Annotated in this window: 129 protein-coding genes, 1 other RNA gene, 4 pseudogenes, 1 riboswitch and 1 other annotated feature (2 of these 136 only partly in view); of the genes and pseudogenes, 26 read left to right on the top strand and 108 right to left on the bottom strand. The window is 47.3% G+C overall.

What is annotated here, in order from left to right:
* On the bottom strand, positions 1-194 hold the 5' portion of the coding sequence (locus NSQ39_RS08420; protein WP_046129575.1) for a S41 family peptidase. It extends 1,204 nt beyond the left edge of the window; the window shows 194 of its 1,398 coding nt (coding positions 1-194); the start codon lies at positions 192-194; its stop codon lies off the left edge, out of view.
* 149 nt (positions 195-343) lie between these two features.
* On the opposite strand from NSQ39_RS08420, the gene NSQ39_RS08415 reads away from it, so the two are divergent.
* The gene (locus tag NSQ39_RS08415) at positions 344-1,051 is read left to right on the top strand and encodes a class I SAM-dependent methyltransferase (protein WP_175075054.1); all 708 of its coding nucleotides are present in this window, start codon (positions 344-346) and stop codon (positions 1,049-1,051) included.
* Between the two features lie 93 nt (positions 1,052-1,144).
* Positions 1,145-1,402: a hypothetical protein gene (locus tag NSQ39_RS08410; RefSeq protein WP_046129577.1), complete on the top strand. Its 258-nt coding sequence runs from the start codon at positions 1,145-1,147 to the stop codon at positions 1,400-1,402.
* Between the two features lie 90 nt (positions 1,403-1,492).
* Here the strand turns inward: NSQ39_RS08410 and NSQ39_RS08405 are convergent, their stop codons facing one another.
* Positions 1,493-2,314: a M15 family metallopeptidase gene (locus NSQ39_RS08405; RefSeq protein WP_046129578.1), complete on the bottom strand. Its 822-nt coding sequence runs from the start codon at positions 2,312-2,314 to the stop codon at positions 1,493-1,495.
* Positions 2,315-2,343: 29 nt separating this feature from the next.
* Positions 2,344-3,042, bottom strand: coding sequence for a purine-nucleoside phosphorylase (gene deoD, locus NSQ39_RS08400; protein WP_046129579.1), 699 nt, complete (start codon positions 3,040-3,042; stop codon positions 2,344-2,346).
* A gap of 198 nt (positions 3,043-3,240) precedes the next feature.
* Here deoD and NSQ39_RS08395 point away from each other — a divergent pair, with 198 nt between their 5' ends.
* Genes NSQ39_RS08395 through NSQ39_RS08385 form a run of 3 tightly spaced genes read left to right on the top strand, consistent with a single transcriptional unit; the run spans position 3,241 to position 5,311 of the window.
* Positions 3,241-4,242, top strand: coding sequence for a permease (locus tag NSQ39_RS08395; protein WP_046129580.1), 1,002 nt, complete (start codon positions 3,241-3,243; stop codon positions 4,240-4,242).
* A 19-nt stretch (positions 4,243-4,261) separates the two neighbouring features.
* Positions 4,262-5,119 (top strand): TIGR03943 family putative permease subunit, encoded by an 858-nt coding sequence (locus NSQ39_RS08390; RefSeq protein ID WP_046129581.1) that lies wholly within the window; start codon positions 4,262-4,264, stop codon positions 5,117-5,119.
* 60 nt (positions 5,120-5,179) lie between these two features.
* Complete coding sequence (locus NSQ39_RS08385; RefSeq protein WP_096891842.1) at positions 5,180-5,311, top strand: hypothetical protein; 132 nt, start codon at positions 5,180-5,182, stop codon at positions 5,309-5,311.
* A 37-nt stretch (positions 5,312-5,348) separates the two neighbouring features.
* Here NSQ39_RS08385 and NSQ39_RS08380 read toward each other — a convergent pair whose 3' ends face one another.
* From NSQ39_RS08380 to NSQ39_RS08370, 3 genes are all read right to left on the bottom strand, one after another.
* Entirely contained in the window at positions 5,349-5,669 is a 321-nt protein-coding gene (locus NSQ39_RS08380) for a YodL domain-containing protein (RefSeq protein WP_046129582.1), read from the bottom strand.
* A 54-nt stretch (positions 5,670-5,723) separates the two neighbouring features.
* Entirely contained in the window at positions 5,724-6,335 is a 612-nt protein-coding gene (locus NSQ39_RS08375; protein ID WP_175075053.1) for a phosphatase PAP2 family protein, read from the bottom strand.
* A 106-nt stretch (positions 6,336-6,441) separates the two neighbouring features.
* Positions 6,442-6,612 (bottom strand): YozD family protein, encoded by a 171-nt coding sequence (locus NSQ39_RS08370; RefSeq protein ID WP_175075052.1) that lies wholly within the window; start codon positions 6,610-6,612, stop codon positions 6,442-6,444.
* A gap of 123 nt (positions 6,613-6,735) precedes the next feature.
* Between NSQ39_RS08370 and NSQ39_RS08365 the strand changes: the two genes are divergently transcribed.
* Positions 6,736-6,870 carry a hypothetical protein gene (locus NSQ39_RS08365; protein WP_046129584.1) on the top strand — a complete coding sequence of 45 codons (135 nt, stop codon included), beginning with the start codon at positions 6,736-6,738 and terminating at the stop codon, positions 6,868-6,870.
* On the opposite strand, the gene NSQ39_RS08360 is transcribed toward NSQ39_RS08365, so the two are convergent.
* The 13 genes from NSQ39_RS08360 to msrA all read right to left on the bottom strand — a co-directional run bounded on the left by NSQ39_RS08360 (position 6,863) and on the right by msrA (position 17,192).
* Complete coding sequence (locus tag NSQ39_RS08360) at positions 6,863-7,543, bottom strand: hypothetical protein (protein WP_046129585.1); 681 nt, start codon at positions 7,541-7,543, stop codon at positions 6,863-6,865. The two genes, NSQ39_RS08365 and NSQ39_RS08360, sit on opposite strands and share 8 nt — an antisense overlap.
* Positions 7,544-7,705: 162 nt before the next feature.
* Positions 7,706-7,927 (bottom strand): YozE family protein, encoded by a 222-nt coding sequence (locus tag NSQ39_RS08355; RefSeq protein WP_341014515.1) that lies wholly within the window; start codon positions 7,925-7,927, stop codon positions 7,706-7,708.
* Positions 7,928-8,036: 109 nt separating this feature from the next.
* Positions 8,037-8,318: a YokU family protein gene (locus NSQ39_RS08350; RefSeq protein WP_046129586.1), complete on the bottom strand. Its 282-nt coding sequence runs from the start codon at positions 8,316-8,318 to the stop codon at positions 8,037-8,039.
* Positions 8,315-9,724, bottom strand: a complete 1,410-nt coding sequence (gene ablA, locus NSQ39_RS08345) for a lysine 2,3-aminomutase (protein WP_046129587.1) — start codon at positions 9,722-9,724, stop codon at positions 8,315-8,317. The genes NSQ39_RS08350 and ablA overlap by 4 nt, the downstream gene beginning before the upstream one ends.
* 69 nt (positions 9,725-9,793) lie before the next feature.
* A complete protein-coding gene (gene ablB, locus NSQ39_RS08340) occupies positions 9,794-10,684 on the bottom strand; it encodes a putative beta-lysine N-acetyltransferase (protein ID WP_175075051.1) in 891 nt (296 codons plus the stop codon).
* A gap of 22 nt (positions 10,685-10,706) precedes the next feature.
* Positions 10,707-11,978 carry a peptidase gene (locus tag NSQ39_RS08335; RefSeq protein ID WP_046129588.1) on the bottom strand — a complete coding sequence of 424 codons (1,272 nt, stop codon included), beginning with the start codon at positions 11,976-11,978 and terminating at the stop codon, positions 10,707-10,709.
* Positions 11,966-12,646, bottom strand: a complete 681-nt coding sequence (locus tag NSQ39_RS08330; RefSeq protein WP_175075050.1) for a 3-oxoacid CoA-transferase subunit B — start codon at positions 12,644-12,646, stop codon at positions 11,966-11,968. The genes NSQ39_RS08335 and NSQ39_RS08330 overlap by 13 nt, the downstream gene beginning before the upstream one ends.
* A complete protein-coding gene (locus tag NSQ39_RS08325) occupies positions 12,628-13,320 on the bottom strand; it encodes a CoA transferase subunit A (protein WP_046129590.1) in 693 nt (230 codons plus the stop codon). Before NSQ39_RS08325 ends, NSQ39_RS08330 begins: the two co-directional genes overlap by 19 nt.
* A complete protein-coding gene (locus NSQ39_RS08320; protein ID WP_046129591.1) occupies positions 13,304-14,662 on the bottom strand; it encodes an aspartate aminotransferase family protein in 1,359 nt (452 codons plus the stop codon). The genes NSQ39_RS08325 and NSQ39_RS08320 overlap by 17 nt, the downstream gene beginning before the upstream one ends.
* 461 nt (positions 14,663-15,123) lie before the next feature.
* Positions 15,124-15,258 carry a YjcZ family sporulation protein gene (locus NSQ39_RS08315; RefSeq protein WP_046129593.1) on the bottom strand — a complete coding sequence of 45 codons (135 nt, stop codon included), beginning with the start codon at positions 15,256-15,258 and terminating at the stop codon, positions 15,124-15,126.
* A gap of 77 nt (positions 15,259-15,335) precedes the next feature.
* Complete coding sequence (locus tag NSQ39_RS08310; protein WP_046129639.1) at positions 15,336-16,112, bottom strand: GNAT family N-acetyltransferase; 777 nt, start codon at positions 16,110-16,112, stop codon at positions 15,336-15,338.
* Between the two features lie 83 nt (positions 16,113-16,195).
* Positions 16,196-16,657 carry a peptide-methionine (R)-S-oxide reductase MsrB gene (msrB, locus tag NSQ39_RS08305; protein WP_046129594.1) on the bottom strand — a complete coding sequence of 154 codons (462 nt, stop codon included), beginning with the start codon at positions 16,655-16,657 and terminating at the stop codon, positions 16,196-16,198.
* Entirely contained in the window at positions 16,644-17,192 is a 549-nt protein-coding gene (gene msrA / locus NSQ39_RS08300; protein ID WP_046129595.1) for a peptide-methionine (S)-S-oxide reductase MsrA, read from the bottom strand. Before msrA ends, msrB begins: the two co-directional genes overlap by 14 nt.
* A 385-nt stretch (positions 17,193-17,577) precedes the next feature.
* Here msrA and NSQ39_RS08295 point away from each other — a divergent pair, with 385 nt between their 5' ends.
* Positions 17,578-18,009 carry a MarR family transcriptional regulator gene (locus NSQ39_RS08295; protein ID WP_046129596.1) on the top strand — a complete coding sequence of 144 codons (432 nt, stop codon included), beginning with the start codon at positions 17,578-17,580 and terminating at the stop codon, positions 18,007-18,009.
* 65 nt (positions 18,010-18,074) lie between these two features.
* A complete protein-coding gene (locus NSQ39_RS08290; RefSeq protein WP_046129597.1) occupies positions 18,075-18,323 on the top strand; it encodes a hypothetical protein in 249 nt (82 codons plus the stop codon).
* A gap of 28 nt (positions 18,324-18,351) precedes the next feature.
* On the opposite strand, the pseudogene NSQ39_RS08285 reads toward NSQ39_RS08290, so the two are convergent.
* A pseudogene (locus tag NSQ39_RS08285) lies at positions 18,352-19,703 on the bottom strand (MATE family efflux transporter).
* 91 nt (positions 19,704-19,794) lie between these two features.
* On the opposite strand from NSQ39_RS08285, the gene NSQ39_RS08280 reads away from it, so the two are divergent.
* Positions 19,795-20,478: a DUF4397 domain-containing protein gene (locus tag NSQ39_RS08280; protein WP_341014506.1), complete on the top strand. Its 684-nt coding sequence runs from the start codon at positions 19,795-19,797 to the stop codon at positions 20,476-20,478.
* A 26-nt stretch (positions 20,479-20,504) separates the two neighbouring features.
* On the opposite strand, the gene ypmT is transcribed toward NSQ39_RS08280, so the two are convergent.
* The 7 genes from ypmT to ilvA form a co-directional block, all read right to left on the bottom strand.
* Entirely contained in the window at positions 20,505-20,696 is a 192-nt protein-coding gene (gene ypmT / locus NSQ39_RS08275; RefSeq protein ID WP_046129599.1) for a protein YpmT, read from the bottom strand.
* Between the two features lie 91 nt (positions 20,697-20,787).
* Positions 20,788-21,351: a YpmS family protein gene (locus tag NSQ39_RS08270; RefSeq protein ID WP_175075047.1), complete on the bottom strand. Its 564-nt coding sequence runs from the start codon at positions 21,349-21,351 to the stop codon at positions 20,788-20,790.
* Between the two features lie 10 nt (positions 21,352-21,361).
* Positions 21,362-22,114, bottom strand: coding sequence for an SGNH/GDSL hydrolase family protein (locus NSQ39_RS08265; protein ID WP_065894557.1), 753 nt, complete (start codon positions 22,112-22,114; stop codon positions 21,362-21,364).
* A gap of 123 nt (positions 22,115-22,237) precedes the next feature.
* Positions 22,238-22,819, bottom strand: a complete 582-nt coding sequence (locus NSQ39_RS08260; RefSeq protein ID WP_236809474.1) for an SCO family protein — start codon at positions 22,817-22,819, stop codon at positions 22,238-22,240.
* Between the two features lie 19 nt (positions 22,820-22,838).
* On the bottom strand, positions 22,839-23,681 hold the full coding sequence (locus NSQ39_RS08255) for a DegV family protein (RefSeq protein ID WP_046129603.1): 843 nt from the start codon (positions 23,679-23,681) through the stop codon (positions 22,839-22,841).
* Between the two features lie 95 nt (positions 23,682-23,776).
* On the bottom strand, positions 23,777-24,028 hold the full coding sequence (locus tag NSQ39_RS08250; RefSeq protein ID WP_046129604.1) for a YpmP family protein: 252 nt from the start codon (positions 24,026-24,028) through the stop codon (positions 23,777-23,779).
* Positions 24,029-24,126: 98 nt separating this feature from the next.
* Positions 24,127-25,395 (bottom strand): threonine ammonia-lyase IlvA, encoded by a 1,269-nt coding sequence (ilvA, locus tag NSQ39_RS08245; RefSeq protein WP_175075046.1) that lies wholly within the window; start codon positions 25,393-25,395, stop codon positions 24,127-24,129.
* A 234-nt stretch (positions 25,396-25,629) separates the two neighbouring features.
* Here ilvA and NSQ39_RS08240 point away from each other — a divergent pair, with 234 nt between their 5' ends.
* Positions 25,630-26,631: a sigma 54-interacting transcriptional regulator gene (locus NSQ39_RS08240; protein ID WP_046129606.1), complete on the top strand. Its 1,002-nt coding sequence runs from the start codon at positions 25,630-25,632 to the stop codon at positions 26,629-26,631.
* A 15-nt stretch (positions 26,632-26,646) separates the two neighbouring features.
* The gene (trhA, locus tag NSQ39_RS08235) at positions 26,647-27,285 is read left to right on the top strand and encodes a PAQR family membrane homeostasis protein TrhA (protein ID WP_046129607.1); all 639 of its coding nucleotides are present in this window, start codon (positions 26,647-26,649) and stop codon (positions 27,283-27,285) included.
* Positions 27,286-27,339: 54 nt separating this feature from the next.
* On the opposite strand, the gene NSQ39_RS08230 is transcribed toward trhA, so the two are convergent.
* The 12 genes from NSQ39_RS08230 to NSQ39_RS08175 form a co-directional block, all read right to left on the bottom strand.
* Positions 27,340-27,963, bottom strand: a complete 624-nt coding sequence (locus NSQ39_RS08230; RefSeq protein WP_046129608.1) for a hypothetical protein — start codon at positions 27,961-27,963, stop codon at positions 27,340-27,342.
* A 15-nt stretch (positions 27,964-27,978) separates the two neighbouring features.
* Entirely contained in the window at positions 27,979-28,467 is a 489-nt protein-coding gene (locus tag NSQ39_RS08225) for a dihydrofolate reductase (protein WP_046129609.1), read from the bottom strand.
* A 288-nt stretch (positions 28,468-28,755) separates the two neighbouring features.
* A complete protein-coding gene (locus NSQ39_RS08220) occupies positions 28,756-29,304 on the bottom strand; it encodes a phosphatidylglycerophosphatase A family protein (protein ID WP_046129610.1) in 549 nt (182 codons plus the stop codon).
* Between the two features lie 16 nt (positions 29,305-29,320).
* On the bottom strand, positions 29,321-29,926 hold the full coding sequence (locus NSQ39_RS08215) for a YpjP family protein (RefSeq protein ID WP_046129611.1): 606 nt from the start codon (positions 29,924-29,926) through the stop codon (positions 29,321-29,323).
* Positions 29,927-30,373: 447 nt separating this feature from the next.
* Positions 30,374-31,942 (bottom strand): 2-isopropylmalate synthase, encoded by a 1,569-nt coding sequence (locus NSQ39_RS08210; RefSeq protein WP_046129613.1) that lies wholly within the window; start codon positions 31,940-31,942, stop codon positions 30,374-30,376.
* A gap of 53 nt (positions 31,943-31,995) precedes the next feature.
* Positions 31,996-32,243, bottom strand: a binding site (T-box leader).
* Between the two features lie 256 nt (positions 32,244-32,499).
* Positions 32,500-33,282 (bottom strand): class I SAM-dependent methyltransferase, encoded by a 783-nt coding sequence (locus NSQ39_RS08205; protein WP_309245898.1) that lies wholly within the window; start codon positions 33,280-33,282, stop codon positions 32,500-32,502.
* 42 nt (positions 33,283-33,324) lie between these two features.
* On the bottom strand, positions 33,325-33,759 hold the full coding sequence (locus tag NSQ39_RS08200) for a BrxA/BrxB family bacilliredoxin (protein ID WP_046129615.1): 435 nt from the start codon (positions 33,757-33,759) through the stop codon (positions 33,325-33,327).
* A gap of 87 nt (positions 33,760-33,846) precedes the next feature.
* Positions 33,847-35,523 carry a dihydroxy-acid dehydratase gene (ilvD, locus tag NSQ39_RS08195; RefSeq protein ID WP_046129616.1) on the bottom strand — a complete coding sequence of 559 codons (1,677 nt, stop codon included), beginning with the start codon at positions 35,521-35,523 and terminating at the stop codon, positions 33,847-33,849.
* Between the two features lie 325 nt (positions 35,524-35,848).
* Positions 35,849-36,988, bottom strand: coding sequence for a conserved virulence factor C family protein (locus tag NSQ39_RS08190; protein WP_046129617.1), 1,140 nt, complete (start codon positions 36,986-36,988; stop codon positions 35,849-35,851).
* Between the two features lie 36 nt (positions 36,989-37,024).
* On the bottom strand, positions 37,025-37,699 hold the full coding sequence (locus NSQ39_RS08185) for an HD domain-containing protein (RefSeq protein ID WP_099047047.1): 675 nt from the start codon (positions 37,697-37,699) through the stop codon (positions 37,025-37,027).
* Complete coding sequence (locus tag NSQ39_RS08180) at positions 37,687-38,166, bottom strand: glutathione peroxidase (protein WP_175075044.1); 480 nt, start codon at positions 38,164-38,166, stop codon at positions 37,687-37,689. Before NSQ39_RS08180 ends, NSQ39_RS08185 begins: the two co-directional genes overlap by 13 nt.
* A 14-nt stretch (positions 38,167-38,180) precedes the next feature.
* On the bottom strand, positions 38,181-39,860 hold the full coding sequence (locus tag NSQ39_RS08175; RefSeq protein ID WP_046129619.1) for a formate--tetrahydrofolate ligase: 1,680 nt from the start codon (positions 39,858-39,860) through the stop codon (positions 38,181-38,183).
* A gap of 150 nt (positions 39,861-40,010) precedes the next feature.
* On the opposite strand from NSQ39_RS08175, the gene metA reads away from it, so the two are divergent.
* The 3 genes from metA to NSQ39_RS08160 all read left to right on the top strand — a co-directional run bounded on the left by metA (position 40,011) and on the right by NSQ39_RS08160 (position 42,349).
* On the top strand, positions 40,011-40,919 hold the full coding sequence (metA, locus tag NSQ39_RS08170; RefSeq protein WP_175075043.1) for a homoserine O-acetyltransferase MetA: 909 nt from the start codon (positions 40,011-40,013) through the stop codon (positions 40,917-40,919).
* On the top strand, positions 40,906-41,100 hold the full coding sequence (locus NSQ39_RS08165; RefSeq protein WP_046129621.1) for a hypothetical protein: 195 nt from the start codon (positions 40,906-40,908) through the stop codon (positions 41,098-41,100). The genes metA and NSQ39_RS08165 overlap by 14 nt, the downstream gene beginning before the upstream one ends.
* A gap of 97 nt (positions 41,101-41,197) precedes the next feature.
* Complete coding sequence (locus NSQ39_RS08160; RefSeq protein WP_046129622.1) at positions 41,198-42,349, top strand: diglucosyl diacylglycerol synthase; 1,152 nt, start codon at positions 41,198-41,200, stop codon at positions 42,347-42,349.
* A 51-nt stretch (positions 42,350-42,400) separates the two neighbouring features.
* On the opposite strand, the gene NSQ39_RS08155 is transcribed toward NSQ39_RS08160, so the two are convergent.
* Positions 42,401-43,090, bottom strand: a complete 690-nt coding sequence (locus NSQ39_RS08155; protein WP_046129623.1) for an AIM24 family protein — start codon at positions 43,088-43,090, stop codon at positions 42,401-42,403.
* Positions 43,091-43,368: 278 nt separating this feature from the next.
* Here NSQ39_RS08155 and cspD point away from each other — a divergent pair, with 278 nt between their 5' ends.
* Positions 43,369-43,569, top strand: a complete 201-nt coding sequence (gene cspD / locus NSQ39_RS08150) for a cold-shock protein CspD (RefSeq protein WP_003153604.1) — start codon at positions 43,369-43,371, stop codon at positions 43,567-43,569.
* 59 nt (positions 43,570-43,628) lie between these two features.
* Here the strand turns inward: cspD and NSQ39_RS08145 are convergent, their stop codons facing one another.
* Complete coding sequence (locus NSQ39_RS08145; RefSeq protein ID WP_003182837.1) at positions 43,629-43,811, bottom strand: hypothetical protein; 183 nt, start codon at positions 43,809-43,811, stop codon at positions 43,629-43,631.
* A gap of 159 nt (positions 43,812-43,970) precedes the next feature.
* On the opposite strand from NSQ39_RS08145, the gene NSQ39_RS08140 reads away from it, so the two are divergent.
* Positions 43,971-44,237 (top strand): DUF2564 family protein, encoded by a 267-nt coding sequence (locus tag NSQ39_RS08140; RefSeq protein ID WP_046129624.1) that lies wholly within the window; start codon positions 43,971-43,973, stop codon positions 44,235-44,237.
* A 60-nt stretch (positions 44,238-44,297) separates the two neighbouring features.
* Here NSQ39_RS08140 and NSQ39_RS08135 read toward each other — a convergent pair whose 3' ends face one another.
* On the bottom strand, positions 44,298-44,483 hold the full coding sequence (locus NSQ39_RS08135; RefSeq protein ID WP_046129625.1) for a zinc-finger domain-containing protein: 186 nt from the start codon (positions 44,481-44,483) through the stop codon (positions 44,298-44,300).
* Positions 44,476-45,157: pseudogene (locus NSQ39_RS08130) on the bottom strand (reverse transcriptase-like protein). Before NSQ39_RS08130 ends, NSQ39_RS08135 begins: the two are co-directional and overlap by 8 nt.
* 86 nt (positions 45,158-45,243) lie before the next feature.
* Between NSQ39_RS08130 and NSQ39_RS08125 the strand changes: the two are divergent.
* From NSQ39_RS08125 to sspL, 3 genes and pseudogenes are all read left to right on the top strand, one after another.
* A pseudogene (locus NSQ39_RS08125) lies at positions 45,244-45,946 on the top strand (queuosine precursor transporter).
* A complete protein-coding gene (locus NSQ39_RS08120) occupies positions 45,936-46,334 on the top strand; it encodes a reverse transcriptase-like protein (protein WP_175075041.1) in 399 nt (132 codons plus the stop codon). The pseudogene NSQ39_RS08125 and the gene NSQ39_RS08120 overlap by 11 nt, the downstream one beginning before the upstream one ends.
* A gap of 57 nt (positions 46,335-46,391) precedes the next feature.
* Positions 46,392-46,493: pseudogene (gene sspL, locus NSQ39_RS08115) on the top strand (small, acid-soluble spore protein L); the annotation flags it as partial.
* Between the two features lie 12 nt (positions 46,494-46,505).
* Here sspL and NSQ39_RS08110 read toward each other — a convergent pair.
* The 13 genes from NSQ39_RS08110 to NSQ39_RS08050 form a co-directional block, all read right to left on the bottom strand.
* Positions 46,506-47,393 (bottom strand): 5'-3' exonuclease, encoded by an 888-nt coding sequence (locus NSQ39_RS08110; protein WP_046129630.1) that lies wholly within the window; start codon positions 47,391-47,393, stop codon positions 46,506-46,508.
* An 85-nt stretch (positions 47,394-47,478) separates the two neighbouring features.
* Entirely contained in the window at positions 47,479-47,628 is a 150-nt protein-coding gene (locus tag NSQ39_RS08105; protein WP_175075040.1) for a hypothetical protein, read from the bottom strand.
* 78 nt (positions 47,629-47,706) lie between these two features.
* Positions 47,707-47,976, bottom strand: a complete 270-nt coding sequence (locus NSQ39_RS08100; RefSeq protein WP_046129631.1) for a YpbS family protein — start codon at positions 47,974-47,976, stop codon at positions 47,707-47,709.
* A gap of 52 nt (positions 47,977-48,028) precedes the next feature.
* On the bottom strand, positions 48,029-51,598 hold the full coding sequence (locus NSQ39_RS08095) for a dynamin family protein (protein ID WP_175075039.1): 3,570 nt from the start codon (positions 51,596-51,598) through the stop codon (positions 48,029-48,031).
* A 140-nt stretch (positions 51,599-51,738) separates the two neighbouring features.
* A complete protein-coding gene (gene fbpC, locus NSQ39_RS08090) occupies positions 51,739-51,828 on the bottom strand; it encodes a Fur-regulated basic protein FbpC (RefSeq protein ID WP_046130776.1) in 90 nt (29 codons plus the stop codon).
* 66 nt (positions 51,829-51,894) lie between these two features.
* Positions 51,895-52,404, bottom strand: coding sequence for an isoprenylcysteine carboxyl methyltransferase family protein (locus NSQ39_RS08085; protein ID WP_175075038.1), 510 nt, complete (start codon positions 52,402-52,404; stop codon positions 51,895-51,897).
* 1 nt (position 52,405) lies between these two features.
* Positions 52,406-53,509, bottom strand: coding sequence for a type III polyketide synthase (locus NSQ39_RS08080; RefSeq protein WP_175075037.1), 1,104 nt, complete (start codon positions 53,507-53,509; stop codon positions 52,406-52,408).
* 31 nt (positions 53,510-53,540) lie between these two features.
* Entirely contained in the window at positions 53,541-54,092 is a 552-nt protein-coding gene (locus NSQ39_RS08075; protein ID WP_175075036.1) for a GNAT family N-acetyltransferase, read from the bottom strand.
* A gap of 92 nt (positions 54,093-54,184) precedes the next feature.
* Positions 54,185-55,501: a xanthine permease PbuX gene (pbuX, locus tag NSQ39_RS08070; protein ID WP_175075035.1), complete on the bottom strand. Its 1,317-nt coding sequence runs from the start codon at positions 55,499-55,501 to the stop codon at positions 54,185-54,187.
* The gene (gene xpt, locus NSQ39_RS08065; RefSeq protein ID WP_046130781.1) at positions 55,498-56,082 is read right to left on the bottom strand and encodes a xanthine phosphoribosyltransferase; all 585 of its coding nucleotides are present in this window, start codon (positions 56,080-56,082) and stop codon (positions 55,498-55,500) included. Before xpt ends, pbuX begins: the two co-directional genes overlap by 4 nt.
* Before the next feature lie 94 nt (positions 56,083-56,176).
* Positions 56,177-56,276, bottom strand: a riboswitch (purine riboswitch).
* A gap of 137 nt (positions 56,277-56,413) precedes the next feature.
* A complete protein-coding gene (locus tag NSQ39_RS08060) occupies positions 56,414-57,880 on the bottom strand; it encodes a carboxypeptidase M32 (RefSeq protein ID WP_373687982.1) in 1,467 nt (488 codons plus the stop codon).
* 157 nt (positions 57,881-58,037) lie between these two features.
* Positions 58,038-59,957, bottom strand: a complete 1,920-nt coding sequence (locus tag NSQ39_RS08055; protein ID WP_175075033.1) for an ATP-dependent DNA helicase — start codon at positions 59,955-59,957, stop codon at positions 58,038-58,040.
* 116 nt (positions 59,958-60,073) lie between these two features.
* Positions 60,074-60,250, bottom strand: coding sequence for a hypothetical protein (locus NSQ39_RS08050; protein WP_175075032.1), 177 nt, complete (start codon positions 60,248-60,250; stop codon positions 60,074-60,076).
* 211 nt (positions 60,251-60,461) lie between these two features.
* Here NSQ39_RS08050 and NSQ39_RS08045 point away from each other — a divergent pair, with 211 nt between their 5' ends.
* The gene (locus NSQ39_RS08045; protein WP_341014477.1) at positions 60,462-61,163 is read left to right on the top strand and encodes a hypothetical protein; all 702 of its coding nucleotides are present in this window, start codon (positions 60,462-60,464) and stop codon (positions 61,161-61,163) included.
* A gap of 123 nt (positions 61,164-61,286) precedes the next feature.
* Here the strand turns inward: NSQ39_RS08045 and NSQ39_RS08040 are convergent, their stop codons facing one another.
* The 8 genes from NSQ39_RS08040 to NSQ39_RS08005 form a co-directional block, all read right to left on the bottom strand.
* Positions 61,287-62,435, bottom strand: coding sequence for a THUMP domain-containing class I SAM-dependent RNA methyltransferase (locus NSQ39_RS08040; RefSeq protein ID WP_175075031.1), 1,149 nt, complete (start codon positions 62,433-62,435; stop codon positions 61,287-61,289).
* 94 nt (positions 62,436-62,529) lie between these two features.
* Positions 62,530-62,916, bottom strand: an RNA gene (gene rnpB / locus NSQ39_RS08035) — RNase P RNA component class B.
* A gap of 52 nt (positions 62,917-62,968) precedes the next feature.
* Positions 62,969-63,265 carry a cell division regulator GpsB gene (gpsB, locus tag NSQ39_RS08030; RefSeq protein WP_046130785.1) on the bottom strand — a complete coding sequence of 99 codons (297 nt, stop codon included), beginning with the start codon at positions 63,263-63,265 and terminating at the stop codon, positions 62,969-62,971.
* 79 nt (positions 63,266-63,344) lie between these two features.
* Positions 63,345-63,896 carry a DUF1273 domain-containing protein gene (locus tag NSQ39_RS08025; RefSeq protein WP_046130786.1) on the bottom strand — a complete coding sequence of 184 codons (552 nt, stop codon included), beginning with the start codon at positions 63,894-63,896 and terminating at the stop codon, positions 63,345-63,347.
* A 109-nt stretch (positions 63,897-64,005) separates the two neighbouring features.
* Complete coding sequence (locus NSQ39_RS08020) at positions 64,006-64,251, bottom strand: CotD family spore coat protein (RefSeq protein WP_046130787.1); 246 nt, start codon at positions 64,249-64,251, stop codon at positions 64,006-64,008.
* 244 nt (positions 64,252-64,495) lie between these two features.
* Positions 64,496-65,812 (bottom strand): ribonuclease H-like domain-containing protein, encoded by a 1,317-nt coding sequence (locus tag NSQ39_RS08015; protein WP_216898568.1) that lies wholly within the window; start codon positions 65,810-65,812, stop codon positions 64,496-64,498.
* Positions 65,813-65,819: 7 nt separating this feature from the next.
* A complete protein-coding gene (locus NSQ39_RS08010; protein WP_202049447.1) occupies positions 65,820-68,063 on the bottom strand; it encodes a DEAD/DEAH box helicase in 2,244 nt (747 codons plus the stop codon).
* A 127-nt stretch (positions 68,064-68,190) separates the two neighbouring features.
* Positions 68,191-68,697, bottom strand: coding sequence for a PTS sugar transporter subunit IIA (locus NSQ39_RS08005; protein WP_046130802.1), 507 nt, complete (start codon positions 68,695-68,697; stop codon positions 68,191-68,193).
* 160 nt (positions 68,698-68,857) lie between these two features.
* Between NSQ39_RS08005 and NSQ39_RS08000 the strand changes: the two genes are divergently transcribed.
* Positions 68,858-69,274 (top strand): Hsp20/alpha crystallin family protein, encoded by a 417-nt coding sequence (locus tag NSQ39_RS08000; protein ID WP_046130803.1) that lies wholly within the window; start codon positions 68,858-68,860, stop codon positions 69,272-69,274.
* 22 nt (positions 69,275-69,296) lie between these two features.
* On the opposite strand, the gene NSQ39_RS07995 is transcribed toward NSQ39_RS08000, so the two are convergent.
* Complete coding sequence (locus tag NSQ39_RS07995; protein WP_175077220.1) at positions 69,297-69,749, bottom strand: YppG family protein; 453 nt, start codon at positions 69,747-69,749, stop codon at positions 69,297-69,299.
* A gap of 182 nt (positions 69,750-69,931) precedes the next feature.
* On the opposite strand from NSQ39_RS07995, the gene NSQ39_RS07990 reads away from it, so the two are divergent.
* Entirely contained in the window at positions 69,932-70,132 is a 201-nt protein-coding gene (locus NSQ39_RS07990; RefSeq protein WP_046130805.1) for a YppF family protein, read from the top strand.
* Positions 70,133-70,150: 18 nt separating this feature from the next.
* Here the strand turns inward: NSQ39_RS07990 and NSQ39_RS07985 are convergent, their stop codons facing one another.
* Together NSQ39_RS07985 and NSQ39_RS07980 are read right to left on the bottom strand one after the other, a co-directional pair.
* On the bottom strand, positions 70,151-70,525 hold the full coding sequence (locus NSQ39_RS07985; RefSeq protein ID WP_236809856.1) for a YppE family protein: 375 nt from the start codon (positions 70,523-70,525) through the stop codon (positions 70,151-70,153).
* Positions 70,526-70,588: 63 nt separating this feature from the next.
* On the bottom strand, positions 70,589-70,819 hold the full coding sequence (locus NSQ39_RS07980; RefSeq protein WP_046130807.1) for a DUF5446 family protein: 231 nt from the start codon (positions 70,817-70,819) through the stop codon (positions 70,589-70,591).
* A 200-nt stretch (positions 70,820-71,019) separates the two neighbouring features.
* On the opposite strand from NSQ39_RS07980, the gene sspM reads away from it, so the two are divergent.
* A complete protein-coding gene (gene sspM, locus NSQ39_RS07975; protein WP_046130808.1) occupies positions 71,020-71,124 on the top strand; it encodes an acid-soluble spore protein SspM in 105 nt (34 codons plus the stop codon).
* Positions 71,125-71,152: 28 nt separating this feature from the next.
* Here sspM and NSQ39_RS07970 read toward each other — a convergent pair whose 3' ends face one another.
* On the bottom strand, positions 71,153-72,115 hold the full coding sequence (locus tag NSQ39_RS07970; RefSeq protein ID WP_216898566.1) for a DUF2515 domain-containing protein: 963 nt from the start codon (positions 72,113-72,115) through the stop codon (positions 71,153-71,155).
* Between the two features lie 52 nt (positions 72,116-72,167).
* On the opposite strand from NSQ39_RS07970, the gene recU reads away from it, so the two are divergent.
* The gene (gene recU, locus NSQ39_RS07965) at positions 72,168-72,764 is read left to right on the top strand and encodes a Holliday junction resolvase RecU (protein ID WP_046130809.1); all 597 of its coding nucleotides are present in this window, start codon (positions 72,168-72,170) and stop codon (positions 72,762-72,764) included.
* Between the two features lie 57 nt (positions 72,765-72,821).
* Positions 72,822-75,479, top strand: a complete 2,658-nt coding sequence (locus tag NSQ39_RS07960) for a PBP1A family penicillin-binding protein (protein ID WP_046130810.1) — start codon at positions 72,822-72,824, stop codon at positions 75,477-75,479.
* Positions 75,480-75,511: 32 nt separating this feature from the next.
* Here the strand turns inward: NSQ39_RS07960 and NSQ39_RS07955 are convergent, their stop codons facing one another.
* The 18 genes from NSQ39_RS07955 to NSQ39_RS07870 all read right to left on the bottom strand — a co-directional run bounded on the left by NSQ39_RS07955 (position 75,512) and on the right by NSQ39_RS07870 (position 91,729).
* Complete coding sequence (locus NSQ39_RS07955) at positions 75,512-75,952, bottom strand: YpoC family protein (RefSeq protein ID WP_202049446.1); 441 nt, start codon at positions 75,950-75,952, stop codon at positions 75,512-75,514.
* Between the two features lie 44 nt (positions 75,953-75,996).
* Positions 75,997-76,659 (bottom strand): endonuclease III, encoded by a 663-nt coding sequence (nth, locus tag NSQ39_RS07950; protein WP_046129911.1) that lies wholly within the window; start codon positions 76,657-76,659, stop codon positions 75,997-75,999.
* 17 nt (positions 76,660-76,676) lie between these two features.
* Complete coding sequence (locus tag NSQ39_RS07945; RefSeq protein ID WP_175077216.1) at positions 76,677-77,372, bottom strand: DnaD domain-containing protein; 696 nt, start codon at positions 77,370-77,372, stop codon at positions 76,677-76,679.
* A 74-nt stretch (positions 77,373-77,446) separates the two neighbouring features.
* Positions 77,447-78,739, bottom strand: a complete 1,293-nt coding sequence (gene asnS, locus NSQ39_RS07940; RefSeq protein WP_046129909.1) for an asparagine--tRNA ligase — start codon at positions 78,737-78,739, stop codon at positions 77,447-77,449.
* A gap of 136 nt (positions 78,740-78,875) precedes the next feature.
* Positions 78,876-80,060, bottom strand: coding sequence for a pyridoxal phosphate-dependent aminotransferase (locus tag NSQ39_RS07935; protein ID WP_175077215.1), 1,185 nt, complete (start codon positions 80,058-80,060; stop codon positions 78,876-78,878).
* Between the two features lie 22 nt (positions 80,061-80,082).
* Complete coding sequence (gene tseB, locus NSQ39_RS07930; protein WP_175077214.1) at positions 80,083-80,568, bottom strand: cell wall elongation/penicillin-binding protein regulator TseB; 486 nt, start codon at positions 80,566-80,568, stop codon at positions 80,083-80,085.
* A gap of 9 nt (positions 80,569-80,577) precedes the next feature.
* Complete coding sequence (locus NSQ39_RS07925; RefSeq protein ID WP_175077213.1) at positions 80,578-80,748, bottom strand: YpmA family protein; 171 nt, start codon at positions 80,746-80,748, stop codon at positions 80,578-80,580.
* 158 nt (positions 80,749-80,906) lie between these two features.
* On the bottom strand, positions 80,907-83,690 hold the full coding sequence (gene dinG / locus NSQ39_RS07920) for an ATP-dependent DNA helicase DinG (RefSeq protein ID WP_216898562.1): 2,784 nt from the start codon (positions 83,688-83,690) through the stop codon (positions 80,907-80,909).
* 141 nt (positions 83,691-83,831) lie between these two features.
* On the bottom strand, positions 83,832-84,215 hold the full coding sequence (panD, locus tag NSQ39_RS07915; RefSeq protein WP_046129905.1) for an aspartate 1-decarboxylase: 384 nt from the start codon (positions 84,213-84,215) through the stop codon (positions 83,832-83,834).
* Positions 84,215-85,081, bottom strand: a complete 867-nt coding sequence (panC, locus tag NSQ39_RS07910) for a pantoate--beta-alanine ligase (RefSeq protein WP_175077211.1) — start codon at positions 85,079-85,081, stop codon at positions 84,215-84,217. The genes panD and panC overlap by 1 nt, the downstream gene beginning before the upstream one ends.
* A gap of 2 nt (positions 85,082-85,083) precedes the next feature.
* Positions 85,084-85,917 carry a 3-methyl-2-oxobutanoate hydroxymethyltransferase gene (panB, locus tag NSQ39_RS07905; protein ID WP_175077210.1) on the bottom strand — a complete coding sequence of 278 codons (834 nt, stop codon included), beginning with the start codon at positions 85,915-85,917 and terminating at the stop codon, positions 85,084-85,086.
* Positions 85,918-86,145: 228 nt separating this feature from the next.
* Positions 86,146-87,129, bottom strand: a complete 984-nt coding sequence (locus NSQ39_RS07900) for a biotin--[acetyl-CoA-carboxylase] ligase (protein WP_216898560.1) — start codon at positions 87,127-87,129, stop codon at positions 86,146-86,148.
* Positions 87,114-88,307 (bottom strand): CCA tRNA nucleotidyltransferase, encoded by a 1,194-nt coding sequence (locus NSQ39_RS07895; RefSeq protein WP_175077208.1) that lies wholly within the window; start codon positions 88,305-88,307, stop codon positions 87,114-87,116. The genes NSQ39_RS07900 and NSQ39_RS07895 overlap by 16 nt, the downstream gene beginning before the upstream one ends.
* Positions 88,308-88,310: 3 nt before the next feature.
* The gene (gene bshA, locus NSQ39_RS07890) at positions 88,311-89,447 is read right to left on the bottom strand and encodes an N-acetyl-alpha-D-glucosaminyl L-malate synthase BshA (protein ID WP_175077207.1); all 1,137 of its coding nucleotides are present in this window, start codon (positions 89,445-89,447) and stop codon (positions 88,311-88,313) included.
* The gene (gene bshB1, locus NSQ39_RS07885; RefSeq protein ID WP_335497646.1) at positions 89,447-90,154 is read right to left on the bottom strand and encodes a bacillithiol biosynthesis deacetylase BshB1; all 708 of its coding nucleotides are present in this window, start codon (positions 90,152-90,154) and stop codon (positions 89,447-89,449) included. The genes bshA and bshB1 overlap by 1 nt, the downstream gene beginning before the upstream one ends.
* A complete protein-coding gene (gene mgsA, locus NSQ39_RS07880; protein WP_175077205.1) occupies positions 90,141-90,554 on the bottom strand; it encodes a methylglyoxal synthase in 414 nt (137 codons plus the stop codon). The genes bshB1 and mgsA overlap by 14 nt, the downstream gene beginning before the upstream one ends.
* A 21-nt stretch (positions 90,555-90,575) precedes the next feature.
* A complete protein-coding gene (dapB, locus tag NSQ39_RS07875; protein ID WP_175077204.1) occupies positions 90,576-91,379 on the bottom strand; it encodes a 4-hydroxy-tetrahydrodipicolinate reductase in 804 nt (267 codons plus the stop codon).
* 11 nt (positions 91,380-91,390) lie between these two features.
* Positions 91,391-91,729 carry a nucleotide pyrophosphohydrolase gene (locus tag NSQ39_RS07870; protein ID WP_048352940.1) on the bottom strand — a complete coding sequence of 113 codons (339 nt, stop codon included), beginning with the start codon at positions 91,727-91,729 and terminating at the stop codon, positions 91,391-91,393.
* A gap of 135 nt (positions 91,730-91,864) precedes the next feature.
* Here NSQ39_RS07870 and NSQ39_RS07865 point away from each other — a divergent pair, with 135 nt between their 5' ends.
* Positions 91,865-92,737, top strand: coding sequence for a YitT family protein (locus tag NSQ39_RS07865; RefSeq protein WP_046129896.1), 873 nt, complete (start codon positions 91,865-91,867; stop codon positions 92,735-92,737).
* 38 nt (positions 92,738-92,775) lie between these two features.
* Here NSQ39_RS07865 and ypjB read toward each other — a convergent pair whose 3' ends face one another.
* The 22 genes from ypjB to ndk form a co-directional block, all read right to left on the bottom strand.
* A complete protein-coding gene (gene ypjB / locus NSQ39_RS07860) occupies positions 92,776-93,579 on the bottom strand; it encodes a sporulation protein YpjB (protein WP_175077203.1) in 804 nt (267 codons plus the stop codon).
* Between the two features lie 76 nt (positions 93,580-93,655).
* The gene (locus tag NSQ39_RS07855; protein ID WP_175077202.1) at positions 93,656-94,240 is read right to left on the bottom strand and encodes a DUF1405 domain-containing protein; all 585 of its coding nucleotides are present in this window, start codon (positions 94,238-94,240) and stop codon (positions 93,656-93,658) included.
* Between the two features lie 206 nt (positions 94,241-94,446).
* Positions 94,447-95,214: a menaquinol-cytochrome c reductase cytochrome b/c subunit gene (locus NSQ39_RS07850; RefSeq protein WP_046129894.1), complete on the bottom strand. Its 768-nt coding sequence runs from the start codon at positions 95,212-95,214 to the stop codon at positions 94,447-94,449.
* A 33-nt stretch (positions 95,215-95,247) separates the two neighbouring features.
* On the bottom strand, positions 95,248-95,922 hold the full coding sequence (qcrB, locus tag NSQ39_RS07845) for a menaquinol-cytochrome c reductase cytochrome b subunit (protein ID WP_046129893.1): 675 nt from the start codon (positions 95,920-95,922) through the stop codon (positions 95,248-95,250).
* A 2-nt stretch (positions 95,923-95,924) separates the two neighbouring features.
* Positions 95,925-96,431: a QcrA and Rieske domain-containing protein gene (locus NSQ39_RS07840; protein ID WP_046129892.1), complete on the bottom strand. Its 507-nt coding sequence runs from the start codon at positions 96,429-96,431 to the stop codon at positions 95,925-95,927.
* Positions 96,432-96,578: 147 nt separating this feature from the next.
* The gene (locus NSQ39_RS07835; RefSeq protein ID WP_175077201.1) at positions 96,579-97,025 is read right to left on the bottom strand and encodes a YpiF family protein; all 447 of its coding nucleotides are present in this window, start codon (positions 97,023-97,025) and stop codon (positions 96,579-96,581) included.
* A 77-nt stretch (positions 97,026-97,102) separates the two neighbouring features.
* A complete protein-coding gene (locus NSQ39_RS07830; protein WP_046129890.1) occupies positions 97,103-97,642 on the bottom strand; it encodes a ReoY family proteolytic degradation factor in 540 nt (179 codons plus the stop codon).
* A gap of 68 nt (positions 97,643-97,710) precedes the next feature.
* Positions 97,711-98,985 (bottom strand): tetratricopeptide repeat protein, encoded by a 1,275-nt coding sequence (locus tag NSQ39_RS07825; protein WP_046129889.1) that lies wholly within the window; start codon positions 98,983-98,985, stop codon positions 97,711-97,713.
* 223 nt (positions 98,986-99,208) lie between these two features.
* Positions 99,209-100,495: a 3-phosphoshikimate 1-carboxyvinyltransferase gene (gene aroA / locus NSQ39_RS07820; RefSeq protein WP_175077200.1), complete on the bottom strand. Its 1,287-nt coding sequence runs from the start codon at positions 100,493-100,495 to the stop codon at positions 99,209-99,211.
* A gap of 9 nt (positions 100,496-100,504) precedes the next feature.
* Entirely contained in the window at positions 100,505-101,620 is a 1,116-nt protein-coding gene (locus NSQ39_RS07815) for a prephenate dehydrogenase (protein ID WP_046129887.1), read from the bottom strand.
* 48 nt (positions 101,621-101,668) lie between these two features.
* Positions 101,669-102,751, bottom strand: a complete 1,083-nt coding sequence (hisC, locus tag NSQ39_RS07810; RefSeq protein ID WP_175077199.1) for a histidinol-phosphate transaminase — start codon at positions 102,749-102,751, stop codon at positions 101,669-101,671.
* A gap of 12 nt (positions 102,752-102,763) precedes the next feature.
* Entirely contained in the window at positions 102,764-103,561 is a 798-nt protein-coding gene (gene trpA / locus NSQ39_RS07805; protein WP_216898556.1) for a tryptophan synthase subunit alpha, read from the bottom strand.
* Complete coding sequence (trpB, locus tag NSQ39_RS07800; RefSeq protein WP_216898554.1) at positions 103,536-104,756, bottom strand: tryptophan synthase subunit beta; 1,221 nt, start codon at positions 104,754-104,756, stop codon at positions 103,536-103,538. The genes trpA and trpB overlap by 26 nt, the downstream gene beginning before the upstream one ends.
* Entirely contained in the window at positions 104,737-105,393 is a 657-nt protein-coding gene (locus NSQ39_RS07795) for a phosphoribosylanthranilate isomerase (protein ID WP_175077196.1), read from the bottom strand. Before NSQ39_RS07795 ends, trpB begins: the two co-directional genes overlap by 20 nt.
* Positions 105,386-106,150, bottom strand: a complete 765-nt coding sequence (gene trpC, locus NSQ39_RS07790) for an indole-3-glycerol phosphate synthase TrpC (RefSeq protein ID WP_175077195.1) — start codon at positions 106,148-106,150, stop codon at positions 105,386-105,388. The genes NSQ39_RS07795 and trpC overlap by 8 nt, the downstream gene beginning before the upstream one ends.
* Positions 106,131-107,159 carry an anthranilate phosphoribosyltransferase gene (gene trpD, locus NSQ39_RS07785; RefSeq protein WP_175077194.1) on the bottom strand — a complete coding sequence of 343 codons (1,029 nt, stop codon included), beginning with the start codon at positions 107,157-107,159 and terminating at the stop codon, positions 106,131-106,133. Before trpD ends, trpC begins: the two co-directional genes overlap by 20 nt.
* Positions 107,131-108,678 carry an anthranilate synthase component I gene (gene trpE, locus NSQ39_RS07780; RefSeq protein ID WP_175077193.1) on the bottom strand — a complete coding sequence of 516 codons (1,548 nt, stop codon included), beginning with the start codon at positions 108,676-108,678 and terminating at the stop codon, positions 107,131-107,133. Before trpE ends, trpD begins: the two co-directional genes overlap by 29 nt.
* A gap of 226 nt (positions 108,679-108,904) precedes the next feature.
* The gene (gene aroH, locus NSQ39_RS07775; RefSeq protein WP_046129879.1) at positions 108,905-109,288 is read right to left on the bottom strand and encodes a chorismate mutase; all 384 of its coding nucleotides are present in this window, start codon (positions 109,286-109,288) and stop codon (positions 108,905-108,907) included.
* Positions 109,285-110,373, bottom strand: coding sequence for a 3-dehydroquinate synthase (gene aroB, locus NSQ39_RS07770; protein ID WP_046129878.1), 1,089 nt, complete (start codon positions 110,371-110,373; stop codon positions 109,285-109,287). Before aroB ends, aroH begins: the two co-directional genes overlap by 4 nt.
* Positions 110,373-111,545: a chorismate synthase gene (gene aroC / locus NSQ39_RS07765; RefSeq protein WP_175077192.1), complete on the bottom strand. Its 1,173-nt coding sequence runs from the start codon at positions 111,543-111,545 to the stop codon at positions 110,373-110,375. Before aroC ends, aroB begins: the two co-directional genes overlap by 1 nt.
* A gap of 71 nt (positions 111,546-111,616) precedes the next feature.
* On the bottom strand, positions 111,617-112,384 hold the full coding sequence (locus NSQ39_RS07760; RefSeq protein ID WP_175077191.1) for a CheR family methyltransferase: 768 nt from the start codon (positions 112,382-112,384) through the stop codon (positions 111,617-111,619).
* A 149-nt stretch (positions 112,385-112,533) separates the two neighbouring features.
* Positions 112,534-112,848: the 3' portion of a nucleoside-diphosphate kinase gene (gene ndk, locus NSQ39_RS07755; RefSeq protein WP_175077222.1), read on the bottom strand. 135 nt of this gene lie beyond the right edge of the window; only the last 315 of its 450 coding nucleotides appear in the window; the start codon falls outside the window, past its right edge — the gene reads right to left on this strand; it ends in the stop codon at positions 112,534-112,536.

Genomic DNA, 112,848 nt, shown 5'->3' with positions numbered 1-112,848 from the left:
TTTTCATCGTCGGCTTTTTTGTAATAATCGCTCTTGATCTTGTCGTAAGCGGCCATCAGCTTCTCAAATTTTTCGCTGTCCGCCGAGGAATAAGCGGATCCGCCGTTCCCTTTGCCCACTATAAAAAGCGTGAGCGCCGATGCGGCGACAGCCGTAACGAGTACGATCAAAAATAGTTTTAACTGCTGTTTCAAACGAACACCACCTTTTCTTCTTACCATATTATCACGGACGATTCTTTATTCGTCAACTCGGATTACTTGAAATTGGGCGATTTCCGGCCCTCCGGCGTTAAACCGATATGTTTATGTCGCATATGCATACAAAAAGGAGGGATTTAATTTTGAGCGATTATTTAGACATGCTGGCTTATTTCGGCGTTTCCGGCGCTCATCCGGGCGGCATGGCGCTGACGAAGGCCGTCCTCGCCAAAGCCGATATCGATCCTGAACTCCCGATTCTTGACGCCGGCTGCGGTACGGGCCAGACCGCAGCATACTTGGGACATCTTCTGTTTCCTGTGACCGCTCTTGATTCAGACGCGGTCATGATCTGTAAAGCGAAAAAAAGATTTGCGGATGAAGACTTGTCCATCCCTGTCGTACATTCTCAAATTGAAAAAACGCCGTTTGAATCTGACAGCTTTGCCTGTGTATTGTCGGAATCCGTATTAAGCTTTACAGACATTGCTTCATCACTCGCGGAAATCCGCCGGATTTTGAAGCCTGACGGAAAGCTCGTCTGTATTGAAGTGTCTCTCGCCGATGACAGTCTTTCAAAGGAAGAGAAAAAAGAAATCAGCGATTTTTACGGATTTACCGCATTGTACACGGAAGACGATTGGCTGCGCGTACTCCGCGGTTCCGGTTTTTCGCAGATCGAGACGATCGGCGCTGCCTTGGAGGCAGCCAATCCTGAAGATAGCGTGACAGAGATGAACCTGTCGCCTGACATTCCGGAAAAAACCTATAAAACAATGGAAAAACATCAGCAACTGCTGGCAACATATCAGGGGGCTCTCAATCCTATTATTTTTGTGTGCCGTCCATAAACCAGCGTTTGTCTTGCTTCTTTCGTCCAACCTTTTCTATCAATTGCGCCATATGCTGAAATAGAGAGCATACTAGATGAAAGGAGCATGTAAATGGAGCGTTACTATAGAATTTGCAATCAGAATGTCGGCAAAGTGGCCAGAATCACTGATAGAAGGGGCCGCTTCCATGTCGGCAGAATCGTCCGCGTCACGCCGCAAAAAGTATTTATCTCCCCGATGATCAGAAGAGGTGCTCCCGGTTACGGCTACGGCTGGTGGGGAGGCTGGGGATGGGGCTGGGGTGCTGCCTACGGCATCGGTCTCGGCTTGATCACCGGCATTGCGCTTGGAGGCTTATTTTTCTGGTAAGTCAAAAAGGCCGGTATTACTCGGCCTTTTTGGTTTTCGCCGCGCTGTCTCACAAAAAAGAGCTTTCGCGCCAAGCGCGAAAGCCTTTTTTTATATTTTCTTCACTTTTTTAAAGTACTCTTCAAGCGTCAGATTATGCTCTTTTATGACTTTGGCAGCCTTTTTGCCGACATAGCGGAGATGCCATGGTTCATATTCATATTTCGTGATGCTTTCCTTCCCTTTAGGATAACGGATGATATAACCGTATTTATAGGCGTTTTCATCCACCCATTTGCCGTCTTTTGTGTTGATGAAATCTTGAGAGAGGGCATAGCCCATGCTCTTTGAGGAAATATCCATCGCAAGCCCGGTTTGGTGTTCGCTCTCTCCCGGATACGCCACGGCTTCTTTCGCCTTCTTCTCGCCCTTTAAGCTCACTTCGTTGTCATAGATCGTTTTTTGTCTGTCGTATGACCTGTATCCGGAAACGGCTGCAAGCTCATAGCCTTGTTTTTTTGCAGCGTTAAACAAGTCTTCCAGCGCATCTGCCGCTTCCTTCCTAATATAGCGTTTTTCGATATCCTCCTTAAAGGAGAACTGAACGTTCGGCACCGTTAAATCCGCAGGTTTGTAATCTCCCGGGAGCGCGTATTCTTTATTGACAAGCGCCAGTATGTTTTCCGGATTTTGAATGGTCGGCAGACCGTTGACTTCTTTGAGTTGATTGAAATATTTGCTTTCAAGCACAAATTCCTGATCGCTGAGATCGCTTTTCGGGCTGTCCGTCTTTTGCTCTTTGTTCACGTTAGATACGTTTTTCGTATTCGTTGTATCCGGCTGCTTCTGTTCTGTCATCGAGCATCCTGTGCCCAGCAAAACCGCTGCGCTTAATAGAGATGCAATCGATGCGTATTTGTACTTTCTGTTCATTTCATATCCTTCCTTTTTCTCGCTGAAAATTATAAGGCGGTGTCCAATGCAAGCAGAATCATGTCATTAAATGTCGTCTGCCTTTCTTCAGCCGTCGTTTCTTCTCCTGTAATGACATGGTCGCTGACCGTTAAAATCGACAGGGCTTTCCGGCCGAATTTTGCCGCCAATGTGTAAAGCGCCGTCGTTTCCATTTCGACCGCCAGCACCCCGTGTCTGGCAAGCTTTTCGATTTGGCTGTCCTCATTATAAAATTGATCAGCCGTAAAAACGCTTCCCGCCGTCACCGGAATGTTCCGTTTTGTCGCAGCATCATAGGCCGCTTTTAAAAGTCCGAAATCAGCGCACGGAGCAAAGTCGATTTGTCCGAACGCCACCCTGTTGATTTGCGAATCAGTGGAAGAAGTCATCGCAAGGATCACGTCTCTTACATTGACATCTTTTCTGATTGCGCCGCATGATCCGACGCGAATTAAGTTTTTCACATCATAGCTGTTGATCAATTCATTTACATAAATCGAGATGGACGGAACACCCATGCCCGTTCCCTGCACGGAAACGCGCTTTCCTTTATAAGTTCCCGTAAATCCGTACATGCCGCGCACTTCATTGTAGCACTCGACATTCTCTAAGTATGTATCTGCAATGTATTTTGCACGAAGCGGATCTCCGGGCAGCAGCACCGTTTCCGCGATTTGCCCTTTTTCCGCGCCAATATGTACGCTCATGATTATTCCTCCTGCCTTTTAAAGCTGACTGATAACTTATGGTGGAGCATCTGCTCGCATTATGTATTATAAACCAATACAACGGAAAAAGAAAATAAAGGCATGTGTCATGCTCTCTCCAATAACTGTCATGTTTAAAAAAGACAAGCATATCTTAAACAAGAATCATTCCGATTAAATTAAAGGGTGGGGAAAACCATGTTTCGGACAATCAACGGTTATATCATCGATTTTACCGGGATACTGGCAATCGGGGTATTCGTATGTCTTGCGGCAATCGGAGAATCGCTGGCGGAGAACCTTCCTTTTGAAGTGTCTTCGTCCATCGTGCAGCTGAACACGATCTTTATCAGCGTTTTAATTGAGGCGCTTCCTTTTGTTTTAATCGGGGTATTCATTGCCGGCTTTATTCAGATTTTTGTAACGGAAGACCACCTACGCGCCCTTATGCCGAAAAACAGGTTTTCAGCCGTCTTTGTCAGCTGTTTGTTAGGGGCGTGCTTTCCGGCTTGTGAATGCGGCATCGTACCGATCGTCCGGAGGCTTGTCGCCAAAGGCGTACCGATTTATGCCGGGGTCGGCTTTCTGTTGACAGGGCCGCTGATCAATCCGATCGTTATTTTATCGACCTATATGGCGTTTGGCAATGATGTGCGAATGGCGGTCTTAAGAGTTGCCGCCGGTTTCGCCGCTGCGTTCTTGATCGCTCTTGTCATCAGTCTGATATTTCGATCCAGCCAGTTAAAGGAGAAAAGCAGCAAAGATGATCATGAACATGCCCTTCATCCCTCTCCTTTTTTGGAACGGCTTTATCATGTGCTGACACATGCGATTGACGAATTTTTTGATATGGGCAGATATTTGGTTGCCGGTGCTCTAGTCGCCGCTCTCGTTCAAACGTATCTGCCTTTAAAATCGCTGTTCATACACGGAGGCGGGGTGCTTGATGCGAGCCTCATCATGATGGCGCTGGCATACTTTTTGTCTCTCTGTTCGGAAGCTGACGCCTTTATCGGCGCATCTTTCAGGAGCCTGTTCCCCGAAACGGCCATCCTCGGGTTTTTGGTATACGGACCGATGCTTGATTTAAAAAACACGATCATGATGCTCAGCGTATTTAAACCAAAATTTGTATTGTGCTTAGCGGCGCTGATCACCCTGATTGTCTATATTTGTGTGAAGATCGCTGTCTTTTTATAGAAAAAAGGGGGGATTTGACATGGTTTTTCAGGCGCAGCAATTTTTGCGCGCCGTCATTTTGGCGGCCTTTTCAGGATATATTTTTAAAATCCATCATACAGGAGAGATCAGAAGGTTCATCAATCCGAAATACGAATATATGAGCCTGATTGCAGCCGGTGTATTTACTTTGCTGTTTCTCTTTCAACTGACACGGGTTTGGACGGTTCACAAGGAAAAGTGCGGGCTGTCCTCATGCGGGCATGACCACGGCAGATCGAAGCCTTTTTTGGTCAAAATGGTTCACTTCGGAGTGATTTCCCTGCCGCTCATCACCGGTTTTGCGTTTGCTCCTGCAGTTTTGAACTCATCTGTCGCAGCAAATAAAGGAACGATGCTCGCCAAAACAGATGCCTCAAACAGCGGGCATGTGACAACGCCCGGAATCGAAAAAGGCCTGGAGGAATCCGCCATTTCACAAACGGCATATGACCGGAAAATGGCCAGGTTCAAGCACTCGAATCCGCTTGTGATGAAAGGCGATATGTTCGCCGAATATTACGGCGACATCAGTGAAAACCTTGATGATTACGAGGGAAAAGAGATCATCGTCCAAGGCTTTGTCCATAAAGAAGGCTCCTTGAAAAAACAGCAGATCGTCTTATCCCGCTTTCTGATTACCCACTGTATCGCTGATGCAAGCCTGATCGGCTTTCTTGCCGAATGGGACGGAGCGCATCTTGCAGCACCGGATACATGGCTTGAAATAAAAGGAACGATCGGCAAGGCTTCGTTTCAAGGAAGCACCGTCCCGGTCATCAAGGTTCGAAAACAGACCGCCATAAAAGAACCGGCACATCCGTACGTATATCCCGCGACAATTCAGATGACAGAATAACCCGGGATAAAACCGGCGCTGTTTAGTCATCCTATTGGTTAGGAAGGAGGTAATCGAGCAATGGGCAAAAAACAGCGCAACAGAGTAACCGGCCAGAAAAAAAACAACCACATCCCGACCAAGGATGTGATTGCAGCGGAGGAAGCGCACGAAAAAGACTTCAGCGCCAGAAAGCGAAAAAATACTACGTAAAAAAACTGCGGTTAACGCTTCCGCAGTTTTTGCTTTTTCAGGATGATTGCAGCAGAATGCGGTTGATTTTGCTCCAACCCGTTGGCAGCAGTTTATAATAGGTTTTTCCCTTTCTTCCCTCATCAATTAAAACGATATCGCCCGTTGCGAGAAACCTTGCCTTATAATCGTTCGGCACCGTGTCATATACATTAAAGGTCGAAAACGTACGCTCCAATACATCCTCATGGGTTCTGCCGTTTATTTCAGTCCTGTACACCATCTCATATCCCTTCTCTTCACCAAAGCGTGGCGTCTGAAAAATCGTCACATCGTAAGCTGTCAGCTTCTTTTTAAACAGTTGGAAATTTAACGGCAACACGATCCCTCCCTTTTTTTATTATATTGGCGTTTCGCTTTTCGATCCCTTTGACTACTTTTGTCGAACGAGCGGGAAGTTTTCGGCAATTTTCCCGAAGATGACAAACAGCGCAAAACCGAGGGAAACTCCGCCTATTACATCGGTTGTATAGTGGACGCCGAGATACATGCGGCTGAATCCGACCAGTGTGATCAGCACCCCTGTCCACACCATGACAGACGTTCGTCGCTTTTTGAAAAACGGCACATGCGTCAACAGGAGATAGGCGATGAATGGATACATGGCCGCTGCATTCATTGAATGACCGCTCGGAAAGCTGAAGGATGTCTCGGAAATCAGCGGGCTGAGTGACGGGCGCTCTCTTGAAATCCAATCTTTCAAGCCTTCATTGGCCATTCTTTCCGCAAAAAATAAAAGATACACATACAATGAAGCCCCCGCTTTCTTATAAACGGCAAGAATGGCCGTCAAAAGCAAAAGCAGAGGCAGGATGATCTTGCCTGATCCCAAATGGGTCACCATGTTGAACAGCTGTGTAAGAAACGGCTGCCTGATGATTTCGACAGCCTGAAGAATGTTGACATCGACTGATTGAACGGCAGGAAAGCGGATGATGACGGCTGCTATGATAAATAGAACAGCCGAGATGATTGCTTTGTACATAAAACAGCTGCTGCCTCCTTGACCATTTTGTTAACATTGTATATCGGGCCTTGGTCAGCGGGCAACAAAGAAAGACCGCAGCCTGCGAGGCTGCGGTCTTTTCGTCTTAATCCTCTATATGCTCATCTATCATGCATTTTTCAAGCAAATAATCAAAAGTGATATCGGCAATTTCGAACAGTTCGTCCTCGCTCGGTATGTAGCCTCTTCTCGTCAGCTCAAGATAAAAAAAATCAGCGATTTCTTCTGTATCTATCATAAGCTCAATTTCTTTCACTTTGATCGCCTCCTTATTCTGATGTATGAGCTGTCTTCCGGTTTTATAACCGGTTTGTCATAATGTTTGTCCCCTGTCATATACATGTTGTAACAAAAACAAAGCCAAGAGGGGGAAAGAAAAATGATACGGAAAGCCGTTGAAGCGCTTGACGGAGAGCATTTTGATCAAATCCTGGGGAAAGTCTTGCGAGTAATGTCCGGATTGATTTTGTTCGGCTGTTTTCCTTATTTTTTATTTTTGGTGTTTTTCAGCTGAAATATTCCTTCAGGCTTCCCAACACAAAATCCATCATATCTTTATATTCCTCATCCTGAAACATTTCATACAATACTTTATAGTCGTTGTAGATATCGAGCAGCTCATCCACTACAACAGAGGCTATTTTCCGCTCTTTTTCCTGCTCCTCGCTATCGCCCGCAAAAGGCAGGAACACCTTTTCTGTCAGCGGTTCATCGAGTTCCTGTCCCACTTCCCCCACATAATGGACAAAAAGAAGCTGATGAACAAACTGGTCCATTTCGTATGTTCTGAGAACAAGGGTCAAATCCTCTTCCTCCGTCTCAAGCCATTCGCCGTCTTTCAGACGGATCAGTTCATATATAATGTCTTCCCAGCCGTCCTCTACATATCTCCATATTTCGGTTCTGTGGCCGGTGATCTTAAACAATTCTTTGCCGTAGTTTTTCACATACACGACATCCCCGATTAAAAATTCATATTCGATATCAAGCTTTTCCGTCTCGACGATGACTCCGTCGTAGTCTTTATAAAGCTGTAAAGAAGTCTCAAAATAAAGAACTTCATTATGATTAACTTCATACAGAAAGTGTTTGTCGATTTTATGAACCTTTGTAATCGTGCCGACGGTACCGTACATAACCACCACTACAACATCCCCGATTTTATATTTAGGCGCGTTTGACTTCATGCTGATTCCCCCCTGCCTGAAAGCTTCCGTCTTACGCTTATCGTATGCGCCAGGCTGTCAATTCGCATGGGCAGGGATACAGAGCGGCGACGAGTTTTCCAAAAAGCCCTCGCGGCGGCCTGAAACGACAAAAATGCCGCATGACTCTTGTCTGCGGCATTTTTATTGCTTTGTTTCCGTTATATATTTTTCCCAAGCTTCATCAAAGATCGTCATTGATGATAAATAATCCACATTGAGCTCAAGATACGAACTGATTTCATCGTACCGATTTGATGCCTTGGGAAACCCGTGATCAAGGTAGGCGTGATTGGCGAAATCGCTGATATCGTCTTTCGGCTTTGGATGGCGGTATTTCATTAAATAAGGGTAAAAAGATTTCACGGTTTCCCCTCCTGTCTCTTCTGTTGTTGTTCTATTATACAGCTCAAATGAAAAAATACAAACGATAAACCGTTCTCCGATATGTAAAAACCGGCTCAGAAAGCCGGCTTTACGAAGAAAAATCAAAGTAGTTCCGCTTTAAAATGCGCTCGGTTTTCATAAGCCCTTCAAACGACACCGTTGAAGGCAAAGTTTTTGTATCGATGAGAAACAGCTGGTTTTCGATATCTTTTATAATATCATCTTCCTGATACACCATCCCGCAGCTTTGGCATTTGACCGCGGGCGTCTCCGTAATTTCAACCGCTTTAGTTCCGTCAGGAAGTTCCCAGTAAACGGTCGTTTGACCATGTTCGGCCTTCGGTTCGCCGCACCAGTCGCAGCGCTTCATTGGGCATGCCCCTCAGCTTCCGCTTCTTTCTTTTGCTGGGCGAGAAATTTCTTTTCTTTTAATTCGTCCCGTTTCGCTCTGCGGCTTTTCAATGTTTCGTGGTCAGGCCTTTCCGCATAGCTTTCCCTTCTTTTTAAACGGTTCAATCCTTCAGGTGTATAGGAAAGGGTGCGATCCTCAAATATGGCGGAAATTCCGATGCGTTCTTTTTCCTTCAGCACTTCAGGATAAATTTCGCCGAAATATTCGTCCGCTCTTCCCGGCACATAGTTTTCAGGCTCCGGATATGAAGTGATGACCCCTTCAAAATTGCGGAGCACCACTTTATCAGGGCTTTGCGAAATGAGGTAGTTCGGCTGGATGGAGATCTTTCCGCCCCCGCCAGGTGCATCAATCACAAAGGTTGGAACGGCGTAGCCGCTCGTGTGTCCCCGCAACCCTTCGATGATCTCAAGCCCTTTTGAGACCGGCGCCCTGAAGTGGCCGATTCCTTCAGACAAATCGCACTGATAAATATAATACGGACGGACCCTGATTTTCACCAGATCATGCATCAGTTTTTTCATAATGGAAACGCTGTCATTTATGCCCGCCAAAATAACGGCCTGGTTGCCGACCGGCACGCCGGAATTGACAAGCTTTTCGCATGCTTCCTTTGCTTCCTCCGTAATTTCGATGCTGGTATTAAAATGCGTATTCAACCACACGGGATGATACTTTTTTAAAATGTCGCATAGCTTGTCGGTTATCCGCTGGGGAAACACGACAGGCGCCCGCGTCCCGATCCGGATAATTTCAACGTGCGGTATGGCGCGAAGGTTTTTCAAAATGTATTCCAGAATCTGATCGTTGATCAGCAGTCCGTCGCCGCCTGAAATGAGAACGTCCCTGACTTCAGGCGTGTCGCGGATATATCCGATCGCCTGGTCAAGCTGCTTTTTTGGCACGCCCATTCCGATTTGGCCCGAAAACCGCCGCCTTGTACAGTATCTGCAATACATCGAGCATTGATTTGTGACGAGAAACAGGACACGGTCAGGGTAGCGGTGGGTTAAACCGGGGACTGGCGAATCTTCGTCCTCCTCAAGGGGATCTTCAAGGTCGTATTTTGTTTTATGCATTTCTTCGGAAAGCGGAACGGACTGCATCCTGATCGGACAGCGGGGGTCATCCGGATTCATGAGCGAGGCGTAATAAGGCGTAATGTTTAAGGGAATCGTTTTCGTGGACAGCCGCACCCCCTCCTCTTCTTCTTTTATCAGGTTGACGACTTTTTTTAAATCGTCGAGGGTTCTGACCGTATTTGTCAGCTGCCATATCCAATCATTCCACTTTTCCTCCGGCACATCCTTCCAAAGTTCAATCTCCTTCCAGTGCCTTTTCGGCTTGAACAGACCGTTTGTCATCTTTCATCCCCCTATCAGCATTTTTCCTTTTACTTTCCAAGTTATGTGAACGGCAGGGAAAGTGACTCTTCATTTTGAAAAATAATCCCGGCCGAATCTGAGCTTTCCGCCCGGATTTGTCATTTCAGGCGGACGGCTTAAATTTTTGCACCAGATGTTCATGTTCTCCAAGCTTTTATAAATGAAGCAATTGTTCGCCAGCCGGCCTCTGTATCGGTACGATAAATGGCAAAGCGTGGCGTTCATCCCCAAAGAAGCGGCTCTTGCAATCGAAAAAACATAAAAGACGCCCGCCTGCTTCAATTCGGCTTCAAGCGCTGTAATCAGGCGCTTTGTCAAAGAAAAACCGCGGTGTGAAGGAAGAACTGCACAGTCAGTCATTTCCGCATTCCTGAGCGTTTGGTTGACGTCAGCACAGGCCGCTGCGACAAGCTTCGTCTGATCAAAGGCGAGGTAGTATACGGCTCCTTGCGCCATCGTCTTTTTGATATATGCAGGGTCTGTAACCGGCGCCGGATAGACGGGGAATACGTCTTGATAAAGCTTTGCCAAAAGGGGGGCATCGCCGCTTTCGGCAGGCCGGATGAAAAACGGCGTCTGCTTTTTTTCCAGCGGAGCCGGGGAAAGAAACAGCTTCCTGAGCATATCATCCTGAGCGAGCCAATCGGCTGTGTTTCGCCTGTTTTGATTCAAATATTGGACAAGCACGGCTGCATCATGGCCGTTATAATATCCGTCAATCTGTCCTTCCGGCTCAAACAAATGCTCCAGCAAACCGGCCGTGTCGTTTTTTTTCGCAAAAATGATGATTTTCTCAATATCATGTTCTGTTGCCGTCTCCATCATATCGAGGAAAAAAGAACAGACATCCCCCTCATAATTGATGATTCTGATTCTTTTATTGAAAAGATCGAGATCAAGCTCAAGCCGGCAGGTTTCATTTTCCCATTTTTTGATCATGTTTCCCCTCCGAAACAGCCGGTCATATTCTTTCAATGCCGCACCACTTCATAATAAAAAGACTGATAATCTTCGCCGCTTTGATAAGGGCGTCTTTTTCGATATATTCATTGGCTTGGTGAGCCAGTTTCGTTTCACCGGGGCCGAATACGATGACGGGGGTGTTCCCCGCATGCGACAATACGCCGCCGTCTGTCGCCCATGGGGACGCTTCGACGACGGGCTGTTCGCCGGTGATTGTTTCATAGGCTGATTTGAGCGTCTTGGCCAGTTCGTCATCCTCGGTCAAATCGTTTGGAAGCCACATTGCGCCAAACCATTCAAGTTCGGCCGGATAATGTTTAAACCATTCGTCTTGATATTCCAGATCCTTCAGCCAGCTCTCCAGTTCAGATTGAACATCTTCGGGGGATTCGTTCGGGGCGATGCCGCACCTTCCCTCTATCATTACGGTGTCGGCTACCGATGAAGGCCATGTGCCTCCTTTGATCGTTCCGATGTTGATCGGAACCGGAATCGGAATATTTTCATATAATGGATCTGTTATTCTTTTATTCCTCACCTTTTCAAGCTGGCGGATGGATTCGATGACAATCATGCTCTTTTCGATTGCGCTGACCCCTTCATACCTTGTACCTCCGTGTGCTGAAAGCCCCTTTACCGTGATTCTGAACCACATCGATCCCTGCTGTTTGATAAACAATTTCATGTTCGTCGGCTCCGGAATCAGCGCACCGTCCGCGCGGTAGCCCCTCGTAACGGCGGCCAGCGTTCCCGCTCCTCCGCATTCCTCGTCAACGACGCTTTGGAAGATGAGGTCTCCCTTCAGCCTGATGCCGCACTTTTCGAGTGCTTCCATCGCCATTAACAGAGCGGTGGTCCCCCCTTTCATATCTGTTGTTCCCCTGCCGTAGATCCTTCCTTGTTTGACAACAGGCTGAAACGGCTCGGTATCCCAATCCTTCTTGCTTCCTTCAGGCACAACATCGATGTGGCCGTTTAAAATGAGTGATTTTCCGCCTCCTGTGCCCCGTTTTCTGGCCGCGATGTTCGGGCTTTCTTTAAAGCTCGTTCTGTCGGACTTAAAAAGCGGATGCTGGCGCAACTGCTTAATGCTCGGTTCCCAGACGTCGATTTCGGCGTCAAACTGCCTCAGTTTTTCCAAAACGACAGCTTGCGCGTGAAATTCCTGCCCCATCGTGCTTTTTTCCCCGACGAGCTTTTTTAACAGACGAACCGCTTTGATTTCATGCGTATCAATCCAGTCGCACACTTTTTTCTCTATGTTCTCCATCCAATTCCTCCTCCCTGCGAAAACGGCAGATCGGTCTGGACGCGTCCATCCGTCAGCCGCAGCACGTCATCAAGAGACGCTTCATTCATCAGTTCCTTCAATACAAAGTGATTGTTTTCAATCGCAAATACCGCTTTATCAGTGATCACCATGTCAACGCAAGCCTTCGCCGTGAGCGGAAGGGTGCAGGCTTCGAGAAGCTTGGGCTCCCCGTTTTTATCCGTATGGCTCATGACGACGATCACTTTTTTTGCTTTTTGCGCAAGCTCCATCGCCCCTCCCATCCCCGGAACTTTTTTTCCCGGCACAATCCAGTTGGCAAGATCTCCGGATTGGCTGACCTGAAGGGAGCCAAGGATCGTCAAATCAATACAGCCCTTTCTGATCATTCCGAACGACACGGCGGAGTCAAAATAAGAGGCGCCTTTTACGACAGTGACCGGGTAGCCCGCCGCATTGCAAAGATTCTCATCCTCCATCCCTTTTTCAGGTGTCTCCCCGATGCCGAGCACACCGTTTTCGGATTGAATCATGACGGAAATCCCCGGACGCAGGAAGTTCGGGACGAGCGACGGGATGCCGATTCCCAAGTTGACGATCATTCCGTTTTTCACTTCTTGAGCCGCTCTTCTAGCGATCTCTTCCCTCTCTAATGCTCCCAAACCCATTTCCACATCACCCCCTTTGATTCGGCCACCCCATCGACGAAAATGCCGGGTGTCACGATTTCCTCTTCATGCAGTCCGCCTGCCGGGACGATTTGTTCAACCTCTGCATACGTTTTGTCTGCAGCCATCGCCATGAGCGGATTCATGTTGCGGGCTGTTTTGTCATAAGTGAGGTTGCCGAATTCATCAGCCGTTTTTCCGTAAATAAAGGCAATTTCCGCAGTCAGCGCTGTTTCTGCGATGAGCGTGCGGCCGTTTAGAGAGACGGTTTTCTTTTCTTCCAGCACCATCTCATTGTCGATTCCGACGTCTGTTAAAATGCCGCCAAGTCCGACGCCGCCCGCACGGATCCGTTCGGCCAGCGTTCCCTGAGGCGAAAATTTGACTTCGAGAAGGCCGTCGGTCATTTGTTTGCCGGCGACGGGGTTGGAGCCGATATGGGAGGCGATCAGCGTTTTGACGCGGTTGTTGACGATCAGAGGTCCGATGCCGATCCCGGGAAATCCTGCATCATTACAAATTACGGTTAAGTTTTTCACGCCTTTTTCCAAAATCGCCCTGATGAGCGACGGCGGTGAGCCGACGCCGCCAAACCCTCCAAACATCAGGGTCGATCCATCCTTTACATCTGCTACCGCATCCTCGATTGACATCCGTTTATTCAAAAGGGCCATCTGCCTGTATCCCCTTTTCTACTTGTTTTTCAACTTCATGGACAGACTCTCTGAATATGTGAACGAGCTCCTCCATCTCCGCTTCTGATACCGTAAGCGGCGGCGCGACGATGACGGCGTCGCCGCCCCCTCCGTCGATGCCGGCTTGCGCCGGGTACAGGAGGAGTCCCCTCTTTTTCGCTTCCGCAATGATCCGCCCTGATACCGATAAGGAGTCGGGAAACGTCTTTTTGCTTTTTTGATCGGAGACGAACTCGACGCCCAAGAGCAGCCCTTTGCCGCGGATTTCGCCGATGATACCGGTTTGTTCCATGACGCTCATTAATTTCTCCTTCAGCATATCACCCTTTACCGCGGCTTTTCGGGGGAGATCGTTCTTGATGATATAGCGGAGAACCGCAAGTGCCGCAGCGGCTGAAAAAGGATTGGCGCTGTAGGTATGTCCGCTCATGATGACTCCTGATCCATTTTTGATCGTCTCCATCATGTCATCGGTTATAACGGCAGCAGCAATTGGAGAATAGCCTGCGCTCATTCCCTTGCCGAGAACGGCAATGTCCGGTGTGACGCCCCAATGTTCGATGGCAAGCATCCTTCCCGTCCTTCCCAAGCCGCTCATCACTTCATCCGCAATAAACAGAATATCGTTCGCTTCACAAATGTCCTTTATTTTTTTGTAATAGTCGCCGGGAGCCGTAATCGCGGCACCGGCCGCTCCGATCACAGGCTCCGCTACAAAGCCGGCGATAAACCGTTTGCCGATTCGTTTGATCGAAAGCTCCACTTCATTCGCGCATGCCGCACCGCAAGCTGAAGAATCAAGCTCATACGGACATCTGTAGCAGTTCGGTGCGGATGCGGCTGGGTACCTGTGAAGAAGATGGGTAAAACGGTAACGTCGCTCATAGAATCCCGACAGCGAAAGGGCTCCGTTCGTAATGCCGTGATAGCTGTTCCACCTGGAAAGAAACACCGTTTTATCGTGTTGTCCTTTCTCCTGCCAATATTGAACGGCAATCTTCATCGCGGTTTCCACCGCCTCAGACCCGCTGTTTACAAAAAAAGACCAATTCAAATCGCCCGGAAGCGCGTCTGCCAATAGCTCGGCAAGCTGTTCGGCCGGCTCGCTGGTAAACTGCGAACGATAGACAAAAGAAACTGCATCAAGCTGTTCTTTGAGCCGGGCGATAACCTCTGCTGCGCCATGGCCGAGATTGCAGGTAACGGCACCTGAGCAGCCATCGAGATATCGTTTTCCCGACTGGTCATAAATATAGCTTCCTTTTGCATGGTGAACGACCGGATAACTTCCGTGAAGATCCGGTTTAATCAAAAATGACATGCGGCATATCCCCCCTCCCAAGGAACAGGACTTTCTTTACATTGTATGAAACGGGAAATGGCCGCATTCTTTTTTCGAAAGCGTAAATGAAGACAGACATGCGGGCTGCATTTCGGATGCGAGAAACAGGCGACACACTGGCGCCTGCGGAAACCGAAACTTTCCGCGAGAAGCGGATGCCGGGAATCTACATGGGGATAAAAAAGAAACGGCAGACAAAAACGTTCCAGACCATCATTCCGGAAAGACCTCCTTTTACGTCCAAATCATGCTTCAATATGATTCTTCCTGTTGTGAAACTCACAACAGGTGCCCAAAACGCAGGATAAAAGCAATATCTTGTGCAGGTTGATGTTACATATTAAGGGGATATTTGACGATTCATTTTTGCAAAACAAAAACCTCCCGACGGATGGAAGGTTTTGTGAAGATGTTATAAACCGGTTTGATTCTATATTTTTTTAGTGGATAAAAGCAGCTCCGACGATAATCAGCAAAATAAAGAGTACGACGATTAATACGAACGTGCTTCTTCCGTAAAATCCATGGCCGTATCCATAGCCGCCGTAATCACAGCAATGATGGGGGTAATACACGGGACATTCATCCTTTCCTAAAAATTCGTTACACCCCAGCCTATGCGGGCCAAGTCACCATTGGTTTGTGCTTCTGCCTACATCGAGGAAAACAAATATTTAAAAATGGTTGTCAGACGATGCTCTCTCCGAAATCCGAGCTTTTCATAAAACCGTTTCGCCTGATCGCTTCCAGACGTGACCAGATAGCTCAGCTCCAGCCCTGACCGTTTCGATTCGGCAAGCATTTCATGGAGCAGTTCTGTTCCATAGCCTTTGCGCTGATACGGCTCTAAAATGGCGACTTCCTCGATTTTGGACACGTTTTCCCGGTAATCTGCGTAAAGCTCCGCACAGCCGATCGGCGTCCCATCGTCAGAGTAGCAGACAAACAGCTGAATAATGCCTTTTTCATAAAATGGATACTTGCGGCGCAGCTTCTCTTTGGCAAATGTCTCATTCACGCTCAGCGCATCATAGGTCTGCATCACATCACAGCCGTCCTGAAGCGATGTTGCCGTTCCCCATCTGATCCGACCTGACGCGGAATTCCCCTGCCATTCCGCCAGGTCGATGCTGTAAAAAAGCTCCTCATCAAGAACATACCCGAGATCAAACAATGCTTTTTTCATAGAAAGCGGAACACTCTTGCCAAATGAACTTTTCACATGAATGTAATTTCGTTTTAAAATCCCCGGAACGCGAACGAGCAGCGAATATAAATCTTCCATCGGAAAATCGTCCCGCAGCTGTATAAAATGGTTGGCAAACATTTGCGGAATCTGATCATCTATAAAAACGTCATAAGACGCTTCGCTTTTTTTGCTGCATGTCAGCAGTAAATAGTTTTCTTCAGCTTGTGCAATTGATTTCATGACGGAAGCCTCTTTTCGGTTCGTATAAATGATATAAAAAAATGACCCTTTCATAAAAAGGATCATCTTTTGACGGGAGAATGTCAATTCTTTTCAGAGTCTTTTTTTCCTTTCTCAAATAAGCCGGCATACTTTCCGTAGCCATCCTTCTCAAGATCGCCCTTCGGAATAAAACGGAGCGCGGCTGAATTGATACAGTAGCGTAGACCGTTTGGACCCGGGCCGTCGGGAAACACGTGACCGAGATGCGAGTCAGCGGTCTTGCTTCTGACTTCCGTCCTGATCATGCCGTGGGACGTATCAAGGTTTTCCTCTATCTCACCTTCATCAATCGGCTTCGTAAAGCTCGGCCAGCCGCAGTGGGCATCAAATTTGTCGAGCGAGGAAAACAGCGGCTTCCCGGAAACGATATCAACATAGATTCCCTCTTCCCGGTGGTCCCAATATTCGTTTTGGAAAGGGGGTTCTGTCCCGTTGTTCTGCGTCACCTCGTACTGCATCCGATTGAGCTGTTTCAGCCGTTCTTCTTTATTATTGACGCCCATGTCCCAAGCCTCCCCAATGCTCTTTTAAAAATCCCTCTCGCCCGCTTCCAACACGGTACCTTTTATAGCGCTCAGGATGTTTTTTATAGTAATCCTGATGGTATTCCTCAGCAGGATAAAACGGGCCGGCTTCAAGAATCTCGGTTGCGATCGGATCTTTGAAGACGCCGCTTTCTTCCAGTTTTTTCTTTGATTCCAGAGCGAGCTTCCGCTGTCGGTCATGATGATAAAAAATCGCCGTCCGGTAGGATTCGCCGCGATCCGCAAACTGTCCCCCGCTGTCTGTGGGATCGATCTGCTGCCAATAAAGTTCAAGCAATTTTTCATATGGAAAGATATCGGGATCAAACGTGATCTGCACCGCTTCTCGATGTCCGGTCGTATCGCTGCAGACCTCTTCATATGTCGGGTTTTCTTTATGACCGCCCGTATAGCCTGAGACGACTTTCATAATGCCGGGCTGTTCGTCAAAAGGTTTGACCATGCACCAAAAACAGCCTCCCGCAAACGTAGCGAGTTCCCGTTTTTCAGCCATATGCGCTGCCTCCTTATCATAAAACGTGATGTGAACTATTATATCATAGCCTTTTGCTTTTCCATCTTCTTCTGCTCACGCTCATACATTATTCTAAAAAAACCCCAGGCATCCGACTTTCTCCTCTTGCAGAGAGATTTGTGACAATTATTTGTCTTTTCCATCACTCGCTTACTGCATAAACGGTCAATCCTCCCGCTGTTGCCGCTTTTGCCTTTGTCAATTGGCGGTCACATGAACTAAAAATCTGCTTAAACATTTACTTATCAGTCAAAAATTATGGTATCATAGTGATATCATGTTCATGAAAAGGAAAATTCATGCTGATTCGGTTATTCCTTTCTAAAGAAAGCGGAAATTTGCTAATTGTATGGAGGGGCGAAATTTGAAAGCTAGAGAACAAATGATGTACGATATGGAAGCCTTGCTTCGCACAGTATTTAAACAAATGCGCGATGAAATAAATGAGCTGCTCGAAAAAGAGATGTCTCGGAATGAATTTATGATCCTGCGCCTGCTGAGCGAGCAGGGGCCGAAAAAGGTGACGGAGTTCGCAACGATTTTGGGCGTTTCCGCCAGCCATATTACCGCGGTAACCGATGCATTGGTCGAAAAAGGATGGATCACGAGAGTCCGTTCAAAAGAAGACAGAAGGATCATCAAAATCCACCTGACAGATGCCGGCAAAGAAATTATCAGATATTTCGAAGAAAAGAAAACGGAATATTATTTTAAACGATTCAGCTGCTACACCGATGATGAGCTGAAAACGCTGATCGAACTGTTCAGCAAGCTTGACAAAAAAGGACAGCACTAAACCGGTGAACTTACATATATCTGCACGCTCATGAGCACATTAAGATCAAAAAGAGGTGCACACATATGGCAGCTCCCTACCTATGTCCAAACTGCAAAACGAACCGGACACGCTTCAATTTGATTGAACAGTCGCCGATCTCCGTCAAGCTTGACCCTTCAACAGGGGAAATTTTAGAAACGTATTCAACGGACGAACGCTCCCTTTTTCATCTTCCATACAACGGCCCCGTAATGAAAGTACAGTGCGGCGTCTGCGGGTTAATCGAAGATGAAAAAACGTTTATCAAGCTCGCCGAATATGATAAACGCTGAAAACGAACGACTTATAAAGCACACCCCTCTAAGAAGAAGGTGTGCTTTTTTCTTTCCCGAAAAGTACGAGATGCTTCCATTTTCCATAGCGGTAATACAGAAACGCGGTCAGGCTGCTTAACATAAAGCTCGTGCCGATGCCGAGCGCGATGCCGTTTTCGCCGGTCCATTCAGAAAACATATATGAAAACGGGAAACGCAATACCCAAAAGGAGACCGCGTTCAGCACCAAAATCTGAAACATCGCGCCAGAAGCCCTTACCACACCGTTTAACACAAAATTAATACCGATAAACGGATAAAAGAAGGCAATCGTTTTCAAATATTGTTCTCCAAAGCCGGCCGCCTCAGGCTCTGAAATGAACAGCTTCACCGCATGGTATCCGGCGAAGAAAACGGCGGCGCTGATCGACAGCATGAACATGACCACGTAAAAAACGCCATAGTTTGCGATTTTCTTCGTTCGCTCCATGTCCCCGCCTCCGATCGTCTGACCGGCCATACTGTTGACGGCCGTTCCGATGGCCATCGCCGGCAGGATGAGAAGGCTGTCAATTCTCTGGACGGCTCCAAATCCGGAAACAACGCTTTCTCCAAATGAGTTGACAACGCTCATAATCGCCATCGAACCGCCTGAAATCACGACCATTTGCAAGCCGGCGGGAATCCCGAGCTTTAAAATAACAGAAGTCTCTTCAAGCGAAGGCAGCTTTGGAAGCGTAAAAGGCACGAGCCCTTTTTTCACCGTATGGACGATGCCGTAAATAAACGCGATCCCCTGGGAAAGAACGGTGGCGTAAGCCGCTCCTGAAATCCCCAAATCAAACCCCGATATAAACAGCGGATCCAAAAAGAGATTTAACATAACAGCAATCAGCACAAACTTGAGCGGTGTTTGACTGTCGCCGACAGCCCTCAATACGGTGCTGATAAAATTGTAGCCGACAAAAATATAATTCCGATAAAATGAATTCTTAAATAGCCGGATGCTAAATCCATCATTTGATTCGGCGTTTGCAGAAGGGAAAGCAAAGGATTTGTAAACATATAGCCGATTATGCCGAGCAAAAGGCTCATCACCGTCATGATCACAATAAATGCATTGACGTACGATGCAAGTCCCTCTTTGTCGCCCTTCCCTTTTTGCTGGGATAAAATCGTAAGCGCAGCATTATTGATCCCCAATACAAACGACAGGACCGTAAAGAAAACCGTTCCGGAGACAGCCGTCGCTCCAAGCGCTTTGGCGCCGAGCAAATTTCCGACCCACAAGCTGTCGATGAACTGGAAGGAAATCTGCAAAAGGTTGGCGAGAATAATGGGCCCGGAGAAAAAAATCAGCTGTGTCAAAACATTTCCGTATGTAAAATCCGTATTCATTTCCTTCTCCTTTTTTGCTTTGTCCCCGGCTGTGGCAGATGCCGGGAAAACCTCATATCATGAAAGAAAAACTAGAAAGGGGCGTGTGCAGATGGACAGCACAATATATGACGGCCGGCGGACTGAGTCGGTCTTTTATGCTCCGTATACAGAGAAGCAGGCGCTCGCTGCTTTTCGGGCCGGCAACGCCCAGGCGATGCTCAGGCTGCTTCACGCCGCTCCCGGCACGGACGATATCAACGTGCTCGTCAACGGATTTCCGCTGTTTCAAAACGCACCTTATAGAGAACTGTCCTCTTATGTGCCGATTATCGCCGGCATCTGCCGAATCGACGTTTTAAAGGCAGGGGCACTGCGCCCTCTGCTTCTTACCGTATATTATGACATCATGCCGGCTACCCATTATACAATCGCCATTACCGGCACCCTGTCAAAGCCGTTTCCTTTCGCGATGTCAGACCGGGTATCTATTCAAGATAGCAAACGCAGTATGAGGTTCGTTCATCTCTCCCCCGACGCCCCGGCTCTTGATCTTGCCGTCAGAAAGGGGCCCGTTCTTTTTGCAAACGTGTCCTTTGCAAACGCAAGCCACTATATCGCATGTCCCTTTGAAAAAACCGACTTGGAAATACGTGCAGCAGGAGCAGAAACCGTCTTGCTGAATGTTCCGAAGGCCGAGCTTTCAAACGGCCAGCCGGTCACCTTCTATTGCCTCGGGTTTGTCAATGGATATCCGTCTCTTGAAATGAAAAAACATACTGACGGTGCCGATTGAAAAAAAGAGACGTGATGTCTCTTTTTTTACCGGTCCGTTTTTTTTCGTTTTTTCACATCAAGCGTAAATACCATAATGCTCAAAAATAAGGCGCAATAGCCGATGTTTAAATACATTTTGTCCATATCATCGTCGAAAAAGCTGAGGGCTGCGAGCGCCGCAAAATACAGTCCAAATAATGACGCCAATAAGCTGAAATATTTATTGATACGCTCCATACGGTCACCTCTACTATTCAAAAAGAAAATTCTTCCTTACCTATTAATATTTTATATTGTCCTGTATTTTAAACGTTTCGTCAACTTTCGGTTATGATGCCGGCTGATAATAGACAAATTCGATTTGGTCTTTTTTCAAATCGATGGTTTTCGCTTTTACGTACATTCCGTTTTTAAGCGGCATTTCCGATAAGCGGATTTGAATTTCTTTCGCATGTGCGCGGACATGGACAAAATCCGGGAGATCATAAAACTGATCCATGTAGTTTAAAACAAACGATATCGGGATGTTCAGCCTTCCTAAAGAAAATTTTGTTACATGAAGAACGACATCCCCGCTTTTTTCGACTGACGGCCGGAAGGACACCGCGCAATCGACCGTCGATGAAAAGGCGCGGATGGCGCCGATGACGTGAACTTCATCATCGATCTCAACCTTGTAGTCAAGGTCTGACGATGTTTCTTTTTGCAAATACGAATTGATGAATGCCGACAATGATTCCTTCGTGGCGGTCACATTCAGTTCATACTCGCTCGCTGGAGGCCCGGCCTGTTCCCTTTCGCCGCCGGGAAGGATCAGGAGATTCAAAACGCCGGCCAAAATGATGATATTCACTGCTAATAACGTTAAAAATAAACTTTTCCATTTCTTCATGTTTTTCACCTTATTCTTGCGGAAAGTCTTCTTTTGTCATTTGATCGTAAACACGCTCTGCTATTAGTGAATACCCGTAATGATTGGGATGAAACTCATCATCTGCAATCTTTTTTTCATCGCTGTATTCTTCAAAGATGTCAGCGATATCGGCCATTTTTGCATTGGGGATGTTTTTGAGCTCCCCCTTCGCTCCTTCATTCCATTCGCCGACAACCTGACCGACTTCCCTCAGTTCTGAAAGCGTAAATGTAAACGGGTTGTACATGCCGACATAAACGATCTCCGCACTGCCGTTTTGCTCTCTGATGTCCGTTAAAATGTCCCCAAGCCTTTCTTCAAATGCCTTTTGCCCGACTCTAAACGGCTGAAGCGTCAAATGTGCAAAGTTTTGGCGGACCACCTTCATCAGATCGTTCCCGCCGATTGTCAGCAAGATATAGTCGGCGTCCCTCAGCCCCTCCTGCACCTGTCGTTCTTCCAGCTTTTTCTTCAGCTGATCAGTCCGGTAGCCTTTCACCGCATAATTTTTGACCGTAACCGATTTTACATCGCTGCGGCTCTTCAGTTTTTCGGCCACCATTCCGACATAACCTTTTCCTTCCTGGTCGCCAACTCCCTTTGTCAGAGAGTCTCCTACTGCGGCGATGACGATGTTCCGCTTAGGAGTAACCGCCGTTTTTTCGGCTCCCGCATTGCCAATTGTACATGCTGAGAGCAGACAGACAAGAACGATCATGACTGGAAAAAACCGTTTGCTCAAATAGCGATGCCCCTTCCTTCTTTATCACCTAAAAGAAAGTGTAACACGTTTTGTTTCTTTTGAAAATCGCACGGCAAAAAGCCCGTTTTCCGGCGGGGAAAAACAGGCTTTAGCATACTATGTTCAGCGTTTTTCAAGAGTTTTAATATCTGCGATGATATCTTCATACGGCGTATCTTTAACACCGTCATAATCTTTGACGACTTTCCCTTCCTGGTCGATTAAATAAAATGAGGTTTGATGAATGACCTGATCATCGTCTTCCGGCTTTTTGACGATTGCCTTAAAGCTTTTCAGCGCAAACTTTTCGATGTCAGCCTGCGAGTATCCAGTCAAAAAATCCCAATTGTCCAAAGACAGCGGATAGTTCGCCGCGAATTTTTTCAGCTTTTCCGGCGTATCGTTTTCGGGATCGACGCTGAACGAGACGATCCGGGCTTGTACGTTTTCTTCTTTCATTTGCTTTTGCAGTTCTGTCATGTGCGCGGTCATCGGCGGACAAACGGTCTCACAGTTCGTAAAAATAAAGTCCGCGACCCACACTTTTCCTTTTAAGCTGTCGAGCGATACCGTTTTATGATCTTGATTTTGAAAAGAAAAAGACTGTACATCATAATTCAGCGGGTCTTCAATTTTACTGGTGCCACAGGCGGATAACAAAGCGATGACAATACCGGCAAACAGTGCGCCGAAAACGTTTTTCAATCCTTCCCCATCCCCTTTGTCAGTCGGTATAAAAGGTGAAACCGATCGCTCCTTTTCCTGTATGAACCGATATGATCGGTGTGGTGCATAAAATGTCGATGTCCATCCCCGGAACATGCTCAAGCAATGAAGCTTTCAGTCTATGCGCCAGCTCCAGCGCATCTGCATGGGCGATGCCGATCGCCTGAACGGTTTTTCCTTTTACGGCCGAAAGGAATTGGCCTGTTAAATATTTAATGAGCTGAGCGCTGCTGCGGACGTTTTTTTCAGGCGTGTAAATCCCGTCTTCAAGCCTCGCGATCGGCTTTACTTTCAGCAAGGAACCGATCAGCGCTTTCCCTCTGCCTATGCGCCCCCCTTTGATCAAATTTTCAAGAGTGTCGATCGTCACATACAGAGAAGTGCGGTGTCTGAGCCGTTCAAGGTCCTCCGCTATGGCTGCAGCCGTCAATCCCTGCCCGGCAAGGACCGCTGCCCTCACTACCTGAAAACCTAAGCCTTTTGAAATATACATCGAGTCGATTACCGTAATCGATGCGTCAACCATTTTTGAAGCGCATACAGCCGTCTGATACGTTCCGCTTAGTTCACTTGAAAGGTGAATGCTGATCACTTCGCTCCCGTCTTCGGTCAGTTTTTCGTATAAGTCGATAAAAGCCCCCAAAGGCGGCTGGGAGCTTTTCGGAAGCTCAGCTGCTTTTCCCATCTTCTCAATAAATTCATCAGATTGTATATCAAGCTGATCCCTGTAAATCTTTCCGTCAATTGCTATGGAAAGCGGCAGTACGGAAATACCGTATTTGCGAAGCGTTTCCCTGCTCAGATCCGCAGTCGAATCCGTTACGATCTTAATGTTTGCCAATCCTTTTCACATCCTGTCGATTCCATGTGGCGCAAAAACCGCATGAAAAATTCTTTGCCGGCCATTGGCTTAGGCTGGCAAAGAATGTTTGCATGCTATGCATTATGTTTTAGTTCTTCCTGCTGATAAATCGCGAGGTAATCCCGCCATTTTAATGCCCGTTTTAAATATTCCCTGAAGGAGTAGACGCTTTTTGTCCGCCTCGAATCATACAGCTCTTTTAAATACGCTTCAAGCCTCAGCTTCGCCATAAAAAAGTGCGGGTCGTCCTCCTTTAACAATGGTATTTCCGTCACCTTCACCTGCTGTCCATCCGATCGTTTGAACTCTAGGCTTTTGAGTAACAAGGTATCAATCCTCTTTTATTGGATATTTTCTTTATTATATTATACATAATACCGGGAAGCTTTGTCCGGAAATGATGCGATGTATTCAAAAAAATGTCTTAAATCAGCAGGTTGAAGAGCCCTTCATCCTTGTTGACTTCAACGTAGCGGAATCCTTTTCGGTTCATTCTGTCGATGAGCGGTTCATAATCTTCGCGCTGTTTCAGCTCGATGCCGACGAGAGCCGGCCCGCTGCTTTTGTTGTTTTTCTTTGTATATTCAAACCGTGTAATGTCGTCGTTCGGCCCGAGTACTTCGTCCAAAAATTCGCGCAGCGCCCCGGCCCGCTGCGGAAAATTGACGATAAAATAATGCTGGAGGCCCTCGTACATCATCGACCTGTCCTTGATTTCCTGCATTCTGCCGATATCGTTATTTCCGCCGCTGACAATGCAGACGACATTTTTCCCTCTGATTTCATCCTTGTAAAGATCTAAAGCGGCAATCGGCAAAGCCCCGGCCGGTTCCGCGACAATCGCGCATTGGTTATACAAGTCGAGAATGGATGTGCAGACCTTGCCTTCCGGAACGAGCAAAATGTCATCGACGACGGCTTCGAGCGTTTTAAAGGTTTGGTCGCCGATTTTTTGTACGGCGGCTCCGTCTACGAATTTGTCGATTTTGGCGAGCATGACAACTTCGCCTTTTTTATTGGACTCAAACAGAGCAGGCGCTCCTTTCGGCTCGACCGCGATCAGCTTCGTCTCAGGGGACACATTTTTCATATAGGTTCCCACCCCTGAAAGAAGGCCACCTCCTCCGACGCTGGCAAACAAATAATGCGGCTCTGCTTCAATATCATTTAAGATTTCAACGGCAACCGTTCCCTGTCCGGCCATCACGTCAAGGTCGTCAAACGGATGGATGAATGCGCGTCCTTCTTCTTCACAGCATGATACAGCGCTTTGATAAGCATCATCGAACGTATCACCGGTCAGAATAATTTCGACATAATCTTTTCCAAAGAGCTCAACCTGGGATATTTTTTGTCTCGGCGTTGTAGACGGCATAAAAATTTTCCCGTGGATGCCGAGGTGCTTGCACGAAAATGCAACGCCCTGGGCATGGTTGCCGGCGCTTGCGCAGACGACGCCGTTTTTCGTCGTTTCTTTTGACAGCTGCTTCATTTTGTTATATGCGCCTCTCAGTTTGAATGAGCGGACAACCTGCAAATCCTCTCTTTTTAAATAAACGTTGCAATCGTACCTCTCAGACAGCCTCTCGTTTTTTTGAAGAGGGGTATGAATGACAACATCTTTTACGTTTTGGTGTGCTTTTAAAATGTCTTTGACTTGGATGAGAGAGTCTTCTTTAAGCAACGGTTTCATTTATAGGATCCTTTCTTTATAAAGCTTTATTTAATACGCCATTATATCATGAATATTCAAAATTTAAAGAGCAATTCTATTTTATTTGCAGACTTTTTTAACGATTCACCGCTTTATCCATATATACGACTGCAAGAACCGTTTCATTCAAAAAGATTGTTTTTGCAAAAAAAGCTTTATTTGTTTCAATTGGGTGTTATAATAGAACCAATTGAAACCAAAAGGAGTTTAACAATGATCCAATACACTTGTCCTTCGATCACTTTCGCTGACTTGATCGGTGAAGACGATTCTTTTGTACAGACAAAAAACAGAGCCAAACGATTTGCCGAATCCGTTCACCCGGTCTACATATCAGGGGAAACAGGGACGGGAAAAGGGCTGTTTGCAAAAGCCATCCACTATGAATCACCTTTTGCCGGCGGTCCGTTTCTGCAAGTGAACTGCAGCGCAGCATGTGAAGAAGAATTGGAAGACAAACTTTTTCACGATTCCGGGCTGGATCCCGGAACCCTGTTTCTCGATGAGGTGTGGGGCCTCTCTTTATCCCTTCAGGGAAAGCTTTTGGCCGCCATTGAACAAGGGACCGGCCCGAGGATTATTTCATCCTCGAGCGTCCCGCTCAGAGAACGCGTTGAAAACGATGAGTTCCGCATGGATCTGTATTACAGACTAAACGTGCTGGACCTGCCGCTGCCTCCTCTTCGTGAGCGTAAAAGCGACATTCCCCTTCTCGTTCATCATTTCCTGAAGAGCGGAGACCATGACATCTATGTCGAACCTGTCGTTTGGAAGGCTTTGGAGCAATACGAGTTTCAAGGAAACGTAAGAGAGCTGAAAAATATGGCCGATTATATGAAAACCGTCTCAGACCAAACAACCGTTCAGCTTTATGACATTCCGCCCGCCTTGCGGGAGCAGGTTGATAAGAAGAAAACAAAAGACAAAAAAAACGCGCCGGCATCCTTGACGATGATGGAAAAAGAGGAATTTGCGTTTTTGCTCGAAACGATCAAACAACTGAATGAAAAAGGAGAGCCTGCAAGCAGGAGAATCCTTTCAGAAAAAAGCAAAAACGGAAAGTCTGAGCTTACTCCGCAGCAGGTCCGCAATAGACTCGACTACCTCGAAAAACGGGAATACGTCACAAAAGGCCGCGGAAGAGCCGGAACGAAAATAACGCTTGAGGGGCTGCGTTTTTTAAGCTCATTAAAAAATCATATCATTCAGGATTAGAAAGGGTGTATGTTGATGTACACAATTAAAGAAGAAATCGCCAATGCCGTAACACACGGACTCGGCGTCCTGCTGTCCATCCCTGCGATCGTATTTTTGGTGATTTTCGCGGTGCGCTACGGCAATCCGCTTGATGTCGTCAGCTTTTCGATTTTCGGAGCCTCCATGCTGTTTCTGTATCTAAGTTCAACCCTCTTGCACAGCATACAGCATCCGAAAACGAAAGATATATTGGAAATTATCGACCACTCAGCCATTTATGTATTGATCGCGGGCACTTACACACCGTTGGTTCTCGGCCCTCTAAAAGGCCCTCTCGGCTATACGATGCTTGCGGTCGTCTGGAGCCTTGCCGTATGCGGGATCGTTTTTAAAATCTTTTTCGTCAAGCGCTTTATCGTCGTAAGCACCTTGATGTATCTTTTGATGGGCTGGATGGCGATCATTGCGATCAAACCGCTTTATGAGGCATTAACCGGCAAAGGCTTTGCGCTCCTCCTTTTAGGAGGAATCCTGTACTCCGTCGGAACGATCTTTTATTTATGGCGGAAAATTCCTTACCACCATGCCATTTGGCATACGTTTGTCCTCGGGGGAAGCGCGTCTATGTTTTTCTGCGTGCTCTTCTACGTTGCAAATGTACCTTTTGTATAACATAAAAAAACACCGGGCTTATAATGTGCCCGGTGTTTTTGCGCTTCCTAAGCGTTATGCCCGAAGCTGCTTTTTTTCAGAAATAGCGTAAGCCTGATGAATCGTCAGATCGATATCCGCAGGTCTCAGCCGTTTAAAAAACGACCCTTTTTGCATGTCCCCGACACCTGCCGTCTCAACCGGTACAACAAGGATGCCGAGCCTGCCTGCCAAAGCTTCATAATCAATCCCGTCATCCTCGGAAAGGATGAAGCTTTGACCTTTGCGAACGATGTCTTCTATTTTTTCAGCGGCTTCGTTTGGGTCTCCGGTTTTTTTAATAGCGGCCATTTTGTTCAGCCATTGCCCGATAAGCGGGTATCGAAATGCACGAGGTTCCGCGAAAAAAGAAGGCGTTTTATCCAGGTGGCCGAGCAGAATAGCCAGATCTGCAAGCGTAAGCTTCGGATGAACATACAGCACAGGACCTGCCGGAGTCTTGCCGGACTGGTGAATGGAGACGGTTGATCCAGTTAACCCGACACACCCGCGCATGAAAGATTTCGGCTTGTCATACACAGCCCGCATCTGATTGGCATAAGAAATCCGCGGATCGAGCGTCTGAAGCTCATACAGCAATCTGATGTGCTTTAACAGCATATAGGTTACATAGATCGCCAAAAAACAAGAGCGAAACACCAAATTCCCTCCTCTCTATCCTTTTCTCTGATAAACGAGGAATTCGTAGTTATAAGGGTTTTCTTCATCTTTTACACCCTTTTGTCTCGAAACGATTTCCCACTCGTCTTCGCTGAATTCCGGGAAATAACGGTCTCCCTCAAACGCTTCATCAATTTTCGTCATATACAGCTTATCGGCATAAGGAAGCAGTTCTGTATACAGCGTTGAACCGCCGATCACAAAACATTCTTCTCCGCTTTCTTTGGCAAAACGCACAGCTTCGTCTGCCGAATGCAGCATTTCGCAGCCCGGCAGATCGAGCTCCCCATTTGTTGTCACGACAACGTTTCTTCGGTTCGGGAGCGGCTTTCCGATCGATTCAAACGTTTTTCTTCCCATGATGACGGTATGTCCGCTTGTTACGTCTTTAAAATATTTTAAGTCCCGCGGCAGATGCCAAGGTAGATCATTGTCTTTACCGATCAGACGGTTCCGGTCCATCGCAAAAATAAATGAAATCATGCGTATGACAGCCTCCTTTATGAATAATTCAGGTTTCTTTACGGATGATCAAGATTGCTATGTATAGCGGTTTTGGCGTAAAGAGGCATCTCTTTCCGGGGTTTAGCATCGTAGCAGGCGGCTGATGAAGCTTGTATTCCCCGTCCTTTCCGTTCCTAAACATATGACGGTATACATCTGATTTCGTTTCACTTTTTTCATCCTTTTGTAGTGTATCTTGTTTGGCCTTTGGCAACAAGACATTTTTCAGAAAAGGTGAACAAAATAAATAAACCGCCTTTCGGCGGTTTATCGACTCCCGTGCACGCTCGGATGTCCGGCTTTCTCTTCCTGCTCTTCGTCCTGGAGCTTTTGATGAGTGTGGGCGATCCGGCTTGCCGCCGCAGCCGCCAGCGCAGCCACGATATCGTCAAGAAATGTGTGGACCTCACCGTCCGGACAATCATCCAGCTCTTTAATGATCCCGAATTTTTCTTTGTCCAGATATCCAAAGTTGGTAAGTCCGATCGATCCGTAAACATTGACGATTGACAGAGGAATGATTTCGTCTATTCCGAAAAGCGGTTCATCCGTTTCCACTAAATATTGAAGCGGTTCTGGCAAAAGCTTCTTTTCCGCAAGCTGATCAAGCGCTATACCCGTTAAAACGGCATGGATGATTTCCCGTTTATTCAAAACCTTTTCGACATTTTCAATACAAACGCTCAAAGGCAGGTCAGGATGGTATTTTTCCTGCAGTTTTTGAACGATGAGCGCGATGTCTTCAATGGTGACGCCGCGTTCATTCAGCATGTTTTTTGTAAGGTGCACCATTTCATTCATCGTATATTTTTTCATCTGTCATGCATCTCCTTTAATGACTCATCCAATTTGGCGGCGTATTGCGGTCCCAGTAAATGCTTCCGAGGTCATGGTGTTTTTGAAAGCCGTCCTCTGCGCTGTGATAATGAAAATTAAACCAGTAGCCTTGCTGGGGCGGCTGATCCCTTCTGACGTGAAACCTTAAAACATCCTCCCCTGTTTTGCGGTTATACACGTGAAAGATTTTTTCCGATTTTCCCGGTGTCGGCTTTTTTGAAATCACAAGATCCTGGTATGCCTCATCGTCTTTCAGCGTCATCAGATGGCTGACGATCACTTCTTCGATCTTTGGAAGGACTTCTTCTCTGTACTCATCTTCAATCTTTTGCGATATCTTGTCCCCGAACTTCGCAAAAGATTGATCTTCGGCATCATTCAGCAGCCCAGTCATATAGGAGTCAAACGGAGGCTTTTGTTCCTGCTCCCCGTCAGACAGGGAACCTTCCCTGTTTTCATATACGGCCGTATATCCCGTCTGCTGCTTGATGTTCTGATGCTCTGACGGCTTGTCCGCCATCAGAGCGGCAGGAGGTGATACAAGGCCGAACGTCGCAATTGTAAATAAGGCTACAAGAGCTTTTCTCATCCACATCTTCATCGCCGATTAGTTCCCTTCTGACCACATTCGTTTTCTCTTATTCTATCATATGTTGAATTTTCAGTCAGCTAAAACGGTTATCCCGAAAGACCGTTTACCCGTACAATTTCTCCTTCCGCGAGCTTCAAAAACTCATCCGGCGTCAGGCTGAAGCAGGGCCTTCGATTGTCCAGATCTCCCCATATTAAAGGAGGTTTTCACCTGAAACACACAAGCCAAACGGCCGCTACACCTCCGGTTGGCCTGCGTGTTTCTCGACTGCTCCTGCGTCTTTTCGGCCTTTTCCCGGCGGATTTCTCTTTTTAGCTTTATCAATCCGGTTTGTCCGCTTCCAATCACAAGCACTGCTTTATCGGCTTCCGTCCCGTATCCGACCGTGCTTCATCTCATTTAAAAACCCCAGTTCTAACAATTGCGCTGTACTTTTTCGATAACCTTCCCGTTGATTCATTTCACCTGAAGCAAGCGATCGACCACGATATGATTGATTGCATGAATGTAAGCTAAAGCGCTCGCTTTCATAATATCGGTATCCGTTGCTTTGGCTGAGTAAGTTTCCCCTTTATATTCAGCTTGAATGCTGACTTTCCCCAAGGCATCTTTTCCCCTTGATACGCTCGTGATCTTGTATTCAATCAATTTAATATCGAAATCCGCGATTTCTGTGATAGCGGCGTACAATGCCTCGATCGGGCCTGAACCGACAGCGCTCGATTGGAAGATTTGCTCATTCTGTTTTATTTTCACACTGGCAGACGGAAAATGAAAATTGCTGATGACCTGCAAATCGATAAGCTCATAAAAATGCCTGCTGTGCCCTGTTTTGTCTTGATCATGGGAATGATGTTTTGCGAAATAGTTCTCTGCGATGACATATAAATCGTGTTGGTAGACTTCTTTTTTTGTATCGGCCAGTTTGAGAAACGCTTCAAATATTTCTTCAAATTGCTGATCGGTTAACTGATGCAACCCCATTTTCCCGAGCGCGTTTTTCACCGCGTGGCGGCCGGAGCGGGCTGTTAATACGAGTTCCATATCATCGAGGCCGACCTCAACCGGGTTCATAATTTCATATGCATCCCTGGATTTCAGCAAACCGTCCTGGTGGATGCCTGACGAGTGAGCGAAAGCATTTTCCCCGGTTATGGCTTTATTCACTTGTACATCAAGCCCCATCAAGCTGCTGACAAGCCTGGATGTATTCATAATTTCTTTTGTGTTGATATTCGTGAACGCCTGATACAATGTCCGACGTATGTTCACCGCCATCACAACTTCTTCCAAAGCAGCGTTTCCGGCCCGTTCGCCAATTCCATTGATCGTGCACTCCACTTTATCTGCACCGTTTTTAATGGCAGCTAACGTATTGGCAGTTGCCATGCCAAGATCATTGTGGCAATGGACGCTGAGAAGCACCCGGTCATTTACGTTTTTCAAGCGGTCGTTTATTTTGAAAATCAATTCGCCAAACTCTTCCGGATCTGCATAGCCGACCGTATCAGGGATATTGATCATCGTTGCTCCCGCCTTTACAACAGCCTCAATTGTCGACCATAAATATTCAAAGTCGGAGCGTGAAGCGTCTTCTGTCGAGTACTGCACATCCGGCATAAGCGTTTTGGCGTATTTTACTGCATCTACACCGATATTCATGATTTCGCTTTTTGATTTTCCGAATTTCTTTTCAATATGAATGTCAGAAGTGCCCAGCACGATGTGGATCAACGGATGTTCGGCGTATTTCACACTGTGATAAACCGCATCTATATCAGCTTTTACTGCCCTCGCCAGCCCTGTGATGATCACATCGTCAGCCTTCCCTACCTTTTTCGCGATTTCTTTCACAGCATTGAAATCGCCGGCCGATGATGAAGGAAAACCTGCTTCGATGATATCGACCCGGAGCTTTTTTAATTGATTGGCAACTTCCAGCTTTTCATAAAGGTTGAGCTTCGCACCAGGAACCTGCTCTCCGTCTCTAAGCGTTGTATCGAACACCCAAATTTTTCTTGTCATCTCAAAACCACTCCTTTGTCATATTGGTGTATAAAAAAAGCCCCGTCTCTATTTATAGAGACGAGGCTTTGCTCGCGGTACCACTCTAATTGATTAATCAATCCGTCATTAATCCACTCTGTTTCGGCGGCTATCACCGCCTATCTGTATAACGGCAGAATTCCGGCTCCCCCTACTTAGCCAATCGGTGTTCAGGGTGCAGCTCTTGGATGAGTTCAAAGGAAATAAGTGCCGATTCTCACCACCCATCAGCTCTCTGAAAGCTTATTGTCCTTCTACTATTTCCAATCTTCGCTTGTTATGATTGAATTTATATGCAATCATAAGCCAGCACATCTGCATTGTCAACATTAAAATCAGAATGTTTTATCAATTCTGTCGTTTAATAAGAGAAAAAGCACCTTTTCTTTTATCAATAAAACGTTTACAATCAAAGAAGAACATTCCAAAATTGGGAGTGATCCTTAATGGTTGAAGGACTTTTCATTACAGCTTCGCTTATTACCCTCGCTTATTTTATCGTCATGGAAATCGCGGACTAACAAACCCAAGGGCTTTTACCCTTGGGTTTGTTCAAGTTCCAAAACGCCGTAATGAAAAAGCGCGGTTTTCCGCCTTTTTACATCAAAGCCGCAAGCCTCAAAACGCGGGCTCTTCCAATGGTCTTTTAGGACAACTCTTTTTCTGGCAACGCGAAGAGCCTCCTCTACACATCCCGAAAGATTAAAATCGGCGTGTGCCAGCTTCCTTAAGGGAGCAATGCCGTCAGATGCCGCTATACCTTCATCGAACATGGGATCAAAGTAAACGACATCTGCTGAATCATCAGCGAGCCGGCGAAGGTATTCCAGGTTGTCGCCCGATGTAACGCGGATTCTTTTCATCGCCTGATTCAAAACGGAAAGGTCGGTCTCCCATGTCTGAAGTCCGCTCTCTACAAGAAATGCAAGAAGCGGGCTTTTTTCCACTCCGAAAACCGTACCTTCTTTCCCGACGGCCAAGCTTGCGATGATCGCGTCAGAAGCAAGGCCGAGCGTGCAATCGATCACCTTGTCACCGGGCGTAAGTTGAGCGGCTTCGACAAACGGATCCGTCTCCCCTTTCAAAAGCCGCTTGGCGCGAAACATGGCCGAGTTTGGATGGAAGAAAAACTTTTCACCGTCTGAGTGATAAAGCTCAAAGCGCTCTTTTCCAACCACAAGGACGTCATCCTGCTCCGTTTCCCTGATTTGATAGATCGGCCGTTTTCTCCGCTCGGAAAATCGGGCATTGAGCGTTCCGCTGATTTTTTTTGCCGTTAATATCGTGTCTTCTGCCGGTCTGTAGCTTGTCGTAACAATCATCTTTTTCTCCGTAAAAAATGCCCTTGAAAAAAGGGCATTCTAGCAATGTTTTTCAAAAGCATCTGTAATGTTTTTCATAATCTCTGTCATCTCGCGGCCTTCGATTTCTTCACGCGGAATAAAGTGAACGACCTCTTTTCCTTTTAAAAGCGCCATGGAAGGGGAAGAAGGCTCAAACCCTTTAAAATACTCCCTCATTTTTGCAGTTGCTTCACGATCCTGACCGGCAAACACGGTTACGGTCTGATCGGGCCCGCGGTCGCTTCCGGAAACGGCTTGAACGGCTGCTGGTCTTGCCAGTCCGGCGGCGCATCCGCAAACCGAATTGACGACGACAAACGTTGTGCCCTCGGCAGCTTCCATGAAATTCTCGACTTCCTCTTCGTTCGTTAACTCTTTAAAGCCGGCCTGCACCAGTTCCTGACGCATCGGAGCAACGAGCTGGCGCATGTATTCTTCGTATGCTGTTGACATATAAAAGCCCCCTCTATTTACCTTACACTACTGATGTAAAGGATACTACAGAGGTGGATGAATTTCAAACTTCCGAACGAAAAACCGCTAGATCTTCATGATGCCGCCCGTATTTGCAGACGTCACAAGCTTCGAATAACGGGCCAGGTAGCCTGTTTTGACCTTCGGCTCAAAGCCCGGCCAATTCGCTTTTCTTCTCTCCCATTCTTCATCGGAAATCTCGATGTTCAATATCCGTTTTTCGATATCAACGACAATATGGTCGCCGTTTTCTACAAATGCAAGCGGTCCGCCCTCGGCAGCTTCCGGTGACACATGGCCGATTGAAAGCCCGCGCGACGCTCCGGAAAAACGGCCGTCTGTGATCAGCGCGACCTTCGGGCCGAGACCCATTCCGACGATCTGGGAAGTCGGCGCAAGCATTTCAGGCATTCCAGGTCCGCCTTTAGGACCTTCATAGCGGATGATGACGACGTCTCCCGCTTTTACTTTTCTGTTTATGATGCCGTCAAGCGCTTCTTCCTGCGAATCAAAGACGACCGCCGGGCCTTCGTGGCGGGTAATGCCGTTCTGAACGCCTCCGGTTTTGATAATTGCCCCGTCAGGCGCCAGGTTGCCGAACAGCACGGCAAGCCCGCCCTGTTCTGAAAACGGCTGATCGATCGGATGAATGACTTCGTAGTCCTTGACCTCGCATCCTTCAATATTATCGCCGAGCGTTTCTCCCGTTACCGTCATCGTATCCAGGTGAAGGGCGCCTTCTTTTTTGGACAGCTCGTTTAAGACCGCGGAGACGCCTCCTGCTTCATGCAAATCTTCAATGAACACATCAGATGCGGGAGCAAGCTTTGATAAATGAGGAACTCTTGCTGCAACCTCATTAATCCGTTCAAGCGAATATTCAATGCCTGCTTCGTTTGCGATCGCCAGCGTATGAAGGATCGTATTGGTCGACCCGCCGAGCGCCATGTCTAAGGCAAACGCATTGTCGATCGCTTTTTCGGTGACGATGTCACGCGGTTTTAAATCTTTTTTGATCAGCTCCATCAGCTGGCGCGCTGATTGCTTCGCAAATTCTTTCCTTTCCGGTGCCGTTGCCAAAATGGTGCCGTTTCCTGGCAGCGCGAGTCCAAGGGCTTCCGACAGGCAGTTCATCGAGTTGGCCGTGAACATGCCTGAACACGATCCGCAAGTCGGACAGCCGAACTGTTCGAGCTCCTCCAGGCCCTTTTCGTCTATTTTGCCGGATTGATAAGCCCCTACGCCTTCAAATACAGAAGAAAGCGAGATTTTCCGTCCGTCGCTCGTTCTTCCGGCAGCCATCGGCCCTCCGCTGACAAAAACGGTCGGAATATTGATCCGCATCGCCGCCATAAGCATGCCCGGCGTAATTTTGTCACAGTTCGGAATACAAATCATCCCGTCAAACCAGTGGGCCGAAACGACCGTTTCGACGGAGTCGGCGATGATTTCGCGGCTAGGAAGGGAATACCTCATTCCGATATGCCCCATCGCGATGCCGTCATCGACGCCGATCGTATTAAATTCAAACGGAACACCGCCCGCTTCCCTGATCGCCTCTTTGACGATTTTTCCAAACTCCTGCAAATGGACATGACCGGGCACGATGTCAATATATGAGTTGCAAACGGCAATAAACGGTTTGCCGAAGTCCTCTTCCTTTACCCCGGCCGCTCTCAGCAGACTGCGATGCGGCGCTCTGTCGATCCCTTTTTTAATCATGTCACTGCGTAAACCTGTCATGATGATCCTCCTAAACTTTCTTTGTATATTCCGAATATTCAGTTTTATCAGTCTGTCTAAAGCTTCTTTTTATGGATTTTCAAGCTGATGGCTGATTTTGTTTTTCAATCTGATAACCGCTCCCCATTTATCAGACCTCAAACATTCGGATATGATTGCTACCTACTATATATATTTTCAGAGTTTTTTTCAACAATATTCGAAATATTTTTATAGAAAAAGTGATATTTTCTAACAGGACGCTTGTCTTTATCATAGTTCTGCACCGGCCGGAATAAGCGCCTTTTTTCGGTCAAAATAAAAAGACGCTGCTCTCAGCGCCTTTTTACCGGTTTTCTTTTTTGCGGCTTTCCGTCATTTGCTTCCAGACGGAACCTTTTGCCTCTTCTCCGTGCTCGATCCGTTCGATCGCCATTTTAATTTGCAGGCTGACTTCGAATTCCGGATCGTTTTCAGCCTCTTTGAGCGCAGCAAGCGCGCTTTCGTCGCCGACCTCGTACAAAAACATCGCTGCCCTCCAGCGGACGAGCTTGCTCGGGTCTTTCAGCGCCTTTACCATCGCCGGAATGGCATCCGGGTTTCCGATATCTGAGAGGCAGTCGCCGGCAGTTCTTCTCACCGTGATCGTTTTATCCTCAAGCGCTTGATATAACAGCGGGAGAACGTCCGGCGTTTCGATCATGCCTAAATACACGACGGCAAGCCTTCTGATGGATGTTTTCGGGTCATTGAGCGCTTTCTCAAGCACCGGGATGTCCTCTTCCTTCGGATCCATCTGCTCCAGATGCGCATAGCGCTTTTGCCAATCTTCATCATCCAGCATGTCAAGCGTCACCTTGTACGATTTTCTTTGCACGGCTTGCTTTTCGGTTTCTTTATTGTGTGATGCGGCCGCTTCCGTTAATTTCTGAAGACGCTCTTCATCATAAGCCGCTTGAAGCTCTTCCGTCACGTCACGGCCGATTTCTGAAAAATCTCCGAACCTGACGCCCTGCTCCTTCCACGACCGCTCAAGGACGACATTGGAAGACGCGGTTTTCAGCTTAAAGATCGCTTCCTGAAACCGTTCAGGAAGGCCAAACCGTTCTTCGCGTTCACCGTCCGTCAGTTTGACCTGCATCGGGATGCCGCTGAACATCTGCACAAATACTTTGACCTCGCCAAACGACTCTTTTTCCTCCGAAGCTCCGCCGTTTTCATCCGTTTCAGCCATTCCAAAGGCTGAACGGACAGCCGGGAGAATATCTTTCCAGTCAAACCTGGCATTCCGTTCAACCGCTAAAAAGTCTGCCACATGGTAGACTCCCTTTACCCCGTCTATGTTTAAAACCTTCTGAATAACAGGCGGAGCGCCTTCTGCCTGGCCTTTTTTATAATTGTTGCTTTTCCCGCCCGGCAGCTCTTCGGTTAATATAACCTTCATTGTATTCGGACTCGGTGTCGGTTCTATCGATTTAATCTTCATGGTTGTCCCCCTCTGTATCAAGATCCGGGTCTTATTCTACCATAACCGTGATTCCTGATCTATCAAGGCGGTTTCTTCGCCGTATCCGCACTCGTTTTTAAGTTCATGAAGGAAACCGGCCATCACCTCATGCCGATGCTCGGCCAGCTTTCTTCCTGTTTCGGTGTTCATCAGATCCTTCAGAAGAAGAAGCTTTTCATAAAAATGCCCCACAGCCGACGGAACGCCTTTGTCCCGGGCGCCTTCCCTGTACATCGCATGCCCCTTTGCACCGGCATACATGAAGGTTCGGGCGATTCCGACGGCGCCTATTGCATCAAGGCGGTCGGCATCCTGTACGGCCATCCCTTCTGCCGAAAGCTTTTCACCTTTATATGTTTCCCTGTCTCTGAAAGACATTTTCGTAATAATACCGATGATTTCTTCTGCTGTTTTATTGTCGATTCCCCAGCCTGAAAATTGGCGGCGCAGTTCCCGAAGCGGTATTTTGTACTGCGGGGATAATTTTTCGTCGATCAGGTCGTGCACAAGGGCGGCCGCTTCTGTGATAAACAGGTCAGCGCCTTCTGCTTCCGCGATCAAAAGGCTCAGGCGCCGCACCCTTGTGATATGCAGCCAGTCATGGCCTGTCCCTTCATCTTCGAGCTTTTCTTTCACCCAATCGGCAATCATTTTGAGCTGCTCTTTTTTTCGCTGTTTCATCCGAGCCATTTTTGAATCGTCTCTTCTATTTCTTTTGGGTTTGTCTGCGGCGAAAACCGCTGGACGGTTTCACCTGTTTGATCGACGAGAAATTTTGTGAAATTCCACTTGACCGCTTTTGTGCCGAGCATCCCTTTTGCCTGGCTCGTCAGGTGCATATACAGCGGATGGATATGCTCACCCTTCACGTCCACTTTGGCAAACATCGGGAACGTCACCCCGTAATTCAGACTGCAGAATTCCTCGATGCTTTTTTCATCGCCGGGTTCCTGATTCATGAACTGATTGCACGGAAACCCAAGAACGACAAACCCCTTGTCCTTATATGCATCATAAAGCTCCTGAAGCTGTTTATACTGCGGGGTAAATCCGCATTTGCTGGCTGTATTGACGATGAGAAACACCTTTCCTTCATACGGCTTCAATGTCGTTTCCTCGCCCTTAATCGTTTTTACGCTGATATCATAAATGGACATGTTCATCGCTCCTTTTAGAATAGCCCTTTTGCCCGGCCGTTCTCATCAACGTCCATGGAAAGCGCGGCTGGACGCTTCGGCAAGCCCGGCATCGTTAAAATGCTGCCGGTCAGAGCGACGAGGAAGCCGGCGCCTGCTGACGGCTTCAGTTCGCGGACTGTAATGAAAAATCCTTCCGGCCTTCCGCTCTTCTCCGGATCGTCTGAAAGGGAATACTGGGTTTTCGCTACGCAAACGGGCAAATGACCTAAACCGTTCTTTTCCAATTCGGCAAGCTGTTTTTTCGCCTTATCCGTGAATTTTACGCCTTTTGCTCCGTAGACGACCCGCGAGATTTTTGACAGCTTTTCCTCAATCGAATCAGATAATTCGTACAGATAAGAAAATCGGTTTTCTTTTTCATGCAGCACACTGACGACCTTACGGGCCAGCTCAATACCGCCTTTGCCCCCCTCTTCCCACACATTGCACACCGAAGCAGGATGGCCCTCTTCCCGGCACCAGTCAAGCACCGTTTCGAGCTCGGCTTCCGAATCCTGAACAAACCGGTTCACGCCAACGACATACGGAAGGCCGAAGGCCCTGATCGTTTCAATGTGTTTGGCAAGGTTTGCAATTCCCCTTTTGACGGCTCCTGGATCGCTGGTCTTCAAGTCTTGTAGCGCGACGCCTCCGTGCATCTTCAGCGCCCTTACCGTGGCGACGATTACGACTGCGCCAGGAGTAAACCGGCCCGCTCTCGTTTTAATATGCAGAAACTTTTCGGCCCCTAAATCAGCGCCGAATCCTGCTTCTGTCACGACGTAATCAGCAAGCTTCATTGCCATCTTAGTCGCAATCAGACTGTTTGAGCCATGGGCGATGTTGGCGAACGGCCCCCCGTGGACAAGCGCAGGCGTCCCCTCGACGGTTTGCACGAGGTTCGGCTTCAATGCGTCTTTCAGGAGAAGGGTGAGCGCTCCTTCCACTCCGAGCATTTTGACTGTCACCGGTTTTTGGTCAGCGGTGTAGGCGACGATCATTGATGCAAGCCTTCTCTTCAAATCTTGCAAATCTGTTGCAAGGCATAAAACGGCCATGATTTCAGATGCGACCGTAATGTCAAAACCGTCTTCCCGCGGAAAACCGTTCGCTTTGCCTCCCAGCCCGACCACGGTTTCCCTCAGGGCTCTGTCATTGAGATCGAGCGCCCGTTTCCAAACCACTCTTCTGATATCAATGTTTAATTCATTTCCATGATGAATATGATTGTCTATAAAGGCTGCCAATGCATTATTTGCGCTTGTTATCGCATGCATGTCCCCGGTAAAATGCAGATTAATGTCTTCCATCGGGAGAACCTGCGAGTATCCGCCTCCTGCGGCGCCGCCTTTTAAGCCCATTGTCGGTCCGAGAGACGGCTCTCTGAGCGCAACGATCGAACGTTTCCCATCCTGCCAGAGCGCCTGGCTCAAGCCCACGGTGACCGTTGACTTGCCTTCGCCGGCCGGCGTCGGGTTGATGGAAGTTACCAAAATCACCTTTCCGTCGGGTTTATCCGCTAATCGATCAAAAATATTTAAGGAAATTTTCGCTTTAGTGAAACCAAAGCACTCTATTTCTTCGTCATCTATACTGAGTTTCCGTGCAATTTCCGTTATCGGTTTTAATTTGGTGCTTTGAGCGATTTCAATGTCTGTTAAATGGGTTTTCATAAGCGAGAGGAGCCTCCTTCTGGTTCATCAGATGATGGTTTCCATATTTTTCACACACTTCTTTCATTGTAACACAATTCACGCATTGAAATATCGCCAAAAAGTTCCTATAATGAAGAAAAATCAGCGGAGAAAACCGGAGGTGGCGTGTTGCCTATCAACATTCCTATCGATTTACCAGCAAAGCAGATTCTTGAAAGTGAAAATATTTTCGTCATGGATGAAAAGCGGGCGTTCCATCAGGATATCCGGCCTTTAAACATTGTGATTCTCAATTTGATGCCGCAGAAAATCAAAACGGAGACACAGCTGCTGAGGATGCTCGGAAATTCTCCTTTACAGGTATATTTCACTTTTTTAATACCGTCTACCCATACACCAAAAAATACAGCAAGGCAGCATTTAGAGCAATTTTATACAACCTTTTCTTCGATAAGGGACAGAAAATTTGACGGCATGATCATTACGGGGGCGCCGATCGAACATCTGGCATTTGAAGATGTCTCGTATTGGAACGAGCTCCGGGAGATATTCGACTGGAGCAGAACGAACGTCACGTCAACGCTCCACATCTGCTGGGGGGCTCAAGCCGGGCTGTATCACCATTACGGCATACGCAAAATAATGCTGCCGAAAAAGACGTTCGGCGTGTTTGAACACAGAATATTAGAGAAAACTGAAAGATTGGTCAGGGGATTTGAAGAATTCTACTATGTCCCGCATTCCAGGCATACAGATATAAACATGGACGATCTAAAATCGGTCCCAGATTTAAAGGTGCTCAGCGTATCGGATGAAGCAGGCGTCTGTTTAATTGCTTCAAAAGATGAAAAACAGGTTTTTTTAACTGGACATCCTGAGTATGATACCGATACTCTTAAAGAGGAGTATGAAAGAGATTTGGCCAAAAATATGGAAATTGATCCCCCGGTGAACTATTTTAAAGATGGACCGGACGGCTCGGTTCCTGTAAACCGCTGGAAAGCCCATGCCACTCTATTGTTTATGAATTGGCTGAATTATTACGTTTACCAGGAAACGCCATATGAATGGAAATGAAATTCTCATGCTCTGGTCTGATGCAAGACGCGTAAAATATGATAAAATACAGTTGGGTTTGTCTTCCATAAAAAAAGAAGTTTGGTCCGGTGTTTTCAGCTGTCAGGAAAGCGCAGGAAACCAACGCTTTCCTGCGAATCCAAACTTTAAAAATACCTTAATTTTTGTTCTTCATTTATAATTAAACTAATATTTTATGGTATGGTATGTGTGGACATTAACTCCTGTTTTTATTATCATTTAGCTCTTGTTGTTTGAATTAATTGAGGTGAATATGTTTGAATACCAACAAAAATATATTAATTTTGACTGCAAATTATGGAAATGGCCATGTTCAAGTAGCCAAAACGCTTCATCAAGAATGTGAAAGACTAGGCTTTAAGAATGTAACTGTTTCGAATTTGTATCAAGAATCGAATCCGATTGTATCTGAAATCACGCAATATCTTTATCTGAAAAGCTTTTCAATCGGCAAACAGTTTTATCGCCTTTTTTACTATGGGGTCGATAAAATTTACAATAAAAGAAAGTTTAATATTTATTTTAAGATGGGAAACAAACGGCTTGATCAGCTTGTTAAAAAGCATGAGCCTGATATTATCATCAACACGTTTCCGATGATCGTCGTTCCTGAATACAGGCGGAGAATGGGAAAAGTGATCCCGACATTTAACGTGATGACGGATTTCTGCCTTCACAAAATCTGGGTTCACGAACACATTGATAAATATTATGTAGCGACCGATTATGTGAAGGAAAAGCTGCTCGAAATCGGCACTCATCCAAACAATGTCAAAATTACAGGCATTCCGATCCGCCGTCAATTTGAAGAAGAAATGGACAAAGATCAAATTTACGCCAAGTATCAGCTGTCTCCCGATAAAAAGATTCTGCTGATCATGGCCGGCGCCCACGGGGTTCTCAAAAACGTGAAAGAGCTGTGCGAATCCCTGATGGTGAAAGAAGACGTCCAAGTTGTCGTCGTTTGCGGGAAAAACACGTTATTGAAAAGCTCGCTCGAAGAAATTGAAGCACTGTATCCGGATAAGCTGAAAACGTTCGGCTATATCGAAAGAATTGACGAGCTGTTCCGCGTGGCTGACTGCATGATCACGAAACCGGGCGGGATCACCCTCACGGAAGCCACCGCCATCGGCGTTCCGGTTATCCTCTACAAACCGGTGCCTGGACAGGAAAAAGAGAATGCTCTGTTCTTCGAAGACAAAGGCGCTGCCATCGTCGTAAACCGGCATGAGGAAATTCTCGAATCCGTGTCTTCCCTTTTGGCGGATGAACAAAAATTAAACGAAATGAAACGCAACATCAAAGCTTTGCACTTATCCAATTCTTCAGAAGTCATTCTGACCGACATCGTGAAACAGTCAGAGATCATCATGAATAAACAGCAAGCTGTCAGAGCCCTGTCATAGCAGGACACAGGCAGCCCTAAAAAAACACTTGTGAAAACAAGTGTTTTTTTCTTATGATTCGGTATAGTATGCTTCTTCAAACGGCTGAACGACGACAAACCCGTGTCCGGCAAATTTCATTTGAATGGATTCCCCGCTCCCTCTGCCGATAAACGTTTTAAAAGAGACGTCTGTGACAAATTCAGGCTCAAGATTCCCTGACCAGGCTACGGTCGCATTCGGATCGGTGTATACGGGGCTTTCCGGAGAAACGAGCAGGGTAAGCGGTTCATAGTGACTCGTGATCGCCGCCATTCCGGTCCCTTCGAGCTTTACGTTGAAAAGCCCGCCTGCAAGCATCCCCGAAATTCTTTTCATGAGCTTAATATCCCACTTCATGCCGGACTCAAACGCCAGCAGGTCATTTCCGTTTACAAAAATGGAATCATCGTCCAAATTTAAAATCGATATCTTTTTCCCCTGATCGGCAAGATACAGCTTTCCCTTTCCTTCGGCTTTCATGAGTGAAGTGCCTTCACCGCTCAATACCTTTTTCATCATCCGCCCGAGTCCGTGTTCAAACACGCCTTCCCGCTCAAACTTGATTTGTCCTCTGTAAGAAATCATCGAGCCGGCCTTTGCCCATACTTTCCCGTCCAGATTCACTTCAAGGAGACGCGAAGTCTCAAGCTCAAACATCCCCTCCCCTTTATCCTCCTGCTGCGTTTTTTCCACAAATTCATCAATCGAATAACGATTCATCTTAGCAACACTCCTCATCTATGTATGGTTTCCTTATATACGTAGCTCCCGGTGAAACGTTTCATTTTCTTTGCTCCGTCAACGCTTAAAAAACCATATTTTGAAAGCGATTGCAATAAAATTCCTTAAAAAAGCATAAAAGTTCATTTTTTTCTCTTGACAGCTTGACGAAGCCTCTAGAGATGGTGTATAGTGAAACCATCATTTAGCAGAACATCGTTAGATGATGAAAATTTTTTTTAGCACACTGTGCTACAGTACTAGGAGGATTAAGCAATATGCAAAACGGTAAAGTAAAATGGTTTAACAATGAAAAAGGCTTCGGCTTCATCGAAGTTGAAGGCGGAGACGATGTATTCGTTCATTTCACTGCAATCGAAGGTGAAGGATACAAGTCTCTAGAAGAAGGACAAGAAGTTTCTTTCGAAATCGTTGAAGGTAATCGTGGACCTCAAGCATCTAACGTTGTGAAGCTGTAACTTTAACAGAATGAAGAACAAATGAAACTTCAAATAGAGGAGAGGCATCTTAGCCTCTCCTATTTAATTTTCAGCTGAATTTCGATGGCTAAAATGTTTTGTTTCAGCCTTTGTTCGATTTCCTCAATATTTTTCTCCAAGGACGGCCGTCCTTTTTTTGCGATATCCACCAGCTGTTCCAAATCTTTATATACCTCGACAAATGTCTTGTGCAGAACGGTTTGCAATTCATTGCTTTCCACTGTCACAGGCCCCTTTTCTATAAGATACCCAAATTAGTAATATAGACTTATATTTTTTAGGCTCAATAGTTATATCGGATTAATTTTATTATATTTTTTCTTTTTTTGCACATAAATATCATTGTTTTAAGGAAAAAATAAATCGCGGAGGTGTTGATCATGAATCAGGAACATCATGATGCGATCGAAACAGGGTACAATCAGCGGAAGCAGCTTGAATTAGCCGTAGAAACCGCTCAAAAAACGACAGGGATGGCCACGAGGCAAAAAAGTTCAACATTAATGAAATCGGCGTACCGGTCGATCGAAGATGCGAGACAGCTGTCGCAAACCGAAGAATTATCCGTTTTGGACGGAGATTTTTTAAGGCAGCAGCTCGACATCTTGAACGAATGCGAACATCAGCTTGATGAGGCACAGCGCTAACAAAAAAACCGCTTCATGCGGTTTTTTCAATGATGCCCGACACCCGGGGCGGCGCGGGCGTCAGTTTTTGTTTGTGAGCACTTCTCCATAGGCGCGGAGCTTTTCCCCGACCGTGCATTTTGTAATGCAAAATGCATGGGCATACGTTTTTCCGTATTCCTTTCTGAAATGTTTTTTGATAAAACACCCTTCGCAGTAGGTGTCCTGCAGATCTGTCAGTTCTTTTAAGATCTCCTTCTTATCCAAGGCTTTCATCTCCGTTATTTGTCTAGTTTCGTGCGGCTTTCCACAATGGTATGCTCAAGCATTTTTTTCGCAAGCTGATCCGCTTCTTTATTGTCTTTGCGGCTGATTTGAACGTAGGTCGGCGAGAGCTTTAATTTTTTAAGCTGCTTTTCGATTTTATCGAGCCATTTCGAATGGACCGGATCATAGCACGGCCAGTTTCCATCAAGCTGGTTTAGCACGACAAGCGAGTCTCCTTTAATGACGACGGAATTCCGGCTTGCCCCGAGATCCCTGAGCTCGTTTACGGCTTCATAGAGGGCGGCATATTCCGCTTCATTATTCGTCGTCAGCCGGAAGCTTTTGTTTTTTCTCAACCGGTATCTTTCCCCTCCGAGGGAATAATAAATCACGATTCCGAGGCCTGCCAGCTGGCTGACCTTGTCATAGCTTCCGTCAAAAAACACCGTGATTTCATCCGGTTCATGCGCCAGTTCTTCCTTTAATTTTTCAAGCTCCTTCAGCGTCCAAAAAGCTCCCTTTTCATCCTCAAATTCAAGGCTGCCTACATACGGATTCTGCGCGAGCCGGCGGCCGATTGCCACCGCATCTTTGACTTCAATCCAGTCGTCGGCGGTAAACGGGACGGAAAAAGATCCGTTCAGTTGAATGTCCATGCTTGCTCTTAGTTTCACAAAATCACCTTTATTCAAATGATGTCTTGTTATGCTATAATCAAAACGGTCTTATTACAGCTTATTTAGAAAGGAAGTACCTGTTCTTGTTTAACGAGATTTTGTGGATCGGTTTTGCGATCATTAGCTTTATCATTGTTCTTTTCTTTTACAAACGGTTTGGCAAAACCGGCTTGTTTGTCTGGATCGGATTTGCCACAGTCGCCGCCAATATCGAGGTCGCCAAAACAGTCGAGCTTTTCGGGCTGACCTCGACGCTCGGCAATATCATGTACGGCAGCGTTTTTTTTTGCGACGGATGTCATCAATGAAAGATACGGCAAGGATGAAGCGAAGAAAGCCGTATCGCTCGGCTTTGCCGTCCTCGTGAGCCTGACCGCCGTTATGCAGGGCGCCCTGCTTTTTAAGCCGCACCCTGAGGATATCGCGCAGCCGGCGCTTGAGACGATTTTTGGCTTTCTGCCGCGCGTTGCGCTTGGAAGCCTGCTTGCCTATATCATCAGCCAAACGCTTGATGTTTATGTATATTCGTGGATCAGAAGGTTATTTCCTTCCGACCGCGCATTATGGCTTCGCAACAGCGGCAGCACGGCCGTCAGCCAGCTACTCGACACGTTCATTTTTACAAGCGTCGCGTTTATCGGCAAATATCCCTTTGACGTATGGGTGCAGATTTTTATCACCACGTATGTCTTAAAATTTGTCGTTGCCCTTTTCGCGGCTCCTTACGCCTATGCTGCCAAAAGGATCACCCCGATGGATGAAGGAGGCGAAAAAGATGCCGGTTGAAGTATATATCGACGGGGCTAGTGCCGGTGATCCCGGACCTTCCGGGCTCGGCATTTTTATCAAAAACGGAAGGGAATCGGAGTCCTTTTCCATCCCTGCCGGGCGCTTAAGCAACCATGAAGCCGAATTTACGGCGCTCATTGAAGGCATGAAGCTCAGTGCCGAAAGAGGCTATTCGATCGTTTCGTTCCGCACGGATTCCCAGATCGTCGAGCGCGCCGCAGATTCAGAATATGTGAAAAACGATGCATTCAAGCCGTATCTTAGCGAGATTATCCGCTTAAAAGCATTCTTTGATCTATTCTTCATTAAGTGGATACCCTCAAAGGAAAACCAAACGGCCGACAGGCTTGCCAAAAATGCAATTTTACTGAATCATCCAGATTAAAAACCGGACTGCTTGCGCATAATAAGCTCCTGAGGTGGTTCATGTGGATAAGCAAAAACCGGCCGGAAAAGGCCGCAGGGCGATATTGAAATGAACCGGCACACCGATCCGAAAACCGAGCTTGAAAATCGGGCGAAAAAAAGCAATACAAAACATTAGAGAGATCGATGGTTAACCGATCTCTCTTTTTTCCATTTTCATCAACAGCGGTTCAATTCCCCTGATCTGATGAACTTTCAGCATCTCCCTCGCCCTTTCGTGCAAGAGCGTAAAATCAGCGTCTTCCAATGAGCAGGAAAGCGGGACATCGCACTTGATTTCCGCGAGCACTCTCGAAAGCTTCAGATCTTCAAGGCTTTCGTTTATTTTCGTCTGCTGGCCTTTTGTCAGCCGATCGATATTTTCAAGCAGCCTGTCAACCGTCGAATATTCCCTTATCAGCTTGTACGCCGTTTTTTCACCGATTCCTTTCACGCCCGGATAATTATCGCTTGAGTCCCCCATCAAAGCTTTGATATCGATCAAGGCCTGCGGCTCGATTCCGGTTTCTTCGATGAATGATTCTTTCGTATACACTTTATAATTGCCGATGCCTTTTTGCATCAAAGCGACTTGGACGGAATCCTCCAGCACCTGAAGCAGATCCTTGTCCCCCGTTACGATTGTAACGTCCGCTTCATGCCGGAACAATGCCGCCAGCGTGCCGATGCAGTCATCCGCTTCATATCCGGCAAGGCCGATATTCAAAACGCCAAGCTCTCGTGCAGCTTCCTTCGCGAGATCGAATTGCGGAATTAATTCGAGCGGCGGCTCCCCTCGGTTTGCTTTATAATCCTTGAATAAATCATTGCGGTACGTTTTGCTGCCCATATCCCAGCAGCAGACGACATGGCTCGGTTCAAAAGCCGTCACGGCTGTCAGCAGATGCTTTAAAAACCCGTGAACCCCGTTTGTCGGAACGCCTTTGTCATTCATCATAAAATTGCGGTGCACCGCCGTCGCAAAAAAAGACCGGAATAATAAAGCCATTCCGTCAACAAGCAGCAACTTCTTTTTCATCCTTTGGAAACTCCCTTTCATACATACAATGCACCTATTGTACCACATGAGCAAAAATGATGAAAACAGCGCCAAAGACGCTGTTTTATTTTCCATGCTTTTTTTTGCTTGAAATCATTTTCGCTGCTTCCATTTGCGCGTAAGATTCAGTAGAAAATTCGGTATTAAAACCGTTTTTCTTTTTTGCGTTATTATTCTGCTGGGCATTTTTGTTGCCGAGCTTTGTTCTTCCCATCGTGTTTCACCTCCAGCGGACATCTATCTTATGTTTTGCATGAAGGCCTGAAACGACTCTCGGAAGGATCAACCATGTCTATTCGCGCGCATTTTTTCGGCTGACGTATTCTTCGACCATTTCCTTTGTGACAAACCGTCTCTGCGGAACGATGCCTTTTTTGGCCAGGTCGTTCATTTTCGCTGTCACCTGATTGATGCGGTCGGTAGAAAACGGCTCGTGCCGCTCGCATTTTGCGACAGCCTCTTCGATCGCCCGTTCTCTTTCATCTTCAAGAAGGACGAACTCCTTCACAATCTGATGCTGTTTTTTGGAATGTGCTGTAATCGCTTCGTGTACGTTTGTCATCGTGTGCATCCCTTCTTTTTTTATTCAGTCTACCATGCCTGACGGAATTAGGCTATTGCCGGATCGCCTGAAGCCATTCAGTCGCTAGAGCGTATGCGGTTTCGATTCTTTCTTCGTCTGCTTTAGTAAATGGCTCGTGGAAATATGTTTCCTTTTGACCGGAAATTTGGCCCATAGCCTCCTTGAACAAACATTCCCCGAGGAGATCTGCCTGTTTTCGGATGCGGCTTAAAAATGTTTGTTTTTCATGCTCAATCCAGCCGTCCATTATGGCAGAAAGCTTTGACGTAAGGGCCTCGATCAGCCTCGCCTTTCCGTTTTGCTGAAAAAATGCTTTCGGCGACTTGAATGCTTTCAGCTCTTCCTTAAATGCGCCTTCATCTGCCTCTGCCTCCCGGGGGTCATAGCAGTCAGATTCCGGCGGCTCCGCTTTGACATGGACCGAAAAGTAGCGATTGCCGTCAAGTTTTTGCTGAAGCGCGCCTCCCCACTCTTCATCCGCATATTTGACCATCATGCCTGTGATCCTGATATCGAGCGCTTTTAATTCCTGCAAGTATTCGAATGCGTACTCTTTCAAAGCCGTTTTCAAGGCTTTTTGCAGGTTGGCCTGCCAATCTCCGTTTTGCAGCCCCGGATGAATGGCCGATTTCAAGAGATCGTACGCATAAAAAGAAAGGCGCTGTCCGATATAATAAAACTGCTCTTCTATATCCTTTTCCGTCATTTGAAGCATAAAAGACCCGTCTCTTGACTCTTCGATCGCCGAACAAGCTGCCTTGTACGCTCCCGCGATTTCCTCTCTCTCCGCCTCCGCCTCTTTTGCAGATCGGTGCAGCGAACGGCGGAGCTGAAAAACCGCTTCGCAAAGCGCTTCGCCTTCAGATGCCAGCTGATCGACGGCAGATTTGGCCAATCCGTTTTCAATAAAGTCGTCGAGGTCTTTTCGTAAGCGGCTGAAATCGTTGAAGCCGGCGGGTGTTCCATCGAGCTCCTGTTTGCTTGAGACATGGTAAAGGTGCGGATTTTGAATCCCTTCCTTTAACAGCTCTCCCTTTACATAGGATTCGACTGTTTCCAATTCTTCAGCGCTTCCCGCCAGATCTGCCGCGTTTAGAATAAAAAACATTTTATCCATGCCAAATGCGTCTTTGATCAGCCCGAGCTTCCGCAAGAATGACCGGTCCGCTTTTGAAAAGGAATGCTGATAATATGTTATATAAAGGAGCGCATCCGCGTCTTTCATATACTGAAAAGCGAGTTCTGTATGCCGTTTATTCATGCTGCTCGCACCAGGCGTGTCAACAATCGTAATTCCCTTGTTCGTGACAGGCGTATGCAAATAAACGGTGACTTCTCGGACAGCGCAAGCCGTTTCTTCATCGGCGACATACGGTTTTAGCTCATCGGCGGATATCATGAATTCACCTTGATCGATGATATAGTGCTGAAAACGCCTGTACGCCTTCTGAAAATGTTCAACGATGATGCGCTCATCCTGCTGAAGATTTCCTTTTTTCAAGAGATGTTCCAGCTTTTCCGAAAAAGTTCGGCCTTTTGCACCAGACATCTTCCCGTCTAAAAGCTGGTCTAGTTCAGCGGCCATCTCCGTTTCTGTTTTAAAGGCCACCTCCGCCGACCCGTCTTGTTTTGCGCCCGTCGGTTCGGTGATCTTGTTGATCGTCGCCGTCGTCGGCGTAGGGGAGGACGGAAGCACCTTCCTTCCGCAGAGCGCGTTTGCAAACGAAGACTTTCCGGCGCTGAACGCGCCAAACAGGGCCAATGTGAACCGTCTGGATTGGAGCCGTTTCGTTTTGGCGGCGAAAGCCTTCCTTTGCTTTTCCAAACTCGGAATATCCTCTAAATGACGGACAAGCCGCAAAAAGTAATCGATATAATCAGAAACGCTTCTTTCGGCTGTACTTGAAGTCCCTTGGGCCGCTTCTTGCCGAGGCGCCGGCTTGTTATCAGACCGCTTCATTTCGATCGGTTTTTGCAATTCTTTCTTTTCCTGTACATGCCAGTTTGCTTCCGGTTCTTCGCCCTTACCTCCGGTTTCCCAAAGATCCAAGAGGCGATTCGCTTTTTCACAGGCATTCCGCTGGGCGCTAAGCCGTTGATGCAATTCCGAAAGCTTCATTTTTTCCTCTTCATATTCGCGTTTCATCACCGTCAGCCGGCTCTCTTCCTTCTCAGCCAGGAGAGCCGTCAATTCTTCCGTGAGAGCCCGGGCGGCCGCCTTCGCTTTTCTCCTGATGCTTTCGGCGAGTTCTTTTGTATAGTTCAGCACATATTCCGGGGAAAGCGCCGCCCCTTTTTTCAGCGCTTTGACCAAAAGGGTCTCATCGACCTCTGCAGCGAATTCGAGAACGCGGGAGAGAAAGTCGTCGCTGTTAAGGTCCAATCGATTTGAGAATGTTTTGAACGCTTCAATCATATGCCAGTCAATCTCTGCCTGAACCCTTTTTCTGACGTCCGCCAGAAAAGCTTCTTTTCTCCTTTCCTTTTCCTCAAGCGTTTTTGCTTTCGTGAAGAGAAAACCTTTTTTAAAGCTTTTTTCATTTGATTCGAGGTACAGTTTGGCAAGTTCCCTCATGTCAAACGGTGTGAGATTTGCATTTTGAATGATCGTTTCGATTTCCTTTTTGACCTCTTCTTCAGCCCGCTTCCGGAGCGCTGCGGCTTCAGAAAGCCCTCTCTCAAGATCACGAACTTTTGCTTCCAGGGCAGCCGTTTCATCCGGGAGGGACGATTCTGCATCGCTGATCAGCATCTCTGTGTGCTCGTTGATCAGGCTGATGACTTTTTGTTCCGTATATGTCCGCAATTGCTGTTCCGTTCGGTGCTGAAGCCCAGACAGCTTATCGCGAAGCCGTTTGAATTCATTGAGCGGATGTTCGGCCTCTGTAACGGACGTAAAAAAGAGGTGATCTTCCCTGATCCCTTCTTTCAGAAGCATGTCAAGAACCTGGTTTTTATACGTCAGAAAAGGCGTTTCCGATTCATCGTGCCTGTCGATTTGATTGACGATGAAATATAAATTCGCTATTTTTCCCCGAATGGAGCGGAGAAAGTTCACGTTTTCTTCAGAATGGACATGGTTGTAATGCACGACATAAAACAGTGCGTCAGCCTGATGCAGAATGGATGATGCCGAAAGGAAGTGGGCATCGTCCGTAGAATCGATTCCAGGTGTATCGATTAAAACGGCATGAGGCGCAATCCCCGGAAAGTCCCCTTCAATTTCTACCATTGCAATTTGGCTGCCGTCCTTGCAATACGCCTGCACTTTTTGTTTATCATAAGCGCCCTTGAACGATGCGTATCTTCCATCTGTCGTATGAAGCGCCGTATTCGCCTCTCCCCTCCTGACAAGGACAAGGTTGGCGCTTGTCGGAATCGGGCTTGTCGGTAAAACATCTTCTTGAAGCAGCGCGTTGAGCAAAGACGATTTCCCTGCTGAATAATGGCCGCATAAAGCGATATACACTTCCTTGCGGGCCCATTTTTGAATGACGGAAGCAAGCTGTGCTGCCCGTTTCTCATCCCCGTTTTTCTTCAGCTCTTTGAAAACAGCGCCTGCCTTTCTCATCAGGTCGTCTTTCGTATTAAGTTGTGCCATTATTCCTACCCCTTTTTGCATGTTGTTTAACTGTAGCCCCTTTTCCCATTTTACACGACAATTCTGTATTTTTCTCCACAACGTAAAGAAAAACGAAAAAAGCCGCCAAAAACGGCAGCTTTCCATATCTGTATATCGATTTATGCAGAACGCTTCGAGATTCCTTTTAAAACAAATCCGATCATGAGACTGTATGTACACACAGCTCCGAGCAAAAAAAACATCGTCATCCGTCTTCCACCATCCTATAATGAGAATGTTTTTCACATCCATTATAAATGAAATGATAATCATTTTCAATGGCATAATTCCTTCAGCGCTCGCTCCTCTTCACGAATGCGGATCAGAAGCAATACCGCGTTGCATATAGTGAAAACGACCGCGGTCACATATGCCTGAAAAAGCAGGGGAAGAAGGATCAATTCAAGCGCGACAGCCAAGTAGTTTGGATGTTTGATCCATTTGTAGGGCCCTTTCCGGATGAGGTTCGTCTCCGGAATCACCAAAATTTTTGTATTCCAGTATGTCCCGAGCGAAAAGAGCGACCAGTAGCGCAGCCCTTGGGTGAGCACCAGCGCTGAGATCATCAGGATTAAAGCCGGGAACGGCTGAATGTTCCGATGAAAAACGGCCACTTCCGAAATGAGCGAAACGAAAAACAAAGCGTGCATCGCCACGATAAACGGATAGTGGCGCTTGCCGAATTCGACCGCTCCGCGTTTTTTGGCGTTTTTTTCATTCCGCTTCGCGACGGCTAATTCAATCAGCCGCTGAAGGATAAAAATGAACAAGATCATCCAAAACATTTCATTCACTCTCTTTTTCCGTCCATTTCATGAAAAGAAGCTCTGACGAAAAACCCGGGCCCAGCGCTCCTAAAAGCCCGTGCTTCCCGCGTTCGGGGGTGACGTTTTCAAAACAATCTTTGATCACGTACATAATGGTTGCCGAAGACATATTGCCGTGCCTTGCCAATATCCGCCTTGAACATGCAAGGTGCTCTTCGGAAAATCCGAGGCTGTCGATGTATGCATCAAGAACTTTCTTGCCGCCCGGATGAGCAAGAAACACTTGAATGTCGTCCAGTCCGGCGTTTTGCCCGTCGAGAAACGCTTCAACATCTTTTTTTAGGTGCGTCCGGATCAGTGACGGAATATCCCGTGAAAACACGACTTGAAAGCCGCTGTTGGTGATTTCCCAGCCCATGACATCTTCCGAATCTTTTAAAGTGGACGACTGAGAGCCCAGCAACTCGGGAAGGACGGAAAATTGCGAGCAGCTTGTGTCCGCTTCCTTGCCGCACATTAAAACGGCCGCAATCCCGTCTCCGAATAAAGACGTTCCGATCAAATTGCTTTTCGATTTATCGTCCTTTTGAAAGGTTAAACTGCACAGCTCTGCACTTACTACCAGAACATGCGCCTTTGGAAAAGCTCTGCAGTATTCAAACGCCCGCGCGATTCCCGAAGCCCCTCCCGCACAGCCGAGGCCCCAGAGCGGAATGCGCTTTGTCCGTCTTGAGAAAGGGAGCATGTTCATCAGCCTCGCCTCAATGCTAGGTGTCGAGATGCCGGTGGAAGACACAAAAAAAATCGCTTCAATTGTTTCAAAAGGAACCCCGCTTTTCAAAAAACGCCGATCAGAAAGGCAATTCGTCACGGCTTCTGCACTGTGTTTGAGCGCCATCTCAACGTAAGCCCGATTTTTTTCTTCAAAGCTTTTCGCGCCTTTATACCATTCCAAAGGCATGACAAACTGCCTTGATTCGATCTCCACGTTTTTGAATGAAGCTAACAGGCGGTCAATGTCTTTAAAGGAATCTTTAAACATCTCGCGCGCAAACCCGGCAGCTTGTTCTTGATTGACATGACAGCGGGGTATGCTCGTTCCCGCCGATAACAGATAAACCATGTTATCACCTCTTCCACCATGAAGCGTATACTCACGTGGCGCCCTGAAAAAAGAAAGCCATCAGCACTTCGTCATCAAACGCTCCATCCGCATGTATCTGTTCTTTTTGGATGCCTTCGACGACAAATCCGTTTTTCTTATATAGGGAAAAGGCCGCTTCATTTGAAGCAAATACGGTCAGGCACAGTTTATGAAGCTGATGCAGTCTGCACCATTTCAATGTGTAAGACATGATTTCTTTGCCGATGCCGAGTCCCTGCGCTTTCGGATGCAGCCATGTTCTAAAAAGTCCGGTATGCCGTTTCATCTGAAGCTCGCCGCGGATCACCCTTGCGATTCTGTACACCTTGCCGTCGATTTCGACGGCTGCGTACATATTATCCTTTTCATACATATCCTTGATAAAGGTGCGCTCCTCAAGAAGCGTGCGCGGCCTTTCTTTTTGTATGTAGACGCCGCTGTCAATCACAACGCGCACCGCTTCGATAATATCGGGGGCATCCGTCATCCTGACGGGGCGAATCACGGCCTGTCCGCCGTCTTTTGTGCGGATGTTTTTAACAAGCTCATGCTCTCTTTTCATCAGAAAAGCCTCCTCTTCTCAATTGTAGTATGTGTCATGATTAAGAAGAAAACACATCTGACCAAAAGAAAAACCCCACGGGATCGTGAGGTTTAGACGGCTGATTTTTCGCCGGGTACGGCTTCCGTGCGGTCTATCGGCTTTGCAAACGGATTGATATGGAAGATCGCATTCAAGATAATCGCGGTCAAGCTTCCCGCGACAATCCCGTTTTCGGTCAGCAGCTTGATGCTGTCCGGAAGATGCTGAAACATCTGCGGGACGACAGTCACACCGAGGCCGATCCCGACCGAGCATGCAACGATTAACAGGTTTTCCTGTTTTCCGAAGTCATCCCTGCTCAGCATTTTAATGCCGTAAGCGATAACCATGCCAAACATCGCCACCATTGCTCCGCCCAATACCGGTTTGGGAATGATCGTTGTCAACGCGGCAGCTTTAGGAAAGAGCCCCAACAGGACGAGAAAAGCCCCCGCGGTTAGGATGACGCTGTTTTTCTTTATGCCTGTCAATTGAACAAGACCGACGTTCTGCGAATAAGCCGTGTACGGAAAAGCGTTGAAGATTCCGCCCAATAACACGGCAAGCCCTTCCGCCCTGTATCCTTTGGATAAATCCTTCTCCGTCAGCTTTTTGTCTGTTAAATCGCCCAATGCGAAGTAAACGCCTGTCGACTCTACAAGACTGACGATCAAGACGAGGGTCATCGTGATGACCGGAGTGACTTCAAATACAGGAGTTCCAAAATAGAAAGGATGGATCATCTGCACCCAGCCTGCATGCGACACTTCTGTAAAATCGACTTTTCCCATCAGACCGGCGGCGGCCGTTCCGGCAATAAGGCCGATCAAAATCGAAACTGACTTCACAAATCCTTTTGTAAAGCGGTTCAAAAGGACGATCACGAGAAGAACCGCAAACGCCAATGCGAGGTTTGACAGCGCCCCGAAATCCTTGCTCCCTTCACCGCCCGCCATGTTATTCATCGCGGTGGGAATCAGCGTAATCCCGATAACCGTCACAACGGAACCGGTTACGACCGGAGGGAAAAACCGGACGAGCTTTCCGAAGAAAAATGAAAGCAGTATGACGATCAGGCCGCCTGCGATAATGCTTCCGTAAATCGCCGGTATTCCGTATTTCGATGCGATCGCGATCATCGGGGAAACGGCTGTGAAGGTACATCCCAATACGACGGGCAACCCGATTCCGAAAAAGCGGTTTTTCCAAACTTGCAGCAATGTCGCGATCCCGCACATCAGAATATCGGCTGAGACGAGGTAGGTCAGCTGCTCAGGCGTCAGACCGAGCGCGTCTCCGACGATCAGGGGAACCATCACGGCTCCCGCATACATGGCCAGAACGTGCTGAATGCTTAATGAAACGGTTTTTCCGGCTGTCAGCTTCATGAACGAACCTCCTGTAAAAACGTGACCTTTCCGCCTTCAAGAGAGGCGATTCTCGCCAGGGATTCAACCCTGATGCCGAGACCGTCAAGCTCTTTTCTGCCGTTTTGAAACGATTTTTCGATGACGATTCCGATTCCTGCGGCCTTTGCACCGGCCTGTTCAATGATCGAGATAAGACCTTTGGCGGCTTGTCCATTCGCCAAAAAATCATCGATGACAAGTACATTGTCATCCTTTGAAAGGTGGCCGGCAGAGATGGCGATCGTACTTTCCGTTTTCTTTGTGAATGAATAGACAGATGCCGTTAGCAAATTGTCCTTAAGCGTAAGAGATTGGCGCTTTCTCGCAAAAACGACCGGAACGCCGAGTTTCAAGCCCGCCATGACGGCAGGCGCGATTCCGGAAGACTCGATCGTTACGATCTTTGTAATCCCTTCGCTGCCAAAAAGAGAGGCGAACTCTTCCCCGACAGCAAGCATCAACTCCGGATCGATTTGATGATTTAAAAAAGCATCGACCTTCAACACTTCATCGGATAAAACGGTACCTTCTTCTTCAATTTTTCGTTTAAGCAGTTCCATGCATACCCCTCCGTTATTCAATAAAAAAAGCATTGCCCGATAGAGCGGGCAATGCTGAAAAAGACGACAGCCATCTGCCTTGCGACAGACGTTCGTTTTGTTAGCGCCCACCCATAGTCGGACATTTACGGTGCCCGGTAGAAACTTGCGTGCCATATCCACGCGATTATATGAGTGATATAATGTATCAAATTATAGCAACTTTCTGTCTGAATGGAAAGACTAAAAACAAAAATTACGAACTCAAAGCACATATTTTTGATAGATCGTTCGTTTTTAACTGAAAATTCAGACTGGAGAAACCCTTCCCATAAAATCGGGAAGGGTTTTTTTATAAATACAGTTTCGTATACTTTTCTTCCAAATAGCGGATTAAATAGCCGACATTCAGTTCTTCGCCTGTCGCGGCTTTCATGATCTCAAGCGGTTTTTTTCGTTTGCCGTGGACATGAACCCGTTCCGTCAGCCATTTTCTGATCGGCTGGAAATCTCCGCTTTCAATGAGCCGGTCAAATTCCGGAAGGTCTTCAAGCATTTTCGATTTCAGCTGGGCTGCATACATATATCCGAGCGCATACGAAGGAAAATAGCCGAAATCGCCGCCTGACCAATGAACGTCCTGCAAAATTCCTTTTGCATCGTCCGGAGGCGTGATCCCGAGATATGCTTCGTATTTTTCATTCCACATCTTCGGAAGGTCTTCCACCGATACATCACCGCTGAAAATCGCTTTTTCGATTTCGTAGCGGATCATAATATGCAGCGGATATGTCAATTCATCCGCATCGATCCGGATGAAAGACGGCTTCGATTCATTTACGGCTCTGTAGAACGCGTCAGCCGTAATGCCTTGGAATTGTTCCGGGTTTGCTTCTTTCAACTTGGGAAAATACCGTTTCCAGAAGCTTTGGTGCCTGCCGATGAAGTTTTCGTAAAACAGCGACTGGGATTCATGAATCCCCATGGAAGCGCCTTCTGATAAATTCGTTCCGCTTAACGCTTCATCGATATTTTGTTCGTAAATGGCATGCCCGCATTCATGAATCGTTCCAAACAGCGCGGAACGGAAATCGGATTCATTAAATGCGGTGGTTACCCGCGCATCTCCCGGACTGATGGTGATCTGAAACGGATGCACGGTCTCATCAAGACGCCCTGCCTCAAAGTCGTAGCCAAGCTCTTCTAAAAAGAAATGGCACAGTTCGCGCTGCTTTTCTTTCGGAAAATGATCTTGTACAAAGCGCGTATCCGGTTTTTTCCGGCTGCCTGCAATCTTTTGGACGAGCGGAACGATCGATTCCCGCAATTCGGAAAAAAGCGCATCAAGCGTTTCCACTGTCATGCCCGGCTCGTAGAAATCCAAAAGTGCATGATAAGGGTGGCCCTCATATCCCCAGTATGTAATAAACCGCTTTTTGAACTCGATGATTTTCTCCAAATACGGGGCGAACAGAGAAAAATCGGAAGCCTTTTTTGCTTCTTCCCAAACCGATTCCGCCTTGGATGTCAGCGTCGTATATTCTTTGAATTCATCTTCTGGAATTTTACTGTTTAATTCATAATCTTTTTTTGCTTCTTCGACCGCCTTTTGCGTATCAGGCGGCAATGTTTCTTTTTGTGCGGACAAAGCATCCAGCAGCTCTTTCATCCGCTTTGACGTTCTCATTTGAAAAACATCAGCCGATAATTGTCCGATCGCTTCGGAACGGTATTCCTCCCCTTTTTTCGGAGCGCCCGTTCTCATATCCCAATACATGACATTAACCGCTTGCTCATAATGGCTGATCTTCTTTAACATGTCTAAAAATTCTTTTTCATATGCAGTTACGCTCAAAACGATCCCCCTCTTCTGTAAATGATGCGAATTGTAATCAGACTAATGGAAATATTTACGAAAGTCAACTTTTATGCCCTTCTGCAAATAAAAAAAGAAAAGCGAAACAACCGCTTTTCTTTTAAACATAGGCCGGCTTCACGGGAAGCACTGCCTCAACCTCTTCTAACACATTCCATTCTTTAGAAGAGGCAGCATAAATGTGGATCGTCCCCTTGTCTTCGTTTGAGCGGATCAGGCGCCCTACGCCCTGACGGAGCCTGAGCAGCATATATGGCAGCTCGACCTCGCGGAAGGAGTCTTTCACACCGCTCCGCTTCGCTTCAAAGACCGGATCGTGCGGGGGATAAGGAAGCGACCAAATGATGACGTTCTGAAGCGAAGCGCCAGGAATATCAAGCCCTTCCCACAGATGGACGGAGCAAAGAACAGATTCTTCAATGCTTTGGAATTTTTCCACGATCGTACTGATTTCTTCGTCTCCTTCGAAATATACGGGAAACGGCAAGTCTACGCCTCTGACCTGCTGCTTAAACGCCTCAAGCTCTTCAAAGGACGGGAACAGAACGAGGGATCTTCCGCCTTCCTGTTTCATGCTGCTGATCGCCGCTTTTCCCTTCTCCTTCGCTTCTGACATCCGGTGGATACACACTTTCATTTGTTCGTCATAATCGTAAGGCGAATCGACTGTGAGCGATAAATAATCGCGGATGCCGAGGCTTTTCGCCAAATAATCAAAAGAGCCGTTTTCCGATAATGTCGCTGATGAGAAGATGAACGGAATCTGTTTGGAAAATACCTTTTCTCCAAGGACTTCAGATACCGTCCGCGGCATCACCACAAATGTCGATTCAAGCTCTTTTTGCTCAAGCCAGCTGATCGCATTTTTCGTGTAGAGCGAAAGGGAATATGCCATTTGTTCGAGATATTCTTCGACGACTGTTAAAGCGTACTGGTCGATTGTGTACAGCTCGCCTTCAAAAACGAGCGCCTCGCCGATTTTTTCGAGCAGATCATAAAGTTCCCCGGCCGCTTTTTTCACTTCGTTATGTTCCTTGATGTGCAAACGCTCTGACCCTTCGGCTTTTTCCGCATTTTCGGAAAGCAATTGGAAGAATTCATCGTTGACGCGCAGCGCCTCTTCGACGAGTTCTGCAAACTCTTCTCTGATATCATTGCCGATCAGGCGTTCCAGAAACATCTCCAAAGTCGATTGTTTTACCCTGTATGTCAGCGCTTTTTGCGCGGCGAATTCGAGCAGATGCCCCTCATCAAATACAACGGCGCTGTGCTCCGGCAAGAGCGGCAGCTGTCCTTCCCGTTTCCTGGCTTCTTCCGTCCAGACATGCTCCATGTAGAAATCGTGGGAACAAATGATGAAGTCCGTCGATTTCCGGTAATGGTCCCTTGACAGCGTCAGTCCGCAGCGATGCCTCATATCACAGGTAAGGCAGTCCTGGAACGAATCGTACGCGATCTCGGCCCATTCGTCATTGGACAGTGACGGATATTCCTTTCTGTCACCGTATGGATAAAATGTCTGCATGCCTTGTGATTCATGGACGAATCCGGGCAGCGCCTCATAAAGATCGAGCCATTTTTCATCATCAGAGCGCTGCATCGTTTTCTCAAGCTTTTTCAGGCAGACGTATTGGTCATGGGACTTGCTGAGCCTCGCGTCAACAGTCAAGCCGAGGTGCTCGGATATTTTATGGATGTCCCCTTCTTTTTTCACCAGCTGTTCAATAAGCGTCTCATCCGCACAGGCGATGACCGCCGGTTTCCCCGTATACCTGGCATAGCTGAGCGCAAACAGAAGGTAGACAAGCGTTTTCCCTGTTCCTACGCCTGCTTCGGCAAACATGACCTTCTTTTCTTTAAATGCCCGTTCTAATTGAAAGGCCATGAAAATTTGCTCATCCCGCAAATCAAAGCCCTTTTCAGGAAGAATATCGTAAAACACATCACCGATCCAATTGTTAAGCTCTTCATAGAAATTTTTTGTTTTTGTTAAAGAAAAAGGCAGACGAGATGCTGTCACCCTGCTCCAACCCCCAACTATCGAGTTTTTCAGAACTTCTATGCTATCACTATGGGAGTGGAAATTCAACAAGAAAGATTTGTGAAAAACGAAAAGGAGAACGAGAAGGCTATTTGTCACTTCCGGCGGATCGAATACGTCAAAAACGGATGGTCCGTCGATTCCATATGGCTGATCGCATTTTTAAGATCTTCCTTTGCATATGTAATCTGTTCTACGCCATCGTTGTCCAGTTCGCTGGATGACGTCTCAAGCGCTTTTTGTATCATGTCGAAATGCTCGCTGCTTAACATGAAATCACCTCTTTCAAAACGGAATAATCCCGAGTATATGCAGATTGATCATGTTTTATACAGACTCTTTATTTTCCTTCGGTTTCTTCCTCTGCGGCTCGTCTCGTCATTTGACAATGTGCGTTTGATCCAACGTATATACCCAATCTATTCCATTATTTCATCATATGTTGTATAGAATTTAAAATTTATAGACTGAGGTGGAAAGTTAATGTATTATTACACAACTGGAAAAAAGCATGATTGGGATTACACCAAGTATGATCATGATTATGATCCTTACCGGAAGCATTATGTTCCTTATGTGAAGGTATACCATGACGAGCCTCACAAAAAGCACCATGACCATTGTAAGAAGGAATACTACTACTACTACAAGCCGTGCAAGAAACATGACGACCGCAAAAAGGAGTATTACGATTACGAGACTTATGAGAAGCATCATGACCATAAGAAAGAGCACTACTGTTACGAACCTTGCAAAAAGAAACGCGAGCACGAAAAAGAATATTACGGCTACGAGCCTTATGAGAAGCATCATGACCATAAGAAAGAGCACTACTGTTACGAACCTTGCAAAAAGAAACGCGAGCACGAAAAAGAGTATTACGGCTACGAGCCTTATGAGAAGCATCATGACCATAAGAAAGAGCACTATTGTTACGAGCCGTGCAAAAAGCACCGCGAGTACGAAAAAGAATATTACGACTACGAGACTTATGACCATAAGAAAGAGCACTATTATGACGATCCTTATGAGAAGCACTGCGATGATAAAAAGAAATACTACTACTATTGTGAGGCCTACAAAAAATACCATGAGCAGCCTAAAAAAGAATACGGCTACGATGAACCCTCTAAAACATACGATGAAAGCTCTTACAAAAAGAAAAACGATTCTTGGATTGTATAATGAATCGGTGTTTTCATGTGCGCTCAAATCATGCAGAGAGCGGACATCTCCGGTTTTCTTCATGTAAAAAACCCCGCTTCTAAAAGCGGGGTTTCCATTCGGCCTGTCCGGGATGGTGATAAGCTATTCGTTTTTAGGTTTTGGGGGTCTTTTTCCCCAATATTGATAATAATCGGTTTTGATAAAGCCGTTAAAGAGCTTTCGTTTTTTCGTCGCTTTTTTCCCGTAGCATTCTTCAAACCGTTCGTTTGATGTCAGCATATAGACGGACCATGTATCAAGGGCGGCAAACGTTTTGCCCATGTCCCTGTACATCTTTTCGACTTCTTCTTTTTCTCCGAGCCGTTCGCCGTACGGCGGGTTTCCGACGATGACGCCGTATTTTTCTTTTGTTGTGAAATCTTTGACCTGCATTTGTTTAAATTCGATTAAATCGCCCAGTCCCGCTTCTTCGGCATTCGCCTTAGCGATATCGATCATGCGGTGGTCAAGGTCATAGCCGTGAATGGACAAAGGCTGATCATAATTGGCCTTTTCTTCAACTTCAAGCCTTGCTTTGTTCCATACATCCTTGCCGATCCATTCCCATTGTTCAGACGCAAACTCCCTGTTAAACCCGGGGGCGATGTTTTGCCCGATCAGCGCCGCTTCAATCGGGATCGTACCCGAACCGCAAAACGGGTCAACAAACGGCCTGTCCGGCGTCCAGTTTGTCAGCAGGATCAGGGCGGCTGCGAGCGTTTCTTTTAATGGAGCTTCCCCCTGGCCTGCGCGGTATCCCCTTTTATGCAAGCCGATTCCTGAAGTATCGAGCGTGATGACAGCTTTGTCTTTCAAAAGCGAAATTTCAACCTTATACTCCGGACCCGTCTCCTCAAGCCACTCGTTACCTTTTCGGTATTGCGTTTTCAGCTTTTCGGCGATTGCTTTTTTCACGATGCGCTGGCAGTCAGGCACGCTTGCGAGTGTCGATTTCACCGATTTTCCCGTAACGGGAAACTTCGCGTTTTCCGGAATAAAGGAGCTCCAGTCAATCGCTTTCGTTTTTTCAAATAGTTCGTCAAACGTTTTCGCAGTGAATTCAGCGGCCTGGATCTTTACCCTGTCCGCCGTCCTCAGCCAAAGATTTGCCCTGCAGATGGCGAGAGCGTCTCCTTCAAACATCACTTTTCCGTTGTCGACCGTGCACTCATAGCCTAATCCGCGCACCTCTTTGGCGACGATCGCTTCGATTCCCATCGGGGCTGTTGCAATTAATTTAAAGGTTTTCATCGTATCACCTGTTTGTATGTATGTTTTTACATGATAAAAGCTCTCCTATTTGCGGAGAGCTTATGCATTGTCATCATCATTAGTGTTTGTAACGTTCTGTAAGCCATGTTTTGTTCCCTCGTACTGCAGTCGGCTTTTGGCCTCGTACTCAGGCGGTAATCATCTATCTACAGAGCAATCTCTGTCCTTCCTTCCGTTCATTTCCGTCCAGAAGGTTCCCCTACCAAAATTTGGGTTTCTCGCTCGAGGGGTTTACCTCGTTCCACTCTCACCATTTCTAGTGAGACTTCGTCACTGTGGCACTTTCAAGGATACTCAGCCATATCCGCAAAGGACGTAGGCTTTTTTCCTGCCGTCAGCCTTACACAAGGCTGCCCTAGCTTATGACTTCGCTAGGCACGAACACTACGGGCATCTCAGCACCGTGCGAGCATGGACTTTCCTCTACAGATGCAAACATCTGCAGCGATTACCCGAACGTTAAGACATCCACTATTATATCCTACTTTCTTTTTAAGGGCAAGGCTTTTTCATCAATCGTATAATTTGCTTCCGAATACGTGTTTTTCCAAATTAGATAATCTTTTCAAAATATCAAAGTTGGTCGTATTTGATTGAGCAGGCTGCCTTTTGCTGGCTTCCTCCAGCTGCTTTTTCAAATTCAGGTTTTCCTGCTGCAATTCCTCAATTTCCTGATGGAAGGCTTCATAGTCTTTAATCACCAAGTCGAGAAACTTGTCAACATCTTCCTGTTTGTAGCCTCTGACCGCTGTTTTGAACTCTTTTTCCAAAATTTCTTTAGCAGAAAGCTTCACTTTATCAGCAAGCATCTTTTTCACCTCATATCGTGAATCATCATCTTATATTTTTTCAGAAAACGTGTACAATGTCAAATTTATCTTCCTCATGTTATTCTTCGTAAAAGGTGTAATCCTCAACGGTTGATCTAAGATCGTCCATTGTGATCGTATAGATCGGAAAATCGCGCTTTTCCTGAGCTTTTTTTGCTTCATTCAGCATGTAAACAGGCGAACCATCGACTTCTTCATCATAAAGAATCAGCAGGCCATCGGCTTTTTCGATGAAGAACCGGTTTTTCTGCTTAAACTGCGCCGGACTTTCATAAGGTCTGTGCGTCAAGCTTTCCGTGTAATCACTTTGAGCTAACACAGCTTCATACAGCTCTTTATTTTTCTCATTCCAGTTCTTTTCCTGGTCAAAAAACGGGGTGATGACAGCCACTTTCAGCTCAGGGTATTCTTCCTGAAGGGAAAAAGCCACTTCTGCTGCCCAGATTTCCGCACCAAGCTGCCCGGAAATAAGGATCCATTCCAGTCCTTCATCAAGCAAAGCGAGAATCCTGCTTTCAATCGCTTTTTTTATGTAAAACAGCGCCGGGTCATCGTGCTTAAATATTCCGATTTCAAATGGTTTGTATCCTGTTACAGCCAATACTTTCACTTTTATCACCTGCTAAAAAATGGGGCACGGTCTGCCCCATTTTTTAAAAATATTCTGTTCCCCTGGAACCGGCTTTGCTGATCCTCACAAAGCTTACGCAGTCCGCCTTTTAGTATCCGCCAAATCCAGGTCCTGCAAACGGCGCAGTTCCTGTGCTGACAAAATGCTGATGTGTCGCCTGATTCACGTTTGATTGAGTTTGCGGGTAGTAATGAACGTGATCGAAATGTTGATGGTTGATATTTGTTGTATGCTGCGGATGAATGTGCGGTACGATCGTATTGCCGTGCGTGTGGGTGTAACAGCATTGTGTAGGATGAACAATCGGCCCTATCACGTTTGGTCTGCAGTGCATGATCAAATCCCCTTTCCTAAGAGCTTCTAAATACACTATTAAACTATGAAGCAGGGGGTGAACATGTACTAATATAAAGACCTATTTTAAAAGTAAGCCAAAAAGCTTTCCTTGAAATTCGTCAAAATGAAAATGATGAACAGTACAACGACAAAAAACAAGTAAAACAAGCCCTTATACATATCGACGCTCCTTTCAAAAATAGTCTAGCGTTATTTTACAAGAATTTTGCCGTTTCTACAATTCATAACATGTTTTTCTTGCGCTGCTGGCGGCGGATGCTGTCGACTTCTGCGCTTGCCCGGGGAATACTCTTCCTGTATTTCCTCTTTAGCCTCTCGTGGCGGCCGTCCAGCTCAGCCGCTTCCCTTTCTGTCGGGACGAGCTGTTTTGAGGCGCAGCGGCCGAGAAGATCCCGTGTTACGGATAAAGCGGCCGGAATGTCCCGCTTTTGATGCTCGTAATATTTTGCAAGCTCAATGCCCGACCGCCAAGCTGTTTTTTCATCTTCCGCATGTCGCAGCTTTTCCCACAGCTCAGCCGCCTTTTCAAGCATTCCCTGTTTTTTATATTGAAGCGATAAATCGTAGGACGCCCGCTCTGACTGTTCAAAGGATTTGGACGCAAGCTCCTTCAATTGCTCTGTCGCCCGTTCTGTTTCTTGATTGGCGATGAGCCATTTCGCCAGCGCATATTTTTCGTTTGCTTCCTCCGCTTTTTGCGGTGATAGAATCTTTTTCGATATATGGATGTAAAGGGTGATCAAAGAGAGCACGTCAAGCTCATTGTGGCGGAGGACGCCTTCTATAATCCCGGGCCGCTCTTCTTTTAAAAACTGAAAATAAATCATAGGTGCGAGATACCCCGGCGTATCCTCCGTTCTCTCGAATCCCAGCTCCTCTTTTTCAACCGTCCTTAAGGAAACGCGCTCGAATTTATGTTTCCAGAGCCTTCTTGCACCATGCAGCAGGTCAAAATGGCCGAAATCGGGAAGCTCGGGAAGCCTGTCACGGATCAGCGTGTGCCTCGTTTTGACCTGCGGCCAGTCGAACGCTTTTCCGTTGTAGGTGACAAGCGATTTAATATCGACTTCGCTTAAAAAACTGTGATAAAGAGCCGCTTCGTTTCCCGGTTTTGGCAAGAGATGCTGCTTGACGACCACCTTGTCATCATAAACCCTTGCATGGCCGAGCAAAAATATCGTATTGCCGGCTCCTCCTCCGAGCCCTGTCGTTTCCGTGTCAAAGAAAAAAAGCTGGCTCGGGAGGTACCCTTTGCTTGAAAGAGAATGGGAAACGCCGCTTTTATTCCACTCGCTGACCGTATCGTGAAGCTCGTCAAACGAGTAATGGCCGTGAACATGCGTCAGCGGATAAACGACTTCGCGGATCAGGCAGCAGCACTCTTCAAATATGTACGGCCTGACGCCGAGTGACGCCCATTCCTTTTCAAATGACAGGTTAACGGATGTGTTTGGGGAAGCGCCGGCTGCATGGTCATCCTTCTTCCCCATATTTCCCAGGTGATGTTTGTAGCGATTCAGCTTTCGTTTTAAAGACATTCTGTCCTCAACCTTTCCAGCCTTTTAACAGGCGCAGTGCATTGTCCTTCGTTTGGTTGCCTTCGCTGTGAACCCCGATGCAAGACGGACATCCGGAACGGCACGGACAATTGGCAATAAGCTGATACGCTTCGCCGATAATATCGGACATCTGTTCGTAAACCTTTTGAGACAGTCCGACGCCTCCCGGATAGCGGTCATACAAAAAGACCGTCGGCTTTTCATTATGAACGGCTTTGATTTGCGGGAAGACGTGCAAATCGGACGGGTCGCACATCACTTTCAGGGCGGCGACATAGCCGAGAACATTTGCTGCCCCCAATAAAGCTTCTTCCAATTTGATGTCATTCCAATTCTCCCGTTCAGCATCGCTTACCTGAATCCAAGCCGCATTCGTGTGCAGCTCTTCCTCCGGCAGGTGAATCGGCCCAGAACCGATATTTTCATGTGTTTCAAATTTAATTTTTTTGAAAATCGTCGCTTTTGCCTGTACCGTCACATCACCAAATCCGAATGCCGCTTCATCTGTTTCCTTTGTTTTGTCGATTTCGAGCACTTTCAGCACAACGGCCAGGTTTGCATCAGTATAGTAATCGACCTTCACCTCGCGCACGAACGCTTTTTTCTCCTCCCAGTCGAGCTTTTCAACCTGATACTGAATTCCTTGATGCAAATAAATCGCTTCATCATGAAGGAGCGTCATCGCGCTGAATCTGTCCATTTCACCGATCACTTTTGCTTTTTCCCGGCTCGACTGGTCGATGATGACGACGTTTTCCTGTGAAGCGGACCTGAGGCTGATGCCGTGGGCCGGAAAAGCGTCATTCATCCAGTGGAACGTGTCCCCGTTCAGGTGGAGAACCCTTTCTTCTGCCAAATATTCGAGAATATCCTCAATCTCTGTTTCACCGAACGTATCGGTCCGCTTAAAAGGCAATTCAAAAGCGGCGCATTTTATATGATCGACGAGAATGACGAGATTATCCGGATTGATCACCGCTGTTTCCGGATTTTGCTTGAAAAAATAGTCGGGATTCTGCACGATATACTGATCGAGCGGCGCAGAGCTTGCGACCATGACGATCAGCGCTTCGTTGTGCCTTCTTCCGGCTCGTCCCGCCTGCTGCCACGCGCTTGAGATCGTACCCGGATATCCTGTCATAATACATGTTTGCAGCTGGCCGATATCAACGCCGAGTTCAAGGGCGTTTGTGCTGACGACGCCTTTGATTTCCCCGCTGCGGAGCCCTTTTTCGATCATCCGCCGTTCGTTCGGCAGATAGCCGCCTCTGTAGCCTTGAATCGAATGGGCGCCGACAATCGGCTTCATCACGTCCTGGAGGTACGTTAAAATAATTTCCACCCTGACCCTGCTTCTCGCAAAGACAATCGTTTGGATCTGGTTTTTCAAAAATTCGGAAGCGAGCTTCCTGACCTCTAGCGTCGCGCTTTTTCTGATATTAAGCGGCCGGTTGACGATCGGCGGATTGTAAAATAAAAAGTGCTTTCTGCCGGACGGCGCCCCGTTGTCAGCAATTAAGTGCATCGGCTGACCGGTCAGCGTCTCGGCAAGCTCCAAAGGATTGGCAATCGTCGCCGATGTGCATATGAACTGCGGCCTGCTTCCGTAAAACGCGCAGATGCGCATGAGCCGTCTAATGACGTTAGCAACATGGCTTCCGAAAACGCCCCTGTACACGTGAAGCTCGTCGATCACGATATATTTCAGATTTTCGAAAAGGGACACCCATTTTGTATGATGGGGCAAAATCGCCGAATGAAGCATATCGGGATTTGTGATGACGATATGGCCGGCTTTTCTGACTTTCTGCCTGATCGCCGGTGATGTATCGCCGTCATATGTATAGCAATTGATGGATGCACCGATCTCATCTATCAATTCATTCAGCTCGCTTTTTTGATCCTGTGACAGCGCTTTTGTCGGAAAAAGGTATAATGCCCGCGCATCGGGATCTTCGGTAATGCGCTGCAAGACGGGCAGGTTATAGCAAAGCGTTTTTCCGGACGCGGTCGGCGTCACAAGGGTGACGTTTTGCCCGCTGGTGCTGCCTTGAAATGCTTCAGCCTGGTGGGAATACAGCTTCTCGATCCCTCTTTTCTTTAACGCGCGGACGATATTCTCATCCAAACGCCCCGGAAAATCGCGGTATTCCGCTTCTTTTTCTTCAATTGTATGCCAATGAACAATCTGTTTGCTGAAAGCCTCGTCCTCTTTCAGAAACTGAATCATGTCTGTCAAATTTCGTTTTTGAAACAATACTGTCACCTCTCCTCTTTCTATTTTAGCGAATGTCCGTTCGTTCTGAAAGAGGCGAATCCATAAAAAAAAGCAGAGAGTGGTTCTCTGCCTTTTTTCATCACTTGACTTTCAGCTCCATCAGCTTCGTTTCGCTTTTTTTCGCTTCTCCCTCTTCATGCTTGGTGACGCGCTCTACCGCATCCCCGTTCATAATGACGACAGGAGTAATCGTACTGCTCGCTTTTTCTTTGATCAGTTCCAGATCGCATGTAATCAAAGGGTCTCCTGCTTTTACCTTATCCCCCTCTTTTACATGAGCGGTAAAACCTTCCCCTTCCATATTCACGGTTTCCAGCCCGATGTGGATCAGCAGCTCCACTCCGGACAGCGAGCGGATACCGATCGCATGCTTCGTATGAAACAGCTGTATCACTTCACCGTCAACAGGCGATACGATGTCACCGGCGGAAGGCTCGACGGCCATTCCGTCCCCCATCATTTTTTGAGAAAAAACGGGATCCGGCACTTTTGAAAGATCCAGCACCCGTCCGTCAGCCGGCGAAAAAACGGTTTCTTCTTTTACTTCATCCTGTTTTTGGCCTAAACCGAATAATTTTTTCAGCAATGCAATTGGGCTCCTTTCAATATGCCTCTTTTATGGCGGCTTTCAACATTATCTCTGGATTCCCCACTATTTAACCACACTTTCAAAATCCCATCAATCGTTTAACCATATCAAATGCCCCTGCATAAGCTGAAAGTAAAAAAAATTGAGGTGAAAACGGATGAATCATAAAGAAAATGACAATCACTCTCTTAGCAAAAAAGACGAATTTCAGGAAGCGATTGAACAATTGTTCTATTCTTCCCCTTTCCACGAAATATTAAATTCGTTTCAAAAAATCATATCTGATCAGCTCGAGGCGTCAAGCATTTCCATGCATATCAGGGACGACAGCGAAGGGCTTCACGTCGATATTACCGTTCCCGAGTCGTTTCAAAACGGCGACATTATGATCGAAGCCAAGTCAAGGTATTTGCACTTCGCCCTAAAAGAAGAAAACAGCGCCGGTGATTCGTCATCGTTTACCAGTCTGTCAAGAACCGTACTGCTGCCGTATCCCGTACGCGAAGAAACGATGAAAACATCATGGAACAAAAATGTTCTGACCGTTTCATTTCCCGCGCAGGAAAAAGCATGAATGATCATCATCCATGCTTTTTTTACTTAAAGAAACCGATAAAACCTTTAGCGAGCGCTCCCACCTGGTTGACGGTGCTCACCATTTGACCGGCCGTATCCATCATCTTGCTAAAATCAAACTGCCCGTTCTTTTTCTTAAACTGCGACAAAAAGCTCTGGAATTGGGAAGGCTGATGGAGGTTTGGCCTCGGCAGCGGATATGGATTCGGATAAGGAAAGGCGTGAACTTGCTGCATATGATAATTGACGGGCTGCTGATAGGCTGGAAACGGATCGATATGTTGCCCCACCGGCTGATGATATACCGGTGAAAGCTGATATCCGTGGGCCGCAGGCTGAGTATACTGGGCCGGTTCTTGGCTGTAGTAATTCGGAACAGGCTGATAAGGCGGATTCATGTGGGAATGCGGGTAAACCGGATAATATGGATGCTGGTTTGAAAAAGGATAACCGGCAGCGCTCCTTTCTTCCATCTTTCATCTCTCCTTCTAGAGCCCTTTTTTCTATATTTGTATGAAAAGAATGCCTATCCCGTGCCAAATCAAATGTCACACATTTGTCACAATCTGTCGAAAATTTTAATTTTGGAAAAACAAAAAAAGTCGAATTGTTATGGTACTATATTATTACTATAGAATGAGAGGGGATGCACCGAATGAACGTATCATACTTAAGAAATTGTTTCGCAGAGATGAAGCAGTACGAGACAGATTGTATGGATAAGCTGATGGACTTCGCAAGGTTTTTATACATCCAGGGACATCTGACATTAAACGAATTTCGCACAAGTATGAAAGTTCTCGAAGCGAATGGAGCGCAGCATCCTGCCTACGACTTGAAAACGGAAGCCAACTGAACAAAAAGGAGACCAGGGTTATCCCAGGTCTCCTTTTTGTATATCGTCTTCAATGTTTTTCAGCGTATAAAGCACAGATTCGGTCAAGTCTTTAAAACGCTTTTTATGAATTTTGCAGAAATAAGATTGCAGGACAATTTCGTTCAAGTTTTCTTCGACCGAACGGAGCTGCTCTTCATGAATATACTTTGGACGGTGTTCCTTTACATATGCCAGGCTGGCGTTCAGCCAGCTCTGCAAAGCTTTTTCGCAGCGGTCGGCAGACGGTTTGACGACCTTGAAGAAATCGTGCTCTGCACCTTCCTCCTTGCCTTTTTTATATCGTTCGTGAGCTTCTTTTGCCAAGCGGATGAGCTCCCGCGTCTGTTCAAGAAGAGATTGTGCATCCAACATGTTCACCTCAGGTTTATCGTACCAGACGGACCGTTTGAACACAACGAATTCAAATTGCGGATGCTAAGCGGATTCCCCGTGATGATGCCGCGTTCCCATCAGCGTGCCGTTTAAGCAGGATGAAAGCTCGGTGAGCTCCCCTTCAATTTGATCAAGCCGTTCCGCCAAGACGGCGCCTTTTTCAGATACCGCCCTTGTGATCGCTTCAGTCAGCTTTGTTTCTGCAGCTGACAGTTCTGTTTCCGTTTCAACAAGCATTTGAAGGACATGCTCTTTTTTAACAAATCCGCTCATTTGCCTACCTCCTTTTTGATCGCCTTCTATGCTTTCTCCCTTCCGGCAAGGCTCTCCTTCACAGCTGACAAAACTAGAACGAAACCGGCAAAGAAAATCAATTTCCCGCTGACCTTTCCCATTTCGACAGCGCCGATCGCGAAAATTTGTATGAAGCCGGCTTTTTATGCAAAATCTAAACGGGTAAGGAGGTGTCTCTTATGGAAAACGGCAAAAAGAAATCCCCTCAGAAAACAAAACCCGCTTCAAAACAAACAGATGCATTGGATAAAAAATTAGGCGGACCAAACCGCCCGTCTACTTAAAAAGCAAGGTCTCCTTGCTTTTTTTCGTTTACCGCCTCCCTGCCAGCCAGTTTTCCAGGGAGAAAATGGCATGCAGCTGCCGTCTTTTTTGAAAATACCATTCCGTCAATTCGATTTTTTCCGGCAGCTTCTCGTCCTGAAACAGCTTCTCCATATTTTCCCCGTGAAACCAATCGGCTTTTGCTCCGTCTAATGAATGGGCAATAACGGGAAAGCATGTTCTTAGAAATGGCGAAGATCTGCTTCTAATCCCGGCCCAGCGTTCCATATCAAAACGCGATCCTGTATGCGGAACGCAAGTGGTAAAATGGTAGAAAGAAGGAAACAGCTCAGGCCTGAACAGCAACCGGCTCAATTGTTTGCCGAGCTTGATTCTTTCGTGTAAGCTTGTAAAGCGCTTGACCGACACGCCGTAAAAGGCGCCTTCCACCGTCGGAAATATCACGGTGTTGAAGTGAAACCATTCACATACCTGAAAAGGAATCGTGTGAAAAACATTCTTTTTAAACAAAGGATTTTGTATAATAGGAGTTTGGATAGTGTTTTGTTCATTTATAATGAGAGCGTACATGAGCCGCTTTTCGTCCCGTTCACGCCAAAAGCGCTCCCATTCTGCTTTCATAAACGATGAAACGCCTAAAGCGGGGAGCAAATGAAAAAGAGGCTGTCCGAACTCTTTGGACCACTCATATAAAAGGAGCTGCGGGTAGGCATCGGAAAAAATAAGCCAGTTTGCCCTTTCATACGTCAGAAACAGCCAGTTTTGCTGGACGTCCGAAAGCCCGAGCTCAAACAGGCGTCCTTTTAAATCCGTCATCGACCAGCCCGCATTCCGGGAAACAAACGAGGCCAAAAGCGACCATTTGATTTCCGGATGACGGTCAAAGTATTTTTTATATGCGTTTGTCCGCGAAATGTTATCTTTGTTCAGTTTTCCGGTCAGCTCTTGAATATAGCGCGCGAGCTTTATCCCGGAGATCGCGTTAGTCAAGGCAGATCACTTCCGTTTGTTCCTAGATTTTTCAAAAAGGAGGATGAAGAAAGTGATTCGTTATCCGAACGGCAAAACCTATCAGCCGAAACAAGCTGCCTCATCCTTAAAAAAGAAGCCGTCGTACAGCAATCGCGGGATGACCCTCGAAGACGATTTGAATGAAACGAATATATATTATCTGAATCATTCAATCGCGGTCATTCATAAAAAACCGACACCTGTGCAGATCGTTCATGTCGATTATCCAAAGCGAAGCGCAGCGGTCATTAAAGAAGCATATTTCAAGCAGTCGTCGACTACTGATTATAACGGGGTCTATAAAGGACGCTACATCGATTTTGAAGCGAAAGAAACCAAAAGCAAGACGTCTTTTCCTTTGCAGAATTTCCACGATCACCAGATCGAGCATATGAAGCAGGTCGTGGCACAGGGCGGGATATGCTTTGTTATTATATCCGCATTTGGCGAGATTTATTTTTTGGAAGCGGAAAAATTATTTAATTTCTGGGAAAGAAAAAACCGAAACGGCAGAAAGTCGATCCGAAAAGACGAACTTGAAGAAGCCGGACACCCCATTTCGCTTGGATACTCGCCAAGAATTGATTATATTAAAGTTATTGACCAGTTGTATTTTTCGCCATCATAATTTATGATTTTAAAGTCATGTGAGCGGAAAGGTTTAACTACGAAAGGTTGAGATGTTATGTCAGATCAATTTAAAAGCCGCCAGGAACGGCGAAGAGCCCAGCAGGGCAATAGCAGGTCTAATACTCATTCTAAACCCAGGAAAAAAAAGAAACCCGGACTATTTAAAAAGATTCTTTTATCCATTCTGATCATTGGCGTAATCGGCTTAATCGCCGGAGGCGTCACTTTTGCAGTCATGGTCTCAGACGCTCCGTCCCTTGACGAAGCGAAACTGAAAACGCCGTATTCATCAACCATTTATGATAAAAACGGGAAGAAAATCGCTGAGCTCGGCTCGGAAAAACGGAAGTACGTGTCGATTAAAGATATACCCGATAAAGTCAAAAACGCGTTCCTCGCGACAGAAGACGCCCGTTTTTACGATCACCACGGGGTTGACCCGATCCGCATAGGAGGAGCGCTTCTCGCTAACTTTGAAGGCGGATTCGGTTCAGAAGGCGGAAGTACGATTACACAGCAGGTCGTCAAAAACTCCCTTCTCTCGCATGAAAAAACACTGAAGCGTAAAGTGCAGGAAGTATGGCTTTCCCTTCAGCTGGAACGAAAATATTCAAAAGACGAAATTCTTGAGATGTATTTGAACCGGATTTACTTCTCACCGCAAGCCTACGGTATCGGCAAAGCGGCGGAACAATTCTACGGGGTTACCAACTTAAACGACTTGACGGTTGAGCAGGCCGCAACGCTTGCCGGAATGCCGCAAAGCCCGAACAACTACAACCCGATCAAACATCCGGAACAGGCTGAAAAAAGGCGGAATATCGTTTTAAGCCTGATGAATAAGCACGGCTTCCTGTCAGACGCAGATTATAGCAAAGCGAAAAAAGTATCTGTTAAAAAAGGCCTTGTGTCTGCTAAGCAGTATGCTAAATCAAATTCAAATAAATACACTGCATTTATCGAAGATGCCGTAGAAGAAGTTGAATCAAAAGCAAACGTTAATCCTAACACAGACGGATTAAAAATTTACACGACGCTAGATACAGACGCTCAAGATTATTTAAATGAGCTCATGGACAAAAATTCTGGTCTGCTTACCGATAAAATGAAGGCCGGATTAACCCTGCTTGATACGAAAACCGGCGAAGTTCGTGCAGTTGGCGGCAATATGTCTCCCGGCGGTTGGAATTATGCGACTGCTACAAAACGCCAGCCGGGTTCAACGATCAAACCAATCCTTGACTATGGACCTGTCATCGAAAATAAAAAATGGTCGACGTATGAGCAGATTAAAGATGAACCGTACACGTATTCTACTGGACAAGAAATTCATAACTATGACCTCAGATATAAAAGTTGGATATCGATGCGGGAAGCGCTTGCCGATTCGCGGAACATCCCGGCTGTAAAAGCGTTCCAGGCTGCCGGCAAAGAAAACGTGGCAAATTTCGCAAATGGCCTTGGCCTTTCGATCGATAAAGATGATCTGTTAGAATCGTATGCGATCGGTGGTTTCGGAAAAGGCGTATCAACATTGCAAATGGCCGGAGCGTACAGCGCATTTGGAAACAATGGCTATTACAATGAGCCACATTTCGTCTCATCAGTTGAATTTAATGACGGTACGAAACTTGACTTGACGCCTGAATCAAAGGCTGCGATGAGTGATTATACCGCATTTATGATCACGGATATGCTGAAGACAGCCGTTCAGACAGGAACGGGAACTGCTGCACAGGTCCCTGGCGTCACTGTTGCGGGAAAAACGGGGACCACAAACTTTGAAGAATCTGATGTAAAAAAATACGGCCTCAATCCGAAAGGTGCGAGAGATTCGTGGTTTGTCGGCTATACGCCGCAATATACGGCAGCCGTCTGGACCGGTAAGGATGGCATGAACTCGCTTAATGTGAGCGAACAGCAAATCGCCAAACTCTTGTTTAAAAAGGTCATTGCCAAGGTTGACGACGGCAGCGGCTCGTTCAAGAAACCGGACAGCGTCGTGGAAGCGACCGTTGTGAAAGGCTCCAATCCGGCTGCGCTGGCGAGCAGCAGCACGCCTAGCGACAAAAAGACGACCGAGTATTTCGTAAAAGGCACTCAGCCGACGACCGTTTCAACACAATATGAGGAAAAAGAAGATGCAGCAAAACCATCCGGCTTGAGCGCGGAGTATGATGAAGCTTCAAAAAGCATCAAACTGTCGTGGTCATACTCAGGCGATGATGACGCCTCATTTAAAGTGAAACAGTCTGTCGACGGCGGAGGATACACCGAAATCCAAAACAGCAGCGCCAAAGAAGCGGTCATACCGAATGCAAAAGAAGGATCTGTCTACAGGTTCCAAGTAACGGCGGTGACCGATGACGATGAAAGTGATCCGGCTTCTGTCACCCTGAAAGTCAACGCGGCCAGTGATGATGAAACGAAAGCCGACGATGACCAGCAAAATCAGGATGATCAGCAAAACAAAGATGATGATCAGACCACAGATGAAGACAAAAATAAGGATCAGCAAGATACCGGTGACAATGATCAGTCTGATGATCAAAAGCAAACACCTGGCGATACGAACAAGGATAACCAAAATTCAGGCGATACAGATAAAGACAACGGTAATAAAGATAAAAATACCGATGATTCTTCTAAAAACAAGAACAACGATAAGAATCAATCAAATTCGGGAAACGAAACAAATAACGACGGGACCTAACAATAAAACCCACTCACGATTTGTGAGTGGGTTTATTTTTTCATTGCGGCATATTTATAATATTGCTTTTTCATTTCGTTAAATAGTTCATCAAGCTGGATAAAACAATGGTACTGGGTTGGCTTCTGCAAAATAAATTCGACCCGTTCCGTCCAGTTGATCGGTTTTACAGGGAAGTTTTTCCGAATGAGCGTCTCCCATTTGAGCGTCTCGACGGGCTCTCCCATCGTCCAATGGAAGGCTGCGATCAAATAGCAGACCCCTTTCAGCATCTCGTCCAGGCTGCATCTCGATTTTCTCGTTTGGAAAACGGGAAGAAGCCTGTCCTTCGTTTGCTCCCACATTTGAAAAAGGAGCGGGACCCATTCCGATTTGTCGTCCCACGGTTTAGGCATCCCCTCTTCTGCAAAAAAATCAAAATAGAGCGGATTCTCATTTAGAACGGCAATCCTGTCATCGCTTTCCGGCTTCATATTTCTCAGCGGCTGTTCATATTCAGATAGAAGCGAAACGCTTGTCACGGCAGCTTCACCAGTCCTTTTTTATAGCGTTTTTGACCTTCGCGGCACAAGGAAAACAGCGGACATACTTCACATTTCGGCCGTTGCGCCTTGCAGTGGTAGCGGCCGAAAAAGATCAGTCTGTGGTGTGTCACAGACCATTCGGATTCCGGCACTTTTTTCATCAGCGCTTTTTCTACTTCTGTGACTGAATCCTTCCAGCGGCAGAAGCCAAGCCTTTTCGAAACCCTTTCCACATGGGTGTCGACTGCGATGGCCGGTACACCAAATGCCACCGAGACGACGACATTGGCCGTTTTTCTCCCGACACCGGGAAGTTTGACCAACTCATCCCTGTCTTTCGGCACTTCACCGCCGTATTCTTCAATCAGCATTTTGCAGAGCTTTTGAATATTTTTCGCTTTATTTCGGTATAAGCCGATCGATTTGATGTCCTGCTGAAGCTCTTCCAGCGGCACCGCAAGGTAATCTTCCGGCTTTTTATATTTTTGAAACAGCGTTTTTGTCACTTTGTTGACCAAAGCATCCGTGCATTGGGCGGATAAAGCGACAGCGATGACGAGTTCAAACGGATTGTCGTGAACCAGTTCGCATTCTGCATCAGGAAACATTTCGCCAATCGTTTCTAAACAAAACTCGATCTGTTTTTTCGTTAACATGTCTTCACCTTTTCACCTTAATGTTCAAGCCAATTGTAAAAAGGAACCTGTCTTTTATACTCCTTTTGCTCGCTTTGCCGGGGCGTCTTTCGCCGGAATTTTTGGCTGTAGCTGACGGCTTGTTCGATTGTTGTGATTCCGTTTTTCTTCCATTCAAAAAGAATGCGGTCAATATAGCGGAAGCTTAATTTTCCCGACATGACGGCTTCTTTTAACGCCTGCTTGATCATCTGCACATCGTGGTGATCCTGATCAATCCAGATGGAGAGCGTCTCGCATTCCAGCGGAGATAAAGGCCTGGCAAACTCTTCTTCAAAAATCGTGTACAGGCTTTTTTGTTCGCCTTCTTGCTCTTCATCCTGTTTTTTCTTCTCCGCCATTTCGAGATAATCAAACAGTTTGCTCCACAAAGGTTCGAGCGAATATTTTTCAAACTTAATGCCGTTCTGGTCTTCGCATTCTTCTATATAGAGAAAGCCTTTTTGGATAAACATCCTCAGCATGTTCATACATTGTTCAGTCGCAATCGACATCGTTTTGCTCAATTCTTCAGGCGTCGGGAAAAAAGAGCCTTTTTCCACATGCATTTTGATGTTTAACAGCAGCATAAACTCTGTTTCGTCAAGCCCAAGCTCTCTGTAATTCAAAAAGAGCAGATTCGGAATGCTGACAGATCCCATTTCCTGCATCTTTATAAATTGCTGTTTTTTCATTTGATACACCTCTTACCTTCCAGTATATCAGGATGACTGTGAAAAAGTCTCCTGTCATAGCAGGAGACTTTTTTTTAAGGATATAAACGATTTAGCAGTCTTGGGAACGGAATCGTTTCACGTACGTGAGGCGACCCGCAGATCCAGGCAACCGTCCGCTCCAAACCGAGTCCGAAGCCTGAATGCGGAACAGAACCGTATTTTCTCAGCTCAGCATACCATTTATATGCATCAGATTCTAAGCCGTGCTCTTTCAAGCGCGCTTCAAGAAGTTCAAGATCATGGATCCTTTCTGAGCCGCCGATGATTTCGCCATAGCCTTCAGGAGCGATCAAGTCTGCACAAAGAACGACTTCTTCCCTGTCAGGCGCAGGCTGCATGTAGAACGGCTTTAAAGATGTCGGATAATGCGTGATGAACACCGGCTTGTCATAGCTTTCGGCAATCGCCGTTTCATGAGGCGCCCCAAAATCGTCGCCCCATTCGATGTCATCAAAGCCTTTGTCTTTTAAGAACTGGATCGCTTCATCATACGTGATCCGCGGGAATGGCGCTTTGATCTGCTCGAGCTTCGACGTGTCCCTTCCGAGCGTTTTAAGCTCGATTTTGCAGTTTTCAAGAACGCTTTGTACAACAAAAGACACGTAATTTTCCTGCACTTCGAGGTTTTCATTGAATTCAACAAACGCCATTTCTGGCTCGATCATCCAAAACTCAATCAGATGGCGCTTTGTTTTTGATTTTTCCGCCCTGAAGGTCGGCCCGAAGGAAAAGACTTTTCCTAAAGCCATTGCAGCGGCTTCCATGTACAGCTGGCCGCTTTGCGATAAATAAGCGTCTTCATCAAAGTACTTCGTCGCAAACAGCTCTGTCGTTCCTTCTGGAGCGCTTCCCGTCAAAATCGGCGGATCGACTTTTACAAAGCCTTCTTTATTGAAAAATTCGTATGTAGCGCGAATGATTTCGTTTCGGATTTTCATTGTGGCGTGCTGCCGTTTGGAACGAAGCCACAGATGCCTGTGATCCATTAAAAACTCTGTTCCGTGTTCTTTCGGCGTAATCGGATAGTCCTTTGCTTCGTGGATGACTTTAAGCGATGTCACGGCAAGCTCGTACCCGAGAGGAGAGCGTTCGTCCTCTTTCACGATGCCTGTTACATACAAAGACGTTTCCTGTGTGACCGTTTTCGCAATTTGGAAAATCTCTTCATCCACTTCCGCTTTAACGACGACTCCCTGAATAAAGCCCGTCCCGTCGCGAAGCTGTAAAAATGCGATTTTACCGCTTGAACGTTTATTGGCAATCCAGGCGCCGATTGTCACTTCTTCACCAACATGTTTGTACACTTGGTTTATTGTTGTTTTCACTATCGTTTCCCTCCAAAACCAAGAAAAGGGTCATGCCCGTTTTCTCTCTGACATCCATAACTTATATTATACCTTTTTTCAACGGATAAGGTCAATGGCATCATAAAAAGCGCCCCGCAGGAGGACGCTTTTCAGGTTATTTGCTGCGGTTCACCACAAAGCGGCGAATGCGTTTCACTGCTTCTTCCAACAGCGGAAGAGATGTCGCATAGGACAGGCGGATATTGTCCGGCGCACCGAATCCAGAGCCAGGGACAATCGCGACCTTCTCCTCTTCAAGAAGAGCTTCCGCAAATTCGTCAACGGTTTTATAGCCGCATGCTTCAGCCGCTTTTTTTGCGTTCGGGAACAGATAAAAAGCACCTTCCGGCTTCAGGCAAGTCAGCCCCGGAATCTCCAGAAGCAGCTCATATACTTTGTTCAGGCGCTCTTCAAATGCCTTTTTCATCTCTTCAACAGGCTCCTGAGACCCGTTGTAAGCGGCGATGGCGCCGTATTGAGCGACAGAAGTCGGGTTTGATGTACTGTGGCTGGCAAGGTTGGTCATCGCTTTAATGATCGCTTCATTTCCCGCTGCATAGCCGATTCTCCAGCCGGTCATGCTGTGCGATTTAGAAACTCCGTTGATAATAATCGTCTGTCTTTTTAGCTCAGGGGAAAGCTGTGCGATCGACACGTGTTTTCCTCCGCCGTAAATCAGCTTTTCGTAAATTTCATCTGACACGATTAAAATATCGTTGCGGAGACAAACGTCGCCAAGCGCTTTGAGCTCTTCTTCCGAATACATCATGCCGGTCGGATTGCTTGGAGAATTGATGATGACGGCTTTCGTTTTATCTGTCAGCGCTTGTTCAAGCTGTTCAGGAGAAATCTTGAAGCTGTTTTCCTCTAACCCTTCGACAAACACGGGGCGGCCTCCGGCAAGCTTGACCTGCTCAGGGTAGCTGACCCAGTATGGCGTCGGAATAATCACTTCATCTCCCTCATCAAGCAATACTTGAAATAGGGTGTAAAGAGCGTGCTTCGCACCTGTACATACAATAATTTCTGATTGGCTGTATTCAATGCCCTGATCGCGTTTGAATTTTTCGGCGATGCTTTCTTTCAGCGCAGCAAGCCCTCCTGAAGGCGTATATTTCGTGTGGCCTTCATTCATGGAGCGGACGGCCGCTTCGATGATGTGCTCCGGCGTGTTGAAATCCGGCTCTCCCGCACCAAGGCCGATCACATCGTGCCCTGCCGCTTTTAATTCTTTTGCTTTTGCTGTGATTGCCAATGTTGCAGACGGTGTTAATGCTGATACTCTTTTCGCTAGATTCAACTTGGTTTCCCCCTGTTTCGACTTATGGCGTTATCGTTTTGTGAATTTTTCCATTTATAAAGTCCACATAACTTAAACTGTATTGCCCATCTTTATTTAAGTATATAACTTCCCACATCAGAACATTTCCTTCTCTTGCCAGATGCACCTGTTTCAGGTGGGACACAAGGCCTTCATTCTCAACCGCTTTGGCGGCCTGGCGGCTTGAAATGCCATCCGACGCTTTTTTGAAGATCGTCTTCTGTTTTTTGTCGTCAGGCACCCACACGTACATGTTTTCGCCCTTTTTGTTTTTTCCTTCCACAATGTACTGCTTCTCTTTGCCGACAAACGTTTCGACGGAATCAACTTCCTTTAAATCGGCCTTCTCTTTTGCGAGGGCTGCCGCTTCCGGGTGACCGCTCTCTTTTTGGCTCATTGCTGTCCGGTATACGTTCGCCCCGGCAAGAATCGCTGTTAAAAAAATAATACCAAATATCAGAATGAAAATTAAAGTTTTTTTGCCCATTTTTATCCCCTACGTTCGATAAATAGTGAAAATTGCCTGTTTTTGATCTTCTTCATCAAGGGCAAGACCAAACATTAAATCGTTGCGCTTAAGCGTCCGGTTTAACAAATCGACGATTTTATAAAGATCGTCCGAATGCTCAACAGTCACGGTAGAAAGAATTTCGATTTTGCTATCCATTATCAAATACCTCCGCACGAAACAATAATTGTAATTCATACTCTGTCTGCCATAAGCCATAATAGTTGTTACAACGGATAAACCGTTTATATAAACAGCCAAAAATAAAACCTTAATCCACACCATGTGAAGAGCCGCTTGATGCGGCTTTTTATGCATTAAAGCCTTGAAATATAAGCTTTTAGACCCGATAAATCCGGCTCTTCAACAGAAGCAGGAGGCAAAGCCTTCATAAACACCCTGCCGTAGGATGAAGTGCGAATCCGGCGATCGAGAATCACGACCATGCCGCTGTCCTCTCGCGAACGCAAAAGCCTGCCGATTCCCTGTCTGAAGGTTAAAACAGCTTCAGGAAGCGAGACGGCCTGAAACGGGCTTTCCCCTTTTTGTTTCGCTCTTTCGCACTTGGCTGATTCAACAGGATGATCAGGCGGCTTGAAAGGAAGTCTTGCAATGACCAGCGTTGTCAGTTCGTCCCCCGGAAAGTCGACGCCTTCCCAAAAATGGTTCGTTCCGAGCAGGACCGCTTGCTGACAAGACTTAAACGACTTCATAATCTTGACAGGGCTTCCTCCGGATACCCCCTGAGCCAAAAGCTGGCACTGAAGGTCAGCTTCGTCTTTCAGCAACTGATACACATCACGCAGCATGTCATGAGATGTAAACAGCACGAGCACCTTGGCATTCGGCTGCTGTGAAAGCGCCATGATATATCGGGCAACATCCGCGGTATACTCCTCGGGATGATCGTTTGTAATCGGGCTGACATCTGTCGGAATCATGATTTTCATACGCTTATCATAAGAGAAAGGCGACTCGATTTGCAAGGTTCTCGGATAAAAATCGCTTAACCCGAGCTTTTTGATCATATAGCTGAAAGAGTTTTCCACGACAAGCGTCGCAGAAGTGAGAACGACGCTCCTTTTCCGGGTAAAAAAACGGTCAGCCAGCATTTCGCCCGCATCCAGCGGCTGGGCATAAAAAGCGGCCGCATTTTTCGCCCCTTTTGCATCAATTTCAATCCAGACGACTTCATCGTCGCCGTGTTCAAAAAGCAAACGCCTGAGCTTATTGCCGTACTCTTCAAGATAGGCCATGCACGATTGATATTCTTCAAGAAGAAACGCCTGCCGGCTTGTGAAAGAAACGTGTTTGCCGCTTACCTGTTCCTTTTGATCCAAAAACAGCTGATGCATATCATAAAGCATGGCGCACAGCCTTCTGGCGCCTTCTTCGAGACGGCTCCAAGCCCGGTTTTCTCCGCCTGAACCAACCTTATAGAGCAGACGGTTGACATCCTTCTTTGGTTTCCTCCGTTTGACAAAAGCATGGACAGATGTGAAGAACATATCGCTTTCCTCAATGAGCCGGCCGAGCCATTCATCGATTTGGAAAAACGTTTCCGAAGAGATGCCGAATGAGCGGAACAGCCGTTCTGCTTTTTTCAGAAGGCCTCTCTGCTTTAAAGTGCCGAGCCGCATCAATTGTTTATGCAGCGAAACGTAATCGGCCCTTGCTCCAAACTGTTCGCCGGCGGCACGTTCAAAGTGATGGGCTTCATCGATCACAAACGTATCCGCATGAGCTGCATGGATTCGCTGGTTGATTTCATCTGTCAAAAGTAGCGCATGGTTGGTGATGATCAGGTCGGCATTGTCTGCTTCTCTTTTTGCCCGTTCATAAAAACACAGCTCTTTGAACGGGCGGTTTCTCTCATAAGAACGGTCATCAAAAGCGATTCGTTCCCATAGCAGTTTCCCGCCGGACGGCAGGTTGATTTCGGATAAATCGCCGGTCTGTGTATCCGTCAGCCAGACGAGAATTTGCGCCTTTGCCAGGACGGCATCATAATTATCGTCATCTTCCTGCAAAATCTGCTCGAATTTATGGATGCATAAATAATGGGACCGCCCTTTCAGCACAGCGGCTTTGACCGAAAACGGCACGGCCTGCTGCATAAGCGGGATATCATGGTGCAAAATCTGCTGCTGGAGCAATGTCGTATACGTGCTGACAACAACCGGCTTTTCGGTTTGTTTGGCATAAACGGCCGCAGGCACGAGGTACCCGAGCGTCTTCCCGATCCCTGTCGCCGCTTCGATCAGAGCGTGTTCGTGATTCGTAAACGCGGTCCAGACCTCTTTCATCATTTTTGTTTGCCCTTCTCTTTTTTCAAACCTCGGCAAAGAAGAGAGGCCTGGGCCATCCTCCCAAATATGTGTTTCATGAGATGGGAAGACCTCTTTTTCGGGTTCTTCAGGCGCAGTCTCAGGCGCTTTTATAACAAATGAACCGACTTTGATATACCCTTCTTCAAGCTCTGCGCGGCCGTCCTTTTCGACGATCAAACCGTCAAACAGCTCCTGCGCATCGCTGATCAGGTGCCACGATAGACGCCTTATCCCTTTCAGGACAGGGAGCGGCAGCCGCTTGAATCTGTCCATCATATGTAAGAAAATCATGGCGGTTACTTCTGCATCACTGTCTGCTCTGTGCGGGTTTTCATGCTTGAGCTTCAGCTCTTCGCTCAGTTCTGTCAGCTTGTATCCGTCGAAGCGGGGATATGCGATTCTCGCAAGCTCCACCGTATCAAGCACATTGCATTCGAGCCCTCCGTAACCGGCTTCCTTCAATTCGTGTTTGACAAATCCGAGGTCGAAGTGAATGTTATGTGCTATAAAACAGCTCTCATTAAGAAGTTCAAATATATCTCCGGCGATCGCCGAAAACGGCTCTTCGTTTTCCACCATCTCATTTGTGATTCCCGTCAGCTGTTCGATAAAAGCGGGAATGGGCTGGTTTGGATTCACATACTTGGAGAAACGTTCGGTAATTTGTCCATTTTCAATCACAACCGCTGCAATTTGAATAATTTTGTCGCCTTTTTTCGGCGAATTCCCTGTCGTTTCCACATCAATGACTACATAACGTTGATTGTTCATTCAATGGACACCTCAATTTTGATACGTTCAACAAAAGTGTAACACGTTTTTAGAAAGTACATGAGGACAGCGGCTGAAAAAACAGGCCTCTTTTAAAATGTTCTTCCTAAAACGGCATGAAAGCCCCCAGCATTGGGGGCTTTACAGAATGGTGCGGGCCGGCTCAAACCCAAGCATTTGCTCAATTTCGTTCTTCTCGTTCAAAACGGCCACTTTCGGCTTGTGATGCTTCGCCTCTTCTTCCGTCATCATCGCGTATGACACAATGATGACGACATCTCCTTTTTGAACGAGCCGGGCGGCTGCGCCATTCAGGCAAATGACGCCGCTCCCCCTTTCACCGGGAATGATGTATGTTTCCAGCCGGGCGCCGTTATTATTATTTACAATTTGTACTTTTTCATTTGCCATCATTCCGACGGCATCCAATAAATCTTCATCTATCGTGATGCTGCCGACGTAGTTCAAGTTGGCTTCCGTCACCCTCGCTCTGTGAAGCTTGGCGCTCATTAACGTCCGGTACATCATTCATCCTCCTTTTGATCGTCCGGAATTTCGATGATGATATTATCAATTAGGCGGGCTTTTGAGAATTTTACGGCTACCGCTATAATGAATTTCCCGCTCAGCGTCTTTAGGCTCTTCAATTCCGGATATGAGTAAATCTCCGCATAATCGATGACACCGCTCGTTTTTTCCAATATGCCCCGAATTTCTTTTTTCACGGCATCCGGATTGCGCTCGCCCTCGGAAACGAGCCGGTCGCCATGCCGAAGCGCCTCGTATAAAGCCGCCGCTTCTTTCCGCTCGCTCTGTGTCAGATAAACATTCCGCGAGCTTTTCGCAAGCCCGTCTTCTTCCCGCACCGTATCAACGGGAACAAGCTCAATGTCCATGAAGAAATCATCGATCAAGCCGTCGACAACAGCGACCTGCTGCGCATCCTTCATTCCAAAATAAACCCTCGTCGGAGACGCGAGGTTGAACAGCTTCGTCAGTACGGTTGCGACGCCGTCAAAATGACCTTGTCTTGAACGGCCGCAAAGGACATCGGTCCTTTTTTTGACGCTGGCGATAACCGTTGATTCAGCTTTGTACATTTCCTCGGGAGCGGGAGTGAACAAAACGTCCACTCCCCCCTCCTTCGCCAGCTTCCGGTCTCTTTCGATATCTCTGGGATATGCTTCATAGTCTTCCCCCGGACCGAATTGAAGAGGATTGACAAAAATGCTCATCACGACGATATCATTGTCTTTCCGCGCTTTTTTCACAAGCGCCATATGCCCTTCGTGAAGAAATCCCATCGTCGGCACGAATCCGATCGTTTTTCCTTCTTTTCGATATGTGTTTGCTATCGTTTGAATTTCTTTTGCTGTATGGATCTCAATCATGATTATTTTCCTCCGTATAACCCTTCAAGCACTTCTTGATCAATATGGAAGGAATGAGCATCTTCCGGAAAGTCTCGGTTTCTCACGTCTTGCACATATCCGGTAAGCGCCGCTTCAATCGGCGGGTCGATTTGCGCGTATTGTTTAACAAATTTCGGCGTCCGGCCGACTCCGTGGCCGACGACATCATGGTAGACAAGAACCTGTCCGTCTGTGTAGACGCCTGCTCCGATGCCGATAACCGGGATCGTTAATTCTTTTGAAATCCGTTCCGCGAGTTTGGCAGGAACGCATTCAAGCACGAGGGCAATCGCCCCTGCTTCTTCGCAGCGCCTGCTGTCTTCGATCAGTTTTTTCGCGCTTTCTTCGTCTTTTCCCTGTACTTTATAGCCTCCAAGGACACCTACAGACTGCGGGGTCAAGCCTAAATGACTGACCACAGGTATTCCGCCCCTTGTTAAGGCTGTAATCGTTTCAAACACCCCGTCTCCGCCTTCGAGCTTCAACGCATCCGCACCGCTTTCCTGCACGATTTTCATCGCGTTTTTGAGCGCGTCTTCCTGTGAGCAGTGATAGGACATAAACGGCATGTCTGTAACGACAAATGTATGTTTTGCACCCCGTTTTACGGCCTTTGTGTGGTGGATCATGTCTGCGACGGTAACCGATACGGTCGAGTCAAGGCCGAGGACGACCATTCCGAGAGAATCGCCGACAAGGATCATGTCCACTCCGGCTTGCTCGGCCAGCTTTGCCGCCGGATAGTCGTAAGCGGTCAGCATGACGATCGGCTCTCCGTCCTGTTTCATTTTCAAAAAATCAAGTTTTGTCTTCATGTGTTTCTCCTCCTCTTTTTCAGAGGAGATGAGCTGCCTTTTTTCGGACAGTAAAAAAATCTTCCGCGAAGAAGATTTTGCATCGTCCGTCATCGGCAAGAATCATCCCTCTGTCCCAGTCCTTTTTGGATCAAGGCAGACTGTTTATTTATAAAACTTCGTTTGCAGGTGCAGTTCCAACGGATACTGCCCAATCGAAGTATACCAAAAACGCCGCGTCCGTTCCAACTATGACGGACTAATTTCGATATCTGCGGAATAGATTTTTTTGATTCCGTCGCCCGTTTCCAGGAGCAGCACGCCTTCGTCATCGATTCCGAGCGCTTTGCCCCGGAACGTTCCGGAAAGCGTCCGCGCGGTCAATTCGCGATAGAGAGTCAGCGCATAGCTTTCCCATAAAAGCTTGATCGGCCGGAACCCGTGCGTGATGTACTCGCGGTACCTTTTTTCAAAGGTTAACAAGATCGTCTGAATAAGAGCCGCCCTGTCGATTTTTTCGCCGCTCGCCAAGCGAAGGCTTGTGGCCGTCTCCTTTAGCTCGCTTGGAAAATCGTCAGCAAGCTGATTGACGTTAATGCCCGTACCGACGATGACGGAATGGACCTGGTCGGCTTCCGCCTGCAATTCGGTTAAAATCCCGACCGCTTTTTTGCCGTTGATTAAAATGTCGTTCGGCCATTTAATTTCCGCAGCGATCCCTGTTTGCTCCTCGATTGCCTGGACGATCGCCACGGCGGTCAAAAGGGTCAATTGCGGCGTTTTTTGGACGGGAATCTCCGGCCGCAAAATGAGGCTCATCCAGATTCCGTTTCCTTCAGGAGAGTGCCACGCTCTCGACATTCTCCCCCTTCCTTCCGTCTGCTTATCGGCTACGACGATCGTCCCTTCCGGCGCACCGTTATTCGCCAGTTCATGGGCGACTTTTTGCGTCGATGACACGACATCCTGAAAATAAATCGTTTGACCCATTTTTTCCGTTTTTAATCCGAGCCTGATTTCATTTTCAGTGATCTTATCCGGCTTTTTTTTCATTTTATAGCCGAGCTTTCTGACGGCTTCAAGCTCATAACCCGATTTTCTCAGTTCCTCAATATGCTTCCAGACCGCCGTTCTGGAGCATCCGAGCTCTTCGCTGATTTTCTGTCCTGAGATGAATTCCCCGTCAGCCTCGGTAAACAATTGAATGAGTTTTTTTCTTAAGTTTGATTGCATTCGTTCAGCCACTCCTCTATGGCTTTTTTTTGATTGGCGAGCTCCCCCATTAAAACGGCGTGTTCAATCCGTTTTAAGTCTTCGGAAACCCATTTGCCCGGCGGCTTGTTTCTCATTTGGAGAAGGTCCCCGCCCGTAACGGCGAGGTCTTTCAAGCTTTTGATCGGAAGTTCAGAATAAGCCTGCCGTATTTCGGCCAAACGCCGTTCATCGATTTGCCCCGTCTTCTTCAGCATATGAATCATGCCCGCCGAAAGAAGCGTCTCTTCACCGGCCTCATACATGGAAAGCCTGTCCCATTTTTGATTGATGCGGCTCCCGACTTCCGCTGCCTGCTTGATGACTTTGCCCGGCAGCTTCCACGCTTTCAAAAAAGCGTGGGATCGGGCATCGTCAATCGATATCATGGAGAGGAAAGCCGCCCAGATGTCCGCTCTTTTTTCCAGCTTATAAAAAGGAAAAACGCCGGCAGACCGGACCTCTTCCGGTTTTCCGTCCAATCCGGGCAGCTCTTTGTACAGGCCTGTGTCGGCCGCCGCGGCAAGCGCCGGGCCAGCCGCTTTTCCTTTCAACAGCTTTTCAAATTCTGCCGTTTTTCGCTCTGTTGAAATATGCGCCAGCAGATGACTGTTTTCACAAATCGCCGCTTTTGTCTTTTCCGAAAGCGTAAATTCGAGCTGGCTCATAAACCGGAGGGCCCGCAGCATGCGGAGCGCGTCTTCGTGAAAGCGCTCCGCAGGGTCTCCGACCGTCTGAATGACCTTTTCTTTTATATCAGAAAGACCGCCGAAATAATCGATCAGCCTGCCGCTTTCATCCATCGCCATGGCGTTGATCGTTAAGTCGCGGCGTTTGAGGTCTTCCTTGAGAGATTTGATAAATTGAACACCGCTCGGCCTTCTGTAATCCTCGTATTCGAGTTCGGAACGAAACGTCGTCACTTCATAAGATTCTCCATTCAGCAAAACGATGATCGTTCCATGCTCTTTTCCGACATCGATCGTTTTCGGAAAAATGCTCTCGATTTCCTCCGGCGGCGCATCTGTTGCGATATCGACGTCCCCGACCGGACGATTCATGTGTGTATCCCTGACGGCCCCGCCGACGAAATAAGCCTGCCAGCCGTGTTTTTTCAGCTCATGAAGGAGGGGGAGAGCCTTTACAAAGAGATCCTCCATCGCTCACACTTCCAGTTCTATTAATTGATTGTAAATATCCTCATACTGGCCGATGATACTGCAGGAAGAAAACCGGTCCCTGATGTTTCTCAGCGCCGCTTCCGCAAAGCTCGAATGCAAAGCGTCATCCGTGAACAAACGGAGCGCTTTTTCGGCCGCAGCATCGACGTCGCCTATATTGACCAAAAAACCGGAAACTCCGTCTTCTATCACTTCCGGGATGCCTCCGATGTTCGTTCCGATGCAAGGAACGCCGCAGGCCATCGCTTCAAGAAGAACAAGGCCGAAGCTTTCCTTTTCCGATAAAAGGAGTTTCAAATCGCTGATCGCGTATAGCTCCTCTACGTTGTCCTGCTTGCCTAAGAAGAGTACATCGTCCCCTAAGCCAAGCTGTCTGACAAGCTGGCAGATGACAGTCATTTCCGGGCCGTCACCGACGAGAAGGAGCTTTGCTTTCATCCGCTTGACGATTCGGCTGAATACATGAATGACATCCTGCACGCGTTTGACTTGTCTGAAATTCGATACATGGATGATCACTTTTTCATCAGGCGAAATGCCGTACTGCTCTTTTAATGCATGATGATCGTGCTTTATGTAAACCCGCTCATCAACAAAATTGTAGATCGTTTCTATTTTCTTATCCGGTTTGATCAAATCATACGTCTGAGACGCAAGCGCGGATGATACAGCCGTCACGCGGTCCGACGATTCAATGGCGAATTTGATCAAGTCCTGTAATGACGGGTCATACCCGAGCACCGTAATATCGGTGCCATGAAGCGTGGTGACCGTTTTGATGTTTCCGCCCAGCATCTGCTTGGCTAAAAAAGCCGAAACCGCATGCGGGACAGCGTAGTGGGCATGCAAAATATCGAGCTGCTCCCGCTTGGCCACTTCCGCCATTTTGCTGGCCAATGCCAAATCATAAGGCGGATACTTAAACACGGCATATTGATTGACTTGCACCTCGTGAAAATAAATGTTGGAATATACTTTATTCAGTCTGTACGGGACACTTGACGTAATAAAATGAATTTCATGCCCTCTTTCCGCGAGCAGCTTGCCGAGTTCGGTCGCGATGATTCCCGATCCGCCGACACTCGGATAACACGTGATTCCGATTTTTAGTTTTTTCATCATCCGCCCCCAAATAAATCGTTGTTTAACACAAGCGTACGCTTCGAAAAAAATCCTTCCGCATAAGCGACGCCTGCTTCTTTTCCGAGAAGTTTTTCCCGCGCTTCAACAGTCTCGATATACCCGTTCGTCAGCGGCGTTTCCACCGATTGCCCAGACCGGGTAAACTGGCTCCTGTATGCTCTGAGACTCGCTATTTTCTTTTCCATCGTATCGGAAATATCGATTACAAATTCAGGTTTATGAAAGCCGTTTATCATATAGTAATACATATTTTGCACTTTATGAGCCGGCTGATTGTTTCCATCTTGATATTTATGTATTCCGGCGGAAAAAACCGCCTCTTCGACGATTTCCGCCGCGTGTCCGTGATCCGGGTGCCGATCTTTTTGATAAGGCACAAACACGAGCTTCGGCTTATACGCCCGAATGACGGTTACAGCTTCCCGGATCGCCTCCTCGTTCAAAAACAGGCCGCGGTCCGGGAGCGAGAGGGAGATGCGCGGGCTGACGCCTAAAATGTCCGCCGCCAGCGCCGCTTCGCTTTTTCTCGTTTCGACCGTTCCGTTCGATGACAGTTCAGCCCTTGTTAAATCGCAAATGCCGATCCGGAACCCTTTTTCCGCGTATTTCGCAATGGTTCCTCCCATGCCGATTTCCACATCATCGCTATGCGCGCCAAAAGCAAGTATATCAAGCATTACGATCCCCGCCGTGAACGAGATTTCTAAATTCAAAGGCGCCTTTTTCAAGCGAGCGGATCAAAATCTCCGCAGTCCCCATATTGGTCGCAAGCGGGATTGAGTAGACATCAGACAGGCGGATCAATGCGGAAACGTCAGGTTCATGCGGCTGAGCCGTCAGCGGATCTCTTAAAAAGATGACAAGGTCGATTTCGTTTTTCGCAATCAGCGCGCCAATCTGCTGATCTCCGCCGAGCGGCCCCGATTGGAAGCGGACGATGGACAGGCCGGTTGCTTCCATGATTTTCAATCCGGTCGTCCCCGTCGCAAACAGTTCGTGCTTTTTTAAAATGTTTTGATACGCCGTCACAAGCTGAATCATATCCTGTTTTTTACGGTCATGGGCGATTAAAGCGATTTTCAAAGCGATTTCCCCCTTTTGTCATTAATCGATGATATTTTCAAGGCCGTAGACAAGCTGATCGATTTTCATCACTTGTTCAACAGCCAGTTTCACACCTGACATGAAAGATGCACGGTTATATGAATCATGACGGATTTTCAGCGTTTGTCCGTCTCCGCCGAACAGCACTTCCTGATGGGCAATCAATCCCGGCAAGCGGACGCTGTGCAGGCGGATTCCGCTTTGTTCTGCTCCTCTTGCTCCCGGCAAAATCTCTTTTTCGTCAGGGTGCCCCTGCTGTTTTGCTTCCCGGACGGCCGAGATCATTTCCGCTGTTTTCAACGCTGTGCCGCTCGGGGCGTCAAGCTTTTGATCATGATGCTGTTCAATGATTTCCACATCGGTAAAATAGTTGGCCGCCATCTGCGAAAATTTCATCATCAGGACGGCTCCCAGCGCAAAGTTTGGCGCAATGATTGCGCCGATTCCTTTTTCGTCTGTGAGCTGCATCAGTTCATCGAGATCGCTTTCTGAGAATCCCGTCGTCCCGACAACCGGACGGACTCCGTGCTCCAAGGCGATTTTCGTATGTAATTTACCGATTTCAGGCGTTGTCAAATCAATCAGCACGTCCGGAGCCGTTTCTGAAAAGCATTCGTGTATGTCCGTATAAATCACCGCATTTGAGCGGCACTGCATAACTTCAGACAGCTTCTTCCCGTTATATGTACGGTCAATCGCCCCGACGAGTTCAAAGTGAGCGGTATCCTCGACAAGCTTGACCGCTTCCGTCCCCATTCTTCCGCGGGGGCCGGCTATGGCAATTTTGATCGTTTCTTTTGGCATGTGAATCTCCTCTACTTTCCTTCTTCTTTTCTTGTCCAGCGGTCTTTGTCACGGGTGTTGAATTTCTCCATGACCATATCATGCGCTTCATCTAATGATATATGAAGTGAATTGGCTAAACAAACTAAAACAAATAAAACGTCGCCGATTTCCTCTTCGATCTTTTTTTCGGCTTCGGTTTTTTTCTTCGGCTTTTCCCCGTAATGATGATTGATTTCCCGCGCCAGTTCGCCGAGTTCCTCCGTCAGCCTGGCCATCATCGCAAGCGGGCTGAAATAGCCTTCTTTAAATTGGCCGATATATTCATCAACCTCGCGCTGTATATCTTTCACCGTTTTTTCCTGAGTCATTTGGCAAAACCTCCTGTCATCTCTTACATGTTAGCGAATTCAAACAAGTTTGACAAATGTTTGAGACGGGTTTGCTGTTTTAGATGGGATACACTATAATATTAACGCCAGCTTATGGAAGGAAAGGGGATTTTTATGTTCGGAGAGATCAGAATGAAAAATGTTTTGTTTATCTTGGCGGGCGCCGCTGTCTTTTCGTTTGGACTTGTTCATTTTAATATGCAAAACAATTTGTCGGAAGGCGGTTTTACCGGAATCACCCTGCTCCTGTATTTCTTGTTTAAGATCGATCCTTCCATTTCCAATCTGGTATTAAACATTCCGGTCTTTATCATCGGCTGGAGGCTGCTCGGAAGAACGGTTTTTGCGTATTCGATCATCGGAACCGTCAGCCTGTCCGTGTTTTTATGGATTTTCCAGCGCTTCCAGATCCATATGCCGCTGAAGCACGATCTTGCGCTTGCAGCGCTGTTTGCCGGCGTTTTTATCGGCACCGGGCTCGGAATCATTTTTAGATACGGAGGTACGACAGGCGGCGTTGATATCATCGTCCGACTCGTCAACAAATATTTCCATACACCCATGGGCAAAGTCATGTTTGTATTTGACGCCTGCGTCATTACGCTTTCGCTTATTTTTTATCTTTCCTATAAAGAAGCGATGTACACTCTCGTCGCCGTATTTGTTGCCTCAAAAGTGATTGACTTCATGCAGGAAGGCGGGTACGCTGCAAAAGGAGCGACCATCATTTCCGAAAAAAACGAGCAGATCCAGCAAAAAATAATCGAAGAAATGGAACGCGGAGTCACGGTTTTAAAAGGCCAGGGGTCCTATACGAAAGCCGAGCGCGATGTGTTATATTGCGTCGTCCCGAAAAATGAAGTGGTCCTTTTAAAAAATGTGATCACATCCGTCGACCCCCATGCATTTGTTGCGGTAAGCGATGTTCACGATGTATTGGGTGAGGGATTTACGCTTGACGAAAACAAAAATCCCATTTCCCGCTGAACCATCAAACAAAAAGAAGCCTGCGGGCTGCAGAGCTTCTATTTCGGCCAATCCTTTTCCCTTTTTTTGCGCCTGTCCCCTTCGGCTTTATACTTCCTGAAACCGACGTATGTCAGCGTAGAAAGGATGATGCTTCCAGTTGTCAGGATGACCCACAACAAGGAGGGATCTGCGTCATCTTCCTCCACTTGATTAAATACGTCTTCCAAATCTTTTTCCAGCGCATTCAGCCTTTCGAGCTTGCTGCTTTCCGTCATTTGCTGAAAATCGCCGTGCTCGACGACATCGATATGGTTTGAGACGCTTTTAAGTTGTTTTGGCGGGACATCAATCGTTAAGCTTGGATAAATCGTATCATACAATGATAAGAAATGATTCCATTTTTCCTGAAACGTCATGCCGTCTTCCTTTTGAATACCGGCTTTCAGCGCTTGAAACGAATCCATGATCGGCTTTTTCAGCGAACTCCAAAGCGGGTCATGGTCGGACTCCAACGCATCCATCAGCATCCTGAACTGAGCCGCTGCTTTAAGCTTGTCTGTTTGCTCCGTCTCTTTGTCTTCAAGGCTTTTCAGCACATCATGATATGCCAGCGTAACCTGGCGGACCTCTGTTGCGGTCATCACACCTTCCGCTTCGCTTTTCTCCGCAGCCTTCAGCCTGTCTTCAAAATATTGGAGAATCTGGACAGCCTCTTCATATTGCGTCTGCCTTGTTAATTGGAATACGGTATCGGACAGTTCGTTCAATTCCTGCAATGCTTTCGGATCACCGCCCGCTTTCAAACCGCAGGCAGGAAAAACGAGCGCAATCAGCATGCAAAGGATCACCTTTCGTATCATTTACGGTCCCTCCCACTCCTTCTATTACAGCGTATGAAGAGAGGGACAAGGTTAGACCAAGATTGTTATCCAAAGCCTACAGCTTGAAAGCTTTCTTAGACAGGACAAGATAATACGCCAATCCGATCGAAGCGATGCTCATCCAAAACGTAAAATAGCCGATTTGCGGCATGTATTGATCAAGCATTGAATAATTCGGCATCATCTTAAACAGGTAATCGATCACATCATTATGGAGCGTCCAAACCGCAGCCGCCGCCAAGTGCCAAGCTTTAAACCGGTAATACGGCGAATACAAAATGCCTTGCACAGCCATGGCAAAATGCGATGCAATCAGCATATACCCCGTCCAATGAAGGCTTCCCGTCGTTACAAGCACGAGTATATTCATGACGACCGCCCACAGCCCGTATTTAACGAGCGTAACGAGAGCAAGCGCTTCAAACAGGGACGCATTCCTTTTTAAAAGAAAGCCCAAAAGGACAAATAAAAAAAACAAGGTGGCTGTCGGGCTGTCGGGAACAAAGATCAGAAACTTTGCCGGAGTGTCCACCAGCTGGGGAAGGTACCAATAATATCCGTAGACAGTGCCGAGAAAGTTGACGGCCAATAGCAGGACGAGTACTGATCTTTGCCCGAGCATGTAAAGAATCCATTTCACTTCTATCAACTCACAGTCTTTTAAAATAAAAAGGGCTGCCGCTTGGGTCCTCCGCCTGGAACACATGGGCGTGTTCACGCTCTCGGAGTATAGACCCGCTGCAATTTGAAGAGGCTGCCGAATTTTTTCGACAGCCTCGAACGCTGACCTAACGTCAGCTTCAGCTCTATCATGAGTATATCTTTCCTTTTGAATCTTGACAACATTTACTTTGCAGTCGTTTCAGATATGAATTTGGACAGCTCTTTCAGCTGCTTATCATTACCCTTAAACACGCCGGCCGGCATTTGCCCCTTGCCTTCCTTGGCGATTTTCGCAATCTCTTCAGGAGATAAACCGTTGTCAACGAGAGACGGTCCGGCTGCCCCGCCCTGCATGTTATCGCCGTGGCAAGAAATACAGCCTTGTTCCTGGTAGACCTTGTAGCCCGCAGCGCTCTTGTCAATGTCAGCCTCTTCTTTGATTTTCCCTTGTTCTTCGGCAGCGGCCCAATCGTGTGTGACGACGGACTGCCATGTCAAGAAAACCGTGGCTGACAGCGCCAAAAGCATCAGCCCGACAGCAACGGGACGCTTAAACGGTCTTCTGTCAGGCCCCCTGTCGATAAACGGTGCCAGCAGAAGCGCCCCGAACGCAATCGCCGGTATGACGATTGCTCCGACCACCGTATACGGCCCGGCGGCATATTCGTATTTAAGCAATTGGTACAAAAATAGAAAGTACCAGTCCGGTAAAGGTATGTAACCGGTATCCGTCGGATCGGCCATCCGTTCAAGAGGAGGCTCATGAACGACGGTCAATACGAGAAAACCGATCAGAAAAACCGCTCCTACAAGCCACTCTTTAAGCAAAAAGTTCGGCCAGAACGCTTCCGTTTTCCCCGGAAATTCCGAATAATCTTTTGGAATATTCGGTTTTCTTTCCGCCGGTATTCTCGAATCTCCGACAAACTTCATTCCTTTTCCCCTTTTCATGCCATCCCCTCCTTCTTTCTTTTCATCACTCGTTTACAGCGGCCCGGAAATTCCTTGCTTGCGAATCATGATAAAGTGTGCAGCCATAAGCGCAAAGAGAGCGGCTGGCAGGAAAAAGACGTGTATGGCAAAAAATCGCGTCAACGTCTGGGCGCCGACGATATCCGGATGACCGGCGAGCAGCGTTTTGATTTCCGGCCCGATCAGCGGCGTCGCCTCCGCGATCTGCAGACCTACTTTTGTCGCAAACAGAGCCTTCATATCCCATGGCAGCAGGTAGCCTGTAAAACCTAAGCCGAGCATGACAAAGAAAATGAGCACGCCGACGATCCAGTTCAGCTCCCTGGGCTTTTTATACGCCCCCTGAAAGAAAACCCTCAGCGTATGAAGAAACATCATGACGATGACCAGGCTTGCCCCCCAGTGGTGCATTCCCCGTACAATTTGTCCGAAAGCTACTTCATTTTGCAAATAGTAAACCGATTCCCAGGCATTTTTTATGTCCGGGACATAATACATCGTTAAAAACATGCCGGAAAGCACCTGAATGACCGTTACAAAAAACGTCAATCCCCCAAAGCAATAGACGAATGCTGAAAAATGGTGCGCCGGATTGACGTGTTCAGGAACTTCGTGATCGGCAATATCTCTCCAGAGCGGTGTGATATCAAGCCTTTCATCCACCCAGTCATAAATTTTGTTTAGCATGATCACCCATCCTTCCTCGGCTTGGCTTTCCCTAAGTAAAGATAGCCGTTTTTAACCTCTTGCTCATATCGGTCTAAAGGAGCAAGCGGCGGAGTTCCGGGTACATTGGTACCATCCTTTTCATAAAGTCCGTAATGGCACGGACAAAAAAACTTGTTCGGATTTTTTGGATCGCTGTTCCAGTTGACCGTGCACCCCAAATGCTTACAAACCGGTGATAAAGCTATGATTTCTCCCCCATGTTTGAAAACCCACGCCGACCGCGATTCTTCAGATTCGTACCAGGCATCCACTTGTTTGATCTTGAAGTCGAAGCGCTGCGGTTCGTTTGTCAGCTCGTCAACGCTTACAACCTGAACCATGTCCTGATCCTCAGTCGGTCTTAAAACCGGATCGAGCGCGAAGCGAACCATAGGCATGAGCATTCCCGCCGCCATAAAACCGCCGACCCCGGTCAGCGTGTAGTTTAAAAATTGACGTCTGGATACCCGATGTCTGTTTTCGCTCATCTTCATATCCCCCCTCAAGTCCCCAGCTACAATATAACTGAAATAGAAAAATATTCAATGAAACTAGGACACCCTCATAATATATCAATCTTTTAGGAAGGTCAACATTCCCAAAATAACTAATCTGAGGAAATGTAAGTGTTTTTATCAAGAGTTCCAATATTGTAACAAAATGTTCAATATTTGCTCAATTTGGTCATCAAGAACCTTTTGTTTCAGCGAGTCTTTCATATGTTCAAGGGGCACAGCCGGAATCCAGAGCAGCCTTTGCTCATCGCTGAGCGCATGCTTCCAGCGCTCGTCAGCCGTCAGAAAAATGGTGTGCCGAAAGTGCTTTTCGGCCATTTCTTTCAGATCGCCAAGATCCCGTGCCGATTTTTCATCAGCCTGCAAATATGTATAAGGCGGAAACAGATAGATGCGGCCCTTCAGCTGCCTCTCAAGCTCCTCAGCGAGCATCGATGTAAATTCCCCTTTTGAGACGGCTGATTTAAACTGCTCCCCTAGATCGACCGAAATCAGCGGAATGACCGCGGTATCGATGTACTCCTTGGCGTTCAGATAAACATCTGCATCATGTGCATTCCATTTCACTCGGGATATCCTCCTTTTATGACAGCGCTTCCCTCGCTAAACAAGCCTTGCGTTGGCAAGGCTTGTTAGCGGCGGGGCTATTGCAGCTGGCTCAGTTGTTTTGCTAATTTTTCGAAGCTCTCTTTATCTTGGCGGTCAAGCGCTTCGTCTATTTCCCGCAGCAGTTTTTGTCTCTGAAAAGTCGAAATGGAGTGCTCCAAAATCTGCTCGGCGACTATTTTATCTTTTTCATTTTCGTATAGGTCTTTCGGAATATGAGGGTTGGCCTCCAGTACGGCCGCGTATTCCGGCGAATTATAGGCTGAGCGGAAATTCAGCTGGATGAACAGATCCTGCTGCTTATTCAGCCGGATATCGTGAAACGATTTCTCTGCATCTGTCGTCATGACGTTTTCTTTATAAAAACGAAAAGGCACTTCTTCGACGCAGTGGGTGGACATGATAATGCCTCTCGGGCAAAATTCGGCCTGCTCGACAAAATGTACTTTCTCCATTAACGAGTCATGGCTCATTAAATAATTCAGAATCCATACACACTCTCTTCGTTTGAGCTGATAGTGGTTTAAAAACCAGCGGATAAAATCTTTTTTTTCATTGACAGAAACAGGGGTCTGCATGTTATTCCCTCCTCTATCGCATCTTGTGTACTACTTTATTAATTCCACACAAACCGATCATATCCTGCTTATTCAAAGGAATTTTCATCTTCGATTCTGAAAATCATCTCATGGACTTCCTCATTTGCGGGATCGAGTGCAACGATTTTTTTCAAAAGCGGCAATGCTTCCTTCCGCTTTCCTTCTTCAAGCAAAAATACCGCGTACTCATACAGAAAATCTCCATCTTCCCGATAATTCGAAAATGCGGCTTCGAATTCCCGGCCCGCCTTTTCGTATTCTTCGATTCCAGCGTACGCCGATGCAAGAAACCAGGTGAATTTTGGGTCATCTTCACCATATTTGCGAACGTCTTCTACGAGATCAATGATACTCTCAAAGTCTTCTTCTTCAAGATAAAGGGCAAGAAGGGTGTGAACGGCTTCGATATATCCAGGGTCAAGGGCGAGCGCTTCCTGAAGCAGGTCTTTCGCATCAGCCGGCCTTTTCGTTTTTAACGCTGCTTTTGCTGCAGAAAGATACAGCTCTTTGTTGAACTCATCTACGCGGATTCCTTCTTTCGCTGTTTCAAACGCCTCTTCATAAAGCCCTTCTTCTTCATAGCTGTTGGCCAAAGGCTTGTAGAGCGAGGAATAGGCCGGATCCAGCTCTTTAAGCTCTGTCAATTGTTTGATCGCAGTTTTAGGGTACCCCGCTTTTAAAGCGGTAAAACCGTAACCAAACAATGTATTCGGTTCCGGATTCTCCCGGACGGCTTTTTCATACCATTCCAGCGCTTCTTCAAATTCTCCTGACGAGCTTAATGACTCAGCGAGCCTCTGGTAAACGCCGACTCCTCCGATAACCGCCTTTTCACCGGCTGCTTTTTTGTATTGCGCAACCGCTTTTTTGTAGGCTCCCTGAGCGAAATACAGCTCTCCCAAAGCAAAATCGATCACCGGCTCATCAGGCAGGATGGATTTCGCTTTCAACAGCTTCTGTTCGCTGACTTCAAACAGCCCCTGCATCTGATACAGGTCAGCCATCAAAAGCAGGCTTTCCGCGTATGCCTGATCTGTTTCAGGAATCGTCTCCAGTACACGGAGCGCTTCCTCTTCCTGATCGGTTTCGATGAGGAGCTCGGCATAAAAACAGGTCAGCTCAGATTCTTCCGGGTACAGTTCGTGCAAATCGCTGACGATGGCAATGGCCTTGTCGACGATTCCCCATTCGTAATACAGCTGGGCAATAGTCGCTTTGTCTTCGTCGTGAAGGGCAGGCGTGATTTCGGCAAGTTTTTTCAATCCGCTTTCCGTTTGGCCTGCTTCAACTAATTTTATGGCTTCTTGGATCGAAGTATTCAAATCTAAACGTCCCTTTCTTTCGTCAAATCATCACCGGCGTTTTGCTCCGGCAAAACTGCTTGAGTTAGTTATTATCATAATTCACCCGGGCAGCTTCGGCAAATATGTTGCTCTTCTTTATCCCGTTCCCGGAAATATTCTTTAAGACAAGCTATGCAGCAAGCCTTCGTTTTATGTTCGCGGCCTTTTTTGAAAGGCGAAAAAGCCTGAAGCACAGAAGGCTTCAAGCTTTTTTGGCCAGCTTTTCAATATGTTCAAAAAACGTCGGATATGAGACGCTTACGGCTTCCGGACGGGCAATATCGATCGGATTTTCGCAGATGCACGCGGCAATCCCGAGCATCATCCCGATGCGGTGGTCGCCGTGGCTGGATACTTGCGCACCTCCGGTCAAAGGCGTTTTTCCGTAAATCTTCATCCCGTCTTCCGTCGGCTCGATACGCGCACCGAGTTTATTTAGTTCCGATGCCACGGTATCGATGCGGTTCGTTTCCTTCACTTTGAGCTCTGCGGCATCTTTTATCACCGTCGTGCCTTCAGCCTGTGTCGCGAGAAGGGCGATGATCGGAATTTCATCGATGAGGCGCGGAATCAGATCCCCCGAAATTTCGGTCGCCTTCAAGGATGCGGCCTTGATTTTCAAGTCGCCGTACGGCTCTCCGCTTCCGGTGTCCTTTGCTTCGATTTCAAGATCTGCGCCCATTTTTTCAAGAACATCGATGATTCCCGTCCTGGTCGGATTTAAACCGACATTTTTCAGAACGATTTCGCTGTCCGGCACAAGGGAGCCGGCTGCAAGGAAAAATGCGGCTGAAGAAATATCCCCGGGGACAAATACATCCGTTCCTTTTAACGTCTGTCCCCCGGCAATCGAAACGGATGTATCGCTTTCCTCAAGCTTCACGCCAAACATTGAGAGCATCCGTTCCGTATGGTCCCTCGATTTATGGGGCTCTGTCACGGTCGTTGTCCCGTCGGCCTGAAGACCGGCAAGGAGAACGGCCGACTTGATTTGCGCGCTGGCAACAGGCGATTGGAAATCGATCGCGGCAAGGTTTCCGCCGCGGACAGATAGCGGCGTATACTCTCCACCGGCACGGCCGTCAATTTTCGCCCCCATTTGCCGAAGCGGATCGGTTACGCGCTTCATCGGCCGTTTGGCAATGCTGTCGTCCCCCGCTACTGTGCTGTGGAACGGCCGTCCCGCCAAAATGCCGAGCATCAGCCTGATCGTCGTTCCGGAATTTCCGACATCGAGGAGTTCGCCCGGCTCAGACAGCCGATCTAAGCCTTTGCCGTATACCGTAACATCGCTGTTGTTCCGTTCGATTTCAACGCCCATTTTTTTGAAGCAGTCGATCGTGCTTAAGCAGTCTGCCCCCGGCAGAAAGTTTTGGATAACCGTTTTTCCTTCCGCAATGGCGCCGAACATGACCGATCTGTGGGAGATCGATTTGTCGCCCGGAATATGGAGCTCTCCTTTTAATGAACTGACTTTTCCTCTTTTCATGCTTCCACCTCAATCAGCGTAAAATGTCTCATATTTCGCGCGGGTTTGAATGCATTTTTCAGCGCGTTTGCGATCTTGGTCAGATTGAAAACTGATTCTGAGAACACCGTTTATCTCTTCCCGCGTTTCGATAATCCGGATGTTCGTGATGCTGATTTGCTCGTCGGCGAGAATCGCCGTAATTTCAGAGATGACCCCCGGATGGTCAGGGACATCGACATAAAGATCGTAAAAAGAAGGAATCGCGCCTTTCTGCCGTAAAGGAAGGCCATCGCGGTATTCCTTTGCCTGCCGAAAAAATTCAAACAGCCCGTCTGCATCTTCATTTTCAACAAAAGTCCGGATCCTGTCCAGCTCAAGTTTCCATTCGTCAAACCGTTCTAAAATTTTATCTTTATTGTGCAAAAGAATATCCCGCCACATCGCCGGACTGCTTGAAGCAATCCTCGTTATATCGCGGAATCCTCCAGCGGCAAATCGCTTGACGAGCGGATACTGGTCCTCAAATTTAACCGTCTGGTGCACGAGGCTGGCTGCCACGATGTGGGGAAAATGGCTGATCACGCTTGTGACGGCATCATGCTCCTCGGGAGACATTTCCACAAACTTTGCATTCGTCCCTTTCAGAAGTTCTTTCAAAGAGCAGACCGATTCTTTTTTAGCGGAACGGGCCGGGGTCAAAATATAGAATGCATTTTCGAATAATAGCTCTTTGGCGGCTGCCACGCCTGATTTGTGAGAGCCTGCCATCGGATGTCCGCCGATAAATTCATACTCTTTCGGCAGCACGTTTTCCGCGTGGGCGACAACCTTTTGTTTTGTGCTGCCCACGTCGGTTATTAACAGTTTTTTCTTCATGCCGGATGCGGCCAGCTCGTCAAGCATATGAAGCGTCTGCTCTACAGGAGCCGCCAAAAAGACCGTCGACGCTTTTTGAATGCCTTCCGAAAACGAAGCAGCAGGCTCGTCAATCACGCCGAGCTTCTGTGCAGCATTCACCTGCTCTCTGGACACATCAAACCCGATGATTCGTTTTCCGGGATGCTCTTTTTTGATGGCGAGCGCAATGGAACCGCCGATCAAGCCTAATCCGGCCAATAATATCGTTTCATTCGGTTGAGTCATCTTTATCACCTGGTTCAATAGACTAAAGAGGTGATGCAGCATCACCCCTTACAATATACCGGCCAATGTTTTCAAAAACCCTTCGTTCTGCTCTTTTGTGCCGACGGAGACTCTTAAATGCCCCGGAAAACCGAGCGCATTTCCCGATCTCGTGATATAGCCCTTTTCGAGCAATGCCTGAAACAGTTCGTCTGCATCCCGTTTCAGATCGATCAGCACAAAGTTGGTCTGGGAAGGATAATAATCGAGCCCGTGCTCATTACAGAAATCGTAGTACTGCTTAAGCCCTTCTCTGTTTTTTCTGACGCATTCTTCGATAAACGCCTGATCGCCAAGCGCGGCAAGTGCGGCAGCCTGGCCGAGCCGGTTCGTGTTAAACGGCTGTCTCGCCGGCTCGATGGAGCGTACCAGCTCTTCTGAAGCGATACCGTAGCCGACCCTTAAGGCGGCCAGGCCGTACGCTTTTGAAAACGTTCTGAGGATCATCAGGTTCGGGAAGCGCGTCAAAAGCGGGATCGTTTCAGGATAGTCTTCCGCGGTTACATATTCATAGTAAGCTTCATCGACAACGACGAGGGCGTGCTCAGGAACCTTCTCAAGAAAACCGATCAGTTTCTGCTCCGGTTCGTATGTTCCTGTCGGGTTATTCGGACTGCAAACCCAGACGATTTTCGTCTTGTCATCGATCGCCTCAAGCATGGCATCGAGATCATGGCAGCCGTCTTCAAGCAGGTCCACCTCCCGCACTTGGGCACCTTCGATAACGGCATTGTGCTTGTATTGGGAAAACGTCGGGTTCGCCATCACCGTGTTTGTGCCGGCGTCCAACAAAGAACGGGAAAGGATTTGAATGACTTCATCCGTGCCGTTTCCTAAGATGATGTTTGTCTCGCTTACGCCAAGGTGCCCTGCAAGCTTTGTCCGCAAGGCCGCACTGTAGCCGTCGGGATAAAGGGCCATTTGCTGAACCTCAGTCTGGAGAGCATCTTTGGCCGCTTCTGAACAGCCGAACGGATTTTCGTTTGAAGCAAGCTTTACGACTTGATCGAGATTGTATTCCTTTTTGACCTCTTCAATCGGCTTGCCTGGCTGATAAGGTTTTAACTGTTTTAACTGTTCTTTGATTTGCAAAATTCTGTCACCTCATTTAACCATGTACGATACGCTGAATGTTTTAGCGTATTCTTCAAATGTTTGCAAGGCTTGCTCTCTTGTCTCCGGACTTATGAGATCGTCTTTCAGCTCCTCGATCTTTCTGACAAGAGCGCTTCCTACGACAACGCCGTCCGCCAGTTCATTCATCAGCTCCACTTGTTCGGAGCCGGAAATCCCGAAGCCGACAGCAACAGGAACGGAACTCATCCCTTTTACAGACCGGACAAATGAAGAAACAGAATCATCGAATCCATCGCGAACACCCGTAACGCCGAGCGAAGATACGCAATACACAAACCCTTCCGCCTGCTGTGTAATTTTTTGGATCCGGCTTTCGCTTGTCGGTGCAACAAGAGAAATATACGTGATTCCCTGCTTTTTGCATTGCTGCTGCAAATACACGCTTTCTTCAAAAGGAAGATCCGGAACGAGAAGTCCGTCAATTTCATTTTGTCGCAGTAAAGCGAAAAAGTGATCTGTATCTAATTGTAACACAGGATTGTAATACGTAAAGAGAATTATCGGGATATCCACGCCGTTTTTTTTCATTTTTCCGCCAAGCCTGATCGCTTCAACGATGTTCATGTTATTGTCTAGCGCCCGTTTTGAGGCCCTCTGAATCACGGGGCCGTCAGCCAGCGGATCAGAGTACGGTACGCCGAGTTCAAGAGCCGAGGCGCCCGCCGCCTGAAGGGATTTTGCCAGTTCGACCGTTACCTCCGGCAGCGGGTCGCCCGCTGTAATAAATGGGACAAACAGCTTATCGGACTTTTTCAGATTGAACATCTTCATTCACCTCTTCTTCCATCACCTTCATCAAGGTATGGACATCTTTGTCTCCCCTGCCTGAAAGGCATACCAGAATGCTTTCCTCTTGTTTCATGTGTTTTGCAATGTCAAACGCTTTCGCCAACGCATGGGCCGATTCAATCGCAGGTAAAATCCCTTCTGTCTCCGCAAGACGTTTTAAAGCCGCTACGGCTTCACCGTCTGTCACCGATTCGTACCGGACGCGGCCGATCTGGTGGAGATGGGCGTGTTCAGGCCCGACTCCGGGATAATCGAGACCGGCGGAAATGGAATACGGCTCGATGATCTGCCCGTACTCATCTTGCAGCAAATACGTCAAAGAACCGTGGATGACGCCTTTCGTTCCTTTTGTGATGGTTGCCGCGTGAAGCGGGGTTTCGGTGCCTTTTCCCGCAGCCTCAACGCCGATCAGCTCAACGGGTTCTTCGATGAATGAACTGAACATCCCGATCGCATTGCTGCCCCCTCCGACACAGGCAATGACCTTGTCCGGAAGCTTTTGTTCGGCTTCGTAAAACTGCGCTTTCGCCTCATCGCCGATGATTCGCTGAAACTCCCGGACGATATAAGGGTATGGATGCGGTCCGACAACCGACCCGATCATGTAGAAATGATCCCGGCAGTACTGAACCCAGTATCGGATCGCCTCGTTTGTCGCGTCTTTCAATGTTCCGTTTCCGCTGGAGACCGGCACGACTTCAGCCCCTAAAAGCTTCATCCGAAAAACGTTCAACGACTGCCTTGCAACATCTTCCTCACCCATAAAAACAATGCATGACATGCCGAACTTTGCAGCGACGGTCGCCGCAGCGACACCGTGCTGGCCTGCGCCTGTTTCGGCGATGAGCTTTGTTTTGCCCATTTTCGCAGCAAGCAGCGCCTGACCGAGAGCGTTGTTGATTTTATGTGCGCCTGTATGGTTTAAATCTTCACGCTTTAAATAAATTTTTGCTCCGCCCAACTGCTTTGTCAGCTGATCGGCTAACGTGAGGGCGGTCGGTCGTCCTGAATATTCAACTAACAGTTTTTTATATTCCTCTTGAAATGCAGGGTCATTCTTTAGACCCAGAAACGCTTTTTCGATTTCCTCCAACGGCTGCATCAATGTCTCCGGGACGAATTTCCCTCCAAAGTCGCCAAATCTGCCTTGTTCATTCGGATATGAATACATGATTGAACATCCTTTCTTCTAGAAGGTTGATCAGCTTCTCGCTTTTTTGACCTTTTTCTTCGATTCCGCTTGCCAGATCGATTCCCGGAGGCTTCTGATCCAAAAGCGCTCCTATGCTGTCCGGATTGACGCCTCCCGCGATAAACAACCGCTTTCCATCTTTGGCCGCAGCTTCAATGTACATCGGCACGCTTTCCCATGAAAACGAAATGCCTGTTCCTCCCCTCATCCCTTTTACAGAAGAGTCGATCACAAACCCGTCTGCATACGGGATGAATGCTTTCAGTTTTTCAACGGTTCCGCTTCCGTGGTGAAACGCCTTCCAAACCTCACAGTCCGTCATCGTTTTCAGCCGTATGATGTCTTCTATCGTTTCGTCGCCGTGAAGCTGGATTACGTCTAAAGGTACGTCTCCGGCAATCTCAATGATGCGGCCGGTATCTTCGTTGACAAAAACGCCGACAAGCTTTTTCGCCAAAGGTCCGATCTGCCTGCACCAGCTTTTCACATCAGAAGGGTCAACCGCCCGCCTGCTTTCGGCGAAAATAAATCCGAGGTAGTCCGCTTTTGAGCCGGCCGTCGCCTTCAAATCTTCGAAAGAATGAATCCCGCAATATTTCAAGCTTGGTTTATTCATCACCCGTTTCTCCAAACAGCGCATGAATGGCTTTTTGCTGCGACGCTTCCCTCATTAACGATTCCCCGACGAGGACGGCCCGTGCTCCGCACTTTTTCACAAAACACAAGTCTTCTTTTTTGCCGATCCCGCTCTCGCTGACAAGAACGGTGCCGTCAGGAATCATTCGTGCAATCCGCTCCGTCTGGCTGACGGAAGTTTCAAAGGTTTTCAGATTTCTATTGTTCACACCGATAATCTCCGGCGTAAAAATGTTCAAGATCCCTTCCAGCGTTTTTTCTTCATGAACCTCAACGAGTGCATCCATGCCTTTTTCGGCGGCTTCTGTATACAGTTCGTAAAGCTTTTGCGGCTCGAGCGCCTCGCCGATCAAAAGGATCGCATCCGCTCCGATGCGGTTCGATTCTTCGACCTGTAAGGAGTCGATGATGAAATCCTTCCGCAGCACGGGAATCGATACTTCGCGTTTGATCGATGACAAATATTCATTTTTGCCTTGAAAAAACGGTTCATCTGTCAGGACGGACAAACAATCTGCGTTTGCCCGTTCGTACGCTTTTGCGATTTCTTCAGGCTGAAAATCGGCTTTTATCACCCCTTTTGACGGGGAGGCTTTTTTCACCTCGGCAATCAAAGCCACAAAGCGATTCGGCGACAGAAGGGCCTTCTTAAATGAGCGCTTCACGAGCTTTACATCTTCCGGCAGCACCATCTTCGACACGTATTCCCGCTTTTTTTCAATGATTCGATTCAGCATACATCTCTTCCTCTTTCTGTTTTAATCGTTTCAGCTGTTTGAGCGCTTTGCCGCTTTTAATCGTCTCCAGCGCGGCTGAAACGCCTTCTTTCAGCCCGCCGGCCTGACCCGCGACATACAATGCGGCGCCTGCATTCAAAGCGGCGATGTGAAGCGCGGATTCAGAACTGTTGTTTTGCAAAATGTCTAAGATGAGGCGGCCGCTTTCCTCAGGGGTACCCACCTGAATGTCGCTGAGCCTGCCAAGCGGCAGTCCGGCGTCAGCCGGCTCAACAGTATATTCAAACCGTTTTCCGCCTTTCAGTTCGATGACGTCTGTCGGTGATGTGATCGACAGCTCGTCGAGTCCGTCGCGGCTTGACACAAATAAAACATGCTCCGGTTCAAAGGCTTCCAATGCTCCAGCCATCAGCCTCGCCTTTTCGATGGAGTATACGCCGATCACCTGGCGTTTGGCTTTCATCGGATTGCTGAGCGGACCGAGCAGATTAAATACGGTTCGAAACGCGAGGTCTTTTCTAACGCCCGCAACATGCTTCATTGAAGAATGATAGGCCGGCGCGTATAAAAAGCCCATATTCCGACGTTCAATGCTCCGTTTTGTTTCCTCAGGCGTCGTCTGGATCGATATCCCGAGATATTCGAGAACGTCTGCACTTCCGCTTTTGGAGGACACCGAGCGGTTGCCATGCTTGGCGATTTTGGCACCGGCCGATGAAGCGATGATGGCGGCCGCCGTCGAAATATTGAACGTGGAAACGCCGTCTCCCCCCGTACCGCACGTATCGACGACATCTTCCGGGCCGTCTATTGCCAAAGCCTTCTCCCGCATCGCTCTGACAAAGCCGGTCACCTCATCAACCGTTTCTCCCCGGTAAGCAAGAACGGAGAGAAACCCGCCGATTTCAGCAGCGCTCATGGAGCCGGTCATCATCAAATGCATGATTTCGTTCGCCTCGGCTTCGCTCAGCGTCTCCCCGTTAACGCATGATTTCAGCAGTGCGTTCATGACCGTCCTCCTCCTTTTCACAAAACACGTCTTCAGCGATTTGGATCGTTTTCAGCAGCGCCCCCGCTTTATTGCACGTCTCTTCCCATTCCATTTCAGGCGCGGAGTCGGCCACGATTCCGGCGCCGGCTTGAATCGATGCAACGCCGTCCTTGACGCTCATCGTCCGGATCGTAATGCAGGAATCGATATTCCCGTCAAACCCGATGTAAGCGATGCAGCCCCCGTACGTTTCCCGCGGTTCAGGCTCAATCTCATTCAAAAGCTGCATCGCCCTGATTTTGGGAGCCCCCGTCAAAGTGCCGGCCGGAAAGGCGCTCATCAAAGCATCGACCGGGTGAACGCCTGCTTTTAAAGTGCCGGTCACGACTGAAATAATATGCATCACGTGTGAAAACGACACGATCTTTGTAAACTCCGGCACGTTTACGGACCCGTATTCGGCCACCCTGCCGATGTCGTTTCTCGCCAAATCGACAAGCATATAGTGCTCCGCCTTTTCCTTTTCGTCAGCCAGAAGCTCTTTTTCGAGTCGTTCATCTTCAGCCTTGTCAATTCCCCTTTTTCTCGTCCCGGCAATCGGATGAATTTCAAGGTGTCCGTTCTGCACATGGATCAGACGTTCCGGCGAGCTTCCGACAAGCTCGCGGTCAGGCAGCTTAATATAGTACATGTAAGGCGATGGATTGATCAGCCTCAGCACCCTGTATAATTCAAAGGAACCGACTTTCACAGGTATATCAAACCTTTGGGAAAGAACTCCCTGAAAGATATCACCCGCTTTAATGTATTCTTTCAGGCGTTCAACATCGCGCATGAATTGCTGCTTCTCGTACGTTGACCGGACATGGTCAAAGCTTGGTGCGCCGTGCCGTTCCTGCGGGAGAAAAAGCTCCTTCGCCGCTTTACGGTCCTTCAGCCTGCGTATTAGCTCTTTCAAATCTTCTTTGGCGGCATGATAGGCTTCCGCTTTTTCGTTCTCCGATTCTCCGCCGTTCAGCGTGACGTAATGAATAAAGTGGAGTTTTTTGAGTTCGTGGTCGTAGGCGATCATCGTCCGGCAGACGAACAGCTGGCATTTGGCCATGTCCGTTACCCGTTGATGTCCGGCGATGGCCGGCTCAATAAGCGGCATTACATCATAGCTTAAATATCCAACGGCTCCCCCTGAAAACGGAATATCAAGCTTCGGCGCCTTAATTGCGCATGTATCCGACATCCATACAAGCACTTCCTTCAGCTCTGGCGCCGTATAAAGCTTCTTCATTTCGCTATCCGCAGCGTGGAACCTGCCGTTTTCCTCTTTGATGGTCAAAAACGGATCGAGTCCGATGAAGGAATATCTGGACCATGAGGATGATTCGTCCTCGCTTTCGAGCAAATAGACAATGTCGTCTTTCAGCTTTTCAACCATTTGAATGGGCGTCAGCGTATCGACGGAAAAACTTTCGATAATAGGAATGGTTTTAAAACGCACAGCATCTTTCATGAAAGCGGAAAAATCGTTTTGAATACTCAAAGTTCTCACTCCTTTTCAAGAGGAGAATGAGGTAGGCACAGAGAGGCAAAAATATGTTGCGGAAAATAAACAAACCCAAAAGAACAAACGTCTTTTGGGTAGGATTTAAAAACGTATGGTCTCGGCTCATCTACACTCATTCTCAACTACCCTAATCTCAAACTAAGCTCTCATAGTAAAACCCATATACACACTCCTGTGTATTTCTAAGGTTTCTACAATTGTATTACAATTCAGTCTTTTTTGTCAATGATAAATCAGGCCTCAACGAGACGGCATTTTCCAAATATATGTGGCGGACTTCATCTTGCCGCTTTTCGGTCTGCACGGTCATCATGATCCTGATGCATTTCTTAAGGCCGTGTTCAACGTCCATTTCCTGCATGCACATAACCGGCACATGCTGCCAGCCGTCAAACGTTCTGACGACTTTTGCAGGAAAAGCGGCATGAATATCTGAAGTGGCGGATATGAGGATTTGGACCACCTGCTCGGGTTTGATATCGTTTTCTGTAATCATTTTCCCGATCAGCTGTGTCGTCTTCGCTGTAATATCCTTATCTGTGTCCTGTTCCACTGTAGTTGCTCCCCGAATACCGCGAATCATCATTCGTCTCCCTCCAATCTCCACATATTCAGCCATCGTTCGATCTCTTCTGCTTGAAAGGAGTGCAGGCGTACGCTGCCTATCCGGTCAAGCAGGACGAACTGGATGATTCCGCCGCGCGTTTTTTTATCGTTCATCATCCGGCTGATGAGCGCTTCTGTTGAAATGTCATGTTTCAACTGCCCGGGATAGCCCAGATTTTTCAGCCATCTCGCCATCCGCTTGCGGTCAATAGGGCAATTCAGAACGTTTTCGCTGACAAACAAGGCAAACTGCATCCCAAGCGCAACAGCGTCGCCATGGGTGATCTCTCCATAGCCGTACTCGGCTTCAACGGCATGGCCCAGCGTGTGCCCAAAGTTTAAAAACGCTCTGATCCCCTGCTCCCGTTCGTCGTTTGAGACGATTGCCGCTTTAATCGAAATGCCTTTATACACCATGTCATTCAGCTGTTCATTTGTGATCTCTTCTATCGAGTTGATGTCGAGAAGATCGTTTAAAAACGCTTCATCATGGATAAAGGCGTGTTTAATGACTTCTGCGAGCCCTGACCTCATTTCCTTTTCAGGCAGGGTCCGAAGGCATTCCGTATCGTAAATGACCGCTTTAGGCTGATGAAAAGAGCCGATTAAATTTTTGCCGAGCGGGTGGTTGATCGCGACCTTTCCGCCGACTGCGCTGTCGTGGGAAAGCAGAGTCGTCGGAAACTGAACATAGTCGATGCCCCGCATAAAAGTCGATGCCACAAAACCCGCAAGATCGCCGACGACGCCTCCGCCAAGGGCGAGAATGCAGGAAGAACGGTCAAGATGAAACTCGATCGCTTCGGTCTGCAGCTTCATGAACATGTCAATCGACTTGGCTTGCTCTCCGCTCGGAACGGCAACCTTTTTGACGGGCCATTTGCTTTGGAGAAGGCGGAACAGCTCTTCTCCATACCGTTTATCAACTTCTTCGTCGGTAATCAGAAAAAGCTTTGTCATCGGAAGGTTTAAGGATGACAGAAGCTCATCCGCGTGTTTCCTGATGCCTCCTCCGATAAAAACCGGGTAAGACAGAGAAGCGGTTTCGATTTGCAATGTTTTCATTAAAACTCCCTCGCAAGCTTTCTCATCTTTTCAACGTTCTCAGCGATGCAGTCCATTTGGTCGACTCCAAATTGCTCGACGATTGCATTGGCGATTTCCCAGGCGACGACTGCTTCCGCCACGACGCTCGCAGCCGGAACGGCGCATGAGTCAGAACGTTCGATGCTGGCGCTGAACGGCTCTTTCGTTTCAATATCGACGCTTTTCAGCGGCTTGTATAACGTCGGAATCGGCTTCATGACGCCTCTGACGACAATCGGCATCCCCGTCGTCATTCCGCCTTCAAGACCGCCGAGGCGGTTCGTTGCGCGCGTATACCCTTTTTCTTCATCCCAAATGATTTCGTCATGGACTTCGCTTCCGTTCTTTCTGGCAGCTTCAAAGCCGATGCCGAATTCGACGCCTTTAAAAGCATTGATGCTCAAAACGGCAGCTGCCAGCTTGCTGTCAAGCTTGCGGTCGTAATGAACATAGCTGCCGACTCCGACCGGAACCCCTTCGACGATGACTTCGACGATTCCGCCGATGGAATCTCCGTTAGCTTTCGCTTCATCGATCGCGGCCATCATTTTTGTGCCTGCCTCATCGTCATAGCATCTGACAGGAGACTCCTCCGTCACTTTTTTCAAGTCTTCGATTGATTTGTAATTGGTCTTTTCAGCCTTTATTCCGCCAATTTCCAGAACGTGACCGGCCACTTGAATGCCAAGCTGCGACAAAATCTTTTTCGCGACGGCTCCGGCCGCCACCCGGACGGTCGTTTCCCTGGCAGAAGAACGCTCAAGCACATTGCGCATGTCCCTGTGGCCGTATTTAATCGCGCCGTTCAAATCGGCGTGACCCGGTCTCGGCCTTGAAATCTGACGCTTCATTTCGCTTTCTTCTTCCTCTGAAATCGGCTCTGAGCCCATGATTTTCGTCCAGTGGGTCCAGTCCTTGTTTTCCACAACAAGGGCGATCGGAGATCCAAGCGTACGGCCGTGCCTTACTCCGCTAGTAATGCGGGCCTGGTCTTTTTCGATTTGCATTCTGCGTCCGCGGCCGTGCCCTTTTTGCCGCCTTCCGAGTTCATTATTAATATCTTCTTTTGTGATATAAAGCCCTGCGGGCACCCCTTCAATAATCGTCGTAAGCTGCGGGCCGTGAGATTCTCCGGCTGTTAAATACCTCATGCTTTCGTTCTCCCTTCATCACATTAACGCTTTTAAGTAAAACTATAACATACCTTTTCGTAAAAAGTCAGCTAACTTTTTTGATAGAAGAACGTATCTGTCGATTGAAAGCCGTATTTCTCGGGATTAAAGATCTGCTCTGTGCTTCCAACGAACAAAACTCCTTTCTTCTTTAAGCTTTCGCTGAATTTGCGGTAGATTGTCTCCTTCGCCTCCTCTGTAAAATAGATCAGCACGTTCCGGCATACGATGATATCAAAATCTTTTTCATACGAATCGGCGAGTAGATTGTGTTTTTGAAAGCGGATGTTTTTCCGTATTTCGTCTTTTACGGTATAGCGGGTGCCGTTTTGAATAAAATATTGATCTTTCATCGCTTTTGGCACTTCCTGAAGCGACCTTTCCTGATAAATGCCTTCCTTTGCTTTTGCCAACACTTTATCATCGATATCTGTCGCGATAATTTCATAGTTTGCCAGATGTTTTTGGCGGCTTAAGATCATTGACAGCGTATAGGGCTCTTCCCCGGTTGAACAGGCCGCGCTCCAGACCTTCAGCGTTTTGGCCGGCTTGAGCAGAGGGAGAATCGTTTTCTCGAGTACGTCCCACCTTTGATAGTTTCTGTAAAATTCAGAAACATTGATCGTCATTCTGTCTAGCGTTTCTTGAAGAAGCGCATCATTTTTTTCCAGTTCGTTCGCAAACTCGCGAAAATCGCCAAAGCCCTTTTTTTCGTAAAGAGACGTCAGCCTTCTTTTCATTTGTGCCTCTTTGTACAAAGCTAAATCCACACCAGTTATTTTTTTCCATTTGTCAACGAAGAAGTTGTAGTTGTCCATTTTTCTCTCCTAATCGATTCATGCTGATATGTGTAACATTATAGCTTGTTTTCGTGGCAATTTGTATCGTTTAAACGAAAAAACGCCCGCTGCCTCATAGGGGAAAAGGGCGTTTTTCATTTAAAAAAATCAGCCTTTCAGCTGATTTTTTAATAGATCCATTGATTGATTAACTTTTCTTCTTCAATAAGTTCATTCTCTTTAAAAAATAAGCCGATTTCACGCACTGCACTTTCAGGAGAATCTGAACCGTGAATGATGTTTTTGCCGACGCTCATGCCGTAGTCCCCGCGGATTGTGCCAGGCAGCGCTTCTTTGGGGTTCGTTTTGCCGATCAGCTGCCTGCTGATCGCAATTGCGTCTTCCCCTTTCCATACCATTGCAAAGACAGGGCCTGACGTAATAAAATCGACAAGTTCGCCAAAAAACCGTTTTTCTTTATGCTCTTTATAATGCTCGCCGGC

Origin of the sequence: Bacillus sp. FSL W8-0848, from assembly GCF_038007805.1 — a bacterium.
In the GTDB taxonomy this organism is placed as follows: Bacteria; Bacillota; Bacilli; order Bacillales; family Bacillaceae; genus Bacillus; species Bacillus glycinifermentans.
The sequence above is the reverse complement of the archived record's forward strand: the minus strand, read 5'-3'. Positions and strand labels throughout refer to the sequence as shown.

Coding starts and splice junctions, on each gene's coding strand:
- NSQ39_RS08410 (WP_046129577.1), top strand. CDS start 1,145: ATGGAGCGTTACTATAGAATTTGCAATCAGAATGTCGGCAAAGTGGCC.
- NSQ39_RS08405 (WP_046129578.1), bottom strand. CDS start 2,314: ATGAACAGAAAGTACAAATACGCATCGATTGCATCTCTATTAAGCGCA.
- deoD (WP_046129579.1), bottom strand. CDS start 3,042: ATGAGCGTACATATTGGCGCGGAAAAAGGGCAAATCGCGGAAACGGTG.
- NSQ39_RS08395 (WP_046129580.1), top strand. CDS start 3,241: ATGTTTCGGACAATCAACGGTTATATCATCGATTTTACCGGGATACTG.
- NSQ39_RS08390 (WP_046129581.1), top strand. CDS start 4,262: ATGGTTTTTCAGGCGCAGCAATTTTTGCGCGCCGTCATTTTGGCGGCC.
- NSQ39_RS08385 (WP_096891842.1), top strand. CDS start 5,180: ATGGGCAAAAAACAGCGCAACAGAGTAACCGGCCAGAAAAAAAACAAC.
- NSQ39_RS08375 (WP_175075053.1), bottom strand. CDS start 6,335: ATGTACAAAGCAATCATCTCGGCTGTTCTATTTATCATAGCAGCCGTC.
- NSQ39_RS08365 (WP_046129584.1), top strand. CDS start 6,736: ATGATACGGAAAGCCGTTGAAGCGCTTGACGGAGAGCATTTTGATCAA.
- NSQ39_RS08360 (WP_046129585.1), bottom strand. CDS start 7,543: ATGAAGTCAAACGCGCCTAAATATAAAATCGGGGATGTTGTAGTGGTG.
- NSQ39_RS08350 (WP_046129586.1), bottom strand. CDS start 8,318: ATGAAGCGCTGCGACTGGTGCGGCGAACCGAAGGCCGAACATGGTCAA.
- ablA (WP_046129587.1), bottom strand. CDS start 9,724: ATGACAAACGGTCTGTTCAAGCCGAAAAGGCACTGGAAGGAGATTGAA.
- ablB (WP_175075051.1), bottom strand. CDS start 10,684: ATGATCAAAAAATGGGAAAATGAAACCTGCCGGCTTGAGCTTGATCTC.
- NSQ39_RS08335 (WP_046129588.1), bottom strand. CDS start 11,978: ATGGAGAACATAGAGAAAAAAGTGTGCGACTGGATTGATACGCATGAA.
- NSQ39_RS08330 (WP_175075050.1), bottom strand. CDS start 12,646: ATGGGTTTGGGAGCATTAGAGAGGGAAGAGATCGCTAGAAGAGCGGCT.
- NSQ39_RS08325 (WP_046129590.1), bottom strand. CDS start 13,320: ATGGCCCTTTTGAATAAACGGATGTCAATCGAGGATGCGGTAGCAGAT.
- NSQ39_RS08320 (WP_046129591.1), bottom strand. CDS start 14,662: ATGTCATTTTTGATTAAACCGGATCTTCACGGAAGTTATCCGGTCGTT.
- NSQ39_RS08310 (WP_046129639.1), bottom strand. CDS start 16,112: ATGAAATCAATTGCACAAGCTGAAGAAAACTATTTACTGCTGACATGC.
- msrB (WP_046129594.1), bottom strand. CDS start 16,657: ATGGGCGTCAATAATAAAGAAGAACGGCTGAAACAGCTCAATCGGATG.
- msrA (WP_046129595.1), bottom strand. CDS start 17,192: ATGGCTGAAAAACGGGAACTCGCTACGTTTGCGGGAGGCTGTTTTTGG.
- NSQ39_RS08290 (WP_046129597.1), top strand. CDS start 18,075: ATGGCAGCTCCCTACCTATGTCCAAACTGCAAAACGAACCGGACACGC.
- NSQ39_RS08280 (WP_341014506.1), top strand. CDS start 19,795: ATGGACAGCACAATATATGACGGCCGGCGGACTGAGTCGGTCTTTTAT.
- ypmT (WP_046129599.1), bottom strand. CDS start 20,696: ATGGAGCGTATCAATAAATATTTCAGCTTATTGGCGTCATTATTTGGA.
- NSQ39_RS08270 (WP_175075047.1), bottom strand. CDS start 21,351: ATGAAGAAATGGAAAAGTTTATTTTTAACGTTATTAGCAGTGAATATC.
- ilvA (WP_175075046.1), bottom strand. CDS start 25,395: ATGAAACCGTTGCTTAAAGAAGACTCTCTCATCCAAGTCAAAGACATT.
- NSQ39_RS08240 (WP_046129606.1), top strand. CDS start 25,630: ATGATCCAATACACTTGTCCTTCGATCACTTTCGCTGACTTGATCGGT.
- trhA (WP_046129607.1), top strand. CDS start 26,647: ATGTACACAATTAAAGAAGAAATCGCCAATGCCGTAACACACGGACTC.
- NSQ39_RS08225 (WP_046129609.1), bottom strand. CDS start 28,467: ATGATTTCATTTATTTTTGCGATGGACCGGAACCGTCTGATCGGTAAA.
- NSQ39_RS08220 (WP_046129610.1), bottom strand. CDS start 29,304: ATGAAAAAATATACGATGAATGAAATGGTGCACCTTACAAAAAACATG.
- NSQ39_RS08215 (WP_046129611.1), bottom strand. CDS start 29,926: ATGAAGATGTGGATGAGAAAAGCTCTTGTAGCCTTATTTACAATTGCG.
- NSQ39_RS08210 (WP_046129613.1), bottom strand. CDS start 31,942: ATGACAAGAAAAATTTGGGTGTTCGATACAACGCTTAGAGACGGAGAG.
- NSQ39_RS08200 (WP_046129615.1), bottom strand. CDS start 33,759: ATGTCAACAGCATACGAAGAATACATGCGCCAGCTCGTTGCTCCGATG.
- ilvD (WP_046129616.1), bottom strand. CDS start 35,523: ATGACAGGTTTACGCAGTGACATGATTAAAAAAGGGATCGACAGAGCG.
- NSQ39_RS08190 (WP_046129617.1), bottom strand. CDS start 36,988: ATGAAGATTAAATCGATAGAACCGACACCGAGTCCGAATACAATGAAG.
- NSQ39_RS08185 (WP_099047047.1), bottom strand. CDS start 37,699: ATGGCTCGGATGAAACAGCGAAAAAAAGAGCAGCTCAAAATGATTGCC.
- NSQ39_RS08180 (WP_175075044.1), bottom strand. CDS start 38,166: ATGTCCATTTATGATATCAGCGTAAAAACGATTAAGGGCGAGGAAACG.
- NSQ39_RS08175 (WP_046129619.1), bottom strand. CDS start 39,860: ATGAAAACCCATTTAACAGACATTGAAATCGCTCAAAGCACCAAATTA.
- NSQ39_RS08165 (WP_046129621.1), top strand. CDS start 40,906: ATGAATGGAAATGAAATTCTCATGCTCTGGTCTGATGCAAGACGCGTA.
- NSQ39_RS08155 (WP_046129623.1), bottom strand. CDS start 43,090: ATGAATCGTTATTCGATTGATGAATTTGTGGAAAAAACGCAGCAGGAG.
- cspD (WP_003153604.1), top strand. CDS start 43,369: ATGCAAAACGGTAAAGTAAAATGGTTTAACAATGAAAAAGGCTTCGGC.
- NSQ39_RS08140 (WP_046129624.1), top strand. CDS start 43,971: ATGAATCAGGAACATCATGATGCGATCGAAACAGGGTACAATCAGCGG.
- NSQ39_RS08120 (WP_175075041.1), top strand. CDS start 45,936: ATGCCGGTTGAAGTATATATCGACGGGGCTAGTGCCGGTGATCCCGGA.
- NSQ39_RS08110 (WP_046129630.1), bottom strand. CDS start 47,393: ATGAAAAAGAAGTTGCTGCTTGTTGACGGAATGGCTTTATTATTCCGG.
- NSQ39_RS08105 (WP_175075040.1), bottom strand. CDS start 47,628: ATGGGAAGAACAAAGCTCGGCAACAAAAATGCCCAGCAGAATAATAAC.
- NSQ39_RS08100 (WP_046129631.1), bottom strand. CDS start 47,976: ATGACAAACGTACACGAAGCGATTACAGCACATTCCAAAAAACAGCAT.
- NSQ39_RS08095 (WP_175075039.1), bottom strand. CDS start 51,598: ATGGCACAACTTAATACGAAAGACGACCTGATGAGAAAGGCAGGCGCT.
- fbpC (WP_046130776.1), bottom strand. CDS start 51,828: ATGACGATGTTTTTTTTGCTCGGAGCTGTGTGTACATACAGTCTCATG.
- NSQ39_RS08085 (WP_175075038.1), bottom strand. CDS start 52,404: ATGTTTTGGATGATCTTGTTCATTTTTATCCTTCAGCGGCTGATTGAA.
- NSQ39_RS08080 (WP_175075037.1), bottom strand. CDS start 53,509: ATGGTTTATCTGTTATCGGCGGGAACGAGCATACCCCGCTGTCATGTC.
- NSQ39_RS08075 (WP_175075036.1), bottom strand. CDS start 54,092: ATGAAAAGAGAGCATGAGCTTGTTAAAAACATCCGCACAAAAGACGGC.
- pbuX (WP_175075035.1), bottom strand. CDS start 55,501: ATGAAGCTGACAGCCGGAAAAACCGTTTCATTAAGCATTCAGCACGTT.
- xpt (WP_046130781.1), bottom strand. CDS start 56,082: ATGGAACTGCTTAAACGAAAAATTGAAGAAGAAGGTACCGTTTTATCC.
- NSQ39_RS08060 (WP_373687982.1), bottom strand. CDS start 57,880: ATGTTAAAGAAGATCAGCCATTATGAGCAAGCGGTTAATGTCATGTAT.
- NSQ39_RS08050 (WP_175075032.1), bottom strand. CDS start 60,250: ATGTTAAGCAGCGAGCATTTCGACATGATACAAAAAGCGCTTGAGACG.
- NSQ39_RS08045 (WP_341014477.1), top strand. CDS start 60,462: ATGTATTATTACACAACTGGAAAAAAGCATGATTGGGATTACACCAAG.
- NSQ39_RS08040 (WP_175075031.1), bottom strand. CDS start 62,435: ATGAAAACCTTTAAATTAATTGCAACAGCCCCGATGGGAATCGAAGCG.
- gpsB (WP_046130785.1), bottom strand. CDS start 63,265: ATGCTTGCTGATAAAGTGAAGCTTTCTGCTAAAGAAATTTTGGAAAAA.
- NSQ39_RS08020 (WP_046130787.1), bottom strand. CDS start 64,251: ATGCACTGCAGACCAAACGTGATAGGGCCGATTGTTCATCCTACACAA.
- NSQ39_RS08015 (WP_216898568.1), bottom strand. CDS start 65,812: ATGTCTTTAAAACGAAAGCTGAATCGCTACAAACATCACCTGGGAAAT.
- NSQ39_RS08010 (WP_202049447.1), bottom strand. CDS start 68,063: ATGATTCAGTTTCTGAAAGAGGACGAGGCTTTCAGCAAACAGATTGTT.
- NSQ39_RS08000 (WP_046130803.1), top strand. CDS start 68,858: ATGAATCATAAAGAAAATGACAATCACTCTCTTAGCAAAAAAGACGAA.
- NSQ39_RS07995 (WP_175077220.1), bottom strand. CDS start 69,749: ATGGAAGAAAGGAGCGCTGCCGGTTATCCTTTTTCAAACCAGCATCCA.
- NSQ39_RS07990 (WP_046130805.1), top strand. CDS start 69,932: ATGAACGTATCATACTTAAGAAATTGTTTCGCAGAGATGAAGCAGTAC.
- NSQ39_RS07985 (WP_236809856.1), bottom strand. CDS start 70,525: ATGTTGGATGCACAATCTCTTCTTGAACAGACGCGGGAGCTCATCCGC.
- NSQ39_RS07980 (WP_046130807.1), bottom strand. CDS start 70,819: ATGAGCGGATTTGTTAAAAAAGAGCATGTCCTTCAAATGCTTGTTGAA.
- sspM (WP_046130808.1), top strand. CDS start 71,020: ATGGAAAACGGCAAAAAGAAATCCCCTCAGAAAACAAAACCCGCTTCA.
- NSQ39_RS07960 (WP_046130810.1), top strand. CDS start 72,822: ATGTCAGATCAATTTAAAAGCCGCCAGGAACGGCGAAGAGCCCAGCAG.
- NSQ39_RS07955 (WP_202049446.1), bottom strand. CDS start 75,952: ATGAAGCCGGAAAGCGATGACAGGATTGCCGTTCTAAATGAGAATCCG.
- nth (WP_046129911.1), bottom strand. CDS start 76,659: ATGTTAACGAAAAAACAGATCGAGTTTTGTTTAGAAACGATTGGCGAA.
- NSQ39_RS07945 (WP_175077216.1), bottom strand. CDS start 77,372: ATGAAAAAACAGCAATTTATAAAGATGCAGGAAATGGGATCTGTCAGC.
- tseB (WP_175077214.1), bottom strand. CDS start 80,568: ATGGGCAAAAAAACTTTAATTTTCATTCTGATATTTGGTATTATTTTT.
- NSQ39_RS07925 (WP_175077213.1), bottom strand. CDS start 80,748: ATGGATAGCAAAATCGAAATTCTTTCTACCGTGACTGTTGAGCATTCG.
- dinG (WP_216898562.1), bottom strand. CDS start 83,690: ATGAACAATCAACGTTATGTAGTCATTGATGTGGAAACGACAGGGAAT.
- panD (WP_046129905.1), bottom strand. CDS start 84,215: ATGTACCGGACGTTAATGAGCGCCAAGCTTCACAGAGCGAGGGTGACG.
- panC (WP_175077211.1), bottom strand. CDS start 85,081: ATGATTGAGATCCATACAGCAAAAGAAATTCAAACGATAGCAAACACA.
- panB (WP_175077210.1), bottom strand. CDS start 85,917: ATGAAGACAAAACTTGATTTTTTGAAAATGAAACAGGACGGAGAGCCG.
- NSQ39_RS07900 (WP_216898560.1), bottom strand. CDS start 87,129: ATGCAATCAAACTTAAGAAAAAAACTCATTCAATTGTTTACCGAGGCT.
- NSQ39_RS07895 (WP_175077208.1), bottom strand. CDS start 88,307: ATGGAGGATCTCTTTGTAAAGGCTCTCCCCCTCCTTCATGAGCTGAAA.
- bshA (WP_175077207.1), bottom strand. CDS start 89,447: ATGAAAAAACTAAAAATCGGAATCACGTGTTATCCGAGTGTCGGCGGA.
- dapB (WP_175077204.1), bottom strand. CDS start 91,379: ATGCCAAAAGAAACGATCAAAATTGCCATAGCCGGCCCCCGCGGAAGA.
- NSQ39_RS07870 (WP_048352940.1), bottom strand. CDS start 91,729: ATGACTCAGGAAAAAACGGTGAAAGATATACAGCGCGAGGTTGATGAA.
- NSQ39_RS07865 (WP_046129896.1), top strand. CDS start 91,865: ATGTTCGGAGAGATCAGAATGAAAAATGTTTTGTTTATCTTGGCGGGC.
- ypjB (WP_175077203.1), bottom strand. CDS start 93,579: ATGATACGAAAGGTGATCCTTTGCATGCTGATTGCGCTCGTTTTTCCT.
- NSQ39_RS07850 (WP_046129894.1), bottom strand. CDS start 95,214: ATGAAAAGGGGAAAAGGAATGAAGTTTGTCGGAGATTCGAGAATACCG.
- qcrB (WP_046129893.1), bottom strand. CDS start 95,922: ATGCTAAACAAAATTTATGACTGGGTGGATGAAAGGCTTGATATCACA.
- NSQ39_RS07840 (WP_046129892.1), bottom strand. CDS start 96,431: ATGAGCGAAAACAGACATCGGGTATCCAGACGTCAATTTTTAAACTAC.
- NSQ39_RS07830 (WP_046129890.1), bottom strand. CDS start 97,642: ATGCAGACCCCTGTTTCTGTCAATGAAAAAAAAGATTTTATCCGCTGG.
- aroA (WP_175077200.1), bottom strand. CDS start 100,495: ATGAAAAGAGGAAAAGTCAGTTCATTAAAAGGAGAGCTCCATATTCCG.
- NSQ39_RS07815 (WP_046129887.1), bottom strand. CDS start 101,620: ATGACTCAACCGAATGAAACGATATTATTGGCCGGATTAGGCTTGATC.
- trpA (WP_216898556.1), bottom strand. CDS start 103,561: ATGTTCAATCTGAAAAAGTCCGATAAGCTGTTTGTCCCATTTATTACA.
- trpB (WP_216898554.1), bottom strand. CDS start 104,756: ATGTATTCATATCCGAATGAACAAGGCAGATTTGGCGACTTTGGAGGG.
- NSQ39_RS07795 (WP_175077196.1), bottom strand. CDS start 105,393: ATGAATAAACCAAGCTTGAAATATTGCGGGATTCATTCTTTCGAAGAT.
- trpC (WP_175077195.1), bottom strand. CDS start 106,150: ATGCTGAATCGAATCATTGAAAAAAAGCGGGAATACGTGTCGAAGATG.
- trpD (WP_175077194.1), bottom strand. CDS start 107,159: ATGAACGCACTGCTGAAATCATGCGTTAACGGGGAGACGCTGAGCGAA.
- aroH (WP_046129879.1), bottom strand. CDS start 109,288: ATGATGATTCGCGGTATTCGGGGAGCAACTACAGTGGAACAGGACACA.
- aroB (WP_046129878.1), bottom strand. CDS start 110,373: ATGAAAACATTGCAAATCGAAACCGCTTCTCTGTCTTACCCGGTTTTT.
- aroC (WP_175077192.1), bottom strand. CDS start 111,545: ATGAGGTATTTAACAGCCGGAGAATCTCACGGCCCGCAGCTTACGACG.
- NSQ39_RS07760 (WP_175077191.1), bottom strand. CDS start 112,384: ATGGACAACTACAACTTCTTCGTTGACAAATGGAAAAAAATAACTGGT.